The sequence below is a fragment of the Burkholderia sp. AU33803 genome, from assembly GCF_002223095.1.
Taxonomy (GTDB): Bacteria; Pseudomonadota; Gammaproteobacteria; order Burkholderiales; family Burkholderiaceae; genus Burkholderia.
This window is the reverse complement of the sequence record NZ_NKFJ01000004.1, coordinates 797,765-912,402: the sequence shown is the minus strand read 5'-3', so window position 1 is coordinate 912,402 and position 114,638 is coordinate 797,765. Positions and strand designations below refer to the sequence as shown.

The 114,638-nt window shown below is 67.4% G+C and carries 106 protein-coding genes, 1 tRNA gene and 1 pseudogene; 47 read left to right on the top strand and 61 right to left on the bottom strand.

What is annotated here, in order from left to right; translation table 11 throughout:
- The first annotated feature begins 344 nt into the window (after window positions 1-344).
- From CFB41_RS06745 to CFB41_RS06725, 5 genes are all read left to right on the top strand, one after another.
- A complete protein-coding gene (locus CFB41_RS06745; RefSeq protein ID WP_089455978.1) occupies window positions 345-1,256 on the top strand; it encodes an aldose epimerase in 912 nt (303 codons plus the stop codon).
- Between the two features lie 165 nt (window positions 1,257-1,421).
- Window positions 1,422-2,123: a peptidoglycan DD-metalloendopeptidase family protein gene (locus CFB41_RS06740; RefSeq protein ID WP_089455977.1), complete on the top strand. Its 702-nt coding sequence runs from the start codon at window positions 1,422-1,424 to the stop codon at window positions 2,121-2,123.
- A gap of 368 nt (window positions 2,124-2,491) precedes the next feature.
- Complete coding sequence (locus CFB41_RS06735) at window positions 2,492-4,129, top strand: acyl-CoA synthetase (RefSeq protein WP_089455976.1); 1,638 nt, start codon at window positions 2,492-2,494, stop codon at window positions 4,127-4,129.
- Between the two features lie 76 nt (window positions 4,130-4,205).
- Window positions 4,206-4,529 carry a DUF2288 domain-containing protein gene (locus CFB41_RS06730; protein WP_089439763.1) on the top strand — a complete coding sequence of 108 codons (324 nt, stop codon included), beginning with the start codon at window positions 4,206-4,208 and terminating at the stop codon, window positions 4,527-4,529.
- Between the two features lie 10 nt (window positions 4,530-4,539).
- Complete coding sequence (locus CFB41_RS06725) at window positions 4,540-5,904, top strand: MATE family efflux transporter (protein WP_089455975.1); 1,365 nt, start codon at window positions 4,540-4,542, stop codon at window positions 5,902-5,904.
- Window positions 5,905-5,923: 19 nt separating this feature from the next.
- Here CFB41_RS06725 and CFB41_RS38065 read toward each other — a convergent pair whose 3' ends face one another.
- Window positions 5,924-6,100, bottom strand: a complete 177-nt coding sequence (locus CFB41_RS38065; RefSeq protein WP_089439761.1) for a hypothetical protein — start codon at window positions 6,098-6,100, stop codon at window positions 5,924-5,926.
- A 136-nt stretch (window positions 6,101-6,236) separates the two neighbouring features.
- On the opposite strand from CFB41_RS38065, the gene CFB41_RS06715 reads away from it, so the two are divergent.
- Window positions 6,237-6,407, top strand: coding sequence for a hypothetical protein (locus CFB41_RS06715; RefSeq protein ID WP_011351621.1), 171 nt, complete (start codon window positions 6,237-6,239; stop codon window positions 6,405-6,407).
- A 200-nt stretch (window positions 6,408-6,607) separates the two neighbouring features.
- On the opposite strand, the gene CFB41_RS06710 is transcribed toward CFB41_RS06715, so the two are convergent.
- The gene (locus CFB41_RS06710) at window positions 6,608-7,414 is read right to left on the bottom strand and encodes a GNAT family N-acetyltransferase (RefSeq protein WP_011351620.1); all 807 of its coding nucleotides are present in this window, start codon (window positions 7,412-7,414) and stop codon (window positions 6,608-6,610) included.
- Window positions 7,415-7,584: 170 nt separating this feature from the next.
- Window positions 7,585-8,046, bottom strand: a complete 462-nt coding sequence (gene sixA / locus CFB41_RS06705) for a phosphohistidine phosphatase SixA (protein WP_089455974.1) — start codon at window positions 8,044-8,046, stop codon at window positions 7,585-7,587.
- Between the two features lie 139 nt (window positions 8,047-8,185).
- Between sixA and CFB41_RS06700 the strand changes: the two genes are divergently transcribed.
- Both CFB41_RS06700 and CFB41_RS06695 read left to right on the top strand, forming a co-directional pair.
- A tRNA-Pro gene (locus CFB41_RS06700) sits at window positions 8,186-8,262 on the top strand.
- 353 nt (window positions 8,263-8,615) lie between these two features.
- The gene (locus CFB41_RS06695) at window positions 8,616-9,050 is read left to right on the top strand and encodes a hypothetical protein (protein WP_089455973.1); all 435 of its coding nucleotides are present in this window, start codon (window positions 8,616-8,618) and stop codon (window positions 9,048-9,050) included.
- Between the two features lie 108 nt (window positions 9,051-9,158).
- Here CFB41_RS06695 and ppx read toward each other — a convergent pair whose 3' ends face one another.
- Window positions 9,159-10,673 (bottom strand): exopolyphosphatase, encoded by a 1,515-nt coding sequence (ppx, locus tag CFB41_RS06690; RefSeq protein ID WP_089455972.1) that lies wholly within the window; start codon window positions 10,671-10,673, stop codon window positions 9,159-9,161.
- Between the two features lie 279 nt (window positions 10,674-10,952).
- Between ppx and ppk1 the strand changes: the two genes are divergently transcribed.
- On the top strand, window positions 10,953-13,016 hold the full coding sequence (gene ppk1 / locus CFB41_RS06685) for a polyphosphate kinase 1 (protein ID WP_089439710.1): 2,064 nt from the start codon (window positions 10,953-10,955) through the stop codon (window positions 13,014-13,016).
- A 130-nt stretch (window positions 13,017-13,146) separates the two neighbouring features.
- Here ppk1 and phoR read toward each other — a convergent pair whose 3' ends face one another.
- The 11 genes from phoR to CFB41_RS06625 all read right to left on the bottom strand — a co-directional run bounded on the left by phoR (window position 13,147) and on the right by CFB41_RS06625 (window position 25,382).
- Window positions 13,147-14,466, bottom strand: coding sequence for a phosphate regulon sensor histidine kinase PhoR (gene phoR, locus CFB41_RS06680; protein ID WP_089455971.1), 1,320 nt, complete (start codon window positions 14,464-14,466; stop codon window positions 13,147-13,149).
- Window positions 14,467-14,523: 57 nt separating this feature from the next.
- Entirely contained in the window at window positions 14,524-15,225 is a 702-nt protein-coding gene (phoB, locus tag CFB41_RS06675; protein WP_027787869.1) for a phosphate regulon transcriptional regulator PhoB, read from the bottom strand.
- A gap of 30 nt (window positions 15,226-15,255) precedes the next feature.
- Window positions 15,256-15,960 (bottom strand): phosphate signaling complex protein PhoU, encoded by a 705-nt coding sequence (phoU, locus tag CFB41_RS06670; protein ID WP_089425007.1) that lies wholly within the window; start codon window positions 15,958-15,960, stop codon window positions 15,256-15,258.
- Between the two features lie 18 nt (window positions 15,961-15,978).
- On the bottom strand, window positions 15,979-16,827 hold the full coding sequence (gene pstB, locus CFB41_RS06665) for a phosphate ABC transporter ATP-binding protein PstB (RefSeq protein ID WP_089425006.1): 849 nt from the start codon (window positions 16,825-16,827) through the stop codon (window positions 15,979-15,981).
- A gap of 15 nt (window positions 16,828-16,842) precedes the next feature.
- Window positions 16,843-17,736 (bottom strand): phosphate ABC transporter permease PstA, encoded by an 894-nt coding sequence (pstA, locus tag CFB41_RS06660; RefSeq protein WP_089455970.1) that lies wholly within the window; start codon window positions 17,734-17,736, stop codon window positions 16,843-16,845.
- Window positions 17,733-18,719 (bottom strand): phosphate ABC transporter permease PstC, encoded by a 987-nt coding sequence (gene pstC / locus CFB41_RS06655; RefSeq protein WP_089455969.1) that lies wholly within the window; start codon window positions 18,717-18,719, stop codon window positions 17,733-17,735. Before pstC ends, pstA begins: the two co-directional genes overlap by 4 nt.
- A 94-nt stretch (window positions 18,720-18,813) precedes the next feature.
- Window positions 18,814-19,848 carry a phosphate ABC transporter substrate-binding protein PstS gene (gene pstS / locus CFB41_RS06650; protein WP_089455968.1) on the bottom strand — a complete coding sequence of 345 codons (1,035 nt, stop codon included), beginning with the start codon at window positions 19,846-19,848 and terminating at the stop codon, window positions 18,814-18,816.
- 452 nt (window positions 19,849-20,300) lie between these two features.
- Entirely contained in the window at window positions 20,301-21,656 is a 1,356-nt protein-coding gene (glmM, locus tag CFB41_RS06640) for a phosphoglucosamine mutase (RefSeq protein ID WP_089455967.1), read from the bottom strand.
- A 28-nt stretch (window positions 21,657-21,684) separates the two neighbouring features.
- On the bottom strand, window positions 21,685-22,626 hold the full coding sequence (gene folP / locus CFB41_RS06635) for a dihydropteroate synthase (RefSeq protein ID WP_089455966.1): 942 nt from the start codon (window positions 22,624-22,626) through the stop codon (window positions 21,685-21,687).
- A 28-nt stretch (window positions 22,627-22,654) separates the two neighbouring features.
- Window positions 22,655-24,553, bottom strand: coding sequence for an ATP-dependent zinc metalloprotease FtsH (gene ftsH, locus CFB41_RS06630; protein WP_039347669.1), 1,899 nt, complete (start codon window positions 24,551-24,553; stop codon window positions 22,655-22,657).
- Window positions 24,554-24,719: 166 nt separating this feature from the next.
- Window positions 24,720-25,382: an RlmE family RNA methyltransferase gene (locus CFB41_RS06625; RefSeq protein WP_046545366.1), complete on the bottom strand. Its 663-nt coding sequence runs from the start codon at window positions 25,380-25,382 to the stop codon at window positions 24,720-24,722.
- A gap of 193 nt (window positions 25,383-25,575) precedes the next feature.
- On the opposite strand from CFB41_RS06625, the gene CFB41_RS06620 reads away from it, so the two are divergent.
- On the top strand, window positions 25,576-26,103 hold the full coding sequence (locus CFB41_RS06620; protein ID WP_089439703.1) for a YhbY family RNA-binding protein: 528 nt from the start codon (window positions 25,576-25,578) through the stop codon (window positions 26,101-26,103).
- A 77-nt stretch (window positions 26,104-26,180) separates the two neighbouring features.
- Here CFB41_RS06620 and CFB41_RS06615 read toward each other — a convergent pair whose 3' ends face one another.
- The 10 genes from CFB41_RS06615 to gloB form a co-directional block, all read right to left on the bottom strand.
- Window positions 26,181-26,639 carry a DUF4149 domain-containing protein gene (locus CFB41_RS06615; RefSeq protein WP_089455965.1) on the bottom strand — a complete coding sequence of 153 codons (459 nt, stop codon included), beginning with the start codon at window positions 26,637-26,639 and terminating at the stop codon, window positions 26,181-26,183.
- A 14-nt stretch (window positions 26,640-26,653) separates the two neighbouring features.
- Window positions 26,654-27,130 carry a transcription elongation factor GreA gene (gene greA / locus CFB41_RS06610; RefSeq protein WP_057927897.1) on the bottom strand — a complete coding sequence of 159 codons (477 nt, stop codon included), beginning with the start codon at window positions 27,128-27,130 and terminating at the stop codon, window positions 26,654-26,656.
- A gap of 118 nt (window positions 27,131-27,248) precedes the next feature.
- Complete coding sequence (carB, locus tag CFB41_RS06605; RefSeq protein WP_089439702.1) at window positions 27,249-30,503, bottom strand: carbamoyl-phosphate synthase large subunit; 3,255 nt, start codon at window positions 30,501-30,503, stop codon at window positions 27,249-27,251.
- A gap of 65 nt (window positions 30,504-30,568) precedes the next feature.
- Window positions 30,569-31,633 carry a 5-bromo-4-chloroindolyl phosphate hydrolysis family protein gene (locus tag CFB41_RS06600; RefSeq protein ID WP_144029906.1) on the bottom strand — a complete coding sequence of 355 codons (1,065 nt, stop codon included), beginning with the start codon at window positions 31,631-31,633 and terminating at the stop codon, window positions 30,569-30,571.
- Window positions 31,630-32,814 carry a toxic anion resistance protein gene (locus tag CFB41_RS06595; protein WP_144029905.1) on the bottom strand — a complete coding sequence of 395 codons (1,185 nt, stop codon included), beginning with the start codon at window positions 32,812-32,814 and terminating at the stop codon, window positions 31,630-31,632. The genes CFB41_RS06600 and CFB41_RS06595 overlap by 4 nt, the downstream gene beginning before the upstream one ends.
- A 24-nt stretch (window positions 32,815-32,838) precedes the next feature.
- Window positions 32,839-33,498, bottom strand: a complete 660-nt coding sequence (leuE, locus tag CFB41_RS06590) for a leucine efflux protein LeuE (protein ID WP_039347686.1) — start codon at window positions 33,496-33,498, stop codon at window positions 32,839-32,841.
- Window positions 33,499-33,535: 37 nt separating this feature from the next.
- Window positions 33,536-34,681 (bottom strand): glutamine-hydrolyzing carbamoyl-phosphate synthase small subunit, encoded by a 1,146-nt coding sequence (gene carA / locus CFB41_RS06585; protein WP_041492797.1) that lies wholly within the window; start codon window positions 34,679-34,681, stop codon window positions 33,536-33,538.
- A 365-nt stretch (window positions 34,682-35,046) separates the two neighbouring features.
- Window positions 35,047-36,264: a nitrate/nitrite transporter gene (locus CFB41_RS06575; protein ID WP_089455962.1), complete on the bottom strand. Its 1,218-nt coding sequence runs from the start codon at window positions 36,262-36,264 to the stop codon at window positions 35,047-35,049.
- 157 nt (window positions 36,265-36,421) lie between these two features.
- Window positions 36,422-37,981, bottom strand: coding sequence for a transglycosylase SLT domain-containing protein (locus CFB41_RS06570; protein WP_089455961.1), 1,560 nt, complete (start codon window positions 37,979-37,981; stop codon window positions 36,422-36,424).
- 151 nt (window positions 37,982-38,132) lie between these two features.
- The gene (gloB, locus tag CFB41_RS06565) at window positions 38,133-38,939 is read right to left on the bottom strand and encodes a hydroxyacylglutathione hydrolase (protein ID WP_089455960.1); all 807 of its coding nucleotides are present in this window, start codon (window positions 38,937-38,939) and stop codon (window positions 38,133-38,135) included.
- A gap of 18 nt (window positions 38,940-38,957) precedes the next feature.
- Here gloB and CFB41_RS06560 point away from each other — a divergent pair, with 18 nt between their 5' ends.
- The 3 genes from CFB41_RS06560 to dnaQ are packed head-to-tail and all read left to right on the top strand — an operon-like array spanning window position 38,958 to window position 40,983.
- A complete protein-coding gene (locus tag CFB41_RS06560) occupies window positions 38,958-39,770 on the top strand; it encodes a class I SAM-dependent methyltransferase (RefSeq protein WP_089439696.1) in 813 nt (270 codons plus the stop codon).
- Window positions 39,767-40,210, top strand: coding sequence for a ribonuclease HI (gene rnhA, locus CFB41_RS06555; protein ID WP_039347704.1), 444 nt, complete (start codon window positions 39,767-39,769; stop codon window positions 40,208-40,210). Before CFB41_RS06560 ends, rnhA begins: the two co-directional genes overlap by 4 nt.
- A gap of 38 nt (window positions 40,211-40,248) precedes the next feature.
- On the top strand, window positions 40,249-40,983 hold the full coding sequence (dnaQ, locus tag CFB41_RS06550; protein WP_089439695.1) for a DNA polymerase III subunit epsilon: 735 nt from the start codon (window positions 40,249-40,251) through the stop codon (window positions 40,981-40,983).
- A gap of 34 nt (window positions 40,984-41,017) precedes the next feature.
- Here dnaQ and CFB41_RS06545 read toward each other — a convergent pair whose 3' ends face one another.
- The gene (locus tag CFB41_RS06545) at window positions 41,018-41,350 is read right to left on the bottom strand and encodes a YnfA family protein (protein WP_089439694.1); all 333 of its coding nucleotides are present in this window, start codon (window positions 41,348-41,350) and stop codon (window positions 41,018-41,020) included.
- A gap of 538 nt (window positions 41,351-41,888) precedes the next feature.
- Here CFB41_RS06545 and proP point away from each other — a divergent pair.
- Window positions 41,889-43,376, top strand: coding sequence for a glycine betaine/L-proline transporter ProP (gene proP, locus CFB41_RS06535; RefSeq protein ID WP_089439693.1), 1,488 nt, complete (start codon window positions 41,889-41,891; stop codon window positions 43,374-43,376).
- 109 nt (window positions 43,377-43,485) lie between these two features.
- On the opposite strand, the gene CFB41_RS06530 is transcribed toward proP, so the two are convergent.
- Both CFB41_RS06530 and CFB41_RS06525 read right to left on the bottom strand, forming a co-directional pair.
- Entirely contained in the window at window positions 43,486-43,680 is a 195-nt protein-coding gene (locus tag CFB41_RS06530; RefSeq protein WP_069249260.1) for a hypothetical protein, read from the bottom strand.
- 184 nt (window positions 43,681-43,864) lie between these two features.
- Window positions 43,865-44,494: a glutathione S-transferase family protein gene (locus CFB41_RS06525; protein ID WP_089455959.1), complete on the bottom strand. Its 630-nt coding sequence runs from the start codon at window positions 44,492-44,494 to the stop codon at window positions 43,865-43,867.
- Window positions 44,495-44,753: 259 nt separating this feature from the next.
- Here CFB41_RS06525 and CFB41_RS06520 point away from each other — a divergent pair, with 259 nt between their 5' ends.
- Window positions 44,754-45,971, top strand: a complete 1,218-nt coding sequence (locus tag CFB41_RS06520) for a polyhydroxyalkanoate depolymerase (protein ID WP_089455958.1) — start codon at window positions 44,754-44,756, stop codon at window positions 45,969-45,971.
- A 7-nt stretch (window positions 45,972-45,978) separates the two neighbouring features.
- On the opposite strand, the gene CFB41_RS06515 is transcribed toward CFB41_RS06520, so the two are convergent.
- From CFB41_RS06515 to madL, 11 genes are all read right to left on the bottom strand, one after another.
- On the bottom strand, window positions 45,979-46,623 hold the full coding sequence (locus CFB41_RS06515; RefSeq protein WP_089455957.1) for a phosphoribosyltransferase: 645 nt from the start codon (window positions 46,621-46,623) through the stop codon (window positions 45,979-45,981).
- Between the two features lie 124 nt (window positions 46,624-46,747).
- Complete coding sequence (locus CFB41_RS06510; protein ID WP_069247634.1) at window positions 46,748-47,269, bottom strand: phospholipase D-like domain-containing protein; 522 nt, start codon at window positions 47,267-47,269, stop codon at window positions 46,748-46,750.
- 117 nt (window positions 47,270-47,386) lie between these two features.
- Window positions 47,387-48,319 carry an acyltransferase domain-containing protein gene (locus CFB41_RS06505; RefSeq protein WP_089455956.1) on the bottom strand — a complete coding sequence of 311 codons (933 nt, stop codon included), beginning with the start codon at window positions 48,317-48,319 and terminating at the stop codon, window positions 47,387-47,389.
- Window positions 48,316-49,182, bottom strand: a complete 867-nt coding sequence (gene mdcB, locus CFB41_RS06500; protein WP_089455955.1) for a triphosphoribosyl-dephospho-CoA synthase MdcB — start codon at window positions 49,180-49,182, stop codon at window positions 48,316-48,318. The genes CFB41_RS06505 and mdcB overlap by 4 nt, the downstream gene beginning before the upstream one ends.
- A complete protein-coding gene (gene mdcG, locus CFB41_RS06495; RefSeq protein ID WP_089456576.1) occupies window positions 49,179-49,847 on the bottom strand; it encodes a malonate decarboxylase holo-[acyl-carrier-protein] synthase in 669 nt (222 codons plus the stop codon). The genes mdcB and mdcG overlap by 4 nt, the downstream gene beginning before the upstream one ends.
- Entirely contained in the window at window positions 49,834-50,541 is a 708-nt protein-coding gene (gene mdcE, locus CFB41_RS06490; RefSeq protein WP_089455954.1) for a biotin-independent malonate decarboxylase subunit gamma, read from the bottom strand. Before mdcE ends, mdcG begins: the two co-directional genes overlap by 14 nt.
- A complete protein-coding gene (locus CFB41_RS06485; protein WP_089455953.1) occupies window positions 50,528-51,472 on the bottom strand; it encodes a biotin-independent malonate decarboxylase subunit beta in 945 nt (314 codons plus the stop codon). Before CFB41_RS06485 ends, mdcE begins: the two co-directional genes overlap by 14 nt.
- Window positions 51,469-51,783: a malonate decarboxylase acyl carrier protein gene (gene mdcC, locus CFB41_RS06480; RefSeq protein WP_089439683.1), complete on the bottom strand. Its 315-nt coding sequence runs from the start codon at window positions 51,781-51,783 to the stop codon at window positions 51,469-51,471. Before mdcC ends, CFB41_RS06485 begins: the two co-directional genes overlap by 4 nt.
- A gap of 10 nt (window positions 51,784-51,793) precedes the next feature.
- Window positions 51,794-53,440: a malonate decarboxylase subunit alpha gene (mdcA, locus tag CFB41_RS06475; protein ID WP_089456575.1), complete on the bottom strand. Its 1,647-nt coding sequence runs from the start codon at window positions 53,438-53,440 to the stop codon at window positions 51,794-51,796.
- A gap of 133 nt (window positions 53,441-53,573) precedes the next feature.
- Window positions 53,574-54,341 carry a malonate transporter subunit MadM gene (gene madM / locus CFB41_RS06470; RefSeq protein WP_089455952.1) on the bottom strand — a complete coding sequence of 256 codons (768 nt, stop codon included), beginning with the start codon at window positions 54,339-54,341 and terminating at the stop codon, window positions 53,574-53,576.
- 11 nt (window positions 54,342-54,352) lie between these two features.
- Window positions 54,353-54,748, bottom strand: a complete 396-nt coding sequence (gene madL, locus CFB41_RS06465; RefSeq protein ID WP_034186756.1) for a malonate transporter subunit MadL — start codon at window positions 54,746-54,748, stop codon at window positions 54,353-54,355.
- Between the two features lie 328 nt (window positions 54,749-55,076).
- Between madL and CFB41_RS06460 the strand changes: the two genes are divergently transcribed.
- A complete protein-coding gene (locus CFB41_RS06460; protein ID WP_089455951.1) occupies window positions 55,077-55,925 on the top strand; it encodes a LysR substrate-binding domain-containing protein in 849 nt (282 codons plus the stop codon).
- 167 nt (window positions 55,926-56,092) lie between these two features.
- A complete protein-coding gene (locus CFB41_RS06455) occupies window positions 56,093-56,374 on the top strand; it encodes a DUF4148 domain-containing protein (RefSeq protein WP_089455950.1) in 282 nt (93 codons plus the stop codon).
- A 34-nt stretch (window positions 56,375-56,408) separates the two neighbouring features.
- Here the strand turns inward: CFB41_RS06455 and CFB41_RS06450 are convergent, their stop codons facing one another.
- Window positions 56,409-57,326: a 3-hydroxyacyl-CoA dehydrogenase NAD-binding domain-containing protein gene (locus tag CFB41_RS06450; RefSeq protein ID WP_089455949.1), complete on the bottom strand. Its 918-nt coding sequence runs from the start codon at window positions 57,324-57,326 to the stop codon at window positions 56,409-56,411.
- Between the two features lie 247 nt (window positions 57,327-57,573).
- Between CFB41_RS06450 and CFB41_RS06445 the strand changes: the two genes are divergently transcribed.
- Both CFB41_RS06445 and CFB41_RS06440 read left to right on the top strand, forming a co-directional pair.
- A complete protein-coding gene (locus CFB41_RS06445; protein WP_089455948.1) occupies window positions 57,574-58,014 on the top strand; it encodes an Hsp20/alpha crystallin family protein in 441 nt (146 codons plus the stop codon).
- Window positions 58,015-58,030: 16 nt separating this feature from the next.
- Entirely contained in the window at window positions 58,031-58,441 is a 411-nt protein-coding gene (locus tag CFB41_RS06440; RefSeq protein WP_089439676.1) for an Hsp20/alpha crystallin family protein, read from the top strand.
- A gap of 89 nt (window positions 58,442-58,530) precedes the next feature.
- On the opposite strand, the gene CFB41_RS06435 is transcribed toward CFB41_RS06440, so the two are convergent.
- A complete protein-coding gene (locus tag CFB41_RS06435) occupies window positions 58,531-58,866 on the bottom strand; it encodes a zf-TFIIB domain-containing protein (protein ID WP_089455947.1) in 336 nt (111 codons plus the stop codon).
- 93 nt (window positions 58,867-58,959) lie between these two features.
- Window positions 58,960-59,715 (bottom strand): TerC family protein, encoded by a 756-nt coding sequence (locus CFB41_RS06430; protein WP_089455946.1) that lies wholly within the window; start codon window positions 59,713-59,715, stop codon window positions 58,960-58,962.
- A 108-nt stretch (window positions 59,716-59,823) separates the two neighbouring features.
- Here CFB41_RS06430 and CFB41_RS06425 point away from each other — a divergent pair, with 108 nt between their 5' ends.
- The 3 genes from CFB41_RS06425 (at window position 59,824) to CFB41_RS37230 (ending at window position 62,389) form a co-directional block, all read left to right on the top strand.
- Window positions 59,824-60,717: a LysR family transcriptional regulator gene (locus CFB41_RS06425; protein ID WP_089455945.1), complete on the top strand. Its 894-nt coding sequence runs from the start codon at window positions 59,824-59,826 to the stop codon at window positions 60,715-60,717.
- A gap of 115 nt (window positions 60,718-60,832) precedes the next feature.
- Entirely contained in the window at window positions 60,833-61,921 is a 1,089-nt protein-coding gene (locus CFB41_RS06420) for a DUF2242 domain-containing protein (protein WP_089456574.1), read from the top strand.
- A 102-nt stretch (window positions 61,922-62,023) separates the two neighbouring features.
- Window positions 62,024-62,389 carry a hypothetical protein gene (locus CFB41_RS37230; RefSeq protein WP_144029904.1) on the top strand — a complete coding sequence of 122 codons (366 nt, stop codon included), beginning with the start codon at window positions 62,024-62,026 and terminating at the stop codon, window positions 62,387-62,389.
- A gap of 27 nt (window positions 62,390-62,416) precedes the next feature.
- Here the strand turns inward: CFB41_RS37230 and CFB41_RS06410 are convergent, their stop codons facing one another.
- Complete coding sequence (locus CFB41_RS06410) at window positions 62,417-63,337, bottom strand: pyridoxal-phosphate dependent enzyme (RefSeq protein ID WP_089455943.1); 921 nt, start codon at window positions 63,335-63,337, stop codon at window positions 62,417-62,419.
- 156 nt (window positions 63,338-63,493) lie between these two features.
- On the opposite strand from CFB41_RS06410, the gene CFB41_RS06405 reads away from it, so the two are divergent.
- The 6 genes from CFB41_RS06405 (at window position 63,494) to CFB41_RS06380 (ending at window position 71,524) form a co-directional block, all read left to right on the top strand.
- Entirely contained in the window at window positions 63,494-64,405 is a 912-nt protein-coding gene (locus CFB41_RS06405; protein WP_089456573.1) for a LysR family transcriptional regulator, read from the top strand.
- Between the two features lie 745 nt (window positions 64,406-65,150).
- A complete protein-coding gene (locus CFB41_RS06400) occupies window positions 65,151-66,356 on the top strand; it encodes an MFS transporter (RefSeq protein ID WP_089455942.1) in 1,206 nt (401 codons plus the stop codon).
- A 578-nt stretch (window positions 66,357-66,934) separates the two neighbouring features.
- Window positions 66,935-67,438: a spore coat U domain-containing protein gene (locus CFB41_RS06395; RefSeq protein WP_089455941.1), complete on the top strand. Its 504-nt coding sequence runs from the start codon at window positions 66,935-66,937 to the stop codon at window positions 67,436-67,438.
- A 15-nt stretch (window positions 67,439-67,453) separates the two neighbouring features.
- Complete coding sequence (locus tag CFB41_RS06390) at window positions 67,454-68,173, top strand: molecular chaperone (RefSeq protein ID WP_089455940.1); 720 nt, start codon at window positions 67,454-67,456, stop codon at window positions 68,171-68,173.
- A 109-nt stretch (window positions 68,174-68,282) separates the two neighbouring features.
- Window positions 68,283-70,565, top strand: coding sequence for a fimbria/pilus outer membrane usher protein (locus tag CFB41_RS06385; RefSeq protein WP_373558616.1), 2,283 nt, complete (start codon window positions 68,283-68,285; stop codon window positions 70,563-70,565).
- Window positions 70,562-71,524, top strand: coding sequence for a spore coat U domain-containing protein (locus tag CFB41_RS06380; RefSeq protein WP_089456572.1), 963 nt, complete (start codon window positions 70,562-70,564; stop codon window positions 71,522-71,524). The genes CFB41_RS06385 and CFB41_RS06380 overlap by 4 nt, the downstream gene beginning before the upstream one ends.
- Before the next feature lie 47 nt (window positions 71,525-71,571).
- Here CFB41_RS06380 and CFB41_RS06375 read toward each other — a convergent pair whose 3' ends face one another.
- The 4 genes from CFB41_RS06375 to CFB41_RS06360 form a co-directional block, all read right to left on the bottom strand.
- On the bottom strand, window positions 71,572-71,874 hold the full coding sequence (locus CFB41_RS06375) for a hypothetical protein (RefSeq protein WP_105771326.1): 303 nt from the start codon (window positions 71,872-71,874) through the stop codon (window positions 71,572-71,574).
- Between the two features lie 104 nt (window positions 71,875-71,978).
- Entirely contained in the window at window positions 71,979-73,001 is a 1,023-nt protein-coding gene (locus CFB41_RS06370; RefSeq protein ID WP_089455937.1) for a histone deacetylase family protein, read from the bottom strand.
- 49 nt (window positions 73,002-73,050) lie between these two features.
- Window positions 73,051-74,322, bottom strand: coding sequence for a Zn-dependent hydrolase (locus tag CFB41_RS06365; protein ID WP_089455936.1), 1,272 nt, complete (start codon window positions 74,320-74,322; stop codon window positions 73,051-73,053).
- Window positions 74,323-74,353: 31 nt separating this feature from the next.
- A complete protein-coding gene (locus tag CFB41_RS06360) occupies window positions 74,354-75,664 on the bottom strand; it encodes an MFS transporter (protein ID WP_089455935.1) in 1,311 nt (436 codons plus the stop codon).
- A 189-nt stretch (window positions 75,665-75,853) separates the two neighbouring features.
- Here CFB41_RS06360 and CFB41_RS06355 point away from each other — a divergent pair, with 189 nt between their 5' ends.
- The gene (locus CFB41_RS06355) at window positions 75,854-76,810 is read left to right on the top strand and encodes a LysR family transcriptional regulator (protein WP_089455934.1); all 957 of its coding nucleotides are present in this window, start codon (window positions 75,854-75,856) and stop codon (window positions 76,808-76,810) included.
- Window positions 76,811-76,867: 57 nt separating this feature from the next.
- Here the strand turns inward: CFB41_RS06355 and CFB41_RS06350 are convergent, their stop codons facing one another.
- From CFB41_RS06350 to speB, 4 genes are all read right to left on the bottom strand, one after another.
- On the bottom strand, window positions 76,868-77,938 hold the full coding sequence (locus CFB41_RS06350) for a porin (protein ID WP_089455933.1): 1,071 nt from the start codon (window positions 77,936-77,938) through the stop codon (window positions 76,868-76,870).
- Between the two features lie 160 nt (window positions 77,939-78,098).
- Window positions 78,099-79,529, bottom strand: coding sequence for a cytosine permease (locus CFB41_RS06345; RefSeq protein WP_089455932.1), 1,431 nt, complete (start codon window positions 79,527-79,529; stop codon window positions 78,099-78,101).
- Window positions 79,530-79,832: 303 nt separating this feature from the next.
- Entirely contained in the window at window positions 79,833-80,510 is a 678-nt protein-coding gene (locus CFB41_RS06335; protein WP_089455931.1) for an SOS response-associated peptidase family protein, read from the bottom strand.
- A 95-nt stretch (window positions 80,511-80,605) separates the two neighbouring features.
- Window positions 80,606-81,562: an agmatinase gene (speB, locus tag CFB41_RS06330; protein ID WP_089455930.1), complete on the bottom strand. Its 957-nt coding sequence runs from the start codon at window positions 81,560-81,562 to the stop codon at window positions 80,606-80,608.
- 127 nt (window positions 81,563-81,689) lie between these two features.
- Here speB and CFB41_RS06325 point away from each other — a divergent pair, with 127 nt between their 5' ends.
- The gene (locus tag CFB41_RS06325) at window positions 81,690-82,607 is read left to right on the top strand and encodes a LysR family transcriptional regulator (RefSeq protein ID WP_089455929.1); all 918 of its coding nucleotides are present in this window, start codon (window positions 81,690-81,692) and stop codon (window positions 82,605-82,607) included.
- Window positions 82,608-82,631: 24 nt separating this feature from the next.
- Here the strand turns inward: CFB41_RS06325 and CFB41_RS06320 are convergent.
- The 6 genes and pseudogenes from CFB41_RS06320 to CFB41_RS06295 all read right to left on the bottom strand — a co-directional run bounded on the left by CFB41_RS06320 (window position 82,632) and on the right by CFB41_RS06295 (window position 89,780).
- Window positions 82,632-83,260: pseudogene (locus CFB41_RS06320) on the bottom strand (NAD-dependent epimerase/dehydratase family protein).
- Window positions 83,261-83,693: 433 nt separating this feature from the next.
- On the bottom strand, window positions 83,694-85,085 hold the full coding sequence (gene lpdA, locus CFB41_RS06315) for a dihydrolipoyl dehydrogenase (protein WP_089455928.1): 1,392 nt from the start codon (window positions 85,083-85,085) through the stop codon (window positions 83,694-83,696).
- A gap of 7 nt (window positions 85,086-85,092) precedes the next feature.
- On the bottom strand, window positions 85,093-86,421 hold the full coding sequence (locus tag CFB41_RS06310; RefSeq protein WP_089455927.1) for a dihydrolipoamide acetyltransferase family protein: 1,329 nt from the start codon (window positions 86,419-86,421) through the stop codon (window positions 85,093-85,095).
- A 1-nt stretch (window position 86,422) separates the two neighbouring features.
- Complete coding sequence (locus tag CFB41_RS06305; protein ID WP_089439648.1) at window positions 86,423-87,463, bottom strand: alpha-ketoacid dehydrogenase subunit beta; 1,041 nt, start codon at window positions 87,461-87,463, stop codon at window positions 86,423-86,425.
- Window positions 87,464-87,465: 2 nt separating this feature from the next.
- Window positions 87,466-88,698 carry a 3-methyl-2-oxobutanoate dehydrogenase (2-methylpropanoyl-transferring) subunit alpha gene (locus CFB41_RS06300; protein WP_089455926.1) on the bottom strand — a complete coding sequence of 411 codons (1,233 nt, stop codon included), beginning with the start codon at window positions 88,696-88,698 and terminating at the stop codon, window positions 87,466-87,468.
- A gap of 371 nt (window positions 88,699-89,069) precedes the next feature.
- On the bottom strand, window positions 89,070-89,780 hold the full coding sequence (locus tag CFB41_RS06295) for a response regulator (protein ID WP_197523792.1): 711 nt from the start codon (window positions 89,778-89,780) through the stop codon (window positions 89,070-89,072).
- Between the two features lie 372 nt (window positions 89,781-90,152).
- Here CFB41_RS06295 and CFB41_RS06290 point away from each other — a divergent pair, with 372 nt between their 5' ends.
- The 7 genes from CFB41_RS06290 to CFB41_RS06260 are packed head-to-tail and all read left to right on the top strand — an operon-like array spanning window position 90,153 to window position 96,627.
- Window positions 90,153-90,791 (top strand): energy transducer TonB, encoded by a 639-nt coding sequence (locus CFB41_RS06290; protein ID WP_089455924.1) that lies wholly within the window; start codon window positions 90,153-90,155, stop codon window positions 90,789-90,791.
- Between the two features lie 56 nt (window positions 90,792-90,847).
- Window positions 90,848-91,636 (top strand): MotA/TolQ/ExbB proton channel family protein, encoded by a 789-nt coding sequence (locus CFB41_RS06285; protein WP_089455923.1) that lies wholly within the window; start codon window positions 90,848-90,850, stop codon window positions 91,634-91,636.
- 3 nt (window positions 91,637-91,639) lie between these two features.
- Window positions 91,640-92,071 carry a biopolymer transporter ExbD gene (locus CFB41_RS06280; RefSeq protein WP_089455922.1) on the top strand — a complete coding sequence of 144 codons (432 nt, stop codon included), beginning with the start codon at window positions 91,640-91,642 and terminating at the stop codon, window positions 92,069-92,071.
- A 28-nt stretch (window positions 92,072-92,099) separates the two neighbouring features.
- Window positions 92,100-92,528 (top strand): biopolymer transporter ExbD, encoded by a 429-nt coding sequence (locus CFB41_RS06275; protein WP_089455921.1) that lies wholly within the window; start codon window positions 92,100-92,102, stop codon window positions 92,526-92,528.
- A gap of 24 nt (window positions 92,529-92,552) precedes the next feature.
- Window positions 92,553-93,914, top strand: coding sequence for an MFS transporter (locus CFB41_RS06270; RefSeq protein WP_089455920.1), 1,362 nt, complete (start codon window positions 92,553-92,555; stop codon window positions 93,912-93,914).
- Window positions 93,883-94,956 (top strand): dipeptide epimerase, encoded by a 1,074-nt coding sequence (locus tag CFB41_RS06265; protein WP_256940854.1) that lies wholly within the window; start codon window positions 93,883-93,885, stop codon window positions 94,954-94,956. Before CFB41_RS06270 ends, CFB41_RS06265 begins: the two co-directional genes overlap by 32 nt.
- A 9-nt stretch (window positions 94,957-94,965) precedes the next feature.
- Window positions 94,966-96,627, top strand: coding sequence for a serine hydrolase (locus CFB41_RS06260; RefSeq protein ID WP_089455918.1), 1,662 nt, complete (start codon window positions 94,966-94,968; stop codon window positions 96,625-96,627).
- Window positions 96,628-96,660: 33 nt separating this feature from the next.
- On the opposite strand, the gene CFB41_RS06255 is transcribed toward CFB41_RS06260, so the two are convergent.
- On the bottom strand, window positions 96,661-98,127 hold the full coding sequence (locus tag CFB41_RS06255; RefSeq protein ID WP_089455917.1) for a M81 family metallopeptidase: 1,467 nt from the start codon (window positions 98,125-98,127) through the stop codon (window positions 96,661-96,663).
- A 127-nt stretch (window positions 98,128-98,254) separates the two neighbouring features.
- Entirely contained in the window at window positions 98,255-99,247 is a 993-nt protein-coding gene (locus tag CFB41_RS06250) for an ATP-binding protein (RefSeq protein ID WP_089455916.1), read from the bottom strand.
- Window positions 99,248-99,520: 273 nt separating this feature from the next.
- Between CFB41_RS06250 and CFB41_RS06245 the strand changes: the two genes are divergently transcribed.
- On the top strand, window positions 99,521-101,890 hold the full coding sequence (locus CFB41_RS06245) for a TonB-dependent receptor (protein WP_256940853.1): 2,370 nt from the start codon (window positions 99,521-99,523) through the stop codon (window positions 101,888-101,890).
- Between the two features lie 18 nt (window positions 101,891-101,908).
- The gene (locus tag CFB41_RS06240) at window positions 101,909-103,552 is read left to right on the top strand and encodes a serine hydrolase (RefSeq protein ID WP_089455914.1); all 1,644 of its coding nucleotides are present in this window, start codon (window positions 101,909-101,911) and stop codon (window positions 103,550-103,552) included.
- A gap of 495 nt (window positions 103,553-104,047) precedes the next feature.
- Here the strand turns inward: CFB41_RS06240 and CFB41_RS38060 are convergent, their stop codons facing one another.
- Window positions 104,048-104,257: a hypothetical protein gene (locus CFB41_RS38060; RefSeq protein WP_179249968.1), complete on the bottom strand. Its 210-nt coding sequence runs from the start codon at window positions 104,255-104,257 to the stop codon at window positions 104,048-104,050.
- 257 nt (window positions 104,258-104,514) lie between these two features.
- On the opposite strand from CFB41_RS38060, the gene CFB41_RS06225 reads away from it, so the two are divergent.
- The 8 genes from CFB41_RS06225 to CFB41_RS06190 all read left to right on the top strand — a co-directional run bounded on the left by CFB41_RS06225 (window position 104,515) and on the right by CFB41_RS06190 (window position 113,161).
- Window positions 104,515-105,630 (top strand): hypothetical protein, encoded by a 1,116-nt coding sequence (locus CFB41_RS06225; protein WP_089455912.1) that lies wholly within the window; start codon window positions 104,515-104,517, stop codon window positions 105,628-105,630.
- Between the two features lie 309 nt (window positions 105,631-105,939).
- A complete protein-coding gene (locus tag CFB41_RS06220) occupies window positions 105,940-106,965 on the top strand; it encodes a substrate-binding domain-containing protein (protein ID WP_089455911.1) in 1,026 nt (341 codons plus the stop codon).
- A gap of 67 nt (window positions 106,966-107,032) precedes the next feature.
- Window positions 107,033-108,061: an ABC transporter substrate-binding protein gene (locus tag CFB41_RS06215; RefSeq protein WP_089439643.1), complete on the top strand. Its 1,029-nt coding sequence runs from the start codon at window positions 107,033-107,035 to the stop codon at window positions 108,059-108,061.
- A 16-nt stretch (window positions 108,062-108,077) separates the two neighbouring features.
- A complete protein-coding gene (locus CFB41_RS06210) occupies window positions 108,078-108,902 on the top strand; it encodes an ABC transporter permease (RefSeq protein ID WP_089455910.1) in 825 nt (274 codons plus the stop codon).
- Window positions 108,903-108,912: 10 nt separating this feature from the next.
- A complete protein-coding gene (locus tag CFB41_RS06205; protein WP_089439642.1) occupies window positions 108,913-109,815 on the top strand; it encodes an ABC transporter permease in 903 nt (300 codons plus the stop codon).
- A gap of 13 nt (window positions 109,816-109,828) precedes the next feature.
- Window positions 109,829-110,860: an ABC transporter ATP-binding protein gene (locus tag CFB41_RS06200; RefSeq protein ID WP_039352318.1), complete on the top strand. Its 1,032-nt coding sequence runs from the start codon at window positions 109,829-109,831 to the stop codon at window positions 110,858-110,860.
- Window positions 110,861-110,944: 84 nt separating this feature from the next.
- A complete protein-coding gene (locus tag CFB41_RS06195) occupies window positions 110,945-111,769 on the top strand; it encodes a phosphodiesterase (RefSeq protein WP_089455909.1) in 825 nt (274 codons plus the stop codon).
- A gap of 192 nt (window positions 111,770-111,961) precedes the next feature.
- Complete coding sequence (locus tag CFB41_RS06190; RefSeq protein ID WP_089455908.1) at window positions 111,962-113,161, top strand: MFS transporter; 1,200 nt, start codon at window positions 111,962-111,964, stop codon at window positions 113,159-113,161.
- A gap of 21 nt (window positions 113,162-113,182) precedes the next feature.
- Here the strand turns inward: CFB41_RS06190 and CFB41_RS06185 are convergent, their stop codons facing one another.
- Window positions 113,183-114,427 (bottom strand): EamA family transporter, encoded by a 1,245-nt coding sequence (locus CFB41_RS06185; RefSeq protein ID WP_089456571.1) that lies wholly within the window; start codon window positions 114,425-114,427, stop codon window positions 113,183-113,185.
- Window positions 114,428-114,638: the final 211 nt, after the last annotated feature.

Here is a 114,638-nt window from a genome sequence, read left to right as displayed (position 1 = left end):
CACAAACGCTTGCAATTTGTAAGCACTCAGAAAGCAAAAAGCCCGCCATTTGCATGGCGGGCCTTTCGACTTCGGCAGGAATTGCCGTCAGCGGCCGAGCTGATAGAAAAATAATACCGTGCTGCCGGTGAACATGCCGAACAGTGCGATACCCATTGCCATTGCCAGATCCATGGCCCCCTCCACGAAGTGTCATGACCCGGCAACATCACCGGTTTAGAGGCATTATCCCGACCGATGACAGTCTGAAAAACTCGCAATTTCCCGAGAAGGGTTTTCCCCGAGCCGCCACGGCCCGATAATGGAGCGCGCCGTTCCCGTCCACCCGCCCAACCCGATTCGCCATGCCGACCTTCCAGCAACACGACATTCACGAACTTCACGCCGGCCCGTCGCTCGTCCGGATCGCGCCGCAATTCGGCGGCCGCCTGCTGTCATGGGATGTCGACGGCGAACCGGTGATCTTCTGGCCGGATTCGGCCGACTGGAGCAACCTCGCACGCGTGCGCGGCGGCAACCCGCTGCTGTTCCCGTTCCTCGGCCGTCACCGCGTCGACGGCGAACTCGGCCGCTGGCGCGACGCCGCCGGCGTGGTGCGCGACCTGCCGATGCACGGCTTCGCGCGCGACCTGCCGTTCGCCGCGCGCCCGTCGGCCGACGGCACCGCACTGTCGATGACGCTCGACGCGACCGACGCGCTGCGCGCCAGTTACCCGTTCGACTTCCGGTTCGAGGCGACCTACCGGCTGGCCGACTCGCACACGCTCGAAGTCGCGCTGACGACGACCAATCGCGGCGACACGCCGCTGCCCTACTACGCCGGCCACCATTTCTATTTCGCGCTGCCGCACGACGAACGCGCCGACACCACGCTCGAGCTGCCGCCCACGCATCGTTGCGCGCAGCAGGCCGACGGGTCGATCAGCACGCCCGAGCCGGGCGAGGCCCGCTATCGCCTCGACAACCCGGACATCCTCGACCGCTTCCACTGCCTCGACGGCGTGCCGGCCACACCGGTGCGCATCGTGATGCCGGGCCGCCGCCGCACGATCGAGATCGCGCTCGACGTGCCGGGCTCGATCCCGTGGTACGCGGTGACGACCTGGACCGAGAAGCCGGATTCGGACTTCTATTGCGTCGAGCCGTGGCTCGGGCTGCCGGATGCGATCCACAACGGCCAGGGGCTGCGCCTGCTTGCCCCGGGCGCGACCGAAACGGCCACGCTGCGGATTCGCGTCCTCCCGCTCGCCGGCTGATACACGGGCTTGATACGCAGGCTGAAACGCCGTCAGGCCACGCGTGGAACCGGCGCGCCGCAGCCCCGATAACGGCCCAAACTGCGGTGCACGGGTCGAACCCGTTAAAATCGGACGTTTTGTGTTGCCTGTCGCGTCACGCGCGGCAGGGTTTTGCGAGGTTCAATGTTCGGAACAACAACGAAGCGACTCTTCGCAGCCGCCTGCGCCGCCCTGCTCGTCGCGTGCGGCTCCGCGCCCGTCGGCCCCGGGTTCTATCGCGTCGAGCGCGGCGATACGCTCTACAAGATCGCGCGCGACAACCGCACGTCGGTATCGAACATCGTGCGCTGGAACCAGATGACGAACCCCGATGCGATCGAAGTCGGCCAGGTGCTGCGCGTCGCGCCGCCGCCCGGCACGACCACCGCATCGACGCCGTCGACCACCGGCACCGGCAGTGCCGGCCGGGCCCGCCCCGCGCCGTCCGCTCCGGTCGAATCGGCCGTCAAGCCGGCCTCGAGCATCGCGCTGATCTGGCCGGCCGCCGGCAACGTGATCCGCACGTTCGACGGCTCGAAATCGAAGGGCATCGACATCGCGAACTCGCCGGGCACGCCGGTGGTCGCGGCTGCGCCGGGTGTGGTGGTCTATGCGGGTAACGGGCTGCGCGGCTACGGCAACCTGATCATCCTCAAGCACAACGCCGACTACCTGACCGCCTACGCGCACAACCGCGCGCTGCTGGTGAAGGAAGGCCAGTCGGTCACGCAAGGGCAATCGATCGCCGAGATGGGCAACAGCGACAGCGATCGCGTCGCGCTGCATTTCGAGCTGCGCTACGGCGGCCGATCGATCGACCCGTCACGCTACCTGCCGGCGCGCTGAGCACCCGATGGACGACACGCGATGCCGGCACGCATCGCGTGTCGTCGCGGTGAAAACCGGGAAAGGTGATGTCAGCGCTTGCGCAGACGTCCGGTGAACCGGCCGGACAACGGATCGACGTGACGGGCAAACGCTACCAGTACGCCGATTCCGATCAGGCTGAACCCCGCAGCTATCAGAAGCAAATCCATGGTCACACACTGATTTTTTCGTGATCTTATGCGTCATTGTGGAATCGTGCACTGAGCCGAGGCTATTGGACGAGTACGAAGATTCCCTACCCTCAGACGCCATTGTGGATTCGTCTGCGTGAAATCCTGATGTAATCCAATCGGCCGACATCACGTTCGCCCCCAGGAGACACCTCGATGCTGCCCGCCGCCGACCGCTACGACGACCTGCTCTCCCGCTTCGCGTGGGACGTTCCGGCGCGTTACAACATCGGCGTGGACGTCTGCGACAAATGGGCGGACGGCAGCGGACGCCTCGCGCTGATCCACGAAACGGCGCAAGGCGAGGTTGTTCGCTTCACGTTCGACGACTTGAAGAATGCTTCTAACCGGCTCGCGAACAGCTTTGCGCGCGCCGGCCTGCGGCGCGGCGACCGGATCGGCATCTTTCTCGCGCAGGGCCCCGAAACGGCGGTCGCGCACCTCGCCGCGTACAAGCTCGGCGCCATCGCTGTGCCGCTCTTCACGTTGTTCGGCGTCGATGCGCTCGAATACCGGCTCGCGAACAGCGACGCGGCTGCGCTCGTCACCGATGCGGCCGGCTACGCGAAAATCGCGCCGCTGCGCGCCCGGCTGCCGGCGCTCCGTACCGTCTACTGCATCGGCGACGATGCGCCCGATCAGCCCGATGAGCCCGATCAGCCGGGCGTGTTGCGCTACGACGCGGCGCTCGCCGCCGAAACACCCGACTTCGTGCCGGCCGATACGGCCGCCGACGATCCGGCGATCATCATCTACACGTCCGGCACGACGGGCAAACCGAAAGGCGCGCTGCACGCGCATCGCGTGCTGCTGGGCCACCTGCCGGGCGTCGAGATGTCGCAGCAGTGCTTCCCGCGCGACGCGCGCCTGTTCTGGACGCCCGCCGACTGGGCATGGATCGGCGGCCTGCTCGACGTGCTGCTGCCGTCGTGGCATCACGGCGTGCCCGTGCTTGCGCGTCGCTTCGAGAAATTCGACGGCGACGCGGCGTTCGCACTGATGGCGCGGCACGGTGTCACCCATGCATTCCTGCCGCCCACCGCGCTGAAGCTGATGCGCACCGTCGCGGCACCGCGCGAACGGTACGCGCTGTCGCTGAAATCCGTCGCGAGCGGCGGGGAATCGCTCGGCACCGAGCTGACGGCCTGGGGGCGCGACGCGCTCGGCGTGACGATCAACGAGTTCTACGGGCAAACCGAGTGCAACATGGTGCTGTCGTCGTGCGCGGCGCTGTTCGATGCGCAGCCCGGCGCGATCGGCAAGGCGGTGCCCGGCCATGCGGTCGCGATCGTCGACGCGGACGGCACGCCGCTGCCGCCCGGCGTCGAAGGGCGCATCGCGGTGCACCGCCCCGACCCGGTGATGTTCCTCGAATACTGGCGCAACCCCGACGCCACGCGCGACAAGTTCGCCGGCGACTACCTGCTCACCGGCGACACGGGCACGATCGACGCCGACGGTTTCGTGCGCTTCGTCGGCCGCGACGACGACGTGATCACGAGCGCCGGCTACCGGATCGGCCCGGGCCCGATCGAGGACTGCCTGCTCACGCATCCGGCGGTGCGGATGGCCGCCGTGGTCGGCGTGCCCGACGCGACGCGCACCGAGATCGTCAAGGCGTTCGTGGTGCTGAATCCCGGCCACGCCGGCGACGAGGCGCTCGTGCAGGCGCTGCAGGCACATGTGCGCACGCGCCTTGCCGCGCACGAGTATCCGCGCGCGATCGCGTTCGTCGACAGCCTGCCGATGACCGCGACCGGCAAGATCGTGCGCCGCGCGCTGCGCGACGCGTAGGCCGGCCGCCCGCCGTGCCGCCGGCTTGGCCGGATGGTTTATAGTGGCGCCACTACGCAGTCTTTCCTAGAAAACGATGTCCTCTGATCACCACTCCGGCGCGGGCGCGTCGCACAGCCCGCTCTACGCCAAACTCCTCGGCGAAACCGCCAAGATCGACTGGTGCGATCTCGAACGCTTCTTCGCGCAGGGCAAGCTGCTGTCCGTGGCACGCGACCTCGATCTCGTCAGCGTCGCGGAAGCCGTTGCCGACGACGATGCCGAACAGGTCACGCGCTGGCTGTCGTCGGGCCTCGTCGCGCGCATGCCGGCCGAAACCGCTGCCGATTATGCGGCGCGCAACCCGGAGCTGTGGGCGGTCGTCGTCTCGCCTTGGGTCTGCGTGCAGGAACGCGCCTGACGCGTCCGCCATGTCCGAAGCCGCGTTACCGCACGGGGCCGGCGCGGCCGCCGTCACGCATCGGCGTGTCCTCGCGCTCGCGTTCCCGATCGTCCTCGCGAACCTGACCCAGCCGATCCTCGGTGCCGTCGACACGGCCGTCGCGGGCCACCTCGACGGCACGCAGTACCTGGGCGGCGTCGCGCTCGGCGGGCTGTTCTTCAATTTCGTGTTCTGGGGGTTCGGTTTCCTGCGGATGGGGACGACCGGCCTCGTCGCGCAAGCGCATGGCGCCGGCGACGCCGCCGGGATCCGCCTGAACCTGCTGCGCGCGTTGATCGTCGCGTTCGCACTCGGCGCCGCGGTACTGGCGCTGCAGATGCCGCTGCTGTCTTTTGCGCTGTCCGCGCTCGGCGGCAGCGATGCCGTCCGCACCACGGCGCTTGCCTACAGCCAGGCGCGAATCTGGAGCGCCCCGTTCGCGCTCGCGAACTACGTCGTGCTCGGCTACCTGCTCGGCATGCAGCGCGTGCGGCTCGCGCTCGTCGCGCAGGTGTTCATCAATGCGATGAACATCGGCGCCGTGCTGCTCTACGTGTATGGCTTCGGCTGGGGTATTGCCGGCATCGGCGCCGCGACGGCCACCGCGGACGCATGCGGTTTCGCGCTCGGCGCATGGATGCTGTGGCGGCTGCGACCGCGCGGCCTTGCGCCGATCGCGGTACGAGCACTCGCCGACCGCGCCGCGCTCAAGCGGCTGATCGTGCTCAATCGCGACATCTTCCTGCGCACGCTGTGCCTGCTCGGCGCATTCGGCTGGTTCGCCCACCTCGGTGCAAAACAGGGCGATGCGACGCTCGCGGCGAACGCGCTGCTGCTGAATTTCCAGACGTTCATGGCGTACGGCCTCGACGGCTTCGCACATGCGGCCGAGGCGCTCGTCGGCGCGGCGGCCGGCGCGCGCGACCGCAGCGCGTTCCGGCAGGCCGTACGCGTCACGCTGTTCTGGTCGGCGCTCGGCGCGCTGCTGTTCACGCTCGTGTACTGGGCCGCCGGCGGCTGGATCGTCGCGCGCCTGACCGACCAGGCCGAGATCCGCGAAATGGCGCTGCGCTACCTGCCGTGGGCCGCGCTTTCGCCGATCGTGTCGGTCTGGGGCTTCCTGCTCGACGGCGTGTTCATCGGCGCCACGCAGACGCAATCGCTGATGCGTGCAATGGTCGCGTCGTTCTCGATCTTCGTGGTGGCCACGCTTGCCGCCGTCGGCACGTTCGGCAATCACGGCCTCTGGTTCGCGCTGCTGCTGTTCATGGCCGCACGCGGCGCGACGCTGGCGCGCTACCTGCCGGCGCTGTTGCGGCACATCGGCGCCGACGCGCCCGCGGCCCGCGCCTGACGGCGGGCCGACCCGGCCGTTATTGCGTGGGTTTCGGCGGCGGCGCGTCGAGCATCGACGGCGGCGTCATGTCGGTCGGCACGCCGTGATAGTCGGCTGGATCTTCCGGCGGATGGCCGCGACGGGCCTGATGCGGATCGCTGGTACAGCCGGCGAGCAAGGATGCGGCCAGCACGGCCAGCATGAAACGGTTCATCGGGTAGGGCTCCGGAAATCGGCGCGCCCATCGCACGCCGGGACCGCGCCGAGTCTAGCGGAAATCTCGCTTCGGAGTCGCGCCGCGCATGTCCTACTATGTACGCATGGCGCTGTGCCGCGGAAAGGAGGCTGCCATGTCGTCTGAAGAAATTGCCGGCCTGATCGGGCTGTTCGTCGGTCTGATGGTGCTAGTCGCCCTGTCGTTCTTCGAGTCGCGCGAATACAAGCGCAGCCATGAAGGCGAAGGGATGATCCACCACTGGATGGCCGAACACCACCTGCTCGACTGGCGGCGCAAGCACTAAGCGCGCCGCTGCCGTCCGGCCCTTCCCCGGGCCGTTCTCGAACGTGCCGTCCCGCGGCACGCTGGGGATTGCGTATCGCCGAAATTAACAGGGTCCGGTCGCACTCGTCGATCAGATGGACGAACGCCGTCGCGCGGCACGTGCCACGCGACGGCGTTCGCTTGCGCGCGCCCCCGCGGGCGCGACGCGATTCCGACGGCTCAGCCCAGGAAGTGACGGGCGTAGCGCGCGTTGATGTCGGACAGGCGGAACAGCGTCAGGAAATCCGCGCAGTTGAAGTCGGGATCCCAGGCCGGCGCACCGCAGATCTTCGCGCCAAGACGCAGGTAACCCTTGATCAGCGGCGGCGGCGCCACGACGGTGCCCGTCTGCAGTTCGTCGACCGGCAGGGCCGTGTGCGGGAACGCGCGATATTCCGGCGCCGTCAGCGAGCCAGCCGACAGCGACTGGTACAGGTTCGCCGCGTAGTGGCCGCCGTCGGCCATCGACACGCTCGCGCAGCCGAGCATCGTCTCGTAGCCGTTCTGCATCATGTACGCGCCAAGGCCGCCCCACAGCGCCATGATGACGGCGCCGCTGCGGTAGTCGCTGTGCACGCACGAGCGGCCCACCTCGACCATCTTGCCGCGCAGATGCGTGAGGCGCGACAGGTCGAATTCGCCTTCGGCATACAGGCGGCCGACGCGCGCCGCCTGGTGCGGCGGCAGCACGCGATACGTGCCGACGACCTTCAGGGTGTCGAGATCGCGAACCAGCAGGTGGTCGCAGTACGCATCGAACGGATCGACGTCGAGACCGGAGGGGCCGCTCACCTGCGCGCCCATCTCTTCGGCGAACACGCTGTAACGCAGGCGCTGGGCTTCGCGCAATTCGTCTTCCGTACGCGCCCACGCGGCGCGCAGGCGATACTCCGATGTGACGGTTTCAGCGGCGCGTGGCAGGTGGCGCCGCGACGTGTCGAGGGGCAGCGAGGCAAAAGGGAGCGTAGGCGTCGGCAGTTCTCGCATTAGGCTTTCCTGGTCGTAAGGAATAGGACGACATGCCCGCCAATGTAGTAATCGGCCGTGACCGTTATGTGGCACGACCGTGTCCTTTCAATGACGTGTCGCCGAATTGACTTTAGCAGAAAGCTTGCGAAACCGTATGATCAATCCCTTCAAAGCTCTTCAGGCGGGCCTCAGAGCAGGTCGGGCGTCAATACCGCACGCAATACGGCCTGCCGGCTGCCATCACGCGTGCGGCTCGCCAGCCACACGATTCCGCCCTTCTTGACGCTCCAGCTGTCGTCGCCGCCGGCGATCAGCTGCGCGGCAACGCTGCCGAGCGTCGGCTGATGACCGACGATCACGACCGTCGGCGCGATGCCTTCCGGCCAGCCGGCCGCCGTCAGCACGTCGTCGACGCCGCCGCCCGGCGCGAGCGTGTCGACCGTCCGGTACTGGTCGGTCAGCGCCTCGACCGTCTGCACGGTGCGGGCCGCCGGGCTCGCGAGGATCAAGGCGTTCGTCTCGAGCCGGCCACGCAGCCATTTGGCCATCGCCTGCGCGTCCTTGCGGCCCCGGACGGTCAACTGGCGCGCGAGATCGCTCGTCGCGTAGTCTTCGGCTTCGGCGTGGCGCCACAGGATCAGGTTCATCATGATGTTCTCCTTGCTTCGGCAAGCGGGCCGCCGATGATCGGGCGAATTGTCGCAAATTGCGGGCGTTTGCCGCCGCGGCATTTGCCCGCATATAGGGATTGACCGGATCTGATATTCAACGATACAATCTTTGGCTCGTCGGAGCGTAGCGCAGCCTGGTAGCGCATCTGATTTGGGATCAGAGGGTCGTAGGTTCGAATCCTATCGCTCCGACCAAGGAATCAAGGGGTTACGGTTCATACCGTAGCCCCTTTTCCGTTTCTGGGCCCTTCGAGCGTCAACCGGGATTCCCGGTTCGCGGCGCCTCGATTCATTGTAGGGATCAATTGGGGCATCGACGCTACAACGATCCACGCAGCCCCCGGCCGCCCTATTTCGAAGGTCGGCACAAAGCAAAGGGCTGACGACCTTGCGCTTTCAATGCGAGAAAGGCTGACTGGAAAGAATCGAGCGCCCGCCCGGCCCGTCGAATCACATCGACGCCATACGGGCCAACGCGCCATCCGCAGCCCGCATACGGCACTTGCCGGAACACGCGATAATGCGCATGGGACAACCTGCATCCGCGCATGAAAAACAACATTCTCAAGACCGCCCTCTGCACATCGCTGCTCGCGCTCGCGACTGCCGGCACCGCGTCGGCCAAGGCGCTCGACGACGCACTCGACTGCCACTCGACCGGCCACAAATTCGTCGCGCCGCTGCTCGCCGCCGGCGACATCCAGTCGGAGCCGATGCACGTCGAATCGAACTCGGTCAATGCATTCCGCACGAGCCACGCGCTGACGGCGTACGGCTTCGGCGTCTACGTCGTGCTCGGATACCAGGCGAACGACCCGATCTTCCGCCCGGGCGACGGCACGCCGATCGGCGACTGGGCCTATGGCGTCGTGGTGCGGGGCACGAAAAGCGCGGTGGAAGAAGCCGTGCGCAAGGCCGGCAGCGACGCGACCGTGAAGCAGGCGTTTCCGTTCCTGACTGCGATCGTCTGCTCGTCGGACTGAGCGGTCGCCACGACGATCACGCGGCAAGCCTGAGGGGCACCAAGCCTGCCTGCTGCCCCGCCCCTCCCAGCCCCGCTATCGACCTCGCTTCGACCTCGCTTCGGCCAGTTACGCGCCGGTATACACCACGCGATACGGGATACCGACCTTCTCCCACTCGGCCGCCTCCTGGCTGAGGCTGTAGTCGGTCAGCGGGTTCTGCTCGACCCACGCGCTCGGCAGGCGCACTTCATACCCGCCCTTCTTCATCTGCGAAACGGAAATGTCCGGCAGCCCGGCATCGGTCCGGCGCCGACACAGCAGCGCCGCGAGCCGCAGGCAGAACAGCAGCGGCCACTCGACCTCGCGCGCCTGCGACAGCTTGCCGAGCTTGCCCGCGTGACCGAGCACGAGCGCGGCGAGGCGCGCCTGGTCGGTGCGCGAAAAACCCGGCATATCCGCGTTGCTCGCGATATAAGCCGAGTGCTTGTGATACGCGCTGTGCGAGATCGACAAACCGATCTCGTGCAATGCGGCCGCCCAGCCGAGGAACATCCGCCCTTCCTCGCGCGCCTCTTCGTCGGCTTCCTCGAGTTCGTCGTAGAAACGCCCCGCCAGCGCGCCGATCCGCTCGGCCTGCGCACGGTCGACACCGTAGCGGCGCGTGAAGCCCTCGACGGTCACCGCACGCATGTCCTCGTGCTGCGTCCGGCCGAGCAGGTCGTACAGCACACCGAGGCGCAACGCGCCGTCGGTCGTATCGACGTAGTCGACACCGAGTTCCTCGAACACCGCGAGCATGATCGCGAGGCCGCCCGCGAGCACCGGCACGCGATCGGGCTTCAGCGCGATCAGCTTCAGCCGATTGACGTTCTCCGACTTGATCAGTGCACGCTTGAGCCGCTCGAGGCCGCCGCGCGAAATGCCGTGCGTGATGCCCGGATCGTTGAAGCCGTTTGCCTCGACGAGTTCCGCGAGCGCACGCGCGGTGCCCGACGAGCCGATCGCCTGGTCCCAGCCGGCCTTCTTGTACTCGCTCGAAATGATCTGGATCTCGCGCTTGGCCGCGAGCTCGGCCTGCCGCATCGTGTATTCGTCGACGTTGCCGGCCGGGAAGAAGGTGCGGCTGTGGCTCACGCAGCCGATATAGAGGCTCTCCATCACGATCGGCGTGTAGTGGGAGCCAATGATGAATTCGGTGGAGCCGCCGCCGATGTCGACGACGAGCCGCTTGCCCGCGCTCGCCGGCACCGAGTGCGCGGCGCCCGCATAGATCAGCCGCGCTTCTTCGCGGCCCGCGATCACTTCGATCGGGAAACCCAGTGCCGCTTCGGCTTCGCCGAGAAATTCGGCCGCGTTCTTCGCGACGCGCAGCGTGTTGGTCGCCACCGCGCGCACGTGATCGGGATGGAAATCGCGCAGGCGCTCGCCGAACCGCTTGAGCGCTTCCCAGCCACGCTCCTGCGACGCGCGATCGAGCATCTTGTCGCTCGACAGGCCCGCGGCCAGCCGGACGGGCTCGCGCAGCGCGTCGACGGGATAGATCTGGCTGCCTGCCGGCGTTTCCTCGACGCGACCGACGATCAGCCGGAAGCTGTTCGAGCCGAGATCCACGGCAGCCAGCAAGTGGGGGGTTGTAACCATCAGAAGGGGGCTCCGTGCGCGTTCACCCGCGGCGGCCGGTGCGGCAACCGCGGGCGATCAATCAAAGGCAACATTTTAAGCGTGGAACGCTTGCCATTGCCACGCTTCACGGGCATGCATCCTGCTCGATTGCATATAGCCGAAACATTTATGAGACGAAACGGTTACAGCGTAGAATTTCCCGATATAAATACATCATTGTCATTCGCACGTCATCGTACCGTGAGAGTTTCCGAGCGTCCTTTCGAATCATCGCCTGAATCACCCCCTACTCTGCCGATGTCCGTCCGTTACCCGCTTCTCAATCGTGAACTCGGCATCCTCGGTTTCAACGAGCGCGTGCTGGCCCAGGCAGCTGATCCGCAAGTCCCTTTGCTCGAGCGCCTCCGCTTCATCTGCATCACCAGCAGCAACCTCGACGAATTCTTCGAAGTCCGGATGGCCGGCCTGCAGGAGCAGATCCGCGACAACCCCGGCGCACTGACGCCCGACGGCATGTCGTTACAACATGCTTACGATCTCGTCGTCGAACGCGCGCAGCGGCTCGTCCATCGACAGTACACGATGCTGCACGAAACCGTGCTGCCCGCGCTCGAACAGGAAGGCATCTACTTCCATGCGAGCGACACGTGGAACGACGAGCAGCTCGAATGGGCGCGGCGCTACTTCCTCGACGAGCTGCTGCCGGTGCTGACGCCGATCGGCCTCGATCCCGCGCATCCGTTCCCGCGCGTGCTGAACAAGAGCCTGAATTTCGTCGTCGAGCTCGAAGGCCGCGACGCGTTCGGACGCCAGGCCGTGATGGGCATCGTGCAGGCGCCGCGCGCGCTGCCGCGCGTCGTGCGCATGCCGCACGCGCTGTCGGGCTTCGAGCACGGCTTCGTGCTGCTGAGCTCGTTCATGCAGCGCTTCGTCGGCGAGCTCTTCCCGCAACTGACGGTGAAGAGCTGCAACCAGTTCCGCATCACGCGCAACAGCGAGCTGTTCGTCGACGAAGACGAAATCACGAACCTGCGCGTCGCGCTGCAGGGTGAACTGCCCGCGCGCCACCTCGGCAATGCAGTGCGCCTCGAGGTGTCGGCCGACTCGCCGCCGCACATCGTGCGCCGCCTGCTCGTGGAAAGCGAACTCGGCGAGAAGGACTGCTATCGCGTGGCCGGTTCGGTGAACCTCGTGCGGCTGATGCAGATTCCCGATCTCGTCGACCGTCCCGACCTGAAGTTCACGCCGTTCACCGCGTCGACCCCGTCCGCGATCACCAACGCGCCGACGATGTTCGACGCGATCGACAACGGCGACATCCTGCTGCACCACCCGTACGAAAGCTTCCAGCCGGTGCTCGAACTGCTGCAGCAGGCCGCGAGGGATCCGAGCGTCGTCGCGATCAAGCAGACGATCTACCGCACCGGCACCGATTCGCCGCTGATGGACGCGCTGATGGAAGCCGCGCGCAACGGCAAGGAAGTGACCGTCGTCGTCGAACTGCTCGCGCGCTTCGACGAGGAGACCAACATCAACTGGGCGTCGCAGCTCGAAGCCGTCGGCGCGCATGTCGTGTACGGCGTGGTCGGCCACAAGTGCCACGCGAAGATGATGCTGATCGTGCGGCGCGTCGTGCAGGCCGGCAAGGCGTCGCTGCGCCGCTACGTGCACCTCGGCACCGGCAACTACCATCCGCGCACGGCGCGCCTCTACACCGACTTCGGGCTGATGACGGCCGACCAGAAGATCTGCGAGGACGTCCATCACGTGTTCCAGCAACTGACCGGCATCGGCGGCGAACTCACGCTGCACGAGCTGTGGCAGTCGCCGTTCACGCTGCATCCGCGCATCATCGATTCGATCCGCGCGGAGATCGACAATGCACGCGCAGGCAAGCGCGCACGCGTCGTCGCGAAAATGAACGCGCTGCTGGAGCCGACGGTGATCGCGGCGCTGTACGAAGCGTCGCAGGCCGGCGTCAAGGTCGACCTGATCGTGCGCGGTGTCTGTGCGCTGAAACCCGGCGTGCCGGGGCTGTCGGAAAACATCACCGTGCGCTCGATCGTCGGCCGCTTCCTCGAGCACCACCGGATCTACTACTTCCACGCGAACGGCGCCGAGGAGGTCTATCTGTCGAGCGCCGACTGGATGGACCGCAACCTGTTCCGTCGCGTCGAAGTCGCGTTCCCGATCCGCGATCGCAAGCTCAAGCGGCGCGTGATCGCCGAGGGCCTGTCGGTGTGCCTCGGCGACAACCAGTCGGCCTGGCAGATGCACAGCGACGGTCACTACCGCCGCCGCCGCGCCGGCAAGACGATCCGCAACGCGCAACTCGGGTTGCTCGCGAAGTTCTGCTCCTGAAGAATCGGCCGCGCGGCACAAGCCGCGCGCCGCGTCGCTCCCAATAAAAAACGCAGCCGACTGGCTGCGTTTTTTATTGGGAGCCGGCATACCATCGCTCGCCGAACGAGCGACGGCTGCCGTTACGCGATCATGCCTCGTAAGCGGCCGGCCGGATCGCGATGATGCGCGAGCCCGGGAAGCGCGCGGTGAACGTGCTGCCGCGCCCTTCCTCGCTCTGCACGTACAGGTGCGCGTCATGCCGCTGCAGCACGTGCTTGACGATCGCAAGGCCGAGCCCCGTGCCGCCGGTGTCGCGCGAACGGCTGCGGTCGACGCGGTAGAAGCGTTCGGTGAGCCGCGGCAGGTCGGCGGCCGGAATCCCGAAGCCGCTGTCCGTCACGGAAAACACACCCTGCGCGCCTTCGCGCCGCCACGTCACGACGATCTTGCCGCCTTCCGGCGTATAGCGGATCGCGTTGGTGACCAGATTCGCGAACGCGCTGAACAGCTCCGTCTGCGCACCGGTGACGCCGAGCGTCTCGTCGATCGAGAACGCGATGTCGTGATGCCCGTTCGACAGCGTCTGCGCGTCCTCCTTCAGATGGTCGAACACGGCCCGCATGTCGATCGCGCGATCGAGCGGCGGCTTGCTCTCGCCCTCCAGCTTCGCGAGCACCAGCAGGTCGGTCACGATGTGCCGCATCCGCGAGGCCTGCTGCTCCATCATGTCGAGATAGCGCGAGCGATCCTCCTCGTTCAGCGGCAGCTCGCGCATCGTTTCGAGGAACCCCGACAGCACGGTGAGCGGCGTCTTCAACTCGTGCGATACGTTCGCAACGAAGTCACGCCGCATCGCATCGGTCCGCTCGAGCTCGGTGATGTCCTGCGTGAGCAGCAGCTTGCGATTCTCGCCGTACGGAAACACCTGCACTTCCAGCACGTTCTGACGCGACTCGCCCATGCCGCGCATCACGAGCGTCTCCTCGTAATGCTGCGCGTTCAGGTAGCGGACGAACTCGGGATGGCGAACCAGGTTGGTGATGTGCTGGCGCAGGTCGCGCTTCGCGTCGAGGCCGAAATGGACCTCGGCGATCGCGTTGCACCACTCGATCTGGTCGTGATCGTCGAGCATCGCGACGCCGTTCGGCGACGCCTGGATCGCCTGGATGAAGCGCGAATGCTGCTGCTCGACCTGACGCACCTGCGCATGCCACTGCTTCGCGAGCTTGTGCAGGCGATAGTAGATCTCGCCCCAGATGCCCGGCGCGCTCGGCACCTCGCCATAGACCGGTGCATCGAGCAGCCGCCACAGACGCTGCGTATGAAAGGTACTGAAAAAGCCCTGCGCGACCAGCATCACGACCACGAACACGAGGCCCGCGGTCGGGCCGGCGAAGACGCCGACCAATACGCCGATCAGCACGAGCAGCACGAGCGACACCAAAAAGCGCGCCCAGATGATGTTCATGATTCAGCGCCCGAAAGAATGAACGGCATGCCGTGGCACACGGCATGCGTGGATACGTTACGCGTGCTTGGCGAGCCGGTAGCCGCTGCCGCGCACGGTCTCGATCATCGCATCGCAGCCGGCCGGTTTCAAGGCCGCGCGCAATCGTTTGATGTGCACGTCGACGGTGCGCTCCTCGACGAATACATGGTCGCCCCACACCTGGTCGAGCAGTTGCGTGCGGCTGTGCACGCGCTCCGGATGCGTCATGAAGAAATGCAGCAGGCGGAACTCGGTCGGGCCGAGATCGAGCTTGATCTCGCTGCCTTCCGCATGCGCGGCGACGCGATGCGTGGCCGGGTCGAGGCGCAGCCCGTTGATCGACACGACGTCCTCGGTCAGCTGCGGCGCGCGACGACGCAGCACGGCCTTGATCCGCGCCATCAGCTCCTTCGGCGAGAACGGCTTCGTCACGTAGTCGTCCGCGCCGATTTCGAGGCCGAGCACCTTGTCCTGCTCATCGCCACGTGCGGTCAGCATGATGATCGGGATGTGCTTGGTCCGTTCGTTGTTGCGCAGGTCACGCGCGAACGCAATACCGGACTTGCCCGGCAGCATCCAGTCGAGCAGCACGAGATCGGGCAGCACGTCGCTGATCAGGTTCTGCGCCTGTTCGGCGTTGTACGCCCGAATCGGGCAGTGACCGGCGTGCTGGAGATTCACCGAGATCAGTTCGGAAATCGCGGGCTCATCTTCAACGACGAGAATGTTGCTGGGCATCGGCACCTCTGTTCTTCCTTACGGAGTCGATTAACTGTTGGCTTCGCGATCGAGCGTGTCGCGCGGCTGGTGCCGCACGTCGGTGCCCTTCACGATGTAGATGATGAATTCGGCGATGTTCTTCGCGTGGTCGCCGATCCGCTCGATCGCCTTCGCGATGAACAGGTACTCGAGGCCCACCGAGATCGTGCGCGGATCTTCCTGCATGTACGACACGAGCTTACGCACGAACGCACGGAATTCCTGGTCGATTTCCTTGTCGTCCTTGACGATCTGCGCGGCGGCCACCGTATCGAGACGCGCGAACGCGTCGAGCGCGCGGCGCAGGATCGTCACGGCCATCTCGCCCGACACCTTGATCTCGGCGATGTTGACCGTGCGCGCGGCCGGCTCGTCGACCAGGCGGCGCACGCGCTTCGCGATCTTCTCAGCCTCGTCGCCTGCGCGCTCGAGGTTCGTAATCGTTTTCGAAATCGACATCAAAAGGCGCAGGTCACGCGCGGCAGGCTGCCTCCGCGCGATGATGTTGCCGCACTCCTGGTCGATGTCGACTTCCATCGTGTTCAGGACTTCTTCGTTCGCGATCACCTTCTCGGCCGCATCGCGATCGAATTCGTTCAGCGCGTGCATCGCGCCGACGATCTGCGACTCGACGAGCCCGCCCATTTCCAGCACTTTCGACGACACCGCGTTGAGATCGGCGTCGAACTGGCTCGACAGATGTTTATCCGACATGGCTGTTGTTCTCCGTCATCAGCCGAAGCGGCCGGTGATGTAGTCTTCCGTTTCCTTGCGCACCGGCTTGATGAAGATCTTTTCGGTCTCGCCGAATTCGATCAGCTCGCCCAGGTACATGTAGGCCGTGAAATCCGAGCAGCGTGCGGCCTGCTGCATGTTGTGCGTGACGATCACGACCGTGTAGTCGCTCTTGAGCTCCGCGATCAGCTCTTCGATGCGGCCCGTCGAGATCGGGTCGAGCGCCGAGCACGGTTCGTCGAGCAGCAGCACTTCCGGACGGATCGCGATACCGCGCGCGATGCACAGACGCTGCTGCTGGCCGCCCGAGAGGCCGTAGCCGCTCTGGCTCAGCTTGTCCTTCACTTCGTTCCACAGCGCGGCCTTCGTGAGCGCCCACTCGACGCGATCGTCCATTTCCGAGCGCGTGAGCTTTTCGAACATCTTCACGCCGAACGCGATGTTGTCGTAGATCGACATCGGGAACGGGGTCGGCTTCTGGAACACCATGCCGATCCGCGCGCGCAGCAGCGAGATGTCGCGCTTCGTCGTCAGCAGGTTCTCGCCGTCCATCAGGATTTCGCCTTCGGCGCGCTGCTCCGGATAGAGCGCGAACATCTTGTTGAACGTGCGCAGCAGCGTCGACTTGCCGCAGCCCGACGGGCCGATGAACGCCGTCACCTTCCCTTCGGGAATGCTCAGGTTGATGTTCTTCAGCGCGTGGAACTTGTTGTAGAAGAAGTTGAGGTTGTTGACCTCGATCTTCGCGTTCAGCGGCTCGAGCGGACGGCCGTGCGCCGCGTCGTGCGTGCCGGCGGGCGCAGCGGTGCGCTCGACGGGATTCAGGTGGCTTTCTGCCATATTCATCGGATTGCTCCGCCGTTACTTTTTCGAGAAGATCGAGCGCGCCAGGATGTTGAGTCCGAGCACCCCGAGCGTAATCAGGAACACGCCCGCCCAGGCGAGCGACTGCCATTCCGCGAACGGGCTCATCGCGAACTTGTAGATCGTGACGGGCAGGTTCGCCATCGGCTGGCTCATGTCCCACGAGAAGAACTGGTTCGACAGCGCGGTGAACAGCAGCGGCGCCGTTTCGCCGGCGATCCGCGCGACGGCGAGCAGCACGCCCGTGATGATCCCGCCGACCGACGCGCGCAGCGTGATCTTCAGCACCATGCGCCACTTCGGCGTGCCGAGCGCGAAGGCCGCTTCGCGCAGCGCGTTCGGCACGAGCTTCAGCATGTTCTCGGTCGTGCGGATCACGATCGGAATCTGCAGCAGCGCGAGCGCGATCACGCCGGCCCAGCCCGAGAAGCGCCCCGACTTTGCAACGACGATCGCGTACACGAACAGGCCGATGACGATCGACGGCGCGGACAGCAGGATGTCGTTGATGAAGCGGATCGTGCTCGCCAGCAGGTTCTTCTGGCCGTATTCGGCGAGATAGACACCGGCGAGGATGCCGATCGGCGTGCCGACCAGCGTGCCGAAACCGCACAGCAGCAAGCTGCCGACGATCGCGTTCGCCAGACCGCCGCCTTCCGTGTTCGGTGCCGGCGTCGATTCCGTGAACAGTTGCAGCGACAGGCCGCCGACGCCGAGATGCACCGTCGTGTAGAGAATCCACACGAGCCACAAGAGGCCGAATGCCATCGCACCGAGCGACGCGGTGAGCGCGATCGCGTTGACGGCCTTGCGCTTGCGCTGCAGGCGGTTGCGCATCGCGTCGAGCACGGCGCCGTCCGGACCCGGGAAATTCATGATGGGCTCGCTCATTTCTTGCCCTCTCCCTTCTCGAGACGAAGCAGCAGCAGTTTGGAGATGGACAGCACGATGAACGTGATCACGAACAGGATCAGGCCCAGTTCCATCAGCGCGGACGTATGCAGGCCCGGTTGCGCTTCCGCGAATTCGTTCGCGAGCGCCGACGTGATGCTGTTGCCCGGTGCGAACAGCGACACGCTGTCGAGCAGGTTCGTATTGCCGATCACGAAAGTCACGGCCATCGTCTCGCCGAGCGCGCGGCCGAGGCCGAGCATCACGCCGCCGATCACGCCGGTCTTCGTATAGGGCAGCACGACTTTCCACATTACTTCCCAGGTCGTGCAGCCGATCCCGTACGCCGATTCCTTCAGCAGCACGGGCGTGACTTCGAACACGTCACGCATCACCGATGCGATGTACGGGATGATCATGATCGCGAGGATCACGCCGGCGGCCAGGATGCCGATACCGATCGGCGGGCCCGAGGTCAGCGGGCCGAGCACCCACACGTCCTTGAACAGGCGGCCGATCGGCTTCTGGAAATATTCCGCGAAGATCGGCGCGAACACGAGCAGGCCCCACATGCCGTACACGATCGACGGAATCGCGGCGAGCAGCTCGATCGCGATGCCGAGCGGGCGGCGCAGCCACACGGGCGACAGCTCGGTGAGGAACAGCGCGATGCCGAAGCTGACCGGCACCGCGATGACGAGCGCGATGACCGACGTCACGATCGTGCCGTAGATCGGCACGAGCGCGCCGTAGATGTCCGAGTTGGGATCCCACTCGGATTGCCACAGGAAGCCGAGGCCGAACTTCTGGATCGTCGGCATCGACGCGATGATCAGGGAAACGATGATCCCGCCGAGCAGCAGCAGGGTCACGATGGCGGCAAGCCGTGCGAGACCGCCGAATACGACATCCCCGAGGCGGCTCGGCGCGCGTTGCTGCGCAACGTCGGCGGACCGTGAGGACGTATAGGAAATATCAGACATGGGTGCCTGCTTTTGATTGCCGGGCGCCGTAACGCCCGGCTTTACCGCACACACTGCCCGACCGGCACGGCCGGGCAGCGAACCGCTGCAATGCTTACTCCGCGGCGACCGGCTTGCCCGAAGCGTCCGTCACCTTGACCTTCCACTGCTTGCGGATTTCCGCTTCGACTGCCGGCGGCAGCGAGATGTAGTCGAGGCTGTCAGCAGCCTTCTCGCCGTTCTTGAACGCCCAGCTGAAGAACTTCAGCGTTTCCACGCCCTGCTCCGGCTTGTCCTGCTTCGCGTGCAGCAGCACGAACGTCGCGCCGACGACCGGCCATGCTTCCTTGCCCGGCTGGTTCGTCAGGATCTGGTAGAACGACTTCGACCAGTTCGCGCCAGCAGCAGCGGCCTTGAACGTTTCCGTCTTCGGCTCGACCACCGTGCCCGTCGAGTTCTTCAGGGCCGTGTAGACCATGTTGTTCTTCTTCGCGTACGCCCATTCGACGTAGCCGACCGCGCCCGGCAGGCGTTGCACGAACGCTGCGACGCCGTCGTTGCCCTTGCCGCCCGTGCCCGTCGGCCAGTTGACCGTCGTGCCTTCGCCGACCTTCGACTTCCACTCGTCGTTGACCTTCGACAGGTAGTTCGTCCAGATGAAGCTCGTGCCCGAGCCGTCAGCGCGGCGAACCACGGCGATGTCCGTGTCCGGCAGCTTGACCTTCGGGTTCAGCGCGGCGATCGCCGGGTCGTTCCACTTCTTGATCTTGCCGAGGTAGATGTCGCCGAGCACCGGGCCCGACAGCGTCAGTTCACCCGGCTTCACGCCCGGCACGTTGATGACCGGCACCACGCCGCCGACCACCGTCGGGAACTGGAACAGGCCTTCCTTCGCGAGCTCTTCATCCTTCAGCGGAGCGTCCGAGCCGGCAAAATCGACCGTCTTCGCGACGATCTGCTTCAGGCCGCCCGACGAGCCGATGCCTTGATAGTTGACCTTCGCGCCGCCGGTCTGCTGGTAGTCAGCAGCCCATTTCGTATAGATCGGCATCGCGAACGTGCTGCCTGCGCCCGTGATGTCGGCAGCGTGGGCGGCGACGGCGAAAAGCGCGCCAGCCAGGCCGGCAATCGCGGTTTGCATCAATTTCATGAGACCTCCAGTGTGTGAGCGGATGACTACGGCACCGCGAAGGTTAGGGGCTCCTCATGACGGTAATGTGACAATCGATGAAACTGGCGTGACAGTAACATGACTGGTTGAAAGGGAGTATCGGGTGCGGCGGGCACGGCGCCCGGACGGCGCCGGAACGGCGGCAGCGGCAAGAATTGCCTGCCTGGCAGGGACGGGAGACTTCCCGTTTTACATCGGTGCGAGCGGATCGTAGCGCAGTGTCTGCGCCACGGAAAGTCCGCTTGTGACTGGCCCGATATCAGGGGTCTGACGATTTTTCGACCCTGGATTGCGGGGGCGACGCGCCCTTCTCTTTATAGGTATCGCAAACCTTTGCGTCTGACGAAATCACGGCGCCCCGAAGGCGCCGTGTGCGGGTTCACCGGAACACCGGCGCGCAGGTGTTTGACCTGACGCGCCGGGCCCGTGCGTCAGGTCGTCGCCGCGCGCACCGCGTCGGCGATCGTCTCCGCGTGGCGCACCGCATCGGCGGCCTGCTGCGCTTCGACCATCACACGCAGCACGGGCTCCGTGCCCGATGCGCGGATCAGCACGCGGCCGCTGCCGGCGAGCGCGGCTTCGGCCGCGTCGATCGCGGCGCGAATCGACGTGCTGCCCTTCCAGTCGGCACCCGGCTTCATCCGCACATTGATCAGCTTCTGCGGGAACAGCGTGACGCCGTCGAGCATCTGCGTGAGGGTCTTGCCGCTGCGCTTCAGCGCGGCCAGCACGAGCAGTGCCGACACGATGCCGTCGCCGGTCGAGTGGCGGTCGAGCGACAGGATGTGGCCCGAGCCTTCCGCGCCGAGCTGCCAGCCGTGCTCGCGCAGCTGCTCGAGCACGTAGCGATCGCCGACCGCCGCGCGGACGAACTTCACGCCCTCGCGCTGCAGCGCGACTTCGACCGCGAGGTTCGTCATCAGCGTGCCGACCGCGCCTTCGACCTTGCCGTCGGTCGCGATCCGGTCCTTCACGAGCACGTAGAGCAGCTCGTCGCCGTTGTACAGGCGACCGGTCGCATCGACCACTTGCAGGCGGTCAGCATCGCCGTCGAGCGCAATGCCGAGATCGGCGTGGTTCGCACGCACCGCACGCACCAGCGCGTCCGGCGCGGTCGCACCGACACCATCGTTGATGTTGAAGCCGTTCGGCGCGACCCCGATCGGAATCACGTCCGCGCCGAGTTCGTGGAACACGTGCGGCGCGATCTGGTACGCGGCACCGTGTGCGCAGTCGATCACGAGCTTCAGCCCGCGCAGGTTGAACGCGGCAGGGAACGTGCTCTTGCAGAACTCGATGTAGCGGCCGGCCGCGTCGTCAAGGCGGCGCGCCTTGCCGAGACCGTCGGACGATGCGCACTCGAGCGGCTTGTCGAGCCACGCTTCGATCGCGGCTTCGGTGTCGTCGGGCAGCTTGTTGCCGTCGGCGGAGAAAAACTTGATCCCGTTGTCGTGATAGGGATTGTGCGATGCGCTGATCACGACGCCCGCCGACAGGCGCAGCGCGCGCGTCAGGTACGCGACGCCCGGCGTCGGCATCGGGCCGGCCAGCATCACGTCGACGCCGGCCGCCGAGAACCCGGCCTCGAGCGCGGCTTCGAGCATGTAGCCGGATACGCGCGTGTCCTTGCCGATCAGCACGGTCGGGCGCGAGCCTGCCGCGACATCGGCCGAGCTGGCCAGTACCTTGCCGGCTGCGTAGCCGAGACGCAACACGAAATCCGGCGTGATGGGCGCCTCGCCCACCGTACCGCGAATGCCGTCCGTGCCGAAATATCGACGTCCCATGGTGAACCTTCCTCCTTCGTCTTCTGCTTTATCGTTGCCGCGCGGCTTCGCGCACGGCATTCAAGATTTTCAGCGCGTCGACCGTTGCCGCGACGTCGTGCACGCGCACGATCGCCGCGCCGCGCTCGACCGCGCACACCGCGGCCGCCACGCTCGCCGCGACGCGCTCCATCGGCGGCTTGCCGCCGATCACCGCGCCGAGCATCGACTTGCGCGACATGCCCGCGAGTATCGGATACGCACGGCCGTCGGGCCGCACGGGTGCCGTGTCCGGCAACGCGGCCAGCAACGCATAGTTGTCGTCGACGACCGCCTTGCCGAATCCGAAACCGGGATCGACGCAGATCCGCTCCGGCGCAATCCCCGCATCGCGCAGCGCCTGCGCGCGCTCGGCGAGAAAATCGCGCACGTCGGTCACGACATCGCCGTAATCGGGTTCGCCAACCTGCATCGTCCGTGGCTCACCCAGCATGTGCATCGCACACAATCCGCAGTTGCCGCCGCGCACGGCGTCGATCGCGCCGGGCTGGCGGAACCCCCAGATGTCGTTGATCAGGTCGGCGCCGGCGGCCAGCGCGGCTCGCATCACGGCCGGCTTGTAGGTATCGATCGACAGCGGCACGTTCAGCGGCCGCAGCGCTTCGACGAGCGGGATCACGCGTGCGAGTTCCTCGTCGAGCGGCACGGGCGGCGCGCCGGGGCGCGTCGATTCGCCGCCGATATCGAGAAGGTCGACGCCTTCGGCAATCATTCGCTCGGCCTGGCGCAGCGCATCGTCGCGCGCGAGGAAGCGGCCGCCGTCGGAGAACGAATCGGGCGTGGCGTTGAGGATGCCCATCACGAGCGGGCGTTCGAACGTCAGTTCGAAGCGGCCGCACCGGAGCGGCGCGGGAATGAATGGGGAAACAGCGGAATCGGACACGAGCAACTGGCGTGATTGAATGCAAAACGGGCCGGTGTGAAGCCACACCAGCCCGTGAACGGCGCTAAAGCGGAGATTATGCCGCCGGCGAAGCAGGCGCCGGCGCGTTGGCGGGCTTCACCTCGGCGCTGCTGCCACCACCCGACGAATCGCCGCCGACAGCCGGCGAGCTCTTCGGGGAGCGCGGCGGACGGCCTTCCATGATGTCGTTGATCTGATCGGCATCGATCGTCTCCCACTCCATCAGCGCGGCGGTCATCGCTTCGACCTTGTCGCGGTTCTCTTCGAGCAGGCGGCGCGCAAGGCCGTACTGTTCGTCGAGCACACGGCGGATTTCCGAATCGACCTTCTGCTGGGTCGCTTCCGAGATCGTGCGCGTGAAGCCGCGGCCGAACGGCGACGCATCGTTTTCGTCGTCGACGTAGACCATCGGCCCGAGCGCGTCGGTCATGCCGAAACGGGCCACCATCGCACGCGCCGTCTGCGTCGCCTTGTTGAAGTCGTCCGATGCGCCGGTGCTGACGAGGTTCATGAACAGCTCTTCCGCCACCCGGCCACCGAACAGGATCGCAAGGCGGTCCATCAGGTAGTCCTTCGAGTACGTTTCGTTGTCATGCTCCGGCAACTGCCACGTGACACCCAGCGCGCGACCGCGCGGGATGATCGTGACCTTGTGCACGGGGTCCGCCTTCGGCAGCAGCTTCGCGATCACCGCGTGGCCCGACTCGTGATAAGCGGTCGCACGCTTCGCTTCTTCGCGGATCACGGCCGACTTGCGCTCCGGACCCATGAAGATCTTGTCCTTCGCGTCTTCGAAATCCTGCATCTCGACGATGCGCTTGCCGCGACGTGCGGCGAACAGCGCCGCCTCGTTCACGAGGTTCGCGAGATCGGCGCCCGAGAAGCCCGGCGTGCCGCGTGCGATGACTGCCGCATCGACGTCGTTCGCGATCGGCACCTTGCGCAGGTGCACGCGCATGATCTGTTCGCGGCCGCGGATGTCCGGCAGACCGACGTAGACTTGGCGGTCGAAACGGCCCGGACGCAGCAGCGCCTTGTCGAGCACGTCGGAACGGTTGGTCGCGGCGATCACGATCACGCCCGAGTTCGCCTCGAAGCCGTCCATCTCGACGAGCATCTGGTTCAGCGTCTGTTCGCGCTCGTCGTTACCGCCGCCCATGCCGGCGCCGCGATGACGGCCGACCGCGTCGATTTCGTCGATGAACACGATACACGGTGCATGCTTCTTCGCCTGCTCGAACATGTCGCGCACACGCGCCGCGCCGACACCGACGAACATTTCGACGAAGTCCGAACCCGAGATGCTGAAGAACGGGACCTTCGCTTCACCCGCGATCGCGCGGGCCAGCAGCGTCTTGCCGGTACCCGGAGGGCCGACCAGCAGCACGCCACGCGGAATGCGGCCGCCCAGCTTCTGGAATTTCTGCGGGTCACGCAGGAAGTCGACGAGCTCGGACACTTCTTCCTTCGCTTCGTCGCAGCCCGCGACGTCGGAGAAGTTCACCGCGTTGTTGTTCTCGTCGATCAGCCGCGCGCGCGATTTCCCGAACGAGAATGCGCCGCCTTTGCCGCCCCCCTGCATCTGCCTCATCATGTAGAACCAGAACACGATGATCAGGATCGTCGGCCCGAGGTAGTACAACGCGGACATCAGCGCGTTCGGCTCGTCGTCGGCCTTGCCGCTGACCTGCACGCCGTACTTCATCAGATCGCCAACCATCCAGATGTCGCCGGGCGACACGATCTGGTATTTCTGGCCATCAGCCGGAGTGACGGTGAGGTTGCGCCCCTGAACGATGACGTTCTTGACCTTGCCGTTCTTGGCGTCGTCCATGAACTGCGAATAGGACACGCCTTCCTGGACGCGGGGCTTGTCGAACTGCTTGAACACCGTAAACAGCACCAGTGCGATCACCAGCCACACCGCTGCCTTCGAAAACATATTGTTGTTCAAAGCACCACTCCTTCACTCGTAGACGAGCGCCTACATTTTCCTTGCGGCGCCCCTCGGTCATTCTAATCCAGTCCGACCACCCTCGCCATAAGCATTGACAACCGCCGCGATAGCGCTTCGCTTGTCTGGCAAGGGCCGGAGCCCGTTTGCGGCACCTCGCTGCGCATCAGCGCGGACGTTTCAGATGCCGACCCAAAATGAACGTTTCGGACGATTTGTCGCGGGACGCCTTCGGCTTGCGCGGCGCGACAGTCTTAAACTGCTGTTTGAATTTCTCGACGATCTGGCTGTAGCCGCTGCCGTGAAAGCATTTCACGAGCAGCGCACCATCCGGCTTCAGATGATTCTGCGCGAATTCGAGCGCCAGATCGCAGAGATGCTCGATGCGCGCCGCGTCTGCCGAGGCCACGCCAGAGAGGTTGGGGGCCATGTCGGAAATAACAAGGTCCACCGCGCGCCCTTCGAGCACTTCTTCGAGCTGATGAAGGACTTCGTCCTCGCGGAAGTCGCCCTGCAGGAAGTGGACGTCGGCGATCGGCTCCATCGGCAGGATGTCGAGCGCCACGATCGTGCCGTCGATGCCGCCTTCGCGTTCCGCGTCACGCTTCTTGCCCTGCGCGAGCTTGTTGCGGGCATACTGGCTCCAGCTGCCCGGCGTCGCGCCGAGGTCGACGATCACCTGGCCGGGACGGATCAGCTTGTCCTGCTCGTCGATTTCCTTCAGCTTGTACGCGGCGCGCGCGCGATAGCCCTCCCGCTGCGCCATTTTGACGTACGGGTCGTTGATGTGGTCGTGCAGCCAGTGCTGGTTGAAGCGGTTTTTTGCCATTCGAGAGAGAGATTGCTGCCCATTGCTTCGTGAAGCCGCGCTTTTAGCGGATAATACGCGTCTTCTTCGCGCGGCTGCGGCCCCTTTTCAGGCCCAAGCCGCGATTTTACGTGGTTTCGGCGCACGGCTGACGCGGTAACATCCCGCGATCGCTATTCAGTCAGCGCGCCCTTATTTAGATTTCGACATTTCCATGCCCGCCCTTTCGCTTTCTCCCGCCGAGCGCTCCGCGCTGCGCTCCCAGGCCCATGCGCTCAAGCCCGTCGTGCTGATCGGGGCCGAAGGGCTCACCGACGCCGTGCTGAAGGAAATCAAGGTGCACCTCGACGCGCACCAGCTGATCAAGATCCGCGTGTTCGGCGACGAGCGCGACGAGCGCATCGCGATCTACGACGAGATCTGCGACCGCCTGAGCGCGGCGCCGATCCAGCACATCGGCAAGCTGCTGGTGATCTGGAAGCCCGAAGCCGCCGCAGCGGCTCCGGCTCGCGGCCGTCGTGCCGGCACCGTGCCCAGCGCGGCCGAAGCCGTCGACGACAAGAAAGGCCGTGCACCGCGCACCGTCAAGGTCGTCAAGGTATCGCCGAACGCGAGCCCCGTGCGTCGCCCGCGGCCGGTCAAGGTCACGGTGCGCGGCAACGAGCGCGTGACGGCCGGCGGTAACGTGAAGCGCGCCAAGAAGCGCCAGGCCAGCACGAAGCGTCCGTTCCAGGACAAGTAAGCATCGAGGCGGCACGGCTCACCGTGCCGCCACCCTGCCCGCGGGCCCGGCCTCGGCCGGGCCGCGCGGCATTCGCGTCAGGCGTCGCGCGCCGGCAGACGCCAGATCAGCATCAGCCCCAGCACACTCTCGACGAGGTAGAACGCGCTCGAGACGCCGTGCAGCATCCCGAAACGGCTCGCATACGGCGAGTTCGCGATATCGGTGCCCGCGTCCATCGCGGCCACCCGCAGCGCATTCATGAACGGCTGCAGTGCGAAATACCCTACCAGCACGCACACGACCATCGCGGCGACGACCCAGCGCACGCGGCGATATTCGCTGCTGCCGCGCCGCACCTGCTGGTTCGACAACGCGAGCAGCAGCACGCCGCATACGACACCGAGGATCGCCTCGATACGGAACAGCTGGGCGGCGACCGAACCGGCCGTCATCCGCTCCAGCGTCTTGAACAGCACGGGCGCAACCGCATACCCGATCGTCAGCAGGCTGCCGACCCACACGGCCGACAGCAGACGGAACACGCGATGCGGCATCACGTCGCCCCGCTTCAGATGTAGCTGACCGAGATGATTTCGTACTCGCGCACGCCGCTCGGCGCCTGCACGGCCGCGACGTCGCCTTCGGACTTGCCGATCAGTGCGCGCGCGATCGGCGAGCTGACCGAGATCAGGCCGTGGTCGATATCGGCTTCGTCGTCACCGACGATCTGGTACTTGACGGTGTCGCCCGACTCGAGATCCTCGAGTTCGACGGTCGATGCGAAAACCACCCGGCCTTCGGCATCGAGCACGGTGGGATCGATGACCTGCGCGGCCGACAGCTTCGATTCGAGTTCCGCGATACGACCCTCGATGAAGCCCTGCTTTTCCTTCGCGGCATCGTATTCGGCGTTTTCGGACAGGTCGCCCTGTGCGCGGGCCTCCGCGATCGCGTTGATCACGGCCGGCCGCTCGACGGACTTGAGGCGCTGCAATTCATCGCGCAGGAGTTCCGCGCCACGCTTTGTCAACGGAATGGTGCTCATAAACGGCTCAATCGCTAAAAACGGCTTTAAAAAAAATCACCGCGATTAAGCGCGCTTCCGATGCACTGGAAACACCGCCTAATCGCGGCACGTGTTGCTTCGACAGGTAACTGACTGCTTAGTTTAGGCGAGCGTGAAGACCTTGTAAATCATAGACTTCCAGATCCTTCAGGTAGCGCAAGCCTTCAACCGCCGCGCGCGCGCCCGACATCGTCGTGTAGTACGTGACCTTGTGCGCCTGCGCGCTCATGCGGATCGAACGCGAATCGGCGATCGCCTGGCGCGTTTCGTCGACCGTCGTGAACACGAGTGCGATCTCGCCGTTCTTGATCATGTCGACGATGTGCGGACGGCCGTCCTTCACCTTGTTCACGACCTTCACCGGCACGCCGGCCGCTTCGATCGCGGCAGCCGTGCCCTTGGTCGCGACGATCGGGTAGCCGAGGTCGTGCAGCATGCGCGCGACTTCGACCGCCTTCGGCTTGTCGGCGTCCATCACGGTCAGCAGCACCGTGCCCGACTCCGGCAGGCGCGAGCCGGCCGCGAGCTGCGACTTGAACAGCGCTTCGCCGAACGTCTGGCCGACACCCATCACTTCGCCGGTCGAACGCATTTCAGGCCCGAGGACCGGATCGACGGTCGGGAACTTGACGAACGGGAACACCGCTTCCTTCACGCTGAAGTACGGCGGCTCGACTTCCTTCGTCACGCCCTGCTGCGCGAGCTTCTGGCCGACCATCGCACGCGCCGCGATCTTCGCGAGCGGCAGGCTGGTCGCCTTCGACACGTACGGCACCGTGCGCGAGGCGCGCGGGTTCACTTCCAGCACGTAGATGATGTCCTGCTTCGAACCGTCCGCCTGCGGCACCTGCTGGATCGCGAACTGCACGTTCATCAGGCCGACCACGTTCAGCGCCTTCGCCATCGCGCCCGTCTGGCGCTTCAGCTCGGCCACGGTTTCCTTCGACAGCGAGTACGGCGGCAGCGAGCATGCCGAGTCGCCCGAGTGGACGCCCGCCTGCTCGATGTGCTCCATCACGCCGCCGATGAACACGGCTTCGCCGTCGCAGATGCAGTCGACGTCGCACTCGATCGCGTCGTTCAGGAAGCGGTCGAGCAGCACCGGCGAATCGTTCGACACCTTCACGGCCTCGCGCATGTAGCGCTCGAGGTCGCGCGGCTCGTGGACGATTTCCATCGCGCGGCCGCCCAGCACGTACGACGGGCGCACGACCAGCGGATAGCCGATCTCTTCCGCGAGCGCGAGCGCTTCGTCTTCGGCGCGTGCGGTGCGGTTCGGCGGCTGGCGCAGGCCGAGATCCTGCAGCAGCTTCTGGAAGCGTTCGCGGTCTTCGGCTGCGTCGATCATGTCCGGCGACGTGCCGACGATCGGCACGCCGTGCGCCTCGAGGTCGAGCGCGAGCTTCAGCGGCGTCTGGCCACCGTACTGGACGATCACGCCGACCGGCTTTTCCTTGTCGACGATCTCGAGCACGTCTTCCAGCGTCAGCGGCTCGAAGTACAGGCGGTCGGACGTGTCATAGTCGGTCGACACCGTTTCCGGGTTGCAGTTGACCATGATCGTTTCGTAACCGTCCTCGCGCATCGCGAGGGCCGCGTGCACGCAGCAGTAGTCGAACTCGATGCCCTGGCCGATCCGGTTCGGGCCGCCGCCCAGCACCATGATCTTCTTGTTGGTGGTCGGCTGCGCCTCGCACTCCTCCTCATAGGTCGAGTACATGTACGCGGTTTTCGTCGCGAACTCGGCCGCGCAGGTGTCGACGCGCTTGTAGACCGGGCGCACGTTGAGTTCGACGCGGCGCTTGCGGACGTCTTCCGGCGTCGCGCCGAGCAGCTTCGCGAGGCGGCGGTCGGAGAAGCCGCTCTGCTTCAGGTAGCGCAGTTCGTCGAACGACAGCGACGCCAGCGTGCGGCCGCCGAGCGCCTTTTCCTTCAGGATGATCTGCTCGATCTGCTCGAGGAACCATGGGTCGATCGCGGTTTCCGCGTAGATTTCCTGGGCCGTCATGCCGATCCGGAACGCATCGCCGACGTACCAGATGCGGTCCGGGCCCGGCTCGTGGATCTCGATCGCGATCTCGTCGCGGTTGGTCGACTTCTCGTCGAGACCGTCGACACCCACTTCGAGGCCGCGCAGCGCCTTCTGGAACGATTCCTGGAACGTGCGGCCGATCGCCATCACTTCGCCGACCGACTTCATCTGCGTGGTCAGGCGCGAATCGGCTTCGCGGAATTTCTCGAACGCGAAGCGCGGGATCTTCGTGACGACGTAGTCGATCGTCGGCTCGAACGACGCCGGGGTCTGGCCGCCGGTGATTTCGTTCTTCAGCTCGTCGAGCGTGTAGCCGACCGCCAGCTTCGCCGCGACCTTCGCGATCGGGAAGCCCGTTGCCTTCGACGCGAGCGCCGACGAACGCGACACGCGCGGGTTCATCTCGATGACGACCATGCGGCCGTCCTTCGGGTTGATCGAGAACTGCACGTTCGAGCCGCCCGTGTCGACGCCGATCTCGCGCAGCACCGCGAGCGATGCGTTACGCAGGATCTGGTATTCCTTGTCGGTGAGTGTCTGCGCCGGCGCGACCGTGATCGAGTCGCCGGTGTGCACGCCCATCGGGTCGAGGTTCTCGATCGAGCAGACGATGATGCAGTTGTCGGCGCGGTCGCGCACGACTTCCATCTCGTATTCCTTCCAGCCGAGCAGCGATTCTTCGATCAGCAGCTCGCGCGTGGGCGAGAGGTCCAGGCCGCGCTTGCAGATCTCTTCGAACTCTTCGCGGTTGTAGGCGATGCCGCCGCCCGAGCCGCCGAGCGTGAACGACGGACGGATCACGACCGGGTAGCCGCTGCCGCCGGTGAGCGCCATGATCTCGGCGTGCACCTGGGTCGCTTCTTCCATCGAATGCGCGATGCCCGACTTCGCGGAACCGAGACCGATCTTGGTCATCGCTTCCTTGAACTTCTGGCGGTCTTCCGCCTTGTCGATCGCCTCCGGCGACGCGCCGATCAGCTCGACGCCGAACTTCTCGAGCACGCCGTGGTGGTGCAGGTCGAGCGCGCAGTTCAGCGCGGTCTGGCCGCCCATCGTCGGCAGGATCGCGTCCGGGCGCTCCTTCTCGATGATGCGCGCGACGACTTCCCACGTGATCGGCTCGATGTAGGTCACGTCGGCCGTGTTCGGGTCGGTCATGATCGTCGCAGGGTTGCTGTTGACGAGAACGACCTTGTAGCCCTCCTCACGCAACGCCTTGCAAGCCTGCGCGCCCGAATAGTCGAACTCGCACGCCTGGCCGATGATGATCGGGCCGGCGCCGATGATGAGGATGCTCTTGATGTCTGTGCGTTTTGGCATGGCTCTGTCAATCAATAAATAAACGTTAATGCTGCATGTCGCGGCCGGTTCGCTGGCCGCCGACTTCACAGGAGAGGCGCGCTGGCCTCCCGCTGCTCTGCCTGCTTCAAATCTTCATTCAGGACGCGAAGTAGCGCCTGGAGTCCCTCCAGATCACTCTCCGCCATCTGGTTCTGCACCTTCTCGAACTGGCCGAGCAGTCCCTTGAGACCCGCCTCGATTTCACGCATGTGTTCCGCTCGGGACGGGTTCGATTCTGTCAATCCGTCAGCCTTGATGAAAAACCAACCAAGCCTGATCGCGTTGGGCAATTGCGACGCGAGAAAGTGGTTCAACAGGCTGTACCGCTCGGCATCGGTGCCCACCATTCGATGGATACGCTGGCTGGTCCTGATCAGCGCACTCCATTCGTCCTCGATCACACTGCCCTTCAGTTGCGCGTGCATCTGGCTCATTTCGGCCATTTGTTCGTCGAGGAGGCTTGACGCCAGTCCGTGCCTGTTCGCCGCCGAACCCGCCACGGACGAAAGCTCGGCTTGCTGCAGCGGCTGCGGCGCCGCTCGTGACGACGACATCCACGCGGTTAGGATGTATTCCCGAATCCAGTCCTGCAGTTCCGGGAACCCGCGGTAATACTTGTGCAACAACCACTCGATCCGCGCGGAGTCCGGGGTTTCCAGCGCGCGCAGCCCCCACCAGACGAGCAGCGCAGCCGGCAACACGATCCATCCTACGCTCAGCCAGACCGTCGGCAGAAAATAGGCAAAAGCGGTCAGAAGCCCGATGGCAAGATGGACGCGCGGCACCAGGTACAAGTGGCGGAACGCCAACCCCATCACCGCTCCCATCAGGAAGAGCGACATGCCTGCACCCGCGATCATCACCGCGATCACCCACGGCCCAAAATCCACGAACCGGGCGTGCTTGTCGAATTCGTGCAACTTGTCCACCAGACCGACTGCGGCGACCAGCGACGCCGCACCCACCCCGACCGCCGTTCCCGCGAACGCGGAACCGTAAGCCACGAATCCGTGCCACAAGCTCATCCACAACGCACGGACAAAGAGCCGGGTGCCGCCTTTCGGCCGTACCTTGGGCAATTGAAGTCGTCCGCCCCAGCGCAGCATCACGCCCCCGCCGCCTGACGTGCCAACGACGTCCGCAGATCGGATTCGAGCTTCTTCAATTCGACCTCGACGGCTGCGCGGTTCTTCCGGCCTTCCGCCTGGATTTCCATTACGTCACCCACCGTGCGCAGCAGCAATTCATTCGCATGACGCACCGATTCGATATCGATGACGCTACGCTGGCTTGCCTGCTCGATCGACGTAGCGCTGCGGTGCAGTTGCTCGGCATTCTTGCGCAGCAGTTCATTGGTCATGTCGACCACGGCCTGCTGCGTCTCGTACGCCTGCTTCTGCCGCTCAAGCGCAAGCGCGGTGATGAACTGCGCCTTCCATGCGGGAATCGCGGTATGAATCGCCGTATGGATCTTGTCCACCAGCAGGGCATCACCGTTCTGCACGATGCGGATCTGCGGCAGGCGCTGCAACCCGACCATTCGCGCGAGCTTCAGGTCGTGCACCTTGCGCTCGAGCCGATCGATGTTGCGTGCGAGATCCTGCACCTTCTCCTGCTGGAGCGCGCGCGCATCGTCCGACAAGCCGCTCATCGCGGCCTGCAATTCCGGCATACGGCTTTGCCGGAATTCAGCGACGTACTGCTCGCCCGCCGTGATGTAGGTGTCCAGGTTCTTCACATACTGGACGCCGTTCGCGTGCAGGTCGTCCAGCATCGCGATGTCGCGACGCATCGCCTCGCGCCATATCTCGAGCCGCAGCGCCACCTCGTTGATCTGGGCCGACACATCCTCGTAGCGGCGCACGAAACGCTCGACTGCCCGCTGCGCGGTGCCGAGCATACGCGAAACGAAACCCTGCTTCTGCAACGACTCCGGATCCAGTGAACGGATCTGGTCCTGCAGATTCGACAGCAGCGCCCCCGCTTCGCCTACATCCTTGCCTTTCACGTCTGCCAGGATGCGATCCGAATACGCGCTGAGCTCGCGCATCGCGTCGTCGCCGAAGGACAGCACGGCAGTGGACGACTCGATGTCGATCGACATCCGAATGCGCGCGACCGCCCCGTCCGCCTCATTCCGCGGCGTGGCAGCCGCGGATGCGGCCGTCAAATCGATCGATGCAGTGCTCTCGCTCAACGAATTGCTTCCTGGCGTGTCAGTCAAAATGGTTTCCCCGGATGATTGGTCGATTCTTTTTATTGGGCCGCCACCCGACCTGCAAACGCGCAAGCGTTCGATCGTCGGGTGACTCGCTTAACTCATCGTCGCCAGCGCGAGCTTCACCGAGAATCCGATGAACAGGCCGCCCACGCTGCTCGCCGCGCCTGCTGCAAGCTTGCGGCGGCGGCGGAAGTGCTCGGCAAGCCGCGCACCCGCGAAGATCAGCGTGCTCAGGTACAGGAAGCTCGCGCATTGCGCGATCGCCCCGAGCACGACGAACGACAGCGCGGGATGCGGGAATGCCGGGTCGACGAACTGGATGAAGAACGAGATGAAGAACAGGATCGCCTTCGGATTCAGCAGGCTCACGATCAGCGCCTTGCGGAACGGCCGCTCGCCATCGACCGCGGGCGCTGCCTCGACCGGCTCGTCGCCGCGCGCGCGCAGCTTCTGCCACGCGCTGCGCAGCATGCCGGTGCCGATGTAGAGCAGATACGCGGCGCCGCCGTACTTGACGACGGAAAACAGCAGCGGGTTCGCCTTCAGCAGCGACGCGACGCCGGCGGCGGACAGCACCATCAGCACCGTGTCGCCGACGAACACCCCGCACGCCGCACGATAGCCGGCCTTCACGCCGCGCTGCGCCGCGAGCGACAGCACGTACATCGAGTTCGGCCCCGGCAGCAGGATGATGAAGATCACGCCGAACACGTAGGTCCAGATATCCGTGATGCCGAGTGCGTGGCCGAACATGATGCGAATCTCCCGTTCTTCGGTTGCGTCGTTGACGTCAGGCGTTGCGCTGCTTCGCCGCGTCCATCAGCGCGGTGAAACGGTCGAACAGGTAGCCGATGTCGTGCGGGCCGGGCGACGCTTCCGGGTGGCCCTGGAAGCAGAATGCCGGCTTGTCGGTCAGCTCGAAGCCCTGCAGCGTGCCGTCGAACAGCGACACGTGCGTCACGCGCGCGTTGGCCGGCAGCGAATCCGCGTCGACCGCGAAGCCGTGGTTCTGCGACGTGATCACCACGCGACCGTCGCCGAGATCCTTCACCGGGTGGTTCGCGCCGTGGTGGCCCGTCTTCATCTTCAGCGTCTTCGCGCCGACCGCGAGGCCCATGATCTGGTGACCCAGGCAGATCCCGAAGGTCGGCACGCCGCGCTCGATGAACTGCTTCGTGGCCGCGATCGCGTAGTCGCACGGTTCCGGATCGCCGGGGCCGTTCGACAGGAACACGCCGTCCGGATTCAGCGCGAGCGCATCTTCCGCGCTCGCCTGTGCCGGCAGCACCGTCACGTGGCAGCCGCGCTCCGCGAGCATGCGCAGGATGTTGTACTTGACGCCGAAATCGTACGCGACGACGCGGTACTTCGGCGCTTCCTGCATGCCGTAGCCGCCTTCGAGGCGCCATTCGGTCTGCTTCCACTCGAACGGCTTCGTGGTCGACACGACCTTCGCGAGATCCATGCCGGCGAGACCCGGGAACGAGCGCGCGAGTTCGATCGCCTTCGCTTCGTCGTCCGAGCCCGTCAGGATGCAGCCGTTCTGCGCGCCCTTGTCGCGCAGGATACGGGTCAGCTTGCGGGTGTCGATGCCGGCGATCGCGACGACGCCTTCGTCGCGCAGGTAATCACCGAGCGTGCGGTCCATGCGGAAGTTCGATGCGAGCGACGGCAGATCACGGATGATCAGGCCGGCGGCATGGACTTTCGTGGCTTCGACGTCTTCGGCGTTGACGCCGACGTTGCCGATATGCGGGTAGGTCAGCGTGACGATCTGGCGCGAGTAGCTCGGGTCAGTCAGGATTTCCTGATAGCCGGTGATCGCGGTATTGAACACGACTTCGCCGATCGTGTGGCCTTCGGCCCCGATCGAATAACCACGAAAGACCGTGCCGTCGGCGAGTGCAAGCAAGGCGGGAGTAAAAGACGGCAACACGGGAGGCTCCTTGGGGAACACCCTGCTGCCGACCTGTTTACCCTGCCGCGCGAGCGCCGCGCTGCGTGGGCGCGCGTGGTCGCTTGCTGGACGCGGCCTGCGTTGTCGAGACGCGAACCCGGCGCGTGGCGCACGAGGCTTCGCGGCATCGCCCGGCAGGCGGCGTGCGGCGGATGAACGGGATGAATGAGGTAGGCGCTAGGGTGCGAGGTTGATCAGCACAAACTTTCAAATTATAGCCTGAAAATGGCCCTATCTTCAATTGATATGGCCGTCCGATCGTGCGCGCGCCGCATCCGGCGACGCGGCGCAACGCACTGCGGCCCCGTTTACGCGGCCGCCCTACCCGCCAGCGTACCGCCGGATCAGTGCGCTTGACCAGCGCCGCGCGCGGGCCAGACGTACCAGACCGCGCTCGCGAGCTGCAGCACGAGCAGCACACCCCACGCGGTGAAGTGCGCGGCGGCCGGATAGCGGCCGTCGACCGCCGGCCAGTGCGTCAGCACCGCGCCGACCCCGATCTGGAACGCAAAGATCAGCAGGAAGATCACGAGCGTGAGCGTCGTGTTCGCGCGGCCGATCAGGTGAGCGGGAAAATGCCCGGCCATCACCGCGTAGGTCAGGATGCCGACGCCGCCGAACATCCCGTAAGCGGCCCACAGCACGGCCGGCGGCAACGGCACGCGCGCGACGATCGCGGCCTGCGTCGCGACGAACAGCGCCATGCCGACGCCGCAGAATGCGTACACGGACACGCCGCGCCGCTCGAGCACCCGCGCCGCGGCGCCGAAGCCGACGCAGCCGGCCATCATCGCGAAGCCGAGCACCGACACGAGGCGCGCGGCATGCGGCGCATCGAACCCCGCGACGTCGCGCAGGTACGGCCCGACCCACAGCGACTGCATCGCGTAGAACACGCCCTGCGTGACGACGGAGAACGACGAGATCTTCCAGAACGCACGGCTGCTCAGGATGTGCCACGTGCCCTTGAACTGGCTGACGAGCCCGCCCTGGTGGCGCACCTGCTGCGCTTCGGGTGCGCCCAGCCCGATCGACGCCGCGACGATCACCGTCAGCACCGCGAGGCCGAAACAGATCGCGCGCCAGCTCGTCCAGCCGAGCAGCCAGGTCAGCGGCGAGCCGACCATCACGCCGCCGAGGCCGCCCACGGCCATCACGAGGCCGTTGACGAGCGGCAGCCGGCCGACCGGGAAATGCTGCGCGAGCGCCTTGAACGCCGCGCCGAGACACACCGAGACGCCGACGCCGATCAGCAGCCGGCCGACCATCATCGTGCCGAGACTGTGCGCGGCGCCGAACACGGCCGCGCCGGCCGCCGCGAACAGCAGCATGCCGGCCGTCACGCGGCGCGGGCCGAAGTGGTCGAGCATCACGCCCGCCGGAATCTGCGCGCCCGCGAAGCCGAGGAAATAGAGACTGGTGAGCAGGCCGAGATCGGCGGCCGACAACCCGAGCTCGTGCGTGACGAACGGCGCGAAGCCCAGATTGACACCGCGAAACACGTACGACACGAAATACCCGACCGAAAACAGCGCGAGCACCCTCACCTGCACCGACGACATCACTCCCCCTTCTTGTATGAAGACCATCGAAGCAGCGCCCCCGCGCCCCGCACAAACAAAAACGCCGTCACCTCGGTGACGGCGTTTCCTTGCATTTCGTCGGATGATACCGCAACCGCGCGAACCGGGCCGGCCGCACGATGCGTTCGCGACTGCGTTACTTCTTCTTGCCCTTGTGCGCGGCGGCCTTGGCCGGTGCCGCCTTCGTCGCTTTGGCCGCCGGCTTCGCCGCGCCGCGCTTTGCGCCGTGCGACTTGCCGCCGACCGCCAGGCTCGCGCGCTCGATGTGCGCGCCGCCGGCCGACGTCGCGATCCGCTCCGGGCCGGGTTCCGCCGGCACCGAACGGCCGACCGGCACGTGCAGCACGAGCGCCTGGCCCGGCATCGCGAGATCGCGGTGCGTACGGTTCCACGCCTTGAGCTGGCCGACCGACACGCCGTAGCGGCCGGCGATCGCCGCCATCGACTGCTTGCGGCGCACGCGGATCAGCATCTTGCGCGTGTCGGGTACGTCGGGTTCCATCGCGAGCGCGCCGTTTTCGGCGACGTCGGCGCTGATGTCCTCGTCGTCGTCATCGCCGCGCGGCACGACGATCGTCGAGCCCGGCTTCAGGCGCATGCCGGCCGGAATCTTGTTGATCGACATCAGCGTATCGGCGTCGACGCCGATCTTCTCGGCGATCGCGGCCGGCCGCGCCCGCTCGCTGACCGTATAGGTGGTCCACGACGACAGCTGGCCGTTGTATGCCTTCAGGTTCTTCTCGAACGCCGACGCGTTGTCGAACGGCAGCAGGATCTGCGGCTCGGTCGCGCCGAGGATCACCGGCTTCGAGAACGACGGGTTCAGCGAGCGGAATTCGTCGAGCGACAGGTTCGCGAGCTTCGCGGCCACCGCCACGTCGATGTCGCGCGACGTCGTGACCGTCACGAAATACGGGTGGTTCGGGATGTCCGGCAGCACAAGGCCGTACTGCTGCGGATTCGCGATGATGTTCTTCACCGCCTGCAGCTTCGGCACGTAGTTGCGCGTCTCGTTCGGCATCCGCAGGCTCAGGTAGTCGGTCGGCAGGCCGGCCGCCTGGTTGCGGGCGATCGCGCGCTGCACGTTGCCCTCGCCCCAGTTGTACGCGGCCAGCGCGAGATACCAGTCGCCGAACATGTCATGCAGGCGCGACAGGTAGTCGAGCGCGGCGCTCGTCGACGCGAGCACGTCGCGGCGCTCGTCCTGCCACATGTTGCGCTTCAGGTTGTACGTGCGGCCAGTGCCGGGCATGAACTGCCACATGCCGGCCGCCTTCGCGACCGACAGCGCCTGCGGGTTGTACGCAGACTCGATGAACGGCAGCAGCGCGAGCTCGGTCGGCATGTGACGCGCCTCGAGTTCCTCGACGATGTGGTACAGGTACTTCTGCGAGCGCTCGGTCATGCGCTGCACGTAGTCCGGGCGCTGCGTGTACCACGTGGTCTGCATGTCGACGAGGTCGGTCTGCAGGTCGGGCATCTGGAAACCGCGGCGGATGCGACCCCAGAGATCGGAGTCCGCACTGGTCAGATCGCCGACGGATTGCTTGTCGACGTCGACAGTTTCTTTGGCGGTGGCGGATTTACGGAGGTAGGTGGACGTCGCCTGCGAATCGGCGGCGTTGTTGGCGACAGGGGCCTGGCTCGCACAAGCGGCGAGCAGCAGAACCACCATCGCACTCAATATAAGTCGCATGAAAATCTCTGCTTCCGACGGCTGGAAATTGCAGGCGATACTACGGAAGTGCGTGCTTCACGTCAATAAAAACACCGAAAACTCAGCGAAATCCTACATTTGGAGCAATTTTTACAGACTCCGCTTGAGCTTTGGAGTCCTCCGAAAATCATCATCGGAACCGGTTTTTCCACTCGCGCATCAGCGTGAACGCCGTCAGACGATCCGGCACCGTTTCGTGCAGTTCCGCTTCGAGCGTCGCGCGGATCGCCTCGCTGTCCGCACGCATGAACGGGTTAACGGCACGCTCGTGCGCGATCGTAGTGGGCAGTGTCGGCACGCCGCGCGCGCGCAGCGCCTGTGCGTCGTCGCGCCACGCGGCGAGCGCCGCATTGCCGGGCTCGCACGCGAGCGCGAAGCGGATGTTGGACAGCGTGTATTCGTGTGCGCAATGCACGTGGGTGTCGCCCGGCAACGCCGCGAGCGCGTCGAGCGACGCGAGCATCTGCGCGGGCGTGCCCTCGAACAGGCGCCCGCAACCGCACGAGAACAGCGTGTCGCCGCAGAACACGTGCGGCGCCGCGTTGCGCTGCCCGGCCGCCTGGAAATAGGCGATGTGGCCGCGCGTATGGCCCGGCACGTCGAGCACGTCGAACGTGGCGGCCGGCGCCTCGAGCGTCACACGCGCGCCGCCCGAAAGCGGCTGCGTGACCACGCCGATCGCCTCGGCCGCGGGGCCGTAAACGACGAGCGGAACATCGTCCGGTTGGCTATCGCGCAGGGCCGCGACACCGCCGACGTGGTCGGCGTGATGGTGCGTGAGTAAAATAGCGGTCAACCGCCAGCCTCGTTCGGCTAGAACCCGGCGCACCGGCGCGGCTTCCCCCGGATCGACGGCAATCGCATCGCGGCCGTCCGAGACGAGCCAGATATAGTTGTCATCGAATGCCGGAACCGGCACGTATTCCAGCTCGTTCATGGGCGCGCAATCATCGTTATGTCTGACCGTCAAATTATAGACTGGCCCGCCTGGACCGACTCACCACCCGGCCGCTACGTGCTGGGCTGGGAGCAGGCGCAGCTCGACCGGATCGTGTCCGACGTCTTCGGGTTCCACGCGCTGCAGCTCGGCCTGCCGCAGCTCGACGCGCTGCGCGAGAACCGCATGCCGTATCGCGGCCTCGTGCTCGATCCGGCGAGCGGCGCGAGCGCGCCGTACCAGTATCCGTGGGCGCGCGAAGCGCATGCGCCCGAGCACGCGCCCGACGGCCGCAGCACGACCTGGTGCGACCTGCTCGACCTGCCGTTCGAGTCGCAAAGCGTCGACCTGATCGTGATGCCGCACACGCTCGAATTCACGTCCGATCCGCACCGGCTGCTGCGCGAGGCCGAACGCGTGCTGATGCCGGAAGGCCAGCTCGTGATCACCGGCTTCAATTCGCTCAGCCTGTGGGGCATGCGGCAATCGTTCGGGCGCATGGCGAACCGCCCGTTCGTGCCGGCCACGCGCGACCAGATCGCGTTCATCCGGCTCAAGGACTGGATCAAGCTGCTCGGCTTCGACCTCGAACGCGGCCGCTTCGGCTGCTACCGGCCGCCGCTCGTCACCGACCAGTGGCTGGCCCGCTACGGCTTCATGGAAGCCGCCGGCGACCGCTGGTGGCCGATCTTCGGCGCCGTCTACATGGTGACGGCCGTCAAGCGCGTGCGCGGCATGCGCCTCGTCGGCCAGATCCGGATGAAGAAGCCCGTGCTCGCACCGGGCCTCACGCCGGCGGCCTCCCCGACCACCCATCAAGAACATTCATGACTACCGATACCATCGACATCTATACCGACGGCGCCTGCAAGGGCAACCCCGGCCCCGGCGGCTGGGGCGCACTGATGCGCTACGGCGACAAGGAGAAGGAGCTGTTCGGCGGCGAGCCCAACACGACCAACAACCGCATGGAGCTGATGGGCGTGATCGCCGCGCTCGAAGCGCTGAAGCGGCCGTGCCAGGTGATCGTGCACACCGACTCGCAATACGTGCAGAAAGGCATCAGCGAGTGGATCCACGGCTGGAAGAAGAAAGGCTGGGTCACCGCGGCGAAAACGCCCGTGAAGAACGCCGACCTGTGGAAGCGGCTCGACGCGCTCGTCGCGCAGCACGAGGTCGAGTGGCGCTGGGTCAAGGGCCACGCGGGCCATCCCGAAAACGAGCGCGCGGACGCACTCGCGAATCGCGGCGTCGAATCGCTCACGGCCTGAACGCGGGCCGCTCCCCTGTTTCCTACGTATTTCCCGACATGCGCCAGATCATTCTCGATACCGAAACCACCGGCCTGAACGCCCGCACGGGCGACCGCCTCATCGAAATCGGCTGCGTCGAGCTGCTGAACCGGCGGCTCACCGGCAACAACCTGCACTTCTACGTGAACCCGGAGCGCGACAGCGATCCGGGCGCGCTGGCGGTGCACGGGCTCACGACCGAATTCTTGAGCGACAAGCCGAAATTCGCGGAAGTCGCCCACCAGATCCTCGACTTCGTGAAGGATGCCGAGCTGATCATCCACAACGCGCCGTTCGACCTTGGCTTCCTCGACGCGGAATTCGCGCGGCTCGGCCTGCCGCCGTTCACCGAGCATTGCGGCGGCGTGATCGACACGCTGGTGCAGGCCAAGCAGATGTTCCCGGGCAAGCGCAACTCGCTCGACGCGCTGTGCGACCGCTTCGGCATCAGCAACGCGCACCGTACGCTGCACGGCGCACTGCTCGACTCGGAGCTGCTCGCCGAGGTGTATCTGGCGATGACGCGCGGCCAGGACAGCCTCGTGATCGACATGCTCGACGACATGGGCGCCGACGGCGGTGCGGGCAACGGCCAGCGCGTGTCGCTCGCCGCGCTCGATCTGGTCGTGGTGACCGCGAGCGACGACGAACTCGCCGCGCACCAGGCGCAGCTCGACGAACTCGACAAGTCGGTCAAGGGCACCTGCGTGTGGCGCACGTCCGCCGAAGCCGGCGCCGCCGAAGCGGCTTGAAGCAGGCGGCCGGCGGCACGCGCCGTCGCCGCGCTCACACGCGCGGCTGCAGCGCGATGACCGCCATTCCGCCGAGCGCGAGCACCGCGCCGGCCACGTCCCAGCGGGTCAGCGCGACACCGTCGACCACCCGCAGCCAGACCAGCGCCACCGCGATATACACGCCGCCGTACGCGGCATAGGTGCGCCCCGCCGCACTCGGGTGCAGCGTCAGCAGCCACGCGAACAGCGCGAGCGACAGCGCGGCCGGCACCAGCAGCCACAGCGGCCGCCCCTCCTTCAGCACGAGCCACGGCAGGTAACAGCCGACGATTTCGGCCAGCGCGGTGGCGGCAAACAGCGCCGCGATCCTCATCAGTTCGGTCATCCGGTTCCTCGTGAATTCGGCCCCGTCACCCGAGGCCGCACGGCCCCGCCGTGCGCCGCCGATCATACCCGAGCCACCCTCGCCGGACGCCCCGCCAGGCGGGCGCTTCCCGGCAATTTGCATGATCATCCGTCATCGTGCTATCATGTCGCCTGTTTCAACATTCAATCTCTGTCTATTCGATTTCGCAAGAAGTCCGTCCGCGCGTTGCGGGCCGGCGCTTCGACCGAAATTGCACCCACAGGAAAGCCCGCCCGACAGGCCCGCTTTTCTCGTTTCGTTGCCCCTCCGGGGCGCTTGCCGGAACGCTGGACACCGTCCGCACCGGCATCTGCCGCCAGCATCACGCGGCCCATTCTTCATGAGCGCACTGTCGCGACGGCCCATCGGGCCCGCGTCGAAGCAGCCCCTTACGGCCCTTTACCGCCTGCAATGCAGTAAGTGCTTAAAGGTCTGCCCCGACGCGCCGCATCCGACACCGCGCTCGCCGGCAAACCGTGTCGGACGGCCCGCCCGTTCGGCGCAGTCAAAGGAGTGCATGACCTTGACCGCAACACACGTCAGCCCGACCGCTGCTTCTTCCACCGCTTCGTCGTCCGGCGAAGCCCCGCTCGTCGCGGACGACATCACCGTCGTCGACCAGAGCCTCCTCAAGCGCGCCGTCAGCGCCATGGCCATCGGCAACGCGATGGAATGGTTCGACTTCGGCGTCTACAGCTACATCGCCGTCACGCTCGGCAAGGTGTTCTTCCCGTCCAGCAGCCCGTCCGCGCAGCTGCTCGCGACCTTCGGCACGTTCGCGGCCGCGTTCCTCGTGCGTCCGCTCGGCGGCATGGTGTTCGGCCCGCTCGGCGACCGCATCGGCCGCCAGCGCGTGCTCGCCGCCACGATGATCATGATGGCCGTCGGCACGTTTGCGATCGGCCTGATCCCCAGCTACGCGTCGATCGGCATCATGGCGCCCGTGCTGCTGCTCGTCGCCCGCCTCGTGCAGGGCTTCTCGACCGGCGGCGAGTACGGCGGCGCCGCCACCTTCATCGCCGAATTCTCGACCGACAAGCGCCGCGGCTTCATGGGCAGCTTCCTCGAGTTCGGCACGCTGATCGGTTACGTGATGGGCGCGGGCGTCGTCGCGCTGCTCACCGCGTCGCTGTCGCAGGAAGCGCTGCTGTCGTGGGGCTGGCGCGTGCCGTTCCTGATCGCCGGCCCGCTCGGCCTGATCGGTCTCTACATCCGGATGAAGCTCGAGGAAACGCCCGCGTTCAAGCGCCAGGCCGAAGAGCGCGAAGCGCAGGACAAGGCCGTGCCGAAGGCGCGCTTCCGCGAAACGCTGATGCGCAACTGGCGCGCCCTGCTGCTGTGCGTCGGCCTCGTGCTGATCTTCAACGTGACCGACTACATGGTGCTGTCGTACCTGCCGAGCTTCATGTCGTCGACGCTGCACTTCGACGAATCGCACAGCCTCGTGCTCGTGCTGATCGTGATGGTGCTGATGATGCCGCTCACGCTCGCCGCCGGCCGCCTGTCGGACAAGGTCGGCCGCAAGCCCGTGATGCTCGCCGGCTGCGTCGGCCTGCTCGTGCTGTCGATCCCGGCGATGATGCTGATCCACGCGGGCACCACGGCGTCGGTGTTCGGCGGGCTGCTGATCCTCGGCGTGCTGCTGTCGTGCTTTACCGGCGTGATGCCGTCGGCGCTGCCGGCGCTGTTCCCGACCGAGATCCGCTACGGCGCGCTCGCGATCGGCTTCAACGTGTCGGTGTCGCTGTTCGGCGGCACGACGCCGCTCGTGACCGCCTGGCTGGTCGACGTCACGCACAACCTGATGATGCCCGCGTATTACATGATGGGCGCCGCCGTGATCGGCATCGTGTCGGTCGTCGCGCTCGCCGAAACCGCGCGCCAGCCGCTCAAGGGCTCGCCGCCGGCCGTCGCGTCGCGCCGCGAAGCTCATCAGCTCGTGCGCCAGATGCGCGAAGACGACGAAGCGGATATCTACAGTGTCGGGTCGCCGGCACGCGCCTGAGCGTCACCCATGAAAAAGCCCCGGCCGAAGCCGGGGCCCGATCGAACCCGATCCGCCCGACCGGCTTGCGCCGGCCGGGCTTTTTTTCATCCATTCGACGCCGGCGCGCTCATGCCTGCGCTTCGCAGTGGCGGCAGAAAATCAGCGCTCGCGAGCGCGACACGGCGGCCTGCGCACCGCGTGCCGCGACGATCAGCCCGACCTGACCGAGATTGAAATCGCGCTCGACCATCAACTGCGTCAGCGCGGCAAGCGGCAACACGAGGGACGGGTGGTACAGGCTCGATTCGATCAGGGCTTTCATCTGCGGCTCCATCAGGCAAGGCGTCATTCGATGGAGTGGATTCTAGGGACCGGCCGCATCCGGATAAACAGCGCGAATGCGAAGTCACTTGTCAGCCGCCGAGAACAATCGACAACGGCATGCCTGACAAGGCTGAGCGGGCGACGGGCAGCGGCGCGGGGGCCCCTCCCTGTCGCCGCGACGCCTAGACGAGCGGTGTTTCGACGAACGCCGGCAGCGCCTCCGCCCGCGCCGAATGCGCGACCAGTGCCGGATAACGGGCCGGATCGATCCGCGCGAGCGTCGGGTAGTCGGCCGCCATGAACTGCGTGAAGCGCCATGCGACCGCGACCGTCACGTCGGACTGCAGCAGGCGCGCGCCGCCGAACCAGCCGTTCGCGGCCGCGACGAGCGGCTCCAGGGCGCCGTATGCGCCCTCGATCTGGCTCAGTACGCGCTCGAGCCACGGCGCATGCTGCTTGTCGGCCGGACGCAGCGCCTGCTCGTAGACGACCTGCACGGTCTTCTCGGCGGCCGCCAGCGCGAAACCGACCGGCACGAGCGCGCGCAGCCGCGCATCGGCGGTATCGGGCAGCAAGCGCCGCTCGGGCGCGACCCGATGATCGAGATAGTCGACGATCAACGACGAATCGAGCAGCGTCGCGCCGTCGTCGGTCACGAGCGTCGGCGCCTTGACGACCGGGTTGGTCGCCCTGAACTGCTCGAAATGACGGAACACCGAGATCGACTCGTGTTCGAACGGGAGGTCGAGCAGCTTCGCCGAAATGGCGACCCGACGCACGAACGGGGAATCCAGCATGCCGATCAGCTTCATCGCGAACGCTCCGCTTCAGGGGAATGGGAGCGACGACTGTAGCAGCGTCGCGCGGCATCGCCTAGGGCTCGGGCCCGTTCCCGCCCGCAACGAGCGGGGGCCGGCGCCGCGACCGCGTTTGCCGAAATAGCGGACCGTGCTCGGCCGGCCTTCGCGCCCGTGCGCCTGATGCACATCAACCCGCCGCGCGCGGGACTCACGATGTCCGGCCACAGTGACCATAATGCAAGTTCACCCCCCTTCCGCCCCAAGGTTCGCCATGTGGTATGCCCTCGTCGAGCAGCAGCGGGAATGGATGCGCGCCTGGCGCGCGGCGACGCGGCATGCGTTCGACGCGTGGCCCGCGGCCACGCTGCCGCACGCGGCGGCGTCGTGCTACGACGACCTGTTCGAGCCGCTGCTCGGGCCGCCGGACGGGCCCCCGCACTTCGACATCGGATGGCCGGCGCTCGGCGAGCGCGTCGTCGCGCGCACGCCGTTCTGCGACCTGCGGCGCTTCACGCGGGCCGACGCGCAGCGCACGGTGCTGCTGTGCGCGCCGCTCGCCGGGCATGCGGCCGTGATGATGCGGGAAACCGTCGAGACGCTGCTCGCGGACGGCGATGTCTGCGTGACCGACTGGCGCAATGCGCGCGACGTACCGCTCGCGTCGGGCCGTTTCGGGCTCGACGAGTACGTCGCGACGCTCGACGGCTTCGTCGACGGGCTCGCGCACGACGACCGGCCGCTGCATGTCGTCGCCGTGTGCCAGGCGACCGTGCCGGCGCTCGGCGCGCTGGCGCTGCGGGCGGCGCGCGGTCTCCCGTCGCCCGCGAGCGTCACGCTGATCGGCGGCCCGCTCGACGCGCGCCGGAATCCGAGTGCGCTCGGCACCGCCGCTGCCGCCCATTCGCTCGCCTGGTGCCGCCGCCACCTGATCGACGTCGTGCCGCCCGGCTTCGCGGGGCACGGCCGCCACGTGTTTCCCACCTATCTGCAACAGGGCGAGATCGCGCTCGTGTACCCGCAGCGCTTCCTGTCGCTGATCGAAGCGTACGCGCTGGCCGCGTCGCGCTTCGACATGACCGGACTCGCCGGCGCGCGGCGCGCGCTGCTCGAATACACGGCGCTGCTCGACATGCCGGCCGAGTATTTCCTCGATACGGTCGACATCGTGTTCCAGCGCATGAGCCTGGCGCTCGGCACCTGGGACGTGGGCGGCCGGCGCGTCGAGCCGGCGGCGTTGCGCGGCCTCGTCCTGCTGACCGTCGAAGGCGCATGCGACAAGGTCACGGGCGCCGGCCAGACGCACGCGGCGCTCGACCTGTGCAGCGGCCTCGCCGACGACGAGCGCTTTCGCATCGACATCGACGACTGCGATCACTACGGGCTGTTCACGGGGGCACGCTGGCACGGGGACGTGCATCCGATGCTGCAGCGCGTGTTCGCGTGGGCCGAAGCCCGCCGCCCTCGCCCGCGCCGCATCCGGCGGACGTGACACCGGATCAGCGCCGCGCCGCGTCGAGCAACGCGCGCACCTCGTCGTCACTCGTCTGCTCGAAGCGCGCGTAGAACTGGCTGATCCCGAAAAACGGCAGCGGCAGCGTCACGGTGACGAACGCGTCGGCCAGGTCGTCGAACCCATGCCGTGTACCCGCCGGCGCGACCGGTGCAGCCGCGATGATCCGCGCCGGATGACGCTCGCGTAACGCCTGCAGCGCGACGCGCATCGATGCGCCGGTCGCGACGCCGTCGTCGACGACGATCGCAATGCGCCCTTCGACCGGCAGCGGCGGCTCGGCGCCGCGATACAGCGCTTCACGGCGATGCAGTTCGGCCGTCTCGCGCGCGATCACGTCGGCGAGCTGCGCGTCGGACACCTTCATCGAACGCAGCACCGAACGCTGCAGATGAATCGCCCCGCCCGTCGCGATCGCGCCCATCGCGAGCTCGGGATCGTACGGCACGCCGAGCTTGCGCACGACCAGCACGTCGAGCGGCGCATGCAGCGCACAAGCGACCGGATAGGCGACGGGTACACCGCCGCGCGGCAACGCGAGCACGACGACATCGTCACACCCCGCGTAATCGCGCAATGCACCGGCCAGCTGGCAGCCGGCATCGGCGCGATCGGCAAAACACTCGAACACGATCGACTCCCTGCCGTTGCGCCGGATGCGCGAAACCCGCGTCGGCGCCTGTCAACGAGCATGGTTCATCGGTCGCGCCGATGCAAGCAGGGTCACACCGGCCCGCGCGGGCCGACGGAAAAGGTCAGAGGCCGCCGGCCTGCCGGTACAGCCGCCAGAACGACTGGGCATAGGATTGCGCGAGCTCCGGCGCACGCTGGAACACGTTCACCGTTTCCGCATGCGCGGCCGCGCCTTCGGACAGCGTGGTCAGCGCGACGCTGTCGTCGACGATCACGAAGCGCGGCGCGGGATCGCCGTGCCGCGAATCGATCGCCACGTCGATGCCGGAAGACTTCAGATAGCCCGCGCCGCTGTATCTGCCCGCGCGCGGCGAACGCACGAGCACGACACGCACCTCGACCCCGCGCGCGCGGGCCGCGCGCAGCGCGCTCGCGACCGCCGGCGGCACGTGCGTGTAGCCGGCCAGCAGCACGCGGCGCTGCGCCTGCCCGATCAGGTCGACGGTCGCGTCGGCCGCCGCATTGTCATACGAAAAGTATGTGCCGACCGATGCGGCATCGGACGGAATCTGGGCGGCGTGGGCGCTCGCCGCGCAGCAAAGCGCGGCGAGAAGGAAGGCGGCTGGTCTCATGGCGGGCGCCATTTTAGCGATGCCAATTCGCGTGGCAAGCCCCACCTGAGAGGCTGCTGCGCCGGCGCAACACACAGCGCAAAACCGGTCTCCGGCGAACGGGTTAGCGCCCGTCTTTCATGCGACCGATCAGCCCGTCGCGACGCGTGAGAGCCAGCTCGCCACGCCGTCGACGGAACGGAAATCCGCGAGACTGCGCGCCGGCAGCGCCGGATAGGCCCCCCCTGCCATCTCGGCCAGCGCGCGGCCGGGACCGAGTTCGAGGAACGCGGTCGCACCGGCCTCCACGCACGCGGCCAGACAGGCCGCCCACTCGACCGGCTCCGCGATCTGCCGCGCAAGCTTGTCGAGGCCGGCGTCGACGTCCAGCACCGATGCGCCATCGATCCCCGAAAACAGCCGCGTGCCGGGCAGCGGCCGCCGTACGTGAGTCGCGGCGAGCGACGTGCGAAACACCGGCACGGCCGCGGCGAGCCGGCGCGTGTGCGATGCGATCCGCACGCAGACGGGCGCGACGCGCAGCGCGCCGGCGCGCGACGCCTCGTCGGCCACCGCGTCGACATCGGCCTGCCGCCCCGCGACCACGAACGCGTCGCCGGGATTCGCGATCGCGATCGCCGCGTCGCGGCCGTCGCACAATCGTGCGAGTTGCGCGCGCGCCAAGCCGCGTACGAACACCATCCGCTCGTCGCCGCCGCTCGCGGCATCCATCGCGCGCGCACGCGCATCGGCCAGGTCGAGCGCGGCGTCCGGCTCGATCATCCCGGCAACGCTCCACGACGCGACTTCGCCGACGCTGTAGCCGGCGACGCAGCGCCGGCGCGGCCACACCGCGTCCAGCAGCGCGGCGGCGGCGAGCGCCTGGACCGTGCAGAGAATCTGCGCGGCACGGTTCTCGCGCAACGCGTCCGGCCCGGCCTGCCGGACCCACGCGCGCGGATCGTCGCCGAGGAGCCGGCCAGCGTGCGCAAACAGCGCGTCGGCCTGCGGCGCGGCGCCGGTCAGGTCGAACATGTCGGCGCGCTGCGCGCCCTGCCCCGAACAGAGGATGGCCAGCGTCATCGCGCGCCCTCGTCAACTTCGAGCGCATCGACGAAGACGCTCATCGCGAGCAGGTCGGCGGCACCGCCCGGGCTCAGCCGCCGCGCCACGAACGCACGATGGGCAGCGGCCGCGCGCAGCCGCCAGTCACGCGCCCGCACGCCGCCCCGTGCCACGAACGCACGTGCGGTCGCCCGCGCGAACGCGAGGCCGGCCTGCCCGCCCCGGTGCAGCAGGTTCGTATCGTCGAGCGCGGCGATCAGCGCGAAGCATGCATCGACGCGCGCGGCTTCCGGGTCGCCCGGCAGGTCACGCTGCGCGCGACGCAGCGCGGGCAGCCCGACCGCATAGACGGTCGTGAAACCGTCGGCCGCCTCGCGACGTGCGCCGCCGACGCCGTAGCGGCGGCTCGCGCGTTCGCCGTGGCTGTCGGGCAAGCGCGGGCCGCCGAGGATATCGGCTCCCCAGCGGCGGGAGACGAACGCACCGAGCGTCATTCCTGCCGGCATCGTTCCCGGCATCGCGCGCCGACCGGCAGCCGCACACAGCAGCCCGAGCCCGAAAATTGCGCCGCGATGCGTGTTGACGCCACCGGTCGCGGCGAGCATCGCGTGCTCGGCACGCAGGCCGATCTTGCGCAGCACGGCCATGTCCGCATCGCGTGCGCCCGCGTCGGCCAACTCGGCGAAGTACGGCCGCAGCACGGCGGCGCTGCGGGCGAACGTCGCGGCATCCATGTCGGTGTGGCTGCCGGTGTCGACGTGGCTGACGAGCCCCGGCTTCGGATAGGTCTCGATTTCCAGCACGAGGCTGCGCTCGGCCAGGTCGGCGATGCGCTCGGCTTCGGACGGCGCCGGTACGCGGCAGGCAGCCCATGCGCTCATCGTGCCCCTCCGAGGAACGCGTCGGCCGGCATCAGTTCGACGGTGATCGCGGTCTTGACCGCGACTTCAGGCTGCCGCGCGTGCAGTTCGCGCCAGTTGACGCCGGCGCCGTCGTCGCGCAGCAGTTCGCCGTCGATGCGCATCGGCGCGCGCGCGTCGATCGCCGCGAGGCCGTCGAGCAGCGGCGCGCGCGACGCAGGGTCCGGCAGCGGGAACACGAGGTCGAGATCGGACGACGCCCCCAGGTAGGGTTCGCCCGTCAGCGCCTGCCACGCGAGGCTGCCGAACACGCGGCCCTGCACGCCGCAACGCTCACCGAGCGCATCGAGTTCGCGCAACGCCGTGCGCCATGCGTTGGGCGCGGCGGCGAGCACGTCGGACAACGCCGGTAGCGGGCCGACCGTCGCGAGCGCGTCGGCCGCCGCGTTCAGCGCGATGCGCCGCTTGCCCGCGGAAGGCGGCAGCGGCAGGCCGAGCGGCACGCGGCCGGCATCGGCCTCGTCGGGCGACGCGCGGCGCACGATCAGCGGCCAGCCGCGTTCGGCCCACGCGCGCACGAGCGGATTGGCCGCGAGCGCGGGATCGCGGGCGAATGCCGCGCCCCACCCCGCCGCCGTCAGCGTGACGAGCGTGTGGCGGCGCAGCGGCAGCTCAGCGTGCGGCACGCGCGAGTGCCTCGACGCGCTGGGCGACATCGGCGGCAACCGGCCGGCCGCGTGACGCACGCCGGTCGACGCGGTCGGCCGGCTTGCCGAGCCATTCGGCGACCTGCGCGTCGAGCGCGCGGGCGGGATCGAGCACGGCGTCGACGGCGCCCATCTTCACGAGATTCTCGAGCCCCGGTGCGAACACCGGCGTCGAGCGCGACATCTCCTTCAGCACGTCGATCGACAGCTTGGTCACGCGCGACATCGACGGCAGGTCCATCACCTCCGGCTCCGCGCCCGGCACCGCGAGCAGCGTGCGGGTCGCGAGCGCGGTCGCGATGAAGGCGCCGGCGGCCGTGTGGCCATACAGCACGCCGATCGTCCGGTGCCCGGCGAGATCCGCGTGCATCAGGCACTTCGCGAGATGCGACAGCCCTTCGTTCAGGCCGAGCAGTTCGTCGCGCTTGCTCATCCGCTGGCTGTCGCTGTCGACCAGCACGAGGATCGGCGTGTCGCCGCCACGTTCGATCGTGTCGAGCACGTGCGACGCGAGCGTCAGCGCCTCGTCGATGCCGAACGGCAGACGGTCGGCAACGCCGATCACGTCGACGCGCGTGCCGGCCAGTTCCGCGTGGCCAGTCAGCAGGCCGCCGTGACGGGCGATCGAGTGGCCTTGCGGGAACAGTGAATTCAATACTTCATCGAGCGTCATGCGGGCTCTCCTGCAGTTGGTCCGCGAGCGCGGCGAAGGCTTCGTCGGGCATCCCCGGGATCGCTTCCGGCGTCGATGCACCCAGTACACGCCACACGTCGAGCCCATCCTTGCATGCGCCGAACCGTTCGACCCGCGCTTCGAGGCGGGCCTGCTCCGCGCGCAGCATCGCCGCATCGAACGTCGGCGCACGGCCGATCAGCGCGAGCGCCGCCGCGCGGAACGCAGCGGGCGTGTCGGCCACGTAGCGATCCGCGCCGCCGATCAGCCGTCGGTGCTTGCCGCCCATCGTGCGCCAGATCAGCGCGCGGTCCTTCGCATCGAATTCCTCGACGCCGCGATTGGTCTCGATCACTTCGGGGCCCGACACGCTGATGCGACCCTGCTCCGATACCGCGAGCGCCGAGCAGCATGCGGCGAGCAACCCGCCGCCGCCATAGCAGCCCGCGCGGCCGCCAATCAGTCCGATCACCGGCACGCCGGCCGAGCGCGCTTCGACGAGCGCGCGCATGATCTCGGCGATCGCGAGTTCGCCCGCGTTCGCCTCCTGCAGCCGCACGCCGCCCGTATCGAACAGGATCAGCACCGGCTTGCCGGTGTCGCGCGCGGCCCGCAGCAGCCCGGTGAGCTTCGCGCCATGCACTTCGCCGAACGCGCCGCCCATGAAGCGGCCTTCCTGCGCGGCGACGAACACCGGCTGGCCGTCGAGCCGGCCGTGGCCGACCACCATCCCGTCGTCGAATTGCTGCGGCAGGTCGAACAGCGGCAGGTGCGGGCTCGTCACGCGCTCGGCCGGGCCGAGGAATTCGCTGAAGCTGCCGGCGTCGAGCAGCCCGTCGATGCGCTGCCGCGCCGATGCTTCGTACCAGCTCGCGGCATTCGCGACGAACGCGGGCGTATCGTGCGTATCGTGGATCGCGTCGTTCATCATGCGTCCCCCTCGATCGCCCGCACGGCTTGCGCGAGCCGCAGCGACACCATGTCGGGCCGCGCGCCGCCGTCGTTGATCGACAGCTTCAGGCCGCCCGGCGTGCGCCGCTCGACGAAATCCGCGACGACGGCCTGCCACACCGCGCCGAACCCGACCGCCGCCGTGCGGATGTCGATCTCGCATTCGTTGTCCGGCAGCACGCGCTCGACGAGCACTTCGAGATTGCCGGACGCCACCACGCCGACGAGCGCCGCGGCCTGCTCGCCCTTTGCGCGCTCGCGCGCGGTGAAGCGATAGTTCAACTGTTCCATGCCGTTGTCCTTACCAGTTGCGGAACCGGGCCGGCGGCGCATACAGGCCGCCCGACCAGTGCACGAGATCCTTGATCGAACGCGCGGCGAGCCAGCGGCGGTCGGCGTCGAGCGGATCGATGCCGAGATCTTCCGGGCGACGGATCACGCCGCGTTCGCGCAGCCGCTCGACCATCTTCCGGTCGCGGCCGCGGCCGACTTCCGTATAGCCGGCGACGCCGCGGATCGCGTGCTCGCGTTCGTCCTTGTCGCGGCACATCAGCAGGTTCGCGATCCCTTCCTCGGTGACGATGTGCGTGACGTCGTCGCCGTAGACCATGATCGGCGCGAGATCGAGCTGCAGCTTGTCGGCGAGCTTCAGCGCGTCGAGCTTCTCGACGAACATCGGCACGTTCTTGTCGCCGAACGTCTCGCCGATCTGCACGACGAGCTTGCGGCCGCGCCTGAGCGCCGCCGGCGTGTCGGGATCGGCTTCCGCACCGGCCTTCAGCCACGGCTCGCTCGGATGGCGCCGGCCGCGCGCGTCGCTGCCCATGTTCGGCGCGCCGCCGAAACCGGCGATGCGCTCGGCCGTGACCGTCGACGAATGGCCGGACAGGTCGATCTGCAGCGTCGAGCCGATGAACATGTCGCACGCATAGAGGCCCGCGGTCTGGCAGAACGCGCGGTTCGAGCGCAGCGATCCGTCGGGGCCCGTGAACCAGATGTCGGAACGCGCGCGAATGTAGTCGTCCATCCCGACTTCCGAGCCGAAACAGTGGATCTGCTCGACCCAGCCCGACTCGATCGCGGGAATCAGCGTCGGGTGCGGGTTGAGCGCCCAGTGCGAGCAGACCTTGCCCTTCAGCCCGAGCTTCTCGCCGTAGGTCGGCAGCAGCAGCTCGATCGCGGCCGTGTTGAAGCCGATCCCGTGGTTCAGGCGCTTGATGCCGTACGGCGCGTAGATGCCCTTGATCGCGAGCATCGCGGTGAGGATCTGCGTTTCGGTGATCGCCGCCGGATCGCGCGTGAACAGCGGCTCGACGTAGAACGGCCGGCCGGCCTCGACGACGAAGTGCACGCGATCGCCCGGGATGTCGACGCGCGGCACCTTGTCGACGATGCGGTCGACCTGCGCGATCACGATGCCGTCCTTGAACGCGGTGGCCTCGACGACGGTCGGCGTGTCTTCGGTGTTCGGGCCGGTGTAGAGATTGCCGTCGCGATCGGCGCTGACCGCGGCGATCAGCGCGACCTGCGGCGTGAGGTCGATGAAGTAACGCGCGAACAGCTCGAGATAGGTGTGCACCGCGCCGAGCGCGATCTTGCCGCCGAACAGCAGCTTCGCGATGCGCTGCGACTGCGGGCCCGAATACGCGAAGTCGAGACGCTTCGCGATGCCGCGCTCGAACACGTCGAGATGCTCGGGCAGCACGACGCCCGACTGCACCATGTGCAGGTCGTGGATCTTCGCGCTGTCGACGTCGGCGAGCGCGGTGGCGAGCAGGTCGGCCTGCTTCTGGTTGTCGCCTTCGAGGCACACGCGATCGCCGGGCCGCAGCACCGCTTCGAGCAACGCCACGGTGTCGCGCGCATCGACCCGCTTGCCCTGCGCGTAAGCCGCGCCGGCCGCGAGGCGTGCATCGCGCGCCTGCCGCGCGTGATTCCATCCGGTCATGAACAGTTCTCCGCTTCGATGGTTCAGCGGCATTCTAAGCCTGGCGCCGCCGCCGATTGATGATGTTGACGAATGCGACTCAGAGGACGCGGCGATGGATGCGGCCCGCGCACGGGCCGCCCATCGGTAGAGCCTACGCGCCGACCAGCGCGCGCGTCGTGAAGAACAGCAGCGACGGGCCGAGCAGGCAACCGACGCCGGTATGGAACGTCGCGACCAGCGCGCCATACGGCACGAGCCGTCGGTCGGTTGCAGCGAGCCCCGCGCTCACGCCGCTGACGGTACCGGCCAGGCCGCCGAAGATCATCGCGGAGCGCGGCGTCTTCAGGCCCATGAAGTTGGCCGCGACCGGCGTGCCGACCATCACGATGATCGCCTTGACCAACCCCGTCGCGATGCTGAGTGCGATCACGTCGGAGCTTGCACCGATCGCCGCGCCCGTGACGGGGCCGACGATGTAGGTGACGGCGCCCGCGCCGATCGTCGTCATGCTGACCGCGTCGGTATAGCCGAAGGCGCGCGCGATGCACGCGCCGACGATGAACGGCAGCACGGTGCCGAGCAGCAGCGACACGACGCCGACGAGCCCGGCCTTGCGCGCCTCGGCCGGCTGCACTTCGAACGCGGTCGCGACGATCGCGAAATCGCGCAACATCGCGCCGCCCATCAGGCCGATGCCGGCGAACAGCTTGACGTCGGCCAGCCCCTTCTCGCCGCCGGTGAATGCGCCGCCGACATAGGCCAGCACGAGACCGATCACGATCGCGATCGCGGAGCCGTGCACGCGGCCGAACGTGAGCTTGCGCGACGCCATCGACGACAGCCACATGATCAGGCCGACCAGCGCGAACGACGCGACGAGCCCGTTGTGGGCGACGGTTTTTTCGAGCATCTGCAGCATGGCGGCCTCCGTTACTGTTCTTCGAACTGCGGCACGCCCGCGAAGGCCGTGTCGTCGCGCCCGGTGCGCACGAGTACCGCGATGCAGCATGCGCAGATCGCGACCGCGCCGACCGCGGCCAGCAACGCGACCGGGCCGCCCTTCAGCGCGGCGACGACGTTCTGGTTCGCGGCCATCGCGACCACGACGGGGATGTACATCGCGCCCCAGAAACCGACGCCGGCCTCGGTCTCCTTCGGCAGCCAGCCGCGGCGGTGCAGCCACAGGCGCAGGCAGATCAGCAGCAGCATCGCGATGCCGACGCCGCCCACGTTGGTCTTCACGCCGATCGCGCTGCCGAGCAGGTCGCCGAGGAACAGTCCGGCCAGGTGGCAGAACGCCAGCAGCGCGGTTCCGTAGATGATCATGAGTCGTCTCCAGTCTCTTCGTGACGGGCGCATGGCCGCCAGCAGGAGTCGAACCTTGCCCGCCGATCCCATGCCGGGCGTGTCTCCTGCGGCGGTGCGCCGCGGCCCGGCGGCCCGTCATGCGGGCACGTTCTCGAGCGGTCGATGGGATGATGCGGTTTCGGGCCGGACGCCGGATGCCGTAGACTGAATGAAGCAGCCACCGGCACGACGCGGGCTACGCGTCCGGTGCGCCCCGTTGCGGGCCGCACCGGGGCGTGATCCGATACTAGCGCCGCAATATCCGGCCATTTATGAAGTTGTCGAAACCGATTCAGTGGATTTAGCAATGCGTCCGTTACCGCCCGAGCTGCTGCGCAGCTTCGTCGCCGTCGCCCAGTCCGGCAGCTTCACCGCCGCGTCCGAGCGCGTGAGCCTGTCGCAGTCGACCGTCAGCCAGCATATCCGCCGCCTCGAGGAGCTGCTCGACCGGCCGCTGTTCGAGCGCGACACGCGCAACGTGCACCTGTCACAGCACGGCGACGCGCTGTTCCGCTACGCGGTGCGCATTCTCGAACTGATGGACGAGGCCGTCACGTCGGTGTGCGGGCCGCCGCTGTCGGGCAAGGTGCGGCTCGCGATGTCGGAGGATTTCGCGTCGGCGCACCTGACGGCCGCGCTCGCGAGCTTCGTGCAGCGCAATCCGGAAGTCGAGCTCGCGATCTCGACCGGGCTGTCGGGCGACCTGTTCGACGCGCTCGACGAAGGGCGGCACGATCTCGTGTTCGCGAAGCGCATCGCCGGCAGCCGGCGCGGCCGCGTGATCCGCAGCGAGCCGCTGTACTGGTGCACGGGCCCCGATTCACGGATCACCGGCCACGAGGCCGTGCTGCCGCTCGCGATGCATCCGGAGCCGAGCGTGTCGCGCCGCCGCGTGCTCGAATCGCTCGAGGCCGTCGGGCGGCCGTACCGGATCGCCGTCGTGAGCAGCAGCATCGCGGTGCTGCGCGCGGCCGCGAGCGCGGGGCTCGGCGTCAGCGCATTCGCCGGCTACGTGATTCCGGCCGGGCTCGCGCGGCTCGACGCGGGGCTACCTGAACTCGGCGAACTCGAATACGTGATCGACCGGCCGGCGGCTGCATCGCGTTCGACGCTTGCACTCGAAGCGACGCTGATTACCGCCGCGTCGGAGTTGTAACCGCGCCTGACGCGACCCACGCAGGGGGCGTCGCACCCGCACCTGACAGCTTTGCCCGGAACGCGTCATCGTCCACGCAGCACCCGCTCGCGACAATGGGACCCATCGGAACGCACGGCCAGCCGCCGCGCGCATCCGGTGTCCCGTCCCCTTGATCGGAGCACGCCATGAAATTCTTGCGATTCGCCGTCGCGACCGCCGCTGCCGCCCTGCTGTCCCCCGCCTTTGCCCAGACGTCCGATACCGCAGCGCCCACGCAGGGGCTGACCCGCGCGGAAGTGATCGCGCAACTCAAGCAGGCCTATCTCGACGGCGAACTGCCGACGAACGACGGCAACTACCCGCCGAACGCCGCGACCCGCGCGCGCAATCGCGAACTCGTGCAGGCCGCGAGCCCGGCATGGCTCGCACAGACGCCGCAGGCACCGCAAACCGCCGCGCAGCAGTAGCCGGCCGCGGCCTGGACGCGACGCCGCGGCGCGGTCACGGCAGGAAGCTGCGGCGCCGCGCGTCGATCAGCTCGACGAGCAGGCGGTCGCGTTCGGCCGCCAGTTCCTGCATCGAGCGCTCACCCTGGATCGCGCGCAATGCGTCGTTCAGCTTGCGATCGACGTCCGGATCGAACGAAGGCGTGCCGAGATCGTCCCACCAGCTCGTGATCGGCCCCGACAGGTGTTCGAGAAAGTGGGCGATTCCGCCCGCGCCGCCGCCGAGGTGATAGGTCAGGCACTGCCCCATCAGCCCCCAGCGCAGGCCGGGCCCCCATGCGACGGCCTTGTCCGCATCGGCGACGCTCACGACGCCTTCGCCGACGAGGTGATACACCTCGCGGAACAGCGCGGCTGCGAGCCGGTTCGCGACGTGACCGGTCATCTCCTTGTTGAGGACGATCGTCTGCTTGCCGAGCGCGTCGTAGAAATCCTTCACGCGCGCGATCACGTCCCGGCTGGTGGCCTCGCCGCCGACCAGCTCGACGAGCGGAATCAGGTGCGGCGGATTGAACGGATGCGCGATCAGGCAACGCTCCGGATGCCTGTCGCATGCGGTCTGGATGTCCGACATCTTCAGGCCCGACGAACTCGACGCGATCGGCACGTGCGCGGGCAGCACGTCGTCCATCTGCCGGTACAACTCGCGCTTCAGGTCGAGCCGCTCCGGGCCGTTCTCCTGCACGAAGTCGACGCCGTCGAGCGCACGCACGAGATCGGCGTCGAACGACAGCCGCGCGGAAAGTTCGGCGGCCCGGTCGCCGAGAAACGCGGCCAGTGCGTCGCGCAACCGCGTGTCGGCGTGCGGCGCGGGATCGGTCGCGACGACGTCGAAGCCTTGCGTCAGATAGAAGGCGGCCCAGCTCGCGCCGATCACGCCGGCGCCGACGATCGCGATGCGTCGAATGTCCATGATTGTCCCGTGTCGTTGGTCTGCAAAAACATCGCGGCGATTGTCGCATCGAATCGCGCAGGCCTGCATTGACGCAGATTGCAGATTCCCTCTTGAAATGCGCTTCAGCTGCCACTAATTACGCGTCGTCGGGCAGTGCAACATGCAGCGCACCGCCCCCGTTTCGACCCAGTGGAGCTTCCACGACGCGCCCGCCGCAGGCGTCGCGCCGTCACGTCTCCCGCGTTCCCTGTTCAGGAGGACCAACATGAGCGGTATCCAATTCGGCAGCGACCTGTTCGACGAATTCGCCCGCGTGCAGCGGCAAGTGGCCAACCTGCTCGGCGATCGTCCGGCCGGCATTCGCGCGGTACGGCCCGGCGCCTTTCCGGCGCTCAACGTCGGCGCTACCGACGGCGCGATCGAGATCGTCGCGTTCGCACCCGGCATGGCCGCGGCCGATTTCGACGTGTCGATCGACAAGGACCTGCTGACGATCAGCGGCGAGCGCAAGCCTGCGGCGCGCGGCGAAGGCGACGATCTGCGCACCTATGCGCAGGAACGCTTTCACGGCGCATTCCGCCGTGTCGTCGAGTTGCCGCGGGACGCGGATCCCGACCAGGTCAGCGCCCGCTACGAAAACGGCTGCCTGCTGATTCGCGTCGGCCGGCGCGAGGCATCGAAGCCGCGTGCGATCACCGTTCAATAATAGTCAGGATACCAACATGAATGCGAACCCGACCCTGGCCGAGCGTCAGACCAACACCGTCCACCCCGCTGCCGCCGAAGCGGCTCGCCGGCCCGCGATCACGCCGGCTGTCGACATCGTCGAAAATCATCTCGGCGTCACGCTGCGGGCCGACCTGCCCGGCGTGCCGCGCGAGAACCTCGACGTGAAGGTGCACGACAACACGCTGACGATCGAAGCCGACACGCATCTCGAGACGCCGGCCGACCTGCGCGTGCGACACGCCGAAATCCGTGCGACGCGCTATGCGCGCAGCTTCGTTCTGAGCCCGGATCTCGATACGTCGAGGATCGACGCGAGCCTGCGCGACGGCGTGCTGACGCTGACGATTCCGCGCCGCGAGGAAATGCGTCCGCGCCGCATCGACGTGACGGCCGGCAACGCGTAAGCATTGGTGCGTGCCGTTATCCCGCACGCATGAAGAAGCCCCGCCGGGTACGCGCCCGGCGGGGCTTTCTTTTACGACGTGCGGTGCGATCAGTCGAAGTCGAACAGGTCGAACACCGATTTCTTCCGACGCTGGCTATCGTGCTTGTAGCGATCGTCGTGCGAGCGGCCATCGTGTCGGTCACGGCTGTCGTGCGAGGGAGCGTCGCGGCCCCAGCCGCCATCGTGGCCGCGCGGTGCTTGCGCATCGTGCCGCACGGCGGCTTCATCGCGGCGCGCTGGCGCATCGCCGGCCTCGCGCGCGATCAGCTTGTCGAGTTCGCCGCGGTCGAGCCACACGCCGCGGCAGGTCGGACAGTAGTCGATCTCGATCGACTGGCGCTCGGCCATCAGCAGGTCGGGCGTCTTGCAGACAGGGCATTTCATCGCGCTCCTCCTTTCGGTGCGAATTTCATCCGGATTCCATATGACGCGCGTGACGCCGGCCACCGCCGCGGCAGCCAGGTCACGCGCGCCGGCTCAGTGGCCATCCGTCAGCGCCGAGCGCTTCGCCTTCGCGCGCCGCGCCAGCATGTTCATCCCTTCGACGAAGGCCGAGAACGCCATTGCCGCGTAGATGTAGCCCTTCGGCACATGCGAACCGAAGCCTTCGGCGATCAGCGTCATGCCGATCACGACCAGGAACGACAGCGCGAGCATCACGATGGTCGGGTTGCGGTCGATGAAGCGCGCGAGCGGCTGTGCAGCGAACAGCATCACGGCGACGGCGACGATCACCGCGACGAACATGATCGGCACGTGCTCGGTCATGCCGATCGCGGTCACGATGCTGTCGATCGAGAACACGATGTCGAGCATCACGATCTGGCCGATCGCGGCCCACATCGTCAGGCCGACCGCCCCGCCCGAACCGCCCGCGCCTTCACCGTCGCGCGACACGTGGTGATGGATCTCGGTGGTCGCCTTCCACACGAGGAACAGGCCGCCGGACAGCAGGATCAGGTCACGCCACGAGAACGCATGGTCGAACAGCGTGAACACGGGCTGGGTGAGGCTCGCGATCCATGCGACGCTGCCGAGCAGCGCGAGCCGCATCACCAGCGCGAGCGCGATGCCGAGGCGCTGCGTGCGGGCGCGCTGCGCCTCGGGCAGCTTGTTGCTGAGGATCGAGATGAAGATCAGGTTGTCGATGCCGAGCACGACTTCCATCACGACGAGCGTCAGAAGCGCCGCCCAGACGGCGGGGTCAACGGCAAGCGTCAGCAGGTAGTCCATGAATTGGGCCGATACGAAAGTGGAAAGCCAGATCATAGGCCGCCCCGAACTTCGTAAAAATCAGAGAGAATCTGACCTTTGGTTCGGTTTTTCCGAAATTACGATCCGATGCTCAATTTCCGACATCTGTACTACTTCTGGGTCGTCGTGAAGGAAGGCGGCTTCGCGCGCGCTGCCGCGCGGCTCGACATGGCCGTGCAGACGATCAGCGCGCAGGTGCGCGAGCTCGAAAAAGCGCTCGGGCACCAGTTATTGCGTCCGGCCGGGCGCGGCGTCACGATGACCGACGCCGGCCAGGCCGCGTTTGCGCGCGCGGAGGCGATCTTCGAGATGGGTCGGCTGATTCCCGACGAAGTGCGCGCAGCGGCCAGCCAGCCGACCGTGCGGCTCGCGGTCGGCCTCGCGGACGGCATCTCCAAGCTCGCCGCGCACGCGATCCTGGCCCCCGTGCTGGCTACCCCCACGCTGCGGCTGCTGTGCCACGAAGGCGAGCACGATGCGCTGCTCGCGGAGCTGGCGCTGCATCATCTCGATCTGGTGCTGGCCGGCCAGGGCGCGCCGTCCGGCTCGAACCTGCGGGTGACGAGCGAGCGGCTCGTCGCGTCGCCGGTCGACTGGTATGGCCCCGCGGCGCTCGTCACGCCGGCCGCGCGGCAGCACTTTCCGGCGTGCCTCGCCGACCTGCCCGTGCTGTTGCCGACCGCGCATTCGGCGCTGCGCGCGCGCCTCGACCGGTGGCTGGAGGGTGAACGGATCGTGCCGCGCGTGGCCGGCGAATTCGAGGACAGCGCGCTGATGGCCGTGTTCGCCGCGCGCGGCCTCGGCGTGTTCCCGCTGAGCGAACTCGGCGCGAACGACGCGTCGCTGCTGCGCGGATTGCGGCGGCTCGGGCGTGCCGGCGACGTGACCGAGGAGATCCACGCGATCCGCTCGCGGCGCGGCGAACACCATCCGCTGACGTCGCAATTGCTGGCCGCGGCACGCGGCGCGTCGGCCGACTGAAGCGAGCGCGACATCAAACGAAACTATAATGACGCCCCGGCCTTACGAGATTGCCGCGCGCTTCATCCAGGCACCGCCGTTGCGCGGCCTCTCGCCAAGCCTTCTGAAAGACGCCATGCACAACCGATTTCGCCTGTTTTCCGTTTCGTGCGCGCTCGCGGCCGCGACCGTGCTGGCGGCGTGCTCGTCGCCGCCCAAGCCGATCTACCAGCAGGAACAGTTCGACGCGACCAGCAGCCCGTACGCGCACACGTTCCACTCGAAATCCGACGCGGCCTGCGAGGCCGCGCGGCGCGCGCTGCTGAGCCAGGGCTATGTGGTGTCGTCGTCGCGTAACGATGCGGTCGACGGCAGCAAGAATTTCCAGCCGAACAACGACATGCACGTCGTGATCGAGTTTCACGTCGTGTGCGCGGACGCGAACGCGGACGGCACGTCGAGCATCGCGTACGTGAACGCGGTGCAGGATCGCTACACGCTGAAGAAGTCGAATACGTCGGCCAGCGTGGGCTTGAGCGTGTTCGGCTCGCTGTCGCTGCCGATCGGGTCGAGCGACGATGCGCTCGTGAAGACCGCCAGCGAGACGATTCCCGCCGGCGTGTTCTATGAGCGCTTCTTCAATCTCGTCGAGCATTTCCTGAAGATCGACCCGGCCCGCCGCGACCGCGCGACCGTCAAGGCCGCCGAGAAGGAACCCGTCGCGCCGCTGCCCGAACCCGCGCCGACGCCGCAAGGCGAGCCGATGAAGATGACGACCCCGGTCGTGCCGACGCCGCCCGCGGCGCCGGTGCCGCTTTCGTTGCCGGCGGTCGCGCCCGAGTCGGGGGCGAACGCCGTGCCGGCCGCCGCGTCGGCCGTGGTTGCGCCGGCGGCGATGCGGGCTGCCGCGCCGGTGGCGGCGTCGGGTGGGACGGCTGCAGCGGCCGCGCCGTCGACGCCCGCACCGGCGTCCGGGCCGGCATCCGCGCCGGTTTCGGCTCCCGTGCCGGCTTCCGCGCCTGCATCCGCTTCCGGTCCGGCATCGTCACCCGCCGCTTCGGCACCGGCCGCTGGAACACCGACGCCGGTCGCACCGGCGCCCGCCTCCACCGCTTCGGCCCCCGTATCGGCATCGGCGCCCCCGAGCGCATCGCCCGCGCCTGCCGCCGCCAACCCCGTCGCGTCGTCCGCACCGTCCGGCGCGAGCGCACCGGCCGTGCACTGACCCCGGGCGTCCGTATCGTCGCGCCCGGCTCCATCGGGCGCCGCGCGACGATACGCCCCCTTCTCCGTCATTCATCACGGGAATTTCTGCGCTTCGGGCTGCATGTCCGTTGCTTCGATGCTTCGCGACGGGGTATGCGCAGCCGATGCCGACGTCCGCCGGGATCGACTGCCGTCCGGCCGTCATCCGACAGGCCAGCTAGTTCCTGCCGCCCTGCCTTCTGCATCGCCGCACGCACGCAGCGTCTGCATCGGCTCGATGCTCAATGTGACGCCGCCGCAGACGATCGCGGCGATCTCCGCCGTCGACAGCCATCCGGCCATCCCACGACAGGCCTGCTTGCCGTCGGCCTCTCTCGCCTCCTGCATCGCCGCACGCAGCGTCTGCATCGGCTCGACGGTGGCCGTCGCGTCATCGCAGACGATCGCAGAGATATTCGTCGTCGACCACCATCCGGCCGTCCCATGACAAACCGCCTGGCGCCGACCGCCCCACCTACCGCAACGTCGAACGCAACGCCTGCATCTGCTCGACGGTCGCCGTCACGCCGCCGCAGACGATCACGGCAATCTCCTTCGCCGCCGCGAGCACGGGCACCGGCCGCTCGAGCGCGGCCAGCGCGGCACCGCACGCGGGCTCGACGACGATCCGGTGCTCGTCGAGGAAACGCAGCGATGCGGCCACCGCCTCGGCATCGGACACGACGACCGGGTGAATCGCGTGTCGCGCCGCCCATTCGACCGCCGCGTCGCACGGCCGCTTCGCGCCGAGCGACGTCGCGATGCTCGTGATCGCCGGCAATTCGACCGCATGCCCCTGCTCGAGCGAGCGCGCATAGCAGTCGGCGCCTTCCGTTTCGGCCGCGACCACCGGCACGTCGTGCCAGCCGTTGCGCGCCAACCCTTCGAGCACGCCGCACAGCAGCCCGCCGCCGCCCACCGCGAGCACGATCGCGTCGGGCTTCGGGCCGGCCGCCGCCATCTCGTCGATCATCGTCGCGTGGCCCTGCCACAGCACGCGATCGTCGAACGGATGCACGAACGCGTCATGCTCGCCGAGCGCCGCCTGCGCGAACGCATTCGCCTCGGCCCAACTCGCCCCGTGCACGACGAGCTCGGCGCCCTCGACGCGGATCAGCTCGCGTGCGCGGGCCGACGCGCTTTCCGGTACGACGACGAGCACCGGCACGCCGAGTTCTCGGCCGCAATACGCGACCGCGATGCCCGCGTTGCCGCCCGACGACGATACGAACCGCCGCGCGCCGGCCGCGTGCCGCGCTTCGCAGACGGCGCCGATGCCGCGCAGCTTGAACGAGCCCGACGGCTGCAGCGCATCGAGCTTCAGCCGGATGGTCCTGCCGAGCCGGCGGGAGGCGATTGGCGAGCGGAGATAAGGGGTCGGGATATGAAGCGGCATGGGGCGGGACCAATGGGAACGGGGGGAACGCACGCGGCGTGCAACGGCGAGCGGCGATGGCGGTCATCGTACGGCACGCCTGCCATGCTTTCCAATACCATCGAATGGTATTTGATATGCTCCACAGGTATATCAATGAACCTGAATGGATGCGGCATGCGCCAGATCGAATTGCGTCACCTGCGCTACTTCGTGGCCGTCGCGCGAGCCGGCAGCGTGATGGCCGGCGCCCGCGCGGCCGGCATCGTCCAGCCCGCGCTGTCGCGACAGATCCGCGAACTCGAGGACGCGATCGGCACGCCGCTGCTGGTGCGCCGCGCAACGGGCGTCACGCTCACGGCGGCCGGCGCCAGCTTCCTGCAGGACGCGACCGGCCTGCTCGCGACGCTGCAGGACAGTCGGGAGCGCGCGCTGCGCTGCGCGGCCGGCCAGCTGGGCGAGCTGCGGCTCGGTGCGTTGCCGAACTGCCTGCCGCTGCCCGTCGTCGGCACCGTCCTCAAGGCGTTTCGGGACGCGTGCCCGGACGTGAAGCTGTCGATCGCGCCGATGCTGTCGGCCGAACAGGCGAACGCGCTGATGCGCGGCCAGCTCGACGGCGGGATCATGGCGTGGCGTCGGGACGAGGCGCCGCACCTGTCGGGCGTGCGGCTGCTGAGCGACCGCTTCGTGCTCGCGATGCCCGCGCCGCCGGGCGGACGCGTCACCGCGCCGCGCACGCTGACCGACGTCGCGAACGAACCGTTCGTCTGGTTCGACGCGCAGCGCTCCGCCGCGCACCACCGGTTCCTGATGGCGCAGTGCCAGCAAGCCGGCTTCACGCCGCGCATCGCGCAGGTCGGCAGCGACATTCCCACGTTGATCGGCCTCGTCGCGGCCGGGATGGGCTGTGCTTTCGTGCCGGAAAGCGCGTCGCCGACCTGCCCGGCCACGGTCCGGCTCGTCGCGCTCGACGAACTCGCGAGCCGCTTCGACATCGAGTTCGTGTTCGACGGCGCAGCCGTGCCCCCGTCGCCCGTCGTTGCGCGGTTTCTCGAAGCCGTGCGTGACGCGACCGGCGAAGCGGGCTGAGCGGGCTGAATGTCCAGCAGGTGCGGCGGCCTCGCCCGGCACTCGAGCGAGCCGATTCGCGGTGCCGAGTGACGGGCGCAATCCCCTTCCCCCCAACCGTCGCTTCGGCTGCCGAAACACGCTAAACAACCGCATCTTTTTTGCGCAAATTCTTACAAAACGACGACACCGGACGCCGCAGCACCGGTGTTTTTAAATTGGCACCAAAAACGGCCGTTTAACGTCGCTTCGAATTGTCATGACCCGAAATATACTGCGCGCGCATCCAACCCTCGTGCCAAAGAGAGGATGCGTTTCCGCCCCGGTCACGGTCCCCCTGTGATCGGGGCTTTTTTTGCCCGCGGGCCTTGCCTGCAAAGGGTTTTCGGCGACGATACGCGATTCGGCCGGCGTGCTGCCGGCCGCCTGCCCGGCCCGTCCGATCCGCGCGGCCGCCCGTTGCCGGTCAGTCGATGAGCGGCTTCCCGATCATCCGGTGGGAGCGGCCGTCAGTCCGCGTCGAAGCGCCGATGGATCGCGATCTTCCGGCCTGAAGCCACCCGCCTGACTTTACAAATATCTTTCACAAAAGCAGCGCTTTCACCCGCCGCGCCACCCGGCTTCAAGCGCCCCCTGCATTATTGACATGAAATCAAGATAATTTCGTCCGGACACGGCTTTTTCCGCAAAAGTCGTGCAGGCACACTTCTTCCTGTCCTCAACGGTCCGTGCCGTTCGTTGTTTCTCGACTACAGGAGCCCATCGCGTGAACCCCACGACTCCCTCTCCTTCCCGCCCCGGCGGCAGCGCCGCGCTGCCGCTGCTGGCACTCGCCGCCGGTGCGTTCGGCATCGGCACGACCGAGTTCTCGCCGATGGGCCTGCTGCCCGTGATCGCCGACGGCGTGCACGTATCGATTCCGCAAGCCGGCATGCTGATCAGCGCCTATGCTATCGGCGTGATGGTCGGTGCGCCGCTGATGACGCTGCTGCTCGCGCGCTGGTCGCGCCGTTCGGCACTGATCGCGCTGATGTCGATCTTCACGATCGGCAACCTGCTGTCGGCGTTCGCGCCGGACTACACGACGCTGCTGCTCGCCCGCCTCGTGACGAGCCTCAACCACGGCGCCTTCTTCGGGCTGGGCTCGGTGGTCGCGGCCAGCCTCGTGCCGCGCGAAAAGCAGGCGAGCGCGGTCGCGACGATGTTCATGGGTCTCACGATCGCGAACGTCGGCGGCGTGCCGGCCGCGACCTGGCTCGGCCAGATCATCGGCTGGCGCATGTCGTTCGCGGCGACCGCGGGCCTCGGCCTGGTTGCGATCGCCGGGCTGTTCGCCGCGCTGCCGAAGGGCGAAGCCGGCAAGATGCCCGACCTGCGCGCGGAACTCTCGGTGCTGACGCGCCCCGTCGTGCTCGGCGCGCTCGGGACGACCGTGCTCGGCGCCGGCGCGATGTTCACGCTCTACACGTATGTCGCGCCGACGCTCGAACACCTGACCGGCGCGACGCCCGGCTTCGTGACCGCGATGCTGGTGCTGATCGGCGTCGGCTTCTCGATCGGCAACATCGCGGGCGGGCGCCTCGCCGACCGCTCGCTCGACGGCACGCTGATCGGGTTCCTGCTGTTGCTGATCGCGACGATGGCCGCGTTCCCGGTGCTCGGCCGCACGCATGCGGGCGCCGCCGCCACGCTGCTCGTATGGGGTGTGGCGACGTTCGCGGTCGTGCCGCCGCTGCAGATGCGCGTGATGCGGGCGGCCCACGAAGCGCCGGGGCTCGCGTCGGCCGTCAACATCGGCGCATTCAACCTCGGCAACGCGCTCGGCGCGGCGGCCGGCGGCGCGGCGCTGTCGGCGGGCTTCGGTTATGCGGCCGTGCCGCTCGTCGGCGGACTGATCGCCGCGGCCGGACTCGCGCTCGTCTTCCTGCAGATCGCGCAGCAGCGCCGCGCACCGGCCGCCGCGAATTCGTAAGCGCGACATGTCGCGCACCGGCGAGGCATGCCGGACCGCCGATCCGTACCGACACACGCTCACGGCCGCGCAATGCGGCCGTTTTCGTTTTCAACGGTCGATTTCGACCCAACGCTCCTCAATCGTGAAAAATCCCGAATCTCCAGCAATCTATCGGCGTTCCCTATTCAATACGTTTGCGGAATGAAAAAACGAATCAATTCGATCAAATGATTCACTTTCATTTCTTCTTCAACGCATCCGGCCCATTACTTATCCCATTCGCCGCAGGCCGACTCAACCGGCCCAATCAGTCCGCCAAATAGTCTCGAAACCCGCATGAATTACCCGTTTTTGCTGCGATGCAAGGTAATGACGGATGCGAATCATATTCGAAAAACCGAAAAACGAAACGCTCTTCACCTTTATTCAATCAATAGTCCGATTAAATGTAACAAAATGAAACAGAGCGAAATTAAAGATTGAAAGAATTGCCGATTCGTATCAGGATTTGCGATAAAGCAGCACGATCAAGCGCGGCATAAATCCAACGAAAAATCGATCGATGAGGGATCAGTGTGAAAATCGCCATCGCTTCCATGACATTGTCGCTCGCGCTGTCCATCGGCCTGTCGACACCCGCCGCCGACGCAGCCACCTATTCGAACGGCACCGCGACCGCGACCTTCAACGTCACGCTCACGCTGCAGCCGAACTGCACGATCGCCGCGAACCCGCTCGCGTTCGGCACCAACGGGGTGCTGGCCACCGCGATCAACCAGCAGACGACCGTCAGCGTCACCTGCACCAATACGACGCCGTACAACGTCGGCCTCGACGCCGGCACGGTCACGGGTTCGACCGTCGCGAGCCGCCTGATGGCCGGCACGGCCACCGGCAACACGACGACGACCGTCGGCTTCCAGCTCTACCAGGACGCCGGGCGCACGACGATCTGGGGCAACACGCAAGGTACGAACACCGTGGCCGGCACCGGCACGGGCGCCGCGCAATCGCTGACCGTCTATGGCCAGGTGCCCGCGCAGGCGACGCCGAAACCGGACACCTATCAGACGACCGTCACCGCAACCGTCTACTTCTGACCGGCGCCGCAACGCATGACCGCATTCCGTCGAACGCTCGTCGCGCTGCTGTGCGCGGCCGGCGCCGCGCACGCCGCGTCGCTGCAGATTTCCCCCGTCACGATCGAGTTCGGCGCCGACGACACGGCCAGCGGCATCACGCTGCGCAATCCGGGCGAACGCCCGGTGTACGGACAGGTGCGCGTGTTCGTCTGGAACCAGACCGATGGCCAGGACACCTTGACGCCCACGCAGGACCTGCTGGCCAGCCCACCGCTGATCGAGGTCGGCACACAGGCCGAGCAACTGATCCGCGTGGTGCGCGCATCGCGCGTGCCATCCGGCACCGAGCAGGCCTACCGGCTGCTGATCGACGAATTGCCGCCGCCCGGCGAAACGCCGGCCAACGGCGTGTCGATCCGGCTGCGCTATTCGATTCCGGTGTTCGTCGAGCCTGCCGCCGACGGCGCGCCACGACTCGACTGGGCGCTGCTGCGCAACAACGGCGGCTGGGTGCTGCGGGTCCGCAACAGCGGCACGCGGCGCGCGCAACTGGCGTCCGTCGAACTCGTGACCGCCGACGGGCATACGTACCTCCTCACGCGCGGCCTGCTCGGCTATGCACTCGCGGGCCGCACGGGCCAGTGGAGCGTGCCGCTGCCGGCCGGCGTCACGCTCGGCGGCAAGGTCACGGTGCGGGCAGCCGTCAATTCGCAGCCGGCCAGCGCGGTCGTCGCGGTGGAGCCGCCGGGCTAGTCCGCCGGTGCGCCGCCCGGCCCGTCCCCCTTCGCCGCACATCGGCTCGGTCCCGGCCAGCGGACGCGGTGCGCCGCGACGCTCCCCGCGCACCGCGGTCGCGGCCCTCGTGGCGGGCGGCCTCTTCGCGCTCGGCTGGGCGCATGCGGACGAACCCTCGGCACTGGTGATGACCGACAGCACGCACGACGTGATCCTCGAAGTCAGCGTCAACGGCGAGAACACGACGCTGCTCGCGCACTTCCGCGAACGCGACGGCCACCTGTCGTCGAGCGGCGCCGACCTGCACACGATCGGCGTCGCAACCGACCGGCTCGGCATCGCCGACGCGGCGACGGTCGACCTCGACACGATTCCCGGCCTGCACTACCGCTACGACGCGGCACGCCAGCGCGTCGAACTGCAGATGCCCGATACGCTGCGCCGCCCCTACGCGATCGACAGCCGCGCATTGCCGCCGACGCAGGCGGCCAGCGCGTCGCGCGGCCTCGCGATCAACTACGAGGCGTACGCGCAGACGCTCGGCGACCGGCAGTACTCGCTCTACACCGACGTGCGCTACTTCGATCCGGGCGGCGTGTTCGACACCACGGGCGTCGCGACCTTCTACAACGGCCAGCGGCGCTACACGCGCTTCGATACGTCATGGAGCCACTCGGACCCGGCGCGGCCGAGCACGACGCAGATCGGCGACGCGATCTCGGGGTCGCTCGCGTGGACGCGCTCGGTGCGCCTCGGCGGCTTCCAGTGGCGCAGCAATTTCGCGCTGCGCCCCGATCTCGTGACGTTCCCGATCCCGTCGCTCGCGGGCTCCGCGGCCGTGCCGTCGGCCGTCGACCTGTACATCAACAACGTGCGCCAGTACACCGGCAACGTGCCGAGCGGCCCGTTCATCATTCACGACGTGCCGGGCATCACGGGCGCCGGCCAGGCGACCGTCATCACGCGCGACGCGCTTGGGCGCACCGTCGCGACGTCCGTGCCGCTCTATGTCGATACGCGGATGCTGTCCGCCGGGCTGTCGAGCTATTCGTTCGAGGCCGGCTTCCTGCGCCGTAACTACGGGCTGCAGTCGTTCGACTACGACGCGCGGCCGGCCGTCAGCGGCTCGCTGCGACGCGGGATCAGCCAAGCGCTGACGGTCGAAGGGCATGCGGAAGCAACCGGCGGCGTGGTCAACGCGGGTGTCGGCGCGCTGCTGCGCCTCGGCTACGCGGGCGTCGTGAGCGGTGCGGTCGCGGGCAGCGCCGGCCGCTTTCCGGGCACGCAGGTAAGCGCCGGCTACCAGTTGATCGAACCGCGCTTCTCGATCAACGCGCAGACGATCCGCGCGTTCGGCCGCTACGGCGATCTCGCCTCGCGCGACGGCGCGACCGTGCCGGCGGCCACCGACCAGGCGACGCTCGCGCTGCCCTTCATCCGCCGCCAGACACTGTCGCTCAGCTACATCGGCTTCCGGATGCCGCAAGGCCCGAGCGCGCGGATCGGCACCGTGTCGTACACGCTGGGCCTCGGCGATCTCGCGTCGCTGACCGTGAGCGCGTACCGCGATTTCGCGCAGCAGGGCGCGAGCGGCGCGTTCGTGTCGCTGAACGTCGGGCTCGGTCGCAACACGTCGATCAACACGACCGTCGGCCGGCAGCGCGGCCAGTCGAACTACACCGTCGACGCGAGCCGCCCGCCCGACTACGACGGCGGCTGGGGCTGGGGCGTACAGGCCGGCGGCACGGGCGCGGTGCCGTACCGGCAGGCGCAAGTCCGCTATCTCGGTCATGCGGGCGAAGTCATCGCGGCCACGCAGAACATCGACCGCCGGACCGGCGCGTCGCTCGACGTCAGCGGCGCGCTCGTGTTCATGGACGGCAGCCTCCTGTTGTCGCGCCGCATCACCGACGGCTTCGCGCTGGTGTCGACCGACGGCGTCGCGGGCATCCCGGTGCTGCACGAAAACCGCGTGATCGGCACGACCGATCGTGCCGGGCACCTGCTTGTGCCCGACCTGAATGCGTACCAGAACAACCGGATCGCGATCGATGCGATGAAGCTGCCCGCCGATGCGCGGATCGCCCGCACGTCGATGACGGTCGTGCCGCAGGCGCAATCGGGCGTATTCACGCATTTCGGCGTGTCACGCTATCGCGCGGCATCGGTGATCCTGCATGACGATACCGGCCGCCCGCTGCCGGCCGGCGCGCGCGTGCATCACGCCGAAAGCGGCGCGGATACGATCGTCGGCTACGACGGGCTCACGTTCATCGACGGACTGAAGGACGACAACCACCTCGCGATCGACTATGGCACGCAGCACTGTGTCGCGGCATTCGCGTTCACCGCGCCCGGCAACGGCACGCTGCCGACCATCGGGCCCCTCACGTGCCGGGCCGCGCCGTGAGGATCGCGCTGCTGGTTCTCGTCGCCTTTATCGCGTGGTGCGGCTCGCCCCGTCACGCACAGGCCGAAAGCTGCACGGCGACCGCATCGACCGTGAGCTTCGGCTCGGTCAGCCCGATCTCGAACGCGCCGGTGGCCGCGACCGGCACGGTCAGCATCACCTGCACGTGGTCGGCCGTCTCGCTGACGCCGAACGTGCTCGTGTGCCTGAACCTCGGCGGCACGAGCCCGCGCAGCCTCGTCAACGGCAGCAACGCGATGCAATACGACCTCTATCTCGACGGCGGGCATTCGGTCGCATGGGGCTCGGTGTATTCCGGCACGACACCGGCGTCCGTCACGCTGGTCAAGCCTGCGCTCGGCACGAGCGCGTCCGCGACGGTCACAGTGTACGGACAGATCACCGGGAACCAGCCGACCGTCCCGACGACCGGCAACAGCACCACGACCTACTCGCAGACCTTCGGCGGCAACACGACGTCGATCAACACCGGGTTCTACCTGCTCGGGGCGCCGACCTGCGCGTCGCTGACGACATCGAACGGGACCTTCCCGTTCAGCGCGACGGCGAACGTCGTCAACAACTGCAACATCAGCGCGACCAATGTGAGCTTCGGCACCGCGAGCCTGCTGTCGGGCTCGCTGACGGCGAGCGGTTCGATCACCGCGCAGTGCACCAACGGCGACGCATGGCAAATCGCGCTGAACGGCGGCGGCAGCGGCAGCGTGACGGCGCGCCAGATGCAGCGCAGCGGCGGTGGCGGCGCGATCGACTACGGGCTTTATACGGACGCCGCGCGCTCGATTGCGTGGGGCGACGGCACGGGCGGCAGTTCGACGGTCACGGGCGTCGGCACGGGCACGTCGCAGGTCGTGACCGTGTACGGCGCGGTGCCAGCGCAAACGACGCCCGCGCCCGGCAACTACAGCGACACGATTACCGCAACGATCAGTTTCTAGCGTTCACCGGCATGAACGAGCGCGGGCGCACGCGCCGCGCCGCCCGCTCAAAACATGACGGTCCATGCGGAAGGCGCGCCCGCACCCACGCCGCGCGACGCCGACCGCGCATCGGGCAGCGGCGCGTGGCTGAGCATGAACGGCGTGCCGTGCGCGCAACTGACACTCGGGATGCCGGTATCGGCGACGCCCTGCGGCGCGCCGGTGCCGATCGTGCACGTTTCCGGAATGGTGAGACTGACGCGCAGCGGAATCGAGGGCTCCGTCGCGTTCGCGAGGGACCCTACGCCGGGCGCGGCCAGCACGAGCGCGATCGCGATCGCACCGCGTCTGATTGGGTCGGCTGTCATCGTGTGGCTCTCCTTCGTGCATCCATTCAGCATATGCACGAATTATCGGCGTGCGGGCGGAAAACCTGAACCCGCACGCACGTGGCCGTGCCCCACCGCGCCGGTCAGCGCGCGGCGGCGAATCCGCCGAAAAACGCCCGCGCGTTCGCGTCGAGGCTGGCGAGGTGATAGCCGCCTTCCTGCACGATCACCGTCGGCAACCCGAGCGCGCCGATCGCGCCGCCGAGCCGCCCGAAACCGTCGGTCGTGACGGCCACCTGCGATTGCGGATCGTCCTGGTAGATATCGAAGCCGAGCGCGAGCACCAGCGCATCGGGCTGGAACCGCGCGAGCGCGCGCAGCGCATCGTCGAGCCGCTCGAAGAACGCCGACTCCGGCGCGCCGTGCGGCATCGGCAAGTTGAGGTTGAAGCCGTCGCCCGCGCCGGTGCCCGTCTCTTCCTCATAGCCCGCGACGACCGGGTAGAAGTTGGTCGGGTCGCCGTGGATCGACACGTACAGCACGTCGTCGCGGCCGTAGAAGATCTCCTGCACGCCCTGCCCGTGATGCATGTCGGTGTCGAGGATCGCGACGCGGCGGTGGCGCCCGAGCAGCGACTGCGCGGCGATCGCCGCATTGTTCAGGTAGCAGAAGCCGCCGGCCGCGTCGCGGCGTGCATGGTGGCCGGGCGGGCGGCACAGCGCGTAGGCCTCGCGTGCGCCGTCGTTGACGTCGGCCGCGGCCGCCAGCGCGGCCTGCGCGGACCAGTACGCGGCGCGCCACGTGTTCGCACCGACCGGGCAGCTGCCGTCGGCGAGATAGCGCGCGGCTTTCGCGAGCACGCCGCGCAGCGGGTTCGGGTCGCGCACGAACACGTTCGACATCACTTCGTCGCCCCAGTCGTCGGGCATCTGCTTCCAGTCGCGATGCGCTTCTTCCAGGAAGCGCAGGTAGTTCATGTCGTGCACGGCCGCGATCGGCGCGGTGCCGCGGTCGGCCGGCTCGCGCACGTCGAAGTCGAGCGACCGGACGGCCGCGACGAGCCGCGCCGCGCGCTCGGGGACTTCCTGCGGCTCGCGCATCTGGCCGCGCGACAGGTAGCTGCGAGGATGGTGCAGCAACTGCTCGGGATGGAAATAGGTTTTCATCGTTCGCCCTCGTCGGTGTTTCGATTGGTCGGCTTGCCGGCTCGCCGCGTCATGCGTGCTGCGCGGCGGCCGCCACGGCCACGCCCGCCGCGACGCCGGCGCGCGCGAGCACCGCATGCAGCAGCACGTTCGAGCCGCGCGTCACGTCATCCGGCAGCGCATCCTCGGCTTCGTTGTGCGACAGGCCGTCGACGCACGGGATGAACACCATCGCGGTCGGCACGCAACGCGCGAGCAGGATCGCGTCGTGCCCGGCGCCGCTGACGATCCGTTCGTTCGTATAGCCGAACGCTGCCGCCGCCTGCGCGACCTGCTCGACGCAGTCGCGATCGAACGGCGTCGCCGGGCTGCGCCAGCAGGTTTCAATCGCGACCTGCACGCCGCGCGCGGCGGCGACACGCGTGCAAGCGTCGCGCAAATCGCGCTCCATTGCATCGACCTGCGCATCGTCGTGATGGCGCAGGTCAACCGTGAACGTCACATCTCCCGCAATGGTGTTGCGCGATGCGTTGCGGATGCCGACCTGACCGATCGTCGCGAGCCCGCGCGGTGCATGACCGGCGACGATCCGTTCGAGTTCGAGCGCCATCTGCGCGCTCGCGAAATACGCGTCCTTGCGATACGGCATCGGCGTCGTGCCCGCGTGCGCGGCCACGCCCGTCACCGTCACGTCGAGCCAGCGGATCGCCTGCCCGCCCGTGACGATGCCGATCGTCGTGCCGTTCGCCTCGAGCACGGGGCCCTGCTCGATATGCGCTTCGAAGTACGCATCGACCGCGCCGCCCATCGCACGCGCGCCGCGATAGCCGCATGCGTCGAGCGCCGCGCCGAGCGTGACGCCGTCGGCGTCCTGCTTCGCGAGCGCTTCGTCGAGCGGCAACGCGCCCGTGAACACGGCCGAGCCGAGCATCGCCGGCGCGAAGCGCGCGCCCTCCTCGTTGGTCCAGGACACGATCTCCAGCGGTTTGTCGGTCGCGATGCCCGCGTCGTTCAGCGTGCGCACGAGTTCGAGCGCGGCGAGCACGCCATAGACGCCATCGAAGCGGCCGCCTTCGGGCTGCGTGTCGAGATGGCTGCCGATCAGCACGGGAGCCGCCTGCGCTTCGGTGCCGTCGCGCCGCGCGAACAGGTTGCCGACGGCGTCGACGCTCACCGTCATTCCCGCGTCGCGGCACCACTGCGCGAACAGGTCGCGCCCGCGACGATCGTCGTCGGTGAGCGCGAGGCGCCGCACGCCGCCGCGCGGCGTCGCGCCGACACGCGCCATGTCCACCAGGCTTTGCCACAAACGCGCGCCGTTGATTTCCAGCAGGTCTTTCATGTGTACTCCGGATGAATTCTTTTGATGAGGGTCACTGCGAGCCGAGCGCTTCGGCGGCGGCCGGCCGTGCCGCGCGGCGGGCGTCGAGCGCGACGATGCACAGCAGCGAGATGCCGGCGAGACACGTGTAGAACACCGCGAGCGGCCACCACTGGCCCGCGAAGCGATGGGCGAGCCACGTGCCGACGAGCGGCGTCAGCCCGCCCGCGATCGCACCGCAGATCTGGTAGGCGAGCGAGATCGCCGAATAGCGCACGTGCGCGGGGAACACGTCGCTCACGAAGCCCGCGATCACCGAATAGAAGCCGGCCATGCAGACCACCGCGAGCGCGATGCCCGCGATCAGCGACGCGGACGTGCCGCCCTGCACGAGCATGAACATCGGATACGGCGAGAGCATCGCGAGCAGCGCCGCGAGCTTCAGGAAGCGCGCGCCGCCGATGCGCTCGGCGATCCACGCGGCGATCGGCTGCGCGACGAACTGGATGATCGCGACCGCGAACAGGCTGTCGAGGATCAGCGAGCGCGACACGCCGACGTACTGCGTCGTGTACGCGATCATGAACGTGTTCGTGAAATAGACGCCTGCGATGCCGATCGTGTTCGCGCCGATGCAGAGCGCGACGAGCCCCGATGCGGAGCGGAACACTTCCGCGACCGGCAGCTTCACCGTGCGGTGGGATTCCTTCACGCGCGCGAATTCCGGCGACTCGTTCACGCCGAGCCGGATCAGGATGCCGACCACGAGCAGCACCGAACTCGCGAGAAACGGCAGACGCCAGCCCCACGCGAGGAAGTCCGCCTTGTCCATCGACGTAACTGCGCGGAACGCGATCAGCGACAGGATCAGCCCGGCCGGGCTGCCGAGCTGCGCGAACGACGCGAAGAACGTGCGGCGCCCCTGCGGCGCATGCTCGCCCGCCATCAGCACCGCACCGCCCCATTCGCCGCCGACCGCGATCCCCTGCACCACGCGCAGCGCAACGAGCAGTACCGGCGCGAGCACGCCGACCTTCGAATAGTCGGGCAGCAGCCCGACGCAGACGGTCGCGACGCCCATCATCATCAGCGTCGTCATCAACGCCTTCTTGCGGCCGATGCGGTCGCCAAGATGACCGAAGATCACGCCGCCGAGCGGCCGCGCGAAGAAGCCGACCGCGAACGTCGCGAACGACGCCATCGTGCTGACGAAGCGGTCATGCGACGGGAAATAGAGTTCGCCGAACACGAGCGCGGCGGCGGTCGCGTAGATGTAGAAGTCGTACCACTCGATCATCGTGCCGATGAATGCGGCCGTCGCGGCGCGCGCCGGCTGGCGGGCGGAAGAAAGGGACTGGGTCATGCGGGCTCCTGATGCGCACCGCTGCGGGCGATGCGCAAAATCGTGTGACGGCCGTCTGTCGCGGCCTTGCGCCGCACGCTGCGGCACCCCTCCTTTATCGGCGACCGCAAATCATTAGTCAAATTTCAAGTTATTATTCGCCATATAAATTTGGCTAATGCACACCTTGACGGCTCGCCCGGAGACCCGATGCGCCCCGACCTCGCCCCGTTCCTGAACGACCGCCTCGACTGGAACCTGTTGCGCACCTATCTGGTGATCATCCAGGAGCGCAGCGTGAGCCGCGCGGCCGCGCGCCTGCACGTCACGCAGCCCGCGGTGAGCCAGGCGTTGCGGCGGCTCGAGGACACGCTCGAGCGCAAGCTGATCGAGCGGCGCGGCACGCACTTCGCGCCGACGCCTGCCGGCGAAGCCGTCTACCGGATCGCGAGCGACATCTACGGCGGCATCTCGCGCCTCGAAACCGAAATCGACGACAGCACCGCCGACCTGACCGGATCGATCCGGCTGCTGACGGTGAGCCGCATCGAGTCGCCCGTCTACGACGAATTCCTCGCGGACTTCCATCGCGCGTATCCGCGCATCGATCTGCAGATCGAAGTGATGCGCTCGTCGGACATCCTGTCTTCGCTGCTGCAGAAAACGGCCACGGCCGGGCTCGGCCTGTGCCGCACGCCGCACGACAAGCTGGAGATGCGCTGCTTCCTGCGCCAGCGCTATGCGATCTACTGCGGCCGCCATCACCGGCTGTTCGGGCAGACGCAACTGCGGATGGAGGATCTGCTCGCCGAGAATTTCGTGTCGTTCACGAGCGACCAGATCGGCGACAGCCTGTCGCCGCTCACCGTGTTTCGCGACCAGAAGGGCTTCACGGGGCGCATCGTCGCGTCGTCGCCGAGCCTCGAGGAAGTGCGGCGGCTGATCTTCGCCGGTTACGGGATCGGCTGCCTGCCCGAGCACATCGTGCGCGACGACATCGCCCAGCAGCGGCTGTGGCGGCTGCCGCCCGACGACGGGCTCGTCGATGTCGACGTGTTCCTGCTGTGGCATCGCGATCGCAAGATGAACGCGGCCGAGCACGCGTTTCTCGACGCGATGGAGCGCTGCATGCAGCGCTATTCGCTGGCGGAGCGGTTGGGGAAGTAACGACGCGAATGCGCGGGGAAAAACGCCGGGCACACACGGCCCGGCGCGTCGGCATCGTCAGAACCGATGCACGATACCCAGCTGCACACCCCGTGCATTCGCCCCCGGATACGCGAGCGGCAGGCCGGGGTTCGCCGCACCGGCGAGCGTATAGCTGGCCTGCTTGCGGTTGCGCAGGTACGACAGCGCACCGTAGAAGCTCGTGCGCTTCGACAGGTCATACTCGTACATCAGCCCGAGCTGGTCCGCATGGTTGCCCTGCGACGACTGGTCGTGCAGATACGCGTAGCCGAGCGCCACGTAGTTCGCCGGATTGAACTGGTATTTGACCGACAGCCCGTACACGCGCGAATCGATGCCGAGATCGGCCCACTTCACCGCGGAAAAGCCGCCGTACACGGTGGCCTTGCCGATCTCGTACGACGCGCCGGCCATGATCGTGCGATCGGTCGTGGTCGCCGTCGCGTTCTTCAGCCACTGGCCCGCGACGAACGCGCCGAACGGCCCGTGTTCGTAGGTCAGGTCGAACTGTTGGCTGGAACCTGCCGAGCGCACGCCGCCCGCATCGCCGAATCCGAAGTACAGCCCGCCCTGGAAGCCCGCGATCTCCGGGCTCTGGTACGACAGCGTGTTGCTGGTGCGGAACGCGAACACGGTCAGGTTGTCCATGCCGGACGCCTGCGTGACGCCGCCGAACGCATCCTGGCCGCCCTGGTCGTTGAACAGCGGCGAATTCTGGCGGCCCGCGCGCACCTTGCCCCACTGCCCCGCGATGCCGACCCATGCCTGCCGGTTGAAGAGTCTGCCCGCACTCGCGAGCGAACCGTCGTTCGGATTGAAGCCGTTCTCCAGCGCGAACTCGATCTTCTGCCCGCCGCCGAGATCCTCGCCGCCCTTCAGCCCGAACCGGCTGCCCCACTGGCCGCCCGAATTGATCGCCGCCGTGTAGCCGTTGCCCGTATTCACGTACTGCGCGAATTCGTCGATCACGCCGTACAGCGTGACGCCGTCCTGCGCGAACGCGGCGCCCGGTCCGGCGACGCATGCCATCGCGATCGTCATGCGAAAACCGGCGTGCACCATCCGCGCCCGGGAATCGCTTCCGCGCGCTGTCGTTTGTTTAGTCATACTATTCAATGGTCAGAGAATGAAACGACACCGGGCGCGGCAGTCGCGCCGCACCGGCATCGTGGGAAAGAAAACCTGGGGGAGAACCGGGCGCAGGCGGCGCCCGGCTCGCGCGACAGTCAGGCCGGCAGCCGGCCGGCCCGATGCGCGTGACGTGTCGTCAGTGGTGAACTTCGCTGCGCTCGAGCGGCAGGATCAGGCGCTCGGGAATGCTGCGGCGCGATGCGCGTGCGCCGATGTAGTACAGCACGGCCGGCACGAGCAGGCCGAGGATCCACGAGATGTCGGTGCCGCCGAGCGCGTCGACGAGCGGCCCCGTGTAGATGTGCGTCGACATGAACGGCAACTGCACGAGGATGCCGACCACGTAGATCGTGATCGCCATCATGTTCCAGCGTCCGTAGCGGCCGTCCGGATCGGACAGCGCCGGCACGTCGTAGCGCGAGCGCGTGAAGCAGTAGTAATCGACCAGGTTGATCGCGCTCCACGGCGTAAAGAACGCGAGCAGGAACAGGATGAACGCGGTGAATTCCTTCAGGAACGAGTGGCGACCCGCGAGCGCGATGAGCGTGGAGACGCAGATCATCCCGAAGATGTACACGAGGCGGCTGCGCGACGACACGGCGTGCTTGCCGCGAAAGCCGCTGACGATCGTCGCCATCGACATGAAGCTGCCGTACGCGTTGAGCGCCGTCACCGTCACCTTGCCGAACGCGATGCTGAAGTACAGCAGCGCAGCCACGGCGCCCGTCGAGCCGAGACCGACGATATACGCGACCTCATGGTGCGCGAACTGCCCGCCGGCCAGCGCGGCCGCAAACACGCCGAACACCATCGCTGCCTGCGCGCCGATCACCGAGCCGAGGCCGACCGCGACGAACGTCGCGACCGACGACGTCGAGCGCGGCAGGTAGCGCGAATAGTCGGCGACGTACGGGCCGAACGCGATCTGCCACGACGCGGACAGCGACATCGACAGCAGGAAGCTCGCGAGCGAGAAATGCTTGTTCGCGAGCAGCGCGCCGATGTCGTGGTTCGCGAACAGCTGCGTGAACATGTAGACGAACGCGGCGATGCCGACCACGCTGGCGATCCGGCCGACGGCGTGGATCGCGCGATAGCCGAACACGGTCAGCACGACGATCACGGCCGCGAACAGCAGGATGCCGGCCGCGTCGTCGATGTGCAGCAACTGCGCGACGGCCTGCCCGGCCAGCACCGAGCCGCTCGCGGAAAAGCCGATGTACATCAGGCACACGAGCACGATCGGGATCATCGCGCCGTAGACGCCGAACTGCACGCGGCTCGAGATCATCTGCGGCAGCCCGAGCTGCGGCCCCTGCGCGCCATGCAGCGCCATCACCGCGCCGCCGATGAACTGGCCGAGCAGCAGCGCGACCAGCGACCAGAACACGTCGCCGCCGAGCACGACCGCGAGTGCGCCCGTGACGATGGCCGTGATCTGCATGTTCGCCGACAGCCACAGCGTGAACTGGCTCAGTAAGCCGCCGTGGCGCTCGGCATCGGGAATGAAGTCGATCGAACGGACTTCGATCAGGCCGCCGGCTTTTCCACTGGGATTCGTTGACACGGGGAAATCTCCAAAATACTCAGGATCACAAATGGTTTGAACGAGTCGGGAAGCTGCGAGCCGCCCTTTCGGCTCGGCGGGTGCGGGGCGCCGTGGATCGCCGGCATGCGCCACGCACGCACGGTCTGCGCACTGGCGCGCAAGCGGCACGACGTGTGCCGACATTGCCAGCGGATGATCTTGTATATACAACTTGCGAGGTATCGGTGATTACCCGGAATCCGCCGATTTTCGAAAATGTCCGAATAAACGGGCTACGTTCGGCGTGTCCAGTCGAAAGTCGGATGTCGGAATAATGAAAGCTCAGGCGCGTGCGGGCGATGCCTGATCGGGCTCGGCCGTCATGTCGGCGGCGGGCAGGAGGTTCAGCATGCGCCGGGCGGCCTCGATGTCGCGCACGTGCAGCCATTCGTCGTAGTCGTCGCGGCGCAGCATCACGACACCCCGCTTCTCTTCGCCGGGCCGATGCATCCGCGCGAACAGCGGGTGCGTATCCGCGTTGACCGTGAGCATCGCCATGCCCACGCGCTCGCGGCCGTCGTCACCTTCGTAGCGCCGCCAGATGCCGGCGACACAGTACGGCTGCCAGCCGTCGACGCCGATCCGCTGCCACACGTTGCGACCGGTTTCGTAGCAGGGTTCGAAGATCCAGCGCACCGGAATCAGGCAGCGCTGGCCATTGCGCCACGCGTTGCCGTAGAGCCGCGACGAGCCGACCGTTTCCGCGCGCGCGTTCACCGTGTCGAGCTTCTTCTTTTTACGGCCGTTCTCGACGAGCCGCTCGGGCTGCATGAATTTCGGCCAGAAGCCGAACACGGCCGCGACGACTTCGAGGCCGTCGCCGGCGGCGCGCGCGATCGGCGCCGCGTAGTCGGGATACACGTCGGGCGCCCACGGGTCGCGGCGATACAGATCGCCGATGCCGATCTTCAGTTCGCTGATGCCCGGGTCTTCGTCGGGGGCGCGGTAGTGAGTGCACACGGCTCGGCGGACGATGGATGCAATGTCTCCATCGTAGATCAGCGCAGCGGCCGCGGCCGCGCTATTGTTTGGTATGACGAAACAGTTTTACGAATCTATTTTCCCGTCGCTCGCCGCCGGCGCGATGCGTACAGGCAGATCAGTTCCAGCGCGATCGTCGCGCCGGCCAGCGACGTGATTTCCGCATGATCGTACGGCGGCGACACTTCGACCACATCCATGCCGACCAGGTTGATGCCGTCCAGATGCCGCAGGATCTCGAACGCCTGATGGCTCGACAGCCCGCCCGAGACCGGCGTACCCGTGCCCGGCGCGAACGCCGGATCGAGGCAGTCGATGTCGAACGTCAGGTACACGGGATGGTCGCCGACCCGCTCGCGAATGCGCGCGGCGGTCGCGGCGGGCGTCGACGCATGCACCTGGCGCGCATCCTGGATGTCGAAGCCCATCGGCTCGTCGTTGGTCGTCCGGATGCCGATCTGCGCCGACCGGTCGGGCACGATCCACCCTTCCCGCGCCGCGTGATAGAACATCGTGCCGTGATCGATGCGCTTCACGTCGCGGTCGGGCCACGTGTCGGTATGCGCGTCGAAGTGCACGAGCGACAGCGGCCCGTGCACCTTCGCATGCGCCTTCAACAGCGGATACGTGATGAAGTGATCGCCGCCGAGCGTCAGCATCGCGCAGCCGCGCGCGAGGATCGCGTCCGCATGCCGCTCGATCGCACCCGGCACCGATTCGGGTTGCCCGAGATCGAATGCGCAATCGCCGTAGTCGACCGCGGCCAGCACGTCGAACGGATCGAACGACCACGGCCACGGGCGCTCCCACGCGATGCCCGTCGACGCGATCCGCAACCCGCGCGGGCCGAAGCGCGTGCCGGGCCGGTGCGACGCGGCGGAGTCGAACGGCACGCCGGTGATCGCGAGGTCGACGCCGTCGAGATCGCGGCTGAAACGCCGGCGCATGAAGCTCGTCGCGCCCGCGAAGGTCGGTTCGGCCTGCGTGCCGTAGAGGCTGTCGCGCGTGAAGGCGAAATCATTCTGGCTCATCGTCGGATTCCTGTCTGTCGGGAAACGGCCGCGCGGCTGGCGACCTCGTGCCCGATTCTGCCGTCACGGCATCCGACGAAAAATATGAACTAACATAAGCCGACTTCACGAAACGCGATGTATCGCCATGCTGACCCGATTGAGAGACATGGATTTGCAGCTGCTGCGGCTCTTTCTGACGATCGTCGAAAGCGGCGGCTTCAGCGCCGCGCAGGGCACGCTCGGCATGGCGCCGTCGACGATCAGCACGCAGATGGCCAAGCTCGAGACGCGCCTCGGGTTCCGGCTGTGCGATCGCGGCAAGAGCGGCTTCCGGCTGACGCCGAAGGGCGAGCGCGTGCTGCAGTCGACGCGGCGGCTCCTGCACGCGATGGACGTGTTCACGCGCGATACGCAGCACGTGTCGGGCACGTTGCTCGGCGAACTGCGCATCGGGCTGTCCGAGCGGCTCGCACCGGACGTCGTCGAATCGATCGCGGCGAGCGTCGGCCGCTTCCGCGAACGGGCGCCGGATGTACTGATCGAGATGATCGCGGTGCCGCCCGACGAACTGGAGCGCCGGTTGCTGAAAGGCGAACTGCAGCTTGCGATCGGCTACTTTTCCGGCCATCAGGCCGGCCTGCACTACGCACCGCTGTTCGTCGAGCACCAGTCGCTGTACTGCGGCGCGCGGCATCCGCTGTTCGCGAAGAAGACCGTGTCGGTCAACGACATTGCGAACGCGAGCAACGTCGCGCGGCTCTACAAGACGAATACGTCGGGTGCGGCGCCACGCAACGCGCAACCGACCGCGTTCTCCGAAAACGTCGACGCCGACGTGATCTTCATCCTGTCCGGCGCGCATGTCGGCTTCCTGCCCGACCACGTCGCGGCGCCGTGGGTCGCCGCGGGCAAGATGCGCCGGCTGCTCGCGAGCAAGCTGAGCCATACGGTCGAATTCCAGCTCGCAACGCCAAGGAACTGCGATGGCAGCGAAGCGCTGGAGGCGTTCACGGCGGCGCTTGCCGAACAGTTCGGCGGGCTCGACGGCTTCGCCGATCAGTGACCGGCGCACGCCGCCCGTATTGCGTCAGGCGAGCCGGTCCGACGCGATGACCTGCACGCCCGGCCGCGCAGCGACTGCCGCGTCGAGCATCGCGCGGGCAATCCGCGACGCGGGATTCACGCGCCATTTCGCCGGCAAAACAGGCCGGGCCACGTTCAACGCCGACACCAACAGCCGCTCGCCGAACCTGAATTCGTCGCGGCTGCCGCCGATCAGGCCGGGCCGCACGTAAGTGAGCGACGCGAACCCGACGCCGGCGAGCGCCTGCTCGACCTCGCCCTTCACGCGGTTGTAGAAGATGCGCGACGCCGGATCCGCGCCGAGTGCGGAATTCAGCACGTAAGCCGGTGTGCCGTGGCGGTGTGCGAGCCGCGCGACCGCGAGCGGATAGTCGTGGTCGACGCGCCGGAATGCCGCCTGGGAGCCCGCAGCGCGCATCGTGGTGCCGAGCGCGCAGATCACGGCATCGGCGTGCCACCAGTCTGCCGTGTCGGGCAGATGATCGAAATCGACCTCGAGCGCGCGCATTTTCGGGTGCGGCGACAACGGGCGGCGCGCGACGACGATCACCTGATCGACCCGCGCATCGGCGAGCGCGACTTCGAGGACGTGACGCCCGCGAGTCCGGTCGCGCCGACGAGCAGCAATATCATGTCGGGTTCTTCCGTATGGAGCCTGTGTGTTGACGGGCCAGGAACGGCCCGGTTTCCGGCTTCCTGCATGATCGCCGGGCGACTCGGCGACGACAACCTCCCAACATCTCGAAAAATTACAGGATGTGCCTGCTTCGCCGCGGTGCGCGCTACGAGCCGCCCCCTGTCCCGACACGCTCGGCGCACCACCTGTCCAGCGCCTGTACGCCTGCCAGAACGACGACATGCCGCTAAATCCCCGGTTCTGCGCGATTTCCTTGATCGACAACCGCCCTCCCGCGATCGGCGCCTGCGCGCGGATCTTGCGCACCGCGCCCGACATGCCCCTGACGCATGCGCCGTCGCCCTGCAACCGGTCGAGCCGGCACTGCAAATGAAAAGCCGCCGATGCGCACGTCGCGCATCGGCGGCTTCGTATCACCCGCGAGACACGTCAGATATGCACCGCGTGCCCAAGCGCACGCAGCGCCGCCTCCTGCAGCGCTTCGCCGAGCGTCGGGTGCGCATGGATCGTGCCGCCGATGTCCTCCAGCCGCGCGCCCATCTCCAGCGACTGCGAGAACGCGGCAGCCAGCTCCGACACGCCGCGCCCGACCGCCTGCCAGCCGACGATCAGGTGGTTGTCGCGCCGCGCGACGACGCGCACGAAGCCGTCGGTCGCCTGCAGCGTCATCGCGCGCCCGTTCGCCGCGAACGGGAACGACGCGCTCACGCAGTCGACATCGGCCGCGCGCGCGTCGTCCGGCGACCAGCCGGCCGTGACGATCTCCGGATCGGTGAAGCACACCGCCGGGATCGATGCGGGCACGAACTTGCGGCGCTTGCCGGCGATCAGCTCGGCCACCATCTCGCCCTGCGCCATCGCACGATGCGCGAGCATCGGCTCGCCGGCCACGTCACCGATCGCCCAGACGTTGCGCATCGACGTCCGGCACTCGTCGTCGATCCACAGCGCGCGGCCGTTGCGATCGAGCGGCAGCGACTCGAGCCCGAAGCCGTCGACGCGCGGCCGGCGGCCCACCGCCACCAGCACGCGGTCGGCCTGCAGCGTCTGCTCCGCGCCATCGGCGGCCTGTACGCGCACCGCGCCGTGCTCCGCGAGCCCGAGCACCTTGTGGCCGAGCAACAGCCGCACGCCCAGCCGCGCGAGCGAATCGGCGACCGGCCGCACGAGTTCGGCATCGTACGCGGGCAACACGCGCTCCGCCGCTTCGACGACGCTCACGTCGACGCCGAGCTTGCGATAGACGATCCCGAGTTCGAGCCCGATATACCCGGCCCCGACGACGACCAGCCGCTTCGGCAACGTCTCGGGCGACAGCGCCTCGGTGGACGACACGACATGCCCGCCGAACGGCATCGACGGCAGCGCGACCGGTTCGGAGCCGGTCGCGAGCAACAGGTGCTCGCAACTGATGCGCGTCGTATGGCCACCGCCGACGACGTCGACGGTCTTGCCGTCGACCACCTGCGCATCGCCGTGCAGCACGCGCACGCCGTTCTTCTTGAGCAGCGCGCCGACCCCGCGCGTCAGCCGGTCGACGATGCCGTCCTTCCAGGCGACGCTTTTCGCGATGTCGATCTCGGGCGTGCGCACGCGGATCCCGAGTGCGCCCTCGCCCGCGTGGCCGCGGGCCTGTTCGAATGCATCGGCCACGTGGATCAGGGCCTTCGACGGAATGCAGCCGATGTTCAGGCACGTGCCGCCGAGCCGGTCGCGCTCGACGAGCACGGTCGGAATGCCGAGCTGGCCGGCGCGAATCGCGGCGACGTAGCCGCCCGGGCCGCCGCCGATCACCAGCAGCGTGGTGTGTTCGTTCTTCATTGCGTGATCACTCCACGAACAGCAGTGCCGGGCGCTCGAGCACCGCGCGCACGGCCTGGATGAATTCGGCCGCATCCGCGCCGTCGACGACGCGATGGTCGAACGACGACGACAGGTTCATCATCTTGCGCGCGACGACCGCGCCGTCGCGGATCATCGGCCGCTCGACGATGCGGTTCACGCCGACGATGCCGACTTCAGGATGATTGATGACCGGTGTCGACACGATGCCGCCGAGCGCGCCGAGGCTCGAGATCGTGATCGTCGAGCCGCTCAGCTCGTCGCGCTGCGCGCGGTTCGCGCGCACTGCGTCGGCAAGCCGCGCGATCTCGGCGGAAATCGACCACACGTCGCGCGCTTCCGCATGACGCAGCACGGGCACCGTGAGGCCGCCGTCCGTCTGTGTCGCGACGCCCATGTGCACCGCGCCGTAGCGCGTGACGACACCCGCTTCGTCGTCGAAACGCGCGTTGATCTGCGGGAAGTCGCGCAACGCAATCACCATCGCGCGGATCAGCAGCGGCAGCGGCGTGAGCTTGCCGCGCGTGTCGCCGTGGCGGCGATTCAGTTCCGTGCGCAACGATTCGAGCTCGGTGACGTCGATCTCCTCGACGTAGCTGAAGTGCGGAATGCGACGCTTCGCTTCCTGCATCTTGCGTGCGATCGCGCGCCGCAGGCCGATTACCGGCACGTCGGTTTCGTCGTTGCGTTCGGCGTAGCCATGCGCGTGCGATCCGCGCGCCGCGCCGCTGCCGGTACCCGCATACGCATCGAGGTCCGCATGCAGGATCCGCCCTGCTTCACCGGTGCCGCGCACATAGCGCAGCTCGATGCCCATGTCCCACGCGCGCTGGCGCACGGCCGGCGACGCGAGCGGCCGTTCACCCGGCGCGAGCGCCGCGCGCGGCGACTCGACGCGCTCCGCGTGCTCGGCCTGCTTCGCACGACGCGGCTCCGCGGGTCCGTGCTTCGCCGCCGGCTTGGCGGACGATTCCGCCGGCGCGTCGGCCACCGACTTCGACGGCGCCGAAGCGACCGGTGCGGTTGCTACCTTTGATTCCCGCACCGGTGCGCCGGCCTTCAGGTTGCCGTCGCCTTCGACCTCGAGGCGAATCAGCTCGCTGCCGACCGCCATCATCTCGCCGATCCGGCCGCCGAGCTCGATCACCTTGCCCGTCACCGGCGACGGAATCTCGACCGCCGCCTTGTCGGTCATCACATCGGCGAGCGGCTGGTCTTCCTTGATCGTCTGCCCGACTTCCACGTGCCAGGCCACCAGCTCGACCTCGGCAATCCCTTCGCCGATATCCGGCATCTTGATGACATGAATCCCCATCTCACGCCTCCATCACGCGTCGCAACGCTTCACCGACCCGGGCCGGGCCCGGAAAGTACGCCCACTCCTGCGCATGCGGATACGGCGTATCCCAGCCCGTCGTGCGCTCGACCGGCGCCTCGAGGTGGTAGAAGCAATGTTCCTGGACCAGCGACACCAGTTCCGCACCGTAACCGCAGGTGCGCGTCGCCTCGTGCACGACGACGCAGCGCCCGGTCTTGCGCACCGACGCGACGATCGTGTCGAGGTCGAGCGGCCACAGCGTGCGCAGGTCGATCACCTCCGCGTCGATGCCCGTCTCCTCGGCCGCGGCGAGCGACACGTGCACCGTCGTGCCGTAGGTCAGCACCGTCACGTCGTTGCCGGGGCGCACCACGGCGGCCGTATCGAGCGGCACCGTATAGTAGCCCTCGGGCACCGCGCTCGCCGGATGCTTGAGCCACGACGTGACCGGCCGGTCGTGATGGCCGTCGAACGGCCCGTTGTACAGCCGTTTCGGCTCGAGGAAGATCACCGGATCGTCGTTCTCGATCGACGCGATCAGTAGCCCCTTCGCGTCATACGGATTCGACGGCATCACCGTGCGCAGTCCGCACACCTGCGTGAACATCGCCTCCGGGCTCTGGCTGTGCGTCTGGCCGCCGTAGATGCCGCCGCCGCAGGGCATGCGGATCGTCATCGGCGCGATGAACTGGCCGGCCGAGCGATAGCGCAGCCGCGCGCCTTCCGACACGATCTGGTCGGACGCCGGGTAGAAATAGTCGGCGAACTGGATCTCGCACACCGGGCGCAGCCCGTACGCGCCCATCCCCACCGCCGCGCCGACGATCCCGCTTTCGGAGATCGGTGCGTCGAACACGCGCGACTTGCCGTATTTGTTCTGCAGTCCTTCGGTGCAGCGGAACACACCGCCGAAATAACCGACGTCCTGCCCGAACACGACCACGTCGCTGTCGCGCCCGAGCATCACGTCCATCGCCGAGCGCAGCGCCTGGATCATCGTCATCGGCTGCGTTGCCGTGCCTGCCTCTTGTTGCGCCATGATCACGCTCCCAGTTCCTGGCGCTGACGGCGCAGGTGCGCGGGCAGCTCCTTGTACACGTCGTCGAACATCGACGCCGGCGACGGAATCCGGTCGTCGGCCAGCGTGCCGAATTTCTCCGCTTCCTTCTGCGCGGCGATCACCTCGGCCTCGAGCTCGGCCGTCAACGCTTCGTGCGCGCTGTCGGACCAGATGCCCTTGACGATCAGGTGGCGCTTGAAGCGTTCGATCGGATCGCCGAGCGGGAAATGGGACCAGTCGTCGCTCGGCCGGTACTTGGTCGGATCGTCCGACGTCGAGTGCGCGCCCGCACGGTAGGTCACCCACTCGATCAGCGTCGGGCCGAGATTGCGGCGCGCGCGTTCGGCCGCCCAGCTCGACGCCGCGTAGATCGCGAGGAAGTCGTTGCCGTCGACGCGCAGCGACGCGATCCCGCAGCCGACGCCGCGCCCGGCGAAGGTCGTGCCCTCGCCGCCCGCGATCGCCTGGAACGTCGAGATCGCCCACTGGTTGTTGACGACGTTCAGCACGACCGGCGCGCGGTACACGTGCGCGAACGTGAGCGCGGTATGGAAGTCGGATTCGGCCGTCGCGCCGTCGCCGATCCACGCGGACGCGATCTTCGTGTCGCCCTTGATCGCCGACGCCATCGCCCAGCCGACCGCCTGGATGAACTGCGTCGCGAGGTTGCCGGAGATGGAGAAGAAGCCCGCTTCGCGATCCGAGTACATCACGGGGAGCTGGCGGCCTTTCAGCGGATCGCCTTCGTTCGACATCAGCTGGCAGATCATCCGTTCGAGCGGGACGTCGCGCGTGATCAGAATGCTCTGCTGCCGGTAGGTCGGGAAGCACATGTCGCCGTCGCGCAGCGCCATCGTGTGCGCGGTGCCGATCGCCTCTTCGCCGAGGCTCAACATGTAGAAGGAGATTTTCTTCTGACGCTGCGCGATCATCATGCGCGCGTCGAAAATGCGGGTCTTGAGCATCGCGCGCAGGCCGGCGATCAACCGCGCATCGTCGAGATCCGGTGCCCACGGGCCGACGGCCTTGCCGCTGTCGTCGAGCACGCGCACGAGGCTGCGGGCGAGATCGGCGGTGTCCGCCGCGGCAACGTCGATCGGCGGGCGGCGAACGGCGCCGGCCGGCGATAGATGCAGATAGGAAAAGTCCGTCTTGCAGCCCGGGCGCCCGGTGGGCTCCGGCACATGCAGACGCAATGGCTCTGACAGGCTCATCGTGTCGTCTCCACGCTCGATTGTGTCTCACGCTGTTTGGGAACGCGCAGGCCGGTTGCCGGCCTGCGCGCGGGCTGGCGTGCGGATAGGCACGTCAACCTTGGAAATTTATGCCTTGCGGCAGCGGACGTCGATGCCCAAGCCGCTCGATTGCGGTGAGCAGATTTGCCATGTCGGAAACCGGACGACCAGCGGGCGGGACCGCCGCGGCGCGTGGACACGCGTGGCCGTGCCGCTTCGAACCGGGCCCGGACGGGAATTTGCCGGCGTCGCCGCGGCCGCATACCGAATGCGTCGGACGATATCGCCGGCCTGCCGCCGCCGCGGGAAACAGCCGATCCCGGGCGGGATGCCACGGCCGGCACGCAACCCTAACGATGACCGACATCCAGCATGTACCCTTCCCCGCGAATCGTGCGAATCAGGCGCGGCTCCTTGATGTCCTCGCGCAACTTCTGACGCAAGCGTGATATCTGCACGTCGATGCTGCGGTCGAACGTGTCGATCGACTTGCCGCGCGCGGTATCCATCAGGTACTCGCGGCTGAGTACACGCCCCGGCGCGGCGAGGAACGCATTGAGCAGGCGAAATTCCGCGTTCGACAGCGGAATGACCGTGTTGTCGGCCGCGATCAGGTGGCGGCCGATCTGGTGAAGCCGCCATCCGGCGAAGCGGCTTTCCTCCTGCGCCCGCGTCCGGCCTTGCGTTTGCGCACGCACGCGGCGCAGGATCGTCTGGATGCGCGCGACCAGCTCACGCGGCTCGAACGGCTTGACGATGTAGTCGTCGGCACCGAGTTCCAGCCCGACGATCCGGTCGGTCATCTCGCCGCGCGCGGTCAGGATGATCAACGGAATCTCCGAGGTCGCACGAATCTCCCGGCAGAGATTGAGGCCGTCGTCGTCCGGCAGCATCAGGTCGAGCACCACGAGATCGAAGCCGCCCTCCCCGAGCGCATGATGCATTTCCGCGCCGCTGCCGGCTTGCGCGGTCGTCATGCCGAAGTCTGCCAGGCAGTCGCACAACAGGCTGCGAATCTGCGAGTCGTCGTCGACGACGAGAATACGAATCGCTTTGTTCACGGCGTCTTGTCTCCGATGTTGCGGCGGTGAGATGTGCCTCACTCATTATTGCCCGCCAATATAAGGGCTTTTTGCACGAATTGTTGCAGCGTTGAAATAATCGCCCCGGCACCTTGCCCCACAAGGTCATCCGGAAAAATCTGGACGCCTGACGAGCGTTCACGTCATGGATAACCCGCCCGGTATTTTCCCGAAGAGACGCCGCTCGGCATCGTCCGCCTTCGCCGCTCCGTCTGGCTTCTCGACTCCCGCCGCGACTTGGCTCATCCGGAAAGACTTTGTGTCAGCGCCGATACAAAGCCGATATGAACCAGAAATGCCCGGGTTTTAACGTGGCTCCCAAGTCATCTCGACGCAGGAGACACGCGGGACATGAACTACGCACAACCCAAGCCGCCTGTCCGGCGCATCGGCGGCATCGCCTTCGTGGTCGGATTGCATGCGGTGATCGTCTACGCACTGCTCACCGGTCTCGCGACGAAAGTCGTGGACGTGATTCGCCAGCCGATCGAGACGCGCATCATCGAAGAGATCAAGCCGCCGCCGCCCCCACCCCCACCGCCGAAGCACATCGCACCGCCGCCGCCGAAGCACGTCGCGCCCCCGCCGCCGTTCGTGCCGCCCCCGGAAGTGCGCGTCGCGGCACCGCCGTCGCCGAACGCGATCGCCGCGCAGTCGACCACGCCCGCGCCGTCGGCCCCCGTCGCGCCGCCGGCGCCGCCCGCCGCTGCGGCGCCGGTGTCGACGAGCGTCGGCGTGGTGTGTCCCAACTCGACGCAGGTCCGCGCCGCCATTCGCTATCCGCGTGAAGCGCTGAAGGACAACCTGACCGGCGACGTCGTCGTGACGTTCGTGGTCGGCACCGACGGCAACGTCAAGGACCTGAGCGTGACCCAGTCGGCCGCGCCCGTTCTCGACCGGGCCGCGGAAAACGCCGTGCGGCAGTTCCACTGCGTCGCGCAGGGCGAGGAAGTCCGCGTGCAGGTGCCCTTCTCTTTCAAGCTCGATTGAGGCTGCCCCCGACAGCCGTTCCCTTTCCACTTGGCAACGCATTTCAGGAGACATTCATGCTCAACCGAACCCGCAAGGCCGCCATGGCGACGGCACTGTTCCTCGCGGCCAGCGCCGCCCACGCCTCCACCGACACGGTGACGAATCCCTACGGCCTCGATGCGCTCTGGAAAGGCGGGGATTTCATCGCACGCGGCACGCTGCTCATCCTGGTCGTCATGTCGATGGGCAGCTGGTACATCATCGTCGCGAAACTGCTCGAGCAAGCGCGTGTGCTGCGCCGCGCGAAGGCGGCGGAAACGGGTTTCTGGAAAGCGGGCAGTCTCAGCGAAGGCACGAAAAAACTGGACGCCGGCAGCCCGTTCCGCTTCATCGCCGAAACCGGTCTCGCGGCATTCGACCATCACGAAGGCGCGCTGGTCGAACAGGTCGACCTCAACCAGTGGGTCGCGGCGGCCATCGAGCGGGCGACCACGTCCGTCTCGAGCCGCCTGCAGGACGGCCTCGCGTTTCTCGGCACCGTCGGTTCGACCGCGCCGTTCATTGGCCTGTTCGGCACGGTGTGGGGCATCTATCACGCGCTGACGGCGATCGGCATCGCCGGTCAGGCCTCCATCGACAAGGTCGCGGGGCCGGTCGGCGAAGCGCTGATCATGACGGCCATCGGCCTGGCCGTCGCGGTGCCAGCCGTGCTCGGCTACAACTGGCTCGTGCGCCGCAACAAGGCGGTGATGGAACGCGTGCGCGGGTTTTCGACGGAACTGCACATCGTCCTCCTGACCGGCACGACCACGGCCGGGGCCGCCGCCGCGACCAAGGCCGCCGCCCTGACCCGCGTGGGGTGAGCCATGGCCATGACCACAGGCTCCCGCGACGGCGCCGAGCACGACGAGACCATGTCGTCCATCAACACGACGCCGCTGGTCGACGTGATGCTGGTGCTGCTGATCATCTTCCTCATCACGATTCCGGTGGTCTCGCACACCGTGCCGGTCACGCTGCCCAAGGAGACCGTGCAGCCGCTGCAAACGACGCCGCAGAACGTGATTCTCGCCGTGACGAAAGAAGGCGACGTGTTCTGGGACGAACGGCGCGTGCCCGACGCGGCAACGCTCGTCGAGAAACTCAAGGCGGTTGCCGTGCAATCGCCGCAACCGGAAGTCCACATCCGCGGCGATCTCGACGCGCGCTACGCCGCCGTCGGCCGGGTCGTGTATGCCTGCCAGCGGGCGGGCATCGTCAAGGTCGACTTCATCACCGAACCGCCGCCGCGCCAATGATCCCTTCATACCGACCAGGAGACCCGAGATGGCCATGACGATGCCCACCGGCAACGCCGACGAACCCGACGTGATGATCGAGATCAACACCACACCGCTCATCGACGTGATGCTGGTCCTGCTCATCATGCTGATCCTCACCATTCCGATCCAGACGAACGCGGTCAAGCTGGACATGCCGACCGGCGCGCCGCCGGCGCAGCCGCGGACACCGCCGGTGGTGCGGATCGATATCGCGGCCGACGGCGCCATCGCATGGAACGGCGAGACGCTGAATTCGCGCGAGCAACTGGAAACGCGCTTGCACGACGTCGCCGTCGACCCCGCGCCGACCGAACTGCATTTGCGACCCGACAAGGCGGCGCCTTACCGCGCCGTCGCCATGGTCATGGCCTCCGCGCAGCGGCTCGGCGCGAACCGCATCGGGCTCGTGGGCAACGAGCAGTTCACGCAGTAACCGCCTTCTCATCACGGAGCCCTCATGTTCGACTCCAACCCCGACGTGCTCGCCCCCGTGGCGGCCTCGAGCCCGCCATCCGATTCACCGGCCGGGCCGCGCGCATGGTTCGGTCTCGCGATTCTCGTGATCGTGGCGTTTTTCGCGTTCGTCGATCGTCAGATGCTGATCCTGCTGACGGAACCCATCCGCCACGATTTCGGGCTGACCGACACGCAAATCGGCCTGATGCAAGGCGCGGGCATCGCCCTGTTCGCCGGCGTGGCGTCGTTGCCGATCGGCTGGGTCGCCGACCGCGTGGATCGTCGTGTCGTGCTGGTCACGTGCGTCCTCGTCTGGAGCGCCGCCACCGCGATCTGCGGCATGACCACTCACTTCTGGCAGTTGTTCATCGCCACCGTCGGGCTGGGGATCGGCGAAGCCGGACTGGTGCCGGTGATCTACGGCCTGATTCCCGATCTCTTCCCTGCGCGCCGGCGCGTGCTCGCCAATGCGATCTTCGCGCTCGCCAACCTGTTGGGATCAGGGGCGGGGATGGCGCTCGGCGGCGCACTGATGCACGGCATCGCGGCGGCGCACGGCGCGTTGCCAGCGGGGCTCGCCGATCTCGAACCGTGGCGGCTCGCGTTCTTTGCCGTTGCGTTGCCCGCCCCCGTGCTGGCCGTGCTGGTTCTGCTCATTCGACCCGGCAGGCACGGCGACACGGAAGCCTCCACCACGCGTCACCGGAGTTCCGCGCCGCTGCCGTCCGCACCGGTCTACTTCCGGCGCGAAGCCATCATGATGCTCAAGTTCTTTGGCGCCATCGGGCTGGTCAACCTGTCGTTCGGCGGTGTCGCGACATGGATGCCGGTCGTGGCGGTGCGAACCTTCGGCGCGACGCCGGCTGAAGCGGGCGGCGGCATGGGCGTGGCGGCGATGGCCGGCGGCATCGCGGGTTGCGTGCTCAGCGGACTCGTTGCCGGCCGCATGCGAGCGCGCTTCGGCGTGCTCGCGCCTTTGCGCGTGTGTGAATGTGGCGCGCTGGTCGCCGGCGGCCTGTCGTTCCTGTATCTGGCCGTGGGCTCGCTGACGCCGGTCTACGCGCTCTTCGGCGCACAGCTCGCCTGCATGGTCGCCGGCATGGTGCTGTTTCCCACCCTCATGCAGAACATCTGCCCCGCCCACCTGCGCTCGCGCGTGGCAGCGATCGGCGCCCTGACGTCGATCATCGTGCAGTCCGGCAGCCCCGTGTTCATCGGGTTCATGTCGGATCGTCTGCATGCGTTCAGCCAGGGCTTGCTGTGGTCGATCGTCTGCGTGGCGGCGTTCGGCTTCTTTGCCGCCTGCCTGTTGATGCGTGCGGCGGGCCGCGGTGTGCGCGACGCGATCGAACGCTATGCGTAATTCCCCTCCTCCTTCCGCTCCCATGTCACCCCGCCCGCTCTCACTCTCGCTGCGTATCGAACGCTGGCCGTTGGCCACGCCGTTCCATATCACCGGCCACGTCATCGACACCGCTCGCCTCGTGAGCGTGACCGTCGACGACGGGCACCACGCCGGCAACGGCGAAGCCGCCGGGATCTTTTACCTCGGTGAAACGCCGGAATCCATCGCCGCGCAAATCGAGCGCGTCCGACCGTCGATCGAAGCGGGCATCACGCGCGCGCGATTGCTCGACGTATTGCCGCCCGGCGGCGCACGCAATGCGGTCGATGCGGCATTGTGGGCGCTCGAATCGCAACGGCAAGCGATGCCTGCCTGGCGCATCGCGGGCCTCTCCGAGCCGCGCCCATTGCGGACCACGATGACGATCGGCGTGGATACGCCGAATGCGATGGCCGGGGCCGCGCTGAGATTGCCCCACGCGCGGGCGCTGAAGGTCAAGCTGGACGGCAGCGCCGCCGACGCCGCGCGCCTCTTCGCCATCCGTGACGTGCGCCCGGATATACCGCTCGCCGTCGACGCGAATCAGGGCTGGTCGCGCGCGCACTTCGACACGATGCTCCCCGTGCTGCAACAGCTTGATGTCGGCATGCTCGAACAGCCGTTTGCGATCGGTGCGGACGCCTGTCTCGAAGCGATCGATTGTCCGATCCCGCTCGCGGCCGACGAATCGTTTCAGGATCTCGGCGACCTGTCCGCCGTCGCGCGCCGCTACGACATCGTCAACCTCAAGCTCGACAAATGCGGTGGCCTGACGCGCGCGTTCGATCTTGCCGCGCGGATACGCGAAGCAGGCTTGTCCGTGATGGTCGGTTGCATGGCAGGCACTTCGCTGGCGATCGCCCCCGCGTTTCTGCTCGGACAACTGTGCGATCACGTCGATCTCGACGGACCGATCTTCCTCGCACGCGATCGCGAGCCGGGTGTCGCGTACATCGACGGCCTGCTGCACTGCCCGTCCAACGTCTGGGGCCACGCTGGCCCCCCTGCCTCCTCTCGCTGAGCCATCGACATGACATCCGACTCATCCACCACGACGACGCAGCTCGACGCGCTGTTCGCGCGTTATCGCCGCGCCGACGCACCCGGCTTGATCGCCGGCATCGTCCATCGCGACCAGCTGCTGTATCGGCGCGCGTTCGGCCTGGCCAGCCTCGAACACGGCATCGCCAACACGCCGGCCACCCGCATGCGCATCGGCTCGGTCAGCAAGCATGTCACTTGCCTCGCCGTGCTGCTCCTGTGCGAGCGCGGCGCGCTCGACGCCGATGCCCCCATCGGCACGTATCTGCCGGCGCTGCCGCCGGCCGCCGGCCGACCGACGCTGCGGCAGTTGATGTCGCATCGCGGCGGGCAGCGATGCGCACTGGATCTTGCGCTGCTGACGCAGGGTCTCGCCATGTCGCCGCCTGGCGCGTTCCTCGCATCGCAGCAACGTCAGCGCGACGAAAATTTTCCGCCGGGAGAACGCATGATGTATTCGAACGGCGGCTATCACCTGCTTTCGCTTGCCGTCGAACGTGCGAGCGGGATGCCGTTCGACGCGTTCCTCGCGACCCATATTTTCGCGCCCCTGCTCATGCATGACACCGCATGTGTACCCAACGACATGACGATCGAGCACGGCATCGCGACGATGCATGTGCCCGACGGCATGGGCGGATTCCGCCGCGGCATCTTTCCGACGTGGGAACTGCTCGGCGAAGGCTCGATCGTCTCGACCGTCGACGACATGCTGCGATGGACCGCGCACCTGCGATGCAGCGAGAAGATCGTCGGCAACGCCGACACCTGGCGCCAGATGCTGGCGTTGCCCGTATTCTCCAGCGGTCTGCGCAGCCAATACTCGCTCGGTCTCACGCAGAGCACCTACCGAGGTGTCGAGCTGATGCAGCATTCCGGTGGCGTCGTGGGTGGAACTTGCCAGATGCTGGTATCGGTGGCGCATGGGCTTGACGTCGTATTGCTCAGCAACGGCGCGCTCGACGCACCGCTCGAACTGTCGAAGCGTGTCGTCGATATCGTTCTGGCGGACGAGCTGGATGGAGATGGCCCGCCTGTCGCGGCGCGCGCCTCGGATCACGCGGCACGCCTCGGCAGCTACCGGTCGGCCCGCACCGGTGCCGTGTATGCCCTGGAGGATCATGACGGTGCGCTGGTGCTGGCGGGCCCCCTTTGCCCCAGACGCTCGATGATGCTCTACGACAGCGCCGATGAACGGGACGACGTCCAACTCGAAGCGAGCGGCGACGGCCTGTTGGCGCTGCGGTGGGGATCGTCCTGCACACCGAGCGATCTCTCCAGCCTGCGCATCGTGCATTGCGGCCATGTCGACACGTTCACACGCGTCAGCGAAGCGCCCGCGATGACGCCGGATCTCGCCGCCGCGATGTCCGGCACATTTGCAAGCCACGACGCCGATGCCCACGCGACCATTCGGCTCGACGACGAAGCCCTCGTGCTTCGCCTGCACGGCGCGGTGGGCCGTTGCGACTACCGCCTCACGCCATTGGCCCACGATGCTTTCGAACTGGTGCCGATCGATCCAGTGAACATCACGACGGGAATGCTTACGTTGACGCGCGACGCAACGCGCGGCGACATGACCGGCTTTCGCGTCGATACCGCGCGTACCCGGCATCTGGTTTTCACGCGGGTACACGCCGACACCTGACGCTGGCCGGCGTCGGTCGACGCCGGCGTGTATTCACCTCGCCGACGCAAACGGATTCGCCACGCGTGGCCAGTAGTTGAGGTCACGAAGCCGATAGTCCAGTTCGGCGAAGTCCATCGAGAGTGCCCCTGGCGCGGCGATATGCAAGACGGCCTTCGAACGCGGCGCGAAGTCGGTCTGGAAATGCTGCGTCGACTTCACGATCACCCCCTTCTTGCCGGCGAAGTCGATGCCAAGGCCGGTGAATGCGTCCACGCCGAGCACCTGGGTGCGAACCGATATCAGCGCGATGTCCAGCCCGTTGTCCGCTTCCACCCACACTGCCCGGCCAAGCGGTTGCTCGAGGCCCATGATGCTTTGCGTATGCCGCTCGACCACGTTGCGGACGGTGACGCGCAGGTCCACCGGTTCTCCGGAGTACACACTGCACTTGCCGCCGATGCGCAGATTCAGCGTGGCCCCGACACCCGCGTCCTTGCAGATCTGGATGGCGCCGAGATCCCAGAAACACCCGATCGCAACATTCGCAATTTGTCGCTCGACCACGCGACGCAGAATGAACGTGCTGTCGCACGGCGCGCCGCCGCCGGGATTGTCCGCGACGTCCGCCAGCACGACCGGCCCGCCCTCGACCGCCAGCGCGCGATCCAGCCCGGCATCGATATCGAGCCACGCGGGGCGTGTCGCGTCGCGCAACGCCCAGAACTCGCGCGCCAGTTGCGCCGCCAGCGCGTCGGCCTTGGCGAGATCGTCGTCCGTCACCACCCAGAGTTTCGCGCCGGCTTCCGGCACGTCGCCCCACGGAAACCCGTGGCCGAGCGACACCGACAACACACCGTCGCGCCCTTCGAACGACTGCATGCGCCGGACGAACCCGGCCATCGGTTCGCTGGTGGTGTGCCAGGCGCCGACCATCCGGCAGTCGAACACGCCGATCGTCGGACGGATGCGCCCGGCAGCCATATCGAGCGTCAGTCGATAGGCGTCGCGCGCCCGCTCGACGGCGTCGATATGCGGATACTCCTTGTAGGCGATCAGGACATCGGCCGACGCCTTCATCAATTGCGTGAAGTGACAGTGCGGGTCGAGCGTGACCGAGATCGGAACGTCGGGGCCAACCACGGCGCGCACGCCGGCGAGCAGGTCGCCTTCGCAATCGTCGTAGCCCTCCGCCACCATCGCGCCGTGCAGCAGCAGAATCACGGCATCCAGCGGCAAGGCGGCCTTTACGCCATCGAGAATTTCGTCCCTCAGGGATTCGTAGACCGCGCGAATCGTGCGGCCGGACGGCTGGGCTTCGGCACACAGACCTTCAGCAATTTCGTGACCGTCGGCCTGCGCGAGGCGCCGCACTTCCGCGAGCACGTGCCCCACGCCGTCGGGCTCGCGCACACTTGCGTCGCCATGAAAAATCGTGAACTCTTCGAAGCCGCCCCATCCGGTCGGGCACGGGGCAAAGGTATTGGTTTCCGTCGAAAGCTGAGCCGTGAATATTTTCATGACGAAGTCTGCCGAATGGGAGTGAAGGGGTGTGAAACGACTATAAGCACGCGCTATTTCCGCTTTGTGAGCAATCTGTATCAAGCGTGAAACAGAGCAGTGCCAACGTTCGATCCGACCACCCGCCCTATCGACGCGGCAGCGTGACCTGTGCGACCAGCCCGCCTTCCGGACCGTTGCGCAACACCAGCTCCCCGCCGTGACGCTTCACGACGTCGTTCGCGATGGCAAGGCCGAGCCCCGTCCCGCCCGTGTTCCGGTTGCGCGAACTTTCCACCCGGTAGAACGGCTCCAGCGCGCGCTCCAGTTGCGACTCCGGGATGCCCGGGCCGTGATCGACGATCTGGATCCGCACGCACGACGGTGCATCGATCAGGCGGATGTGCGCGTCTTCACCGTATCGAATCGCGTTGGCGACCAGATTCGTCAGGCAGCGCTTGAGGCCCAGCGGCTGCGCCGAGATCGGCGGCACCTCACCACTGATCGTCACCTTTTGGCCGTGTTCGGCCGCATCTTCCGCGATGGCATCCACCAGTGCATTGATATCGACCGGACTGAACGCCTCGACCACCTCTTCATTGCGCAGGAACGACAGCGTGGCCTCCAGAAGCTGCGTCATCTCGTCGATATCGTCCCTGATCCGGTCTCTCAATTCGGTATCCTGAGCGGATCGAAGGCGCAGCTTCATGCGCGTCAGCGGCGTGCGCAGATCGTGCGATACGGCAGCGAGGAAGCGGTTGCGCTCACTCATTTGCCGCCGCAGCGACGCCTGCATCGTGTTGAACACGCTGGCGGCCTGACGCGCCTCGACCGGGCCGATTTCCTTGATGGGCGGCGCATCGATATTCCTCGACAGTTCAGCGGCCCCGATGGCGAGCGTTCGGAACGGGGCCGCCAGCATGCGCGCGCCGATCCAGGACGAGATCAGCGCGGGCATCACCTGGATCATCACCGCGGCGCCACACTGCAACGCCGCGCTCATCCCGGGCGGCGGCTTGAACGGCGCGGTGCTGTAGAGCTTGAAGAGCAGCAGGCCGGCACTGATCTGCATCACGAGGATGATCGAGATCATCACGAAGAACAGGCGATAGAAAGCTGAATCGAAGCGGGGTTTGTGCATGGTCCTGGCCGACGGCGAGCGATGGCGTCGATTATCGCCCGTGAATGTAGGGGCCATGTGAGCCCTTTATTGCAAACCCGAAACAAGTCTTCGTCCCGGTTTTGCACCGCGTCGGCCGGCGTGGCGGCCCCGCTCCGTCACCGATCGTTTGTATCAGCACCGATACAAACGCCACATGAACCAGAAATAACCGGCACTTACCGTTCACCCTGAGTTGCGCTACACGGCATCGCGTTCAGTCGATTGCAAAACCAGGAGGAGACAATGGTGAGGATGAAAAACCGGACGAAGCACGCGGCGGTTTCGGTAACGCCACCGCTGCGGCACGGCAGACGTTACGCTCCGCTCTTCGTCGGCCCCGTATTCGGGTTGGCATCGTTGGGCGTGCACGCGCAGGAACAGGCGCAAACACCGGCGACGACGCAGCAGGTCGCCGCGCCTGATGCGGCGTCCACCGCGACGCCTGCCGCCGCGCCCGGCGCCGCGGCGCCGAACACCCCTGCGGCCGAGGTGACGAAGGCGCAAGGCAAGGGTGGCGCGACGCTCAATACCGTCGTCGTGACCGCGACACGCCGACGTGAACCGGCTCGCGAAGTCCCCATGCAGGTCAATGTATTGTCGGCCGACGAGCTGCAGAAGAGCGGCGCGAAAACGATGTCCGACTTCCTGTCGTCGGAGCCGGGGGTCGACTTGAACGCCAGCGGCGGCAGCGGAGCCGGTCAGGTCAGTATTCGCGGCGTGACGACCGGTGTGCAGACGGGGCCGACGGTCGGCATGTACGTCGACGACGTCGCGTTCGGCGGCAGCACGCTGTTCTCCCAAAGTGCGACGTTCTCGCTCGACATGAGCCTGCTCGACCTCAACCACGTCGAAATCCTGCGAGGTCCGCAGGGCACGTTGTATGGCGCGGGTGCGATGGGCGGCTTGCTGAAATACGTGACCAACGAACCGGACTCCAGTCAATTTTCCGGGCAGGTCGGCACCGGCGTGTCGGGAACGGCGCATGGCGGCGTGAGCGGAACGGCCAACGCAACGTTGAACATCCCGCTGAAGACCGACGTTGCCGCGCTGCGCGTCTCCGTGTTCGGGCAGCACGATGGCGGGTATGTCGACGCAGTGGGCCCCAAGGCGGACACCCACATCGATCGCGGCGACACCTACGGTGCCCGCGCGTCGTTGCTGCTGACGCCGACCCGGGATCTGACGGTCCGGCTGACCGCGCTCTCGCAAAACATCAATCGCAACGATCCGAACTACGTTGAATACGGCGCCGACGGCAAGCCGGTCTGGGGCGACCTGACCACGCGACAGTTTGCCCCGCAGCCCTTTCATCAAAACATCCAGCTCTATTCGGCCGGGATCGAATACGAGCTCGGCTGGGCGCGCCTGAACTCGATCACGTCGTATCAAAGGATCAACACGAGTGCGCCGCAGGACCTGACCGGTGTCTACGGGCCGCTATTTGCCGCCCAGGGGCTGAACCTGGGTTCGGTGGTCGCCAAGGACGTGGCCACCACGAACAAGGTGACCCAGGAGTTTCGCCTGACGTCGCCGGGCAACCAGCGACTCGAATGGCTGGCCGGCCTCTTCTATACGCACGAGCGCAGCCATTCGAGCGAAGGCTTTCTGACGACCTTGCCCGACGGCTCGCCCGGCCCGGACCTGTCGGAGCTCCAGGCGCCCAGCACGTACAACGAGTACGCGGCCTACGGCGACCTGACTTATCACCTGACACCGCGCCTTTCGCTGACCGGCGGCGTGCGGATCGCCCACAATACCCAGACCTACGAGCAGACGACCTACGGCACGCTCGCCGGCCCGACCCAGACCATTTCGGCGCCGTCGTCGGACACCAGCAAGACCTACATGTTCACCGCGCGCTATGCGCTGACCGCCAACAGCAATGCGTATGTCCGCATCGCGAGCGGATACCGGCCCGGCGGCCCGAATGCGCTGCTGATCGATCCCCTCACCGGCATGCGCGCGGCGGGTAGCCCGACCTTCGCACCCGACACGCTGTGGAGCTATGAGGCGGGCTACAAGGCCGACCTGCTCGACAAGCGGCTGTCGCTGGAAACGTCGGTCTACGACATCGAGTGGAAGAACATCCAGCAGCTCGGCACGGTCGACGGCGTCAACCAGGTCATCAACGCCGGCAACGCGCGCATCAAGGGCCTGGAGTTCTCCGGCACGTTCCGCCCCACCCCGCACTGGAACTTCAGTGCGAACCTGTCGCTCATCGACGCCGGCCTGACGAGCGGCAACGCCAACGCGGGGACGACGGCGGGCGCGCCCTTGCCGAACTCGGCCAAGGTCGCCGCTACGCTCTCGGGCACCTATCTGTTCACCGCGCAAGGGTATCCGTCGTATGCGGGCGTGACCCAACGTTTCGTCGGCCGACGTCATAGCGGGTTCGACGCCAGCTCGGGCCGACCGGATTATCCGTTGCCGGGCTACGCGATCACGGATCTGCAAGCGGGCGTGGATTTCAGGAAGTTCAGCCTGGCGTTCTATGTTCGCAACCTGTTCGACCGTCGCGCGTTGATCGCGGCCGGCACGTCGCTGATACCGATGGGCGGCCCGGCGCTCGTCAGCGTGATTCAGCCCCGCACGATCGGCGCGGCGCTGACCGTTCCGTTCTAAATAATAGGGATACCTAAAATGACTCAAGCATCGCACGACATCGTCGAGCAACTGGATACCCTTTTCGACCGCTTCAACAGGAGCGACGAACCCGGCCTCGTCATGGCCGTCGCCCATCGAGGCGACGTCCTCTACCGGCGAGGCTTCGGCATGGCAAGCCTGGAACACGGTGTCGCCAATACGCCGGCCACGCGCTTGCGCATCGGCTCGACGAGCAAACACTTCACCTGCCTTGCCGCCCTCCTGCTCGCCGAGGACGGCAAGCTCGACGTCGACGCCGGGATCCGCACGTACCTGCCTGAACTGCCGCTACTCGCAGGCGACCCCAGCTTGCGCCAGCTGATGACGCATACGGGCGGCTACCGCTGCTATCTCGACCTCACGCTGCTCGCGCAAGGCGTCGCGACATTGCCGCGTGGCGGCGTGCTGGCGGCGCAAGTCCGGCAACGCGACGTCAATTTTCCGCCGGGCGAGCGGATGATCTACTGCAACGGCGGATATCACCTGCTGTCGCTCGCGATCGAGCGGGTCAGCGGCATCCCCTTCGAGACCTTTCTGAAGGCGCGCATCTTCGACGTGATGGGCATGGTCGACACGGAATCGGTCGCCGACGACATGCGCATTCGCCCGCGCATGGCGACCCAGCATGTGCCGGATGGAAAAGGCGGCTTCATGCGCGGCCTCTTTCCGACGTGGGAAGTGCTCGGCGAAGGCGGGATCGTGTCGACGGTCGACGACATGCTGCGCTGGCTCGCGCATCTGCGCGGCCCCAAGCGCGTCGGCAGCGAAGCAAGCTGGCACCAGATGCTGACCCGACCGCGCTATTCGAGCGGCGCGGAAGGCGTCTACGCGCTCGGGCTGATGCTCACGCCGCATCGCGACGTGGAGGTGCTGCACCATGCCGGCGGAGTGTTCGGTGGATCTTGTCAGATGTTGACCGTGGCCGAGCACGCACTGGACGTCATCATTCTCACCAATGGCGCGGCAGTCAATCCGGTTGAAGTGGCGACGCAGATCGTCGATATCGTGCTGGGCGACGCCGTCCTTGGCGCGAAGCCCGCCACGCCCCTGCACACTGCCGGGCACGAAACCTTGCTCGGCAGGTACCACTCGCGTGTGTCGGGGACGTATTGCGTGATCGGCGATCGCAACGGGCAGCTCAACGCGAGCTTTCAGAACGTCGAGCAGATGCCCCAACCGCTCATCGAGACGGAGGCCGGATTGCGGGTTGACGACGGCACAGGCAGAGCGCTGCTGATCAAACCTCGAGCGTCGACGGCGGCGGCTCGCGTGACGGCTATCGAGCTGGTGGACTGCGGCCACGCGGAGACGCTCGAGCGCTTGCCCGATCACGCGCCGTCGCTCTCCGATGCGTCGGCGGGCCTGGCGGGCACGTATCACAGTCACGATGCCGCGGCACGTGCGACGATCGCCGTGACGAACGGTGAACTCACCCTCACCATGACCGGCGCCGCCGGCAGTGCCGGCTACCGGCTGGAGCCGGTGGCCGACGACATTTTCACGTTCGACCCTGCCGGTCAGATGGCCGTCATGCACGGCGTGTTGACGGTGGAACGCTCGGGTCACGAGGTGATGCGCTTTCGCATCGACACGTCGCGCACGCGCAACCTGGCCTTCGTGCGCGAGCGGGGTGATTCGTAGGGATCGCGTCGCTGATGGCGGTGGCGTCGCCGTTCGGTCGTCGGTAATCACCGCCGATGCCGCGCCGCAAAAACAAAAAACCCGCGAGCGCAGGGCTTCTCGCGGGCTTTCGTCCCTCCATCGAATCGCGATGAAGCGATCGTGGTGCCGGGGACCGGACTCGAACCGGCAAGCCAGTTAAGGCGGCGGATTTTCGTCACACTGCTTCTTTCAAAGCCGGCGTCGCGTGCGCGATGCCGTTCGTGCGCTGGACTATGCCTTCGCCGTCGCGCGCGGGCTTGCCTGCTGCCCATGCGCCTTAGGCGCCCCCCGTCTAGTCTCTACACCTTCCTCGCGGCGGCCGCGAGGCTTGGCTCGGCGTTGCCTCGATGCGCGCATCAGGGGTTTCGCCGAATTTGAAGGGTTCTGCACCGACCGTTTCCGACCGGGCACTCAATCGTTTAAGTCCGCTATGTTTACCAATTTCATCACCCCGGCAAGAGGGCGGACGCGATTCTACCATTGCTCGCGCCCCCGTTCCTCATTTGTTCCGTCGCGGATTGCCCGACCGGCGACGCGCTGCGACGGCAACCTCCCGAGTTCGATCCCGGCCGGTGGAACATCGCTCCATGCAACGGCATCGATGTTTGCCGGCACGATCGGCCGCGCGCTCGATCGCATGCGCCTTACATCCGCAAAATGAAAGGCTTCGATTTCGCCTGACATCCGCATGCTCGACCGACGCGGCCGATGGCCCGATTTCAGACGGAATTTCGATCCGCAGGCAATTCGCCACATTTCGTTAAGCCCGCCTTAAGCAACGCCGTGATAGCCGATTCCCGCGTTGCGAACGGCACGCCGCACGTTCGCGATCTTTTCACCGAAACGAAATATATGCGCCTTAGCCTGACCTGCGCCATGTAACCAGCGGTAATAGATCAACCCGATTCGGTCGGTCCGAATCATTCGTTCAGGAAAACGAAATGTCTAGAAAGCTTCTGTTCATTGCGATGTCGACATCGATCTTTCTTGCGGCATGCGGTGGAGACGATGCGACCTCGACCCCCGGTATCGCACCGACCAATACCGCGGCCGTGCCGAACACGGCCACCGCGTCCGGCTATACGCTATCCGTGTTCGCGAAAGCACCGGTCTCCACCGACAAGCCCGACTCGATCGTCCAGTTCAACAACACCGTCTTCATCGGCTACCAGAAGGCCGGTGATGTCAAGGACGGGTCGGTCCCGGGGCTGACCAACGACATCGTGCAATACGACCTGAGCGGCAACGTGCTCAAGACGTATACGGTGCCGGGCCACGTCGACGGCCTGATGGCCCGCGCCGATACGAACACGCTGTGGGCGATGGCCAATGAGGACGGCAATCCCGAGCTGACGATCATCGATCTCAAGGCCGGCACGCAGAAGACCTACGCGGCGACGGTCAATCCGACCGCACACGGCGGCGGCTTCGACGACATGCAGTTGCTCAACGGGAACGTCTACGTGAGCGCGTCGAACCCGACGACGCCCGGCACCGCCGCACCGACCGTCGGACAGCTCACGCTGAACGCGAACGGCACGACGTTCGACGTCGCACCGGTGCTCGCCGGTAACGCGCAGGCCACCGACGTGACTCCGTCCGTCGGCGGATCGCCGAATCCCACCTTCAACCAGCAGGTGACACTGAGCCTGACGGACCCCGATTCCGAAGCGATCAACTCCGCCGGCGATCTCGTGCTCGACAGCCAGGCCGACGGCAAGCTGGTGTTCATCCACAATCCGGGCGCGAGCCAGACCGTCAGCGTGCTGACGCTGACGCTCTTCAACGACAAGGACGGCCCTGTCTATCCGGTCGACGATACGCGCTGGGTGCCGGCGCCGGGCCCGCAAGGCAAGACCTTCATGCTGTTCACCGACGCCAGCAACACGACCTACCGTGTCGATGCGCCGTTCTCGCAAGGTGACGCCTACAGCGCCGGCCAAGGCCAGGTGATGAAACTGGACCCGAAGTCCGGCCACCTGACGCCCGTCGCGACGAGCATCGGCAACGCATCCGCCCTTCAGGACCCGCACGGCATCCTGTTCGTCGCGCTGTAACGCCAACCTGCGCGGCGGCGCCGCCGCGGGCCAGCGGCGGAACGCGGCGCACGCATCCGCCCGCATGCGCGTGCACGTCGGGCCGCCTCGCGCCCGACGACGGACATCTCGCACCGCGCCCGCGTTCACCGATACAATCCACAGCGGCGGCGCGCGGCTGATCCTTCACATGAATCCGCCCTGCCCGACGTTCCAACCGTCTGACTTTTGTATCGTGCTTTTTGCGAAACAAACGTCGCCCAAGTCATCGCGAAGTCACAAACGTTTTCGATAATTTCCCGGCCGAAAACGTTTACATCGCAAGCTTTCATGACCTCGACCATCAAGGACGTCGCTGCCCTCGCGGGCTTCTCGATCGCCACCGTCTCGCGCGCGATCAACGCCCCGCATACCGTCAGCCCCGCCACGCTGCAAACGATCCGCACCGCGATCGACACACTGCAGTTCCGCCCGAGCCCGCTCGGCCGGCAGCTGCGCGGCGAGCGCACGCGGCTCGTCGGCGTCGTCGTGCCGACGTTGTCGAACCCCGTGTTCGCCGACTGCCTGCAAGGCATCGACGAACTCGCGACCGCGGCCGGCTTCAAGCTGATCCTGATGACGACCGAATACGACGCGGCGCGCGAGCGCCACGCGATCGAGACGCTGCGCGAGCAGCGCGTCGAAGGGCTGATCCTCACCGTCGCCGATGCCGATACCCACCCGCTGCTCGACATGCTCGACCACGACGGCCCGCACTACGTGCTGATGCACAACGACACGCAGCGCCGCCCGTCGGTGTCGGTCGACAACCGCCGTGCCGCGTATGACGGCGTGCGGCTGCTGACCGCGCGCGGCCACCGCCGCGTGCTGATGCTGGCCGGCTCGCTCGCCGCGTCGGATCGCGCACGCCAGCGTCATCTCGGCTATGCGCAGGCCCTCGAGGAAATCGGCGTCGCCCCGCTGCCGCCGGTCGAAGTCGATTTCAACGCGCCCGAGTTGCCCGATGCGGTGCTCGCGCATCTCACCGCGCACGCGACGCGCCCGACCGCCCTCTTCTGCAGCAACGACCTGCTCGCGATGGTCGTGATGCGCGGCCTGCGCCGCGCGGGCTTCTCGATTCCCGACGACCTGTCGGTGCTCGGCTTCGACGGGATCGCGCTCGGCGAACTGCTCGCGCCGCCGCTCGCGAGCGTCGCGACACCGAACCGCGACATCGGCCGCCACGCATGGCAGCGTCTCGTCGAATGCATCGGCGGCGCAGCGATCGAACGCACGTCGCGGATCCTGCCGCACGTGGTCCGCGACGGCGCGACCGTGGCGCCGCCGGCCACCGACCTGCAATTGCGCAAGGCCTGAGCCCGCGCCGCACACCCTGCACACCACCACGCCACCCCAGCGCCTCACCCTCGCCCGGAGACCTACCGTGTCCTTTCGCCTGACCTCGCTGCTGCGCGCGCTTGCAGCGCCCGTCGCCTGCGCCGCGCTCCTCGCCGGCGCGCCCGCCGCCCACGCCGACGAAACGGCGATCTGCTACAACTGCCCGCCCGAATGGGCCGACTGGGCCGCGCAGATCGCGGCGATCAAGCAGAAAACCGGCATCCGCGTGCCGTTCGACAACAAGAACTCGGGCCAGTCGATCGCGCAGCTGATCGCCGAGCAGAAGAGCCCGGTCGCCGACGTGGTCTACCTCGGCGTGTCGTCGGCGTTCCAGGCGAAGGACAAGGGCGTGATCGCGCCGTACAAGCCCGCGCACTGGAACGACATCCCCGCGAACCTGAAGGACCCGCAAGGCTACTGGTTCGCGATCCATTCGGGCACGCTCGGCTTCTTCGTGAACAAGGATGCGCTCGACGGCAAGCCGGTGCCGCGCTCGTGGGCCGACCTGCTGAAGCCGGAATACAAGGGCATGGTCGGCTATCTCGATCCGTCGAGCGCGTTCGTCGGCTATGCGGGCGCGGTCGCCGTGAACCAGGCGCTCGGCGGCAGCCTCGACAACTTCAAGCCGGCGCTCGACTGGTTCAGGAAGCTGAAGGCGAACGCACCGATCGTGCCGAAGCAGACCGCGTATGCGCGCGTGCTGTCGGGTGAAATTCCGATCCTGCTCGACTACGACTTCGACGCGTATCGCGCGAAGTACAAGGACAGCGCGAACGTCGAGTTCGTGATTCCGAAGGAAGGCACGATCGCGGTGCCGTACGTGATGAGTCTCGTGAAGGGCGCCCCGCACGACGCGAACGGCAAGAAGGTGCTCGACTTCGTGTTGTCCGACGAAGGCCAGAAGCTGTGGGCCAACGCGTACCTGCGCCCGGTGCGCGCGCAAGCGCTCGGCGCCGACATCGCGTCGAAGTTCCTGCCGGCGAGCGAATATGCGCGTGCGAAACCGGTCGACTTCGGCAAGATGGCAGCCGGCCAGCAGGCATTCGGCCAGCAATACCTGCAAGTCATGCAGTAAGCGGCGGACCTCATCGATGCTTGACCTGACTTTCCCGCTGCGCTGGCGCATCGCGCTCGTCGCGCCGGCGCTCGCGGTGTTCGCCGCGTTCTGGCTGCTGCCGATGGCGGCGCTCGTGCAGGTGTCCGCCGACGGCGCGTTCTTCTCGCACTACGCGGCGCTGCTCGGCAATGCGCGCTACATGAAGAGCCTCGGCGAAACCATCGCGCTGTCCGCGGGCGTCACGCTCGCGACGCTCGCGCTGTCAACGATCTCGGGCCTGCTGCTCGCTCGCCGCGAATTCGCGGGCAAGCGCGTGCTGCTCGCGCTGCTCACCTTCCCGCTCGCGTTCCCGGGCGTCGTCGTCGGGTTCATGGTGATCATGCTCGCCGGCCGGCAGGGGTTGATCGGCATGCTGTCCGCGAAGCTCACCGGTGACAAGTGGGTATTCGCATACTCGGTCGCGGGCCTGTTCATCGGCTACTTGTACTTCTCGATTCCGCGCGTGATCGTCACCGTGATCGCGGCCGCGTCCAAGCTCGACGCGTCGCTCGAGGAAGCCGCGCGCTCGCTCGGCGCATCGCCGTGGCGCATCTTCGTCGACATCGTGCTGCCCGCGCTCGCGCCGGGGCTGATCGCGGCCGGCGCGATCTGCTTCGCGACCGCGATGGGCGCGTTCGGCACCGCGTTCACGCTCGCCACCGACCTGAACGTGCTGCCGATGACGATCTATACCGAGTTCACGCTGAACGCGAACATCGCGACGGCGGCCGGCCTGTCGATCGTGCTCGGCATCGTCACCTGGGCCGTGCTCGCACTCGCGCGCCGCTTCACCGGCCACACCGCCGCCGCCGCGGCCTGAGGATTCCTGCATGCAATCGCTTTCCGGCTCTTCCGCGCCGTCGCCGGCCCCGGCTCCCGCTCCCGCGCAGGCGAACGGCGTCGCCCGCCGCGCGCCGCGCGTCACCGGCGCGCGCGCGATCGCCGCGCTGCAATGGGGCGTCACGCTGCTGCTGTGCGCGTTCCTGATCGTGCCCGTCGTGATGTCGGTGCTCGCGGGCCTCACCGTCAACTATTTCCGCGGCCTGTCGAGCGGCCTCACGCTGCGCTGGCTCGAACAAGTGTGGCAGCAGTATCACGGCTCGGTCGCGCTGTCGCTTTACGTGGCGTTCGCGACGCTCGCGATCGTGCTCGCGGTCGGCGTGCCGGCCGGCTATGCGCTCGCGCGCAGCAAGAGCCGCGCCGCGCGCGCGATCGAGGAGGCGCTCGTGCTGCCGGTCGCGCTGCCCGGCCTCGCGTCGGCGCTCGCGCTGCTGGTCGTGTACGGCGGCTTCACCGCGTTCCGCATGAGCCTGTGGTTCATCGTCGTCGGCCACGTCGTGTTCACGCTGCCGTTCATGGTGCGTGCGGTGGCAGCCGTCGCGGCCGGCGCCGACCTGCGCACGCTCGAGGAAGGCGCGGCCAGCCTCGGTGCATCGTTCGTCACGCGCTTCGTCACGATCGTGCTGCCGAACCTGCGCCCCGGCATCGTCGCGGGTGCGCTCGCGGTGCTCACGCTGTCGATCGGCGAATTCAACCTCACGTGGATGCTGCATACGCCCGACACCAAGACACTGCCGGTCGGGCTCGCCGATACGTATGCGTCGCTGCGCCTCGAAGTCGGCAGCGCGTACACGATCCTGTTCCTGCTGATGACGCTGCCGCTGCTCGTCGCGATGCAGTGGCTCGGCGTCGATCCGTCCGGCACGCGGGCACTCAAGAAGCGCCCGCGCTGAATTTCTCGCAGACATGAAACTCGATTCCACTCCCATCACCCTGACCCGCTGCGCGAAGACGTTCCGCGGCACGCGCGTGCTCGAACCGCTCGACCTGTCGATCGGCGCGGGCGAAACGCTCGTGCTGCTCGGCCCGTCGGGCTGCGGCAAGACCACGACGCTGCGCCTGATCGCGGGCCTCGACACGCCGGACGCCGGCGGCACGATCGCATTCGGCAACGACGACGTCACCGCGCTGCCGATCGAGCGCCGGCAGGTCGGCATGGTGTTCCAGAACTACGCGCTGTTTCCGAACCTGACGGTGCGGGGCAACGTCGGCTACGGGCTGAAGATCCGCAAGACCGAGCCGCGCGCGCTGCGCGAGCGCGTCGACGAGCTGCTCGCGATGATGCGGCTCGACGCGCATGCGGACAAGCCGATCGACCAGCTGTCGGGCGGCCAGCGCCAGCGCGTCGCACTGGCCCGCGCACTGGCGGTGCGGCCGCGCGTGCTGCTGCTCGACGAGCCGCTGACCGCGCTCGACGCGAAGCTGCGCGACACGCTGCGTCGCGAGATGAATACGCTGCTGCGCGAGCTCGGCGTGACGACGGTCTACGTGACGCACGACCAGGCCGAAGCGATGGAGCTCGGCGACCGGATCGTCGTGATGGGCGCGGGCCGCATCGAACAGATCGGCACGCCGCGCGACATCTACTACCACCCCGCCAACCGCACGGTCGCGCAGTTCATCGGCACGCTGAACCGGCTCGCCGGGCAATGGCGCGACGGCACGCTGGTGACTACGGGCGGCGCGATCGCGACGCCGCACGCCGCCGACGAGTGGTTCTTCCGCCCCGAGGATGCGCAACTCGCCGATCCCGCGCATGCGCCGCTGCGCGGTGCCGTGAGCGCATGCGCATTCCTCGGCGAGCGCACACGGCTCACGATCGAGCACGCGGCTCCGGACGCGCTCGTCATCGACGTGCCGGGCCGCATCGCGCTCGCACGCGGCACGGCGGTCGGCCTCACGGTCGCGCCGGAAGGCCTGATCGCGCTCGGCGCCTGATCCGTCCTTCCGGCATCATTCATGCAGCACCCCACCGCGGCGCACGACGCCGCGACAACAATCACACAATTCCGAGGAACGACGATGCTGCTTGCTCAAATCAGCGATCTCCACATCAAGCGTCCGGGACAGCTCGCGTACCGGCGCGTCGACACCGCGGCCGCGCTCACGCGCTGCATCGAAAAACTGAACGCGCTCGTGCCGCGCCCGGATGCGGTGCTCGTCACCGGCGACCTGACCGATTTCGGCCACGACGAGGAGTACGGCAACCTGCGCGGGCTGCTCGCCGCGCTCGAGATTCCGTACTACCTGATGATCGGCAATCACGACGACCGCGCCGGGCTGCGCCGCGCGTTCGCCGATCGCGCCGAACTGCAGGCGGGCGAATTCGTGCAATACGCGCTCGACGTCGGCGCGGTGCGCGTGCTCGCGCTCGATTCGCAGGTGCCGGGCGCCAGCTACGGCGACCTGTGCGATGCACGGCTCGCCTGGCTCGCCGCGCAGCTCGACGCGGAGCGCGACCGTCCGGTGATCGTCGCGCTACATCACCCGCCGTTCGCGTCGGGCATCGGCCACATGGACAAGCTGCGCCTCGCGCCCGCGGCTTCCGCGAAACTCGACGCGCTGCTGCGCGGCCATCCGAACGTCGAGCGCGTGCTGTGCGGCCACGTGCATCGGACGATGTTCACGCGCTTCGGCGGCACGCTCGCCGCCGCGGTGCCGTCGCCCGCGCATCAGGTCGCATTCGACCTGCGAACCGATGGGCCCTCCGCGTTCCGGCTCGAACCGCCGGCGTTCGCGGTCCATCACTATGTGCCCGACGCGGGGATGACGTCGCATCACGTATATGTCGATGAAGGCGCCGGGCCTTATCCGTTCTATGAACCGACGGGTGAGCTGGTCGACTGACGGGTTGACGCACGCACGCTGACGGGCAGCGGCCGGCCAGTTACGCAGGTTCGGCCGGGTTGGCCGGTCTGCCCCCGTCCGGCAGGATTCCCGTCGCTCCGGTATGATCGGCAGCCTCGACGGCGCCCCGCCGGCCTGCGCACCCGCCGCGTGCGCCGCGCGCCGCGCCGCCCCACTTCCGTTCGCGCCGCCATGTCCACCGCCTCCACCGACCGTCCGACCGACGCCGCCTCGCCCCACTATTCGCGCAGCCTGCTGTTGCTGCTCGCGACGATCGCGGGGGTGTCCGTCGCGAACATCTACTACAACCAGCCGCTGCTCGACAGCTTCCGCTCGGCGTTTCCCGACGGCGCCTCGTGGATCGGCGCGGTGCCCACCGCGACGCAGCTCGGCTATGCGGCCGGCATGTTCCTGCTCGCGCCGCTCGGCGATCGCTTCGACCGCCGCGGGCTGATCCTGATGCAGATCGCCGGCCTGTCGGTCGCGCTGATCGTCGCGGCCACCGCGCCGTCGCTGGCCGTGCTCGCCGTGGCGAGCCTCGCGATCGGTATTCTCGCGACCATCGCGCAGCAGGCCGTGCCGTTCGCCGCCGAGATCGCGCCGCCGGCCGAACGCGGGCAGGCGGTCGGCACCGTGATGAGCGGCCTGCTGCTCGGCATCCTGCTCGCGCGCACGGCCGCCGGCTTCGTCGCCGAGTATTTCGGCTGGCGCGCAGTGTTCGCCGCGTCGGTCGCGGCGCTCGTCGCACTCGCCGCCGTGATCGTGCTGCGGCTGCCGCGCAGCTCGCCGACGTCGACGCTGTCGCACGGCAAGCTGCTCGGCTCGATGTGGCATCTGGCGGTCGAATTGCGCGGGCTGCGCGAGGCCTCGCTGACGGGCGCCGCGCTGTTCGCGGCATTCAGCGCGTTCTGGCCCGTGCTCACGCTGCTGCTCGCCGGTGCGCCGTTTCATCTCGGCCCGCAGGCAGCCGGCCTGTTCGGGATCGTCGGCGCGGCGGGTGCGCTCGCGGCACCGTACGCGGGCCGCTTCGCGGACAAGCGCGGCCCGCGCGCGATCATCTCGCTCGCGATCGCGCTGCTCGCGCTGTCGTTCGTGATCTTCGCGCTGTCGGGCTCGAGCCTCGTCGGGCTCGTGATCGGCGTGATCGTGCTGGACGTCGGCGTGCAGGCCGCGCAGATCTCGAATCAGTCGCGCATCTATGCGCTGAAGCCCGAGGCACGCAGCCGCGTCAACACGGTGTACATGGTGTGCTATTTCATCGGCGGCGCACTCGGCTCGTCGGCCGGCGTCGCCGCATGGCACGCATTCGGCTGGATCGGGATGTGTGCAACCGGGCTGGTGTTCACCGCGCTCGGGGGCTGGTTCCACCATCGCGGCGGCCGGCGCGACTGAGCGCGACCGGCCACGGCCGCGTCACGCGTCGGCGCGCGGTGCGGCCGGTTCGACGGCGGGCGGCGTAGCGAACGCGGGTGCCGGTTCAGCGGCGGGCGACGGCGCGAACGCCGGTGCCGGTTCGGCGCTGGGCGGCGTGGCGAATGCCGGTGCCGGTTCAATGACCGCGGCTGGATCCATCACGGCGCCCGGCGCCGGCACGGCCAACTGAACGGCGGAAGGCGCCAGGATCGGCGCCGCATCGGGCACCGCGATCGGTTCGGGCGCCGCTGCCGCCTCCACCGTCGATGCGGCTGCCGCGGCCGCCGAACTGGCAGCCGCCGCGCGCGCCGCGGGCCGGCGCGCCGGATCGAACACGAACGACAGCCCGACGCTGCCGAGGATCGCGACGGTCGCGACCACGGTCGCCATCGTCACCGGCTCGCCAAGCAGCAGCGCACCGAGCGCGACCGCGACGATCGGGTTCACGTACATGCAGCTGCTCGCGATGATCGGGCTCGTGTGGCGGATCAGGTAGCCGTACGCGACGTACGCGGCCATCGTGCAGAACACCATCAGGTACAGGAACGCGAACACCGGCCCCACCATCAGGTGCTCGACGCGTTCGCCGACCAGCCATGCGACGAGCGTCGAGATCATGCCGCCGAGGCCGATCTGCAGCGAGGTGGACAGGAACAGGTCGGACGGCAGCTTGAGCCGCGTCGCGAGATGCGCGCCGCCGGCCCAGAACAGGGCGCCGGCCAGCACGCAGATCGTGCCGAGCGCCGAGCTCTGCGCGGCCGCGCCGCCCGAATTCAGCACGACGATGCCGACCATCCCGAGCGCCACGGCCGACCACTCGCCTTTCGTGACCGGCCGCCCGGCAACCGCGGCGATCACGGTCGCGAACAGCGGCACCGTGGCCACCATCACCGCGGCCGAGCCGCTACTGACCAGACTGATCCCGAGCGCGATCGTGCCGGACGACAGCGCGACGAGCATCGTGCCGACGATCCCCGCATTGCGGATTTCGAGCAGCGTCGGCCATTCGGGCTTGCGCCGCAGCGCGAAGATAAACAGGCCGATCCCGCCGAGCAGGTTGCGCAGCCCCGACAGCAGCAGCGGCGGAAACGACTGCAGCGCGAAATGCAGGCCGCTGTAGGTCGAACCCCACACGAAATAGATGAAGACGAGCGCCAGCGCGACGCGGCCGCCGCGGCTTTGCGGCAGGCGGATCCGGAACGAGAAGCGGGCGAAGAAATCGAGGAGACGGTCGAGCGGCGTCATCGAGCAGCCTGCCCGCACGTCACGCCGCGTGCTCCGCTGAAAGACACCGGCGATGCCGGCAAACGGCCCTGGCGGGACCGGGAAGGCAGAGCGAACGTGCGGAACGACATGGCAGTGCGAACGGCGACGAAAGAGAACCGGCAAGCGGCGGCAGAGGGACAAAAAAACGCGCGCAACCGCTTCGGCTGCACACGCTCGGCATTATGGCATC

Bases quoted from the DNA above. Each gene is read 5' to 3' on its own strand.
- CFB41_RS06745 (WP_089455978.1), top strand. From the start codon at position 345: ATGCCGACCTTCCAGCAACACGACATTCACGAACTTCACGCCGGCCCG.
- CFB41_RS06740 (WP_089455977.1), top strand. From the start codon at position 1,422: ATGTTCGGAACAACAACGAAGCGACTCTTCGCAGCCGCCTGCGCCGCC.
- CFB41_RS06735 (WP_089455976.1), top strand. From the start codon at position 2,492: ATGCTGCCCGCCGCCGACCGCTACGACGACCTGCTCTCCCGCTTCGCG.
- CFB41_RS06730 (WP_089439763.1), top strand. From the start codon at position 4,206: ATGTCCTCTGATCACCACTCCGGCGCGGGCGCGTCGCACAGCCCGCTC.
- CFB41_RS06725 (WP_089455975.1), top strand. From the start codon at position 4,540: ATGTCCGAAGCCGCGTTACCGCACGGGGCCGGCGCGGCCGCCGTCACG.
- CFB41_RS38065 (WP_089439761.1), bottom strand. From the start codon at position 6,100: ATGAACCGTTTCATGCTGGCCGTGCTGGCCGCATCCTTGCTCGCCGGC.
- CFB41_RS06715 (WP_011351621.1), top strand. From the start codon at position 6,237: ATGTCGTCTGAAGAAATTGCCGGCCTGATCGGGCTGTTCGTCGGTCTG.
- CFB41_RS06710 (WP_011351620.1), bottom strand. From the start codon at position 7,414: ATGCGAGAACTGCCGACGCCTACGCTCCCTTTTGCCTCGCTGCCCCTC.
- sixA (WP_089455974.1), bottom strand. From the start codon at position 8,046: ATGATGAACCTGATCCTGTGGCGCCACGCCGAAGCCGAAGACTACGCG.
- CFB41_RS06695 (WP_089455973.1), top strand. From the start codon at position 8,616: ATGAAAAACAACATTCTCAAGACCGCCCTCTGCACATCGCTGCTCGCG.
- ppx (WP_089455972.1), bottom strand. From the start codon at position 10,673: ATGGTTACAACCCCCCACTTGCTGGCTGCCGTGGATCTCGGCTCGAAC.
- ppk1 (WP_089439710.1), top strand. From the start codon at position 10,953: ATGTCCGTCCGTTACCCGCTTCTCAATCGTGAACTCGGCATCCTCGGT.
- phoR (WP_089455971.1), bottom strand. From the start codon at position 14,466: ATGAACATCATCTGGGCGCGCTTTTTGGTGTCGCTCGTGCTGCTCGTG.
- phoB (WP_027787869.1), bottom strand. From the start codon at position 15,225: ATGCCCAGCAACATTCTCGTCGTTGAAGATGAGCCCGCGATTTCCGAA.
- phoU (WP_089425007.1), bottom strand. From the start codon at position 15,960: ATGTCGGATAAACATCTGTCGAGCCAGTTCGACGCCGATCTCAACGCG.
- pstB (WP_089425006.1), bottom strand. From the start codon at position 16,827: ATGAATATGGCAGAAAGCCACCTGAATCCCGTCGAGCGCACCGCTGCG.
- pstA (WP_089455970.1), bottom strand. From the start codon at position 17,736: ATGAGCGAGCCCATCATGAATTTCCCGGGTCCGGACGGCGCCGTGCTC.
- pstC (WP_089455969.1), bottom strand. From the start codon at position 18,719: ATGTCTGATATTTCCTATACGTCCTCACGGTCCGCCGACGTTGCGCAG.
- pstS (WP_089455968.1), bottom strand. From the start codon at position 19,848: ATGAAATTGATGCAAACCGCGATTGCCGGCCTGGCTGGCGCGCTTTTC.
- glmM (WP_089455967.1), bottom strand. From the start codon at position 21,656: ATGGGACGTCGATATTTCGGCACGGACGGCATTCGCGGTACGGTGGGC.
- CFB41_RS06625 (WP_046545366.1), bottom strand. From the start codon at position 25,382: ATGGCAAAAAACCGCTTCAACCAGCACTGGCTGCACGACCACATCAAC.
- CFB41_RS06620 (WP_089439703.1), top strand. From the start codon at position 25,576: ATGCCCGCCCTTTCGCTTTCTCCCGCCGAGCGCTCCGCGCTGCGCTCC.
- CFB41_RS06615 (WP_089455965.1), bottom strand. From the start codon at position 26,639: ATGCCGCATCGCGTGTTCCGTCTGCTGTCGGCCGTGTGGGTCGGCAGC.
- greA (WP_057927897.1), bottom strand. From the start codon at position 27,130: ATGAGCACCATTCCGTTGACAAAGCGTGGCGCGGAACTCCTGCGCGAT.
- carB (WP_089439702.1), bottom strand. From the start codon at position 30,503: ATGCCAAAACGCACAGACATCAAGAGCATCCTCATCATCGGCGCCGGC.
- leuE (WP_039347686.1), bottom strand. From the start codon at position 33,498: ATGTTCGGCCACGCACTCGGCATCACGGATATCTGGACCTACGTGTTC.
- CFB41_RS06575 (WP_089455962.1), bottom strand. From the start codon at position 36,264: ATGTCGTCGGTGCAGGTGAGGGTGCTCGCGCTGTTTTCGGTCGGGTAT.
- CFB41_RS06570 (WP_089455961.1), bottom strand. From the start codon at position 37,981: ATGCGACTTATATTGAGTGCGATGGTGGTTCTGCTGCTCGCCGCTTGT.
- gloB (WP_089455960.1), bottom strand. From the start codon at position 38,939: ATGAACGAGCTGGAATACGTGCCGGTTCCGGCATTCGATGACAACTAT.
- CFB41_RS06560 (WP_089439696.1), top strand. From the start codon at position 38,958: ATGTCTGACCGTCAAATTATAGACTGGCCCGCCTGGACCGACTCACCA.
- rnhA (WP_039347704.1), top strand. From the start codon at position 39,767: ATGACTACCGATACCATCGACATCTATACCGACGGCGCCTGCAAGGGC.
- dnaQ (WP_089439695.1), top strand. From the start codon at position 40,249: ATGCGCCAGATCATTCTCGATACCGAAACCACCGGCCTGAACGCCCGC.
- CFB41_RS06545 (WP_089439694.1), bottom strand. From the start codon at position 41,350: ATGACCGAACTGATGAGGATCGCGGCGCTGTTTGCCGCCACCGCGCTG.
- proP (WP_089439693.1), top strand. From the start codon at position 41,889: ATGACCTTGACCGCAACACACGTCAGCCCGACCGCTGCTTCTTCCACC.
- CFB41_RS06530 (WP_069249260.1), bottom strand. From the start codon at position 43,680: ATGAAAGCCCTGATCGAATCGAGCCTGTACCACCCGTCCCTCGTGTTG.
- CFB41_RS06525 (WP_089455959.1), bottom strand. From the start codon at position 44,494: ATGAAGCTGATCGGCATGCTGGATTCCCCGTTCGTGCGTCGGGTCGCC.
- CFB41_RS06520 (WP_089455958.1), top strand. From the start codon at position 44,754: ATGTGGTATGCCCTCGTCGAGCAGCAGCGGGAATGGATGCGCGCCTGG.
- CFB41_RS06510 (WP_069247634.1), bottom strand. From the start codon at position 47,269: ATGGCGCCCGCCATGAGACCAGCCGCCTTCCTTCTCGCCGCGCTTTGC.
- CFB41_RS06505 (WP_089455956.1), bottom strand. From the start codon at position 48,319: ATGACGCTGGCCATCCTCTGTTCGGGGCAGGGCGCGCAGCGCGCCGAC.
- mdcB (WP_089455955.1), bottom strand. From the start codon at position 49,182: ATGAGCGCATGGGCTGCCTGCCGCGTACCGGCGCCGTCCGAAGCCGAG.
- mdcE (WP_089455954.1), bottom strand. From the start codon at position 50,541: ATGACGCTCGATGAAGTATTGAATTCACTGTTCCCGCAAGGCCACTCG.
- CFB41_RS06485 (WP_089455953.1), bottom strand. From the start codon at position 51,472: ATGATGAACGACGCGATCCACGATACGCACGATACGCCCGCGTTCGTC.
- mdcC (WP_089439683.1), bottom strand. From the start codon at position 51,783: ATGGAACAGTTGAACTATCGCTTCACCGCGCGCGAGCGCGCAAAGGGC.
- mdcA (WP_089456575.1), bottom strand. From the start codon at position 53,440: ATGACCGGATGGAATCACGCGCGGCAGGCGCGCGATGCACGCCTCGCG.
- madM (WP_089455952.1), bottom strand. From the start codon at position 54,341: ATGCTGCAGATGCTCGAAAAAACCGTCGCCCACAACGGGCTCGTCGCG.
- madL (WP_034186756.1), bottom strand. From the start codon at position 54,748: ATGATCATCTACGGAACCGCGCTGCTGGCGTTCTGCCACCTGGCCGGA.
- CFB41_RS06460 (WP_089455951.1), top strand. From the start codon at position 55,077: ATGCGTCCGTTACCGCCCGAGCTGCTGCGCAGCTTCGTCGCCGTCGCC.
- CFB41_RS06455 (WP_089455950.1), top strand. From the start codon at position 56,093: ATGAAATTCTTGCGATTCGCCGTCGCGACCGCCGCTGCCGCCCTGCTG.
- CFB41_RS06450 (WP_089455949.1), bottom strand. From the start codon at position 57,326: ATGGACATTCGACGCATCGCGATCGTCGGCGCCGGCGTGATCGGCGCG.
- CFB41_RS06445 (WP_089455948.1), top strand. From the start codon at position 57,574: ATGAGCGGTATCCAATTCGGCAGCGACCTGTTCGACGAATTCGCCCGC.
- CFB41_RS06440 (WP_089439676.1), top strand. From the start codon at position 58,031: ATGAATGCGAACCCGACCCTGGCCGAGCGTCAGACCAACACCGTCCAC.
- CFB41_RS06435 (WP_089455947.1), bottom strand. From the start codon at position 58,866: ATGAAATGCCCTGTCTGCAAGACGCCCGACCTGCTGATGGCCGAGCGC.
- CFB41_RS06430 (WP_089455946.1), bottom strand. From the start codon at position 59,715: ATGGACTACCTGCTGACGCTTGCCGTTGACCCCGCCGTCTGGGCGGCG.
- CFB41_RS06425 (WP_089455945.1), top strand. From the start codon at position 59,824: ATGCTCAATTTCCGACATCTGTACTACTTCTGGGTCGTCGTGAAGGAA.
- CFB41_RS06420 (WP_089456574.1), top strand. From the start codon at position 60,833: ATGCACAACCGATTTCGCCTGTTTTCCGTTTCGTGCGCGCTCGCGGCC.
- CFB41_RS37230 (WP_144029904.1), top strand. From the start codon at position 62,024: ATGTCCGTTGCTTCGATGCTTCGCGACGGGGTATGCGCAGCCGATGCC.
- CFB41_RS06410 (WP_089455943.1), bottom strand. From the start codon at position 63,337: ATGCCGCTTCATATCCCGACCCCTTATCTCCGCTCGCCAATCGCCTCC.
- CFB41_RS06405 (WP_089456573.1), top strand. From the start codon at position 63,494: ATGCGCCAGATCGAATTGCGTCACCTGCGCTACTTCGTGGCCGTCGCG.
- CFB41_RS06395 (WP_089455941.1), top strand. From the start codon at position 66,935: ATGACATTGTCGCTCGCGCTGTCCATCGGCCTGTCGACACCCGCCGCC.
- CFB41_RS06390 (WP_089455940.1), top strand. From the start codon at position 67,454: ATGACCGCATTCCGTCGAACGCTCGTCGCGCTGCTGTGCGCGGCCGGC.
- CFB41_RS06375 (WP_105771326.1), bottom strand. From the start codon at position 71,874: ATGACAGCCGACCCAATCAGACGCGGTGCGATCGCGATCGCGCTCGTG.
- CFB41_RS06370 (WP_089455937.1), bottom strand. From the start codon at position 73,001: ATGAAAACCTATTTCCATCCCGAGCAGTTGCTGCACCATCCTCGCAGC.
- CFB41_RS06365 (WP_089455936.1), bottom strand. From the start codon at position 74,322: ATGAAAGACCTGCTGGAAATCAACGGCGCGCGTTTGTGGCAAAGCCTG.
- CFB41_RS06360 (WP_089455935.1), bottom strand. From the start codon at position 75,664: ATGACCCAGTCCCTTTCTTCCGCCCGCCAGCCGGCGCGCGCCGCGACG.
- CFB41_RS06355 (WP_089455934.1), top strand. From the start codon at position 75,854: ATGCGCCCCGACCTCGCCCCGTTCCTGAACGACCGCCTCGACTGGAAC.
- CFB41_RS06350 (WP_089455933.1), bottom strand. From the start codon at position 77,938: ATGACTAAACAAACGACAGCGCGCGGAAGCGATTCCCGGGCGCGGATG.
- speB (WP_089455930.1), bottom strand. From the start codon at position 81,562: ATGAGCCAGAATGATTTCGCCTTCACGCGCGACAGCCTCTACGGCACG.
- CFB41_RS06325 (WP_089455929.1), top strand. From the start codon at position 81,690: ATGCTGACCCGATTGAGAGACATGGATTTGCAGCTGCTGCGGCTCTTT.
- lpdA (WP_089455928.1), bottom strand. From the start codon at position 85,085: ATGAAGAACGAACACACCACGCTGCTGGTGATCGGCGGCGGCCCGGGC.
- CFB41_RS06310 (WP_089455927.1), bottom strand. From the start codon at position 86,421: ATGGGGATTCATGTCATCAAGATGCCGGATATCGGCGAAGGGATTGCC.
- CFB41_RS06305 (WP_089439648.1), bottom strand. From the start codon at position 87,463: ATGGCGCAACAAGAGGCAGGCACGGCAACGCAGCCGATGACGATGATC.
- CFB41_RS06300 (WP_089455926.1), bottom strand. From the start codon at position 88,698: ATGAGCCTGTCAGAGCCATTGCGTCTGCATGTGCCGGAGCCCACCGGG.
- CFB41_RS06290 (WP_089455924.1), top strand. From the start codon at position 90,153: ATGAACTACGCACAACCCAAGCCGCCTGTCCGGCGCATCGGCGGCATC.
- CFB41_RS06285 (WP_089455923.1), top strand. From the start codon at position 90,848: ATGCTCAACCGAACCCGCAAGGCCGCCATGGCGACGGCACTGTTCCTC.
- CFB41_RS06280 (WP_089455922.1), top strand. From the start codon at position 91,640: ATGGCCATGACCACAGGCTCCCGCGACGGCGCCGAGCACGACGAGACC.
- CFB41_RS06275 (WP_089455921.1), top strand. From the start codon at position 92,100: ATGGCCATGACGATGCCCACCGGCAACGCCGACGAACCCGACGTGATG.
- CFB41_RS06270 (WP_089455920.1), top strand. From the start codon at position 92,553: ATGTTCGACTCCAACCCCGACGTGCTCGCCCCCGTGGCGGCCTCGAGC.
- CFB41_RS06260 (WP_089455918.1), top strand. From the start codon at position 94,966: ATGACATCCGACTCATCCACCACGACGACGCAGCTCGACGCGCTGTTC.
- CFB41_RS06255 (WP_089455917.1), bottom strand. From the start codon at position 98,127: ATGAAAATATTCACGGCTCAGCTTTCGACGGAAACCAATACCTTTGCC.
- CFB41_RS06250 (WP_089455916.1), bottom strand. From the start codon at position 99,247: ATGCACAAACCCCGCTTCGATTCAGCTTTCTATCGCCTGTTCTTCGTG.
- CFB41_RS06245 (WP_256940853.1), top strand. From the start codon at position 99,521: ATGAAAAACCGGACGAAGCACGCGGCGGTTTCGGTAACGCCACCGCTG.
- CFB41_RS06240 (WP_089455914.1), top strand. From the start codon at position 101,909: ATGACTCAAGCATCGCACGACATCGTCGAGCAACTGGATACCCTTTTC.
- CFB41_RS38060 (WP_179249968.1), bottom strand. From the start codon at position 104,257: ATGTCAGGCGAAATCGAAGCCTTTCATTTTGCGGATGTAAGGCGCATG.
- CFB41_RS06225 (WP_089455912.1), top strand. From the start codon at position 104,515: ATGTCTAGAAAGCTTCTGTTCATTGCGATGTCGACATCGATCTTTCTT.
- CFB41_RS06220 (WP_089455911.1), top strand. From the start codon at position 105,940: ATGACCTCGACCATCAAGGACGTCGCTGCCCTCGCGGGCTTCTCGATC.
- CFB41_RS06210 (WP_089455910.1), top strand. From the start codon at position 108,078: ATGCTTGACCTGACTTTCCCGCTGCGCTGGCGCATCGCGCTCGTCGCG.
- CFB41_RS06205 (WP_089439642.1), top strand. From the start codon at position 108,913: ATGCAATCGCTTTCCGGCTCTTCCGCGCCGTCGCCGGCCCCGGCTCCC.
- CFB41_RS06200 (WP_039352318.1), top strand. From the start codon at position 109,829: ATGAAACTCGATTCCACTCCCATCACCCTGACCCGCTGCGCGAAGACG.
- CFB41_RS06195 (WP_089455909.1), top strand. From the start codon at position 110,945: ATGCTGCTTGCTCAAATCAGCGATCTCCACATCAAGCGTCCGGGACAG.
- CFB41_RS06190 (WP_089455908.1), top strand. From the start codon at position 111,962: ATGTCCACCGCCTCCACCGACCGTCCGACCGACGCCGCCTCGCCCCAC.
- CFB41_RS06185 (WP_089456571.1), bottom strand. From the start codon at position 114,427: ATGACGCCGCTCGACCGTCTCCTCGATTTCTTCGCCCGCTTCTCGTTC.